The sequence below is a fragment of the Paenibacillus sp. MMS18-CY102 genome (assembly GCF_009789195.1).
In the GTDB taxonomy this organism is placed as follows: Bacteria; Bacillota; Bacilli; order Paenibacillales; family Paenibacillaceae; genus Paenibacillus_T.
Window position 1 is genome coordinate 1 of the sequence record NZ_WSTC01000004.1, and the last position, 115343, is coordinate 115343.

A 115343-nucleotide genomic window follows, 5' to 3' on the forward strand; every position below is an offset into this window, starting at 1 on the left:
CTCCGGATCAGAAGCAGCCGGCGCCACGGCGAAGCCGGCGGCGGCAGCGGCGCGACCGCGCTGCGCAGGCGCAGCAGGCCGCGAAGCGAGGCCTGCTGGAGCGCGGGCGCTAGCGCGCTCCAGCCGCCTGCGGCGACCGCACCGCAGGCGGGCGGCCCGCCAGCTGCAAGCAGCGCGAGCGCTTCGCTCGCAAGCGCAGCTCGGCCTTCAAGCCGTCGTGCAACAGCTTGCATAACCTGTTTCGGCAACAGCCGCTTTGAACTCGCCTGAGACAAATCAACTCGCCTTAAAGGCACCTCAAGCGCATTACTTTTACCATTCCCCGCAGCCTCTCGAACACAGCGATACAACAAGCGAATCGCCTCCGGTTCCTTCTTCACCCGCTCCCCACCAGCCTCATGCCAACGAAGAACGGCTTCCTCTGCATGGCCAAGCGAAAGCTTTTCATGCCAGCACAGCAAAGCTGTAGGCCCCCGCGCTTCATCCCGCCAAAAAGCAATGTCAACTTGTAGCGCTAGCGTCCACCGCGCTCTCCACTCATTTTGAGTATGTACGACATATAACTCGACTTTCATATTCGTTCTCTCCCCTCATTTTCAACGCCAACGCTGCCTCGCCCTTGATTGCTTTCCCCCTTAGCCGATCGCCTGTTGCCTATGAAAACAACAAAAAAAGCACACCCATCGCCAGTTGGCGAAGGAGTGTGCTTCACGTCCTTAGTAACCCTATTCCCACTCATTGTAAATCATCGATCCGCCATTCGCAAGCCTCGTACGAGTCCAGCTTCAAGTTAACAGCCAGGCTAGCCGCCGTCAAAATAAAGGAAGCTTCGCCAAATCCTCGGGCCTGTTCAAATCAACAAATACAGCTTGGCTACTTCGAGCTGAGCCATCTCCTGCTTCTGCGAATTTTCCAGCCGGACCGGCCTGTGCACGCGCCCCTCCACGGACATAGCTGCTGGACCGCAGCGGGCGGTCTTGATCGGCAAAGGCATCGTCTACGATAAATTCCAAACCTGAGGAAACAAATCGTCCTGCTATCGCTACTGTCTCGTCAGACGAACCGCAATCGATAACGGTAATGCGTACGTCTGTGCCCGAGCGGGAAGAAAACCATTGAATTGATCGAATAAACCATTCCATTCGTGACGCATCATTGCGCGCGAAGAGCACATAGTGCCGGCTGTTTGCCTTTTTGCTTCGAGTAGCATAGTAGCGGATTAGGTGCACCGACAACGCCGCAAGCACGTAGCTGCCGAGTACAAGCGCAAGCAATGAAATCATCTCGGCCACCTCCTTATGCGACACTATATGCGGCGCACCGCCCATCGGTTACGGGCAAAGAGGACAACAAACACCGAGCATTTCTTGTAGCTGAACTCATACCATAAACTATTACAGCCCTGCCGCTCTTTGAACACTTCCTTCTGCCCAATTGAAAGTCACTCTGCAAACTACATGTGGTGCATAAACAATGGATTAGTTGTGAGCAACCAATCAACGCTCCATAAACACGCATGCTGCGGATGCCAAAACCTTGCCACACCTAATGTTTATTGTCATTGTATTCCGTACAATGGCAAGATTGAATCTCAGCGAAGTTACTGCCTGCCATTGCATTTCGTGCAAGGAGACACGTCCCTTCAACCCTGTTCAAAGGGCAAACACTCCATTACGCTAATTTCCCATTGTATCAAATGCAACAACAACCCTAATTCAGCCATTAAATGCAGCTGCCATTGCAGAAACTGCAATGCCATCCGCCAGCAGAGGTACAGCCCACTGCCCCGCTTGCGGCAACAAGCATGCTCTTATGCTCTTATGCTCTTATGCTCTTATGCTCTTTTGATCTTTTGCTCTTTTGATCTTTTGATCTTTTGCTCTTATACTCCTCTTTCAGCTATCCTCTTTTGGTCCGGGACCATCCCTGCGGCAACTGGCCATTAGGGAGCGTCAGGTTGTTATCGCCGGTATCCAGTTCGACTGGCATATGCTGCGGGATCACGACGGTAACCGAGCATTGTGCACTCGCATCATCGAATCCTCTCCCTTCAGCAGGTTTATGCAGGCTAATATACATTGTTCCGCCTACAAGGCGTGTTTGAGCCATCTCTATCGCTTCCGGATCCTTGTTGCCGCCCGCCACAGCAATACGGCAATCCCCAAACGCCGTTACTTGCGGTACATCGCTTGATGGTGCGGCATCCACACGAAGCGATCGGCCAAGCCATTCGTCCGCCTGTACAACGATTCGTTTAACCGGCGATTCAACTTCCTTCACAATTGGCGCTATTTCAACCGTTCGATATTCCGAGTCTAGCGACTGCTTTATTTCGTCCAACACGCCTGTCGATTGTGCAGCTGCGAGAAATAAGCACAGTCCCCCTAACAGCGACAATGCAACGATACTAAACAAGTCATATCGAATTATCGGGTTCTGGTCCTTGCTCATGGCCAAATGAATAATAATTTCAATGCCAAGTGCGACTGCAAGCAGCGGCCACCATAGCCAGGTGTGATCGATCCAGCCCGATGTTCCACTAAACTGCGCAACTCCCAGCAGCGCTCCCGTCATAATAAGGGCGATGCCCATTGACCATGTTCCGACACGCCATTGCTTTACTGGCGGATTACTCATGCTTGGATGCCTCCCCATCACGCTTGCCGCCAAGCAGCAGCTTGAAGCCCCCGAGCACGAATGCTAGTGCAACTGCGCCCGTTTGGACATAACGTTTAATTTCATAGGTTAGATGGTAATCGCCATAATACCGCTGAATCAAGTCCATTCCAATTTGGTCAAATACGTAATAAGCGCCCAACACCAGAAGGCCAATTCCTACCCAACGTTGGCGGTTAACAAGCCACTCTACGATTGGGCGATCCTCTATCGCCGCCCCCTCACTCCGTGACACATGCTGAAGCGCATCGAATAGCGAATAGCACCAGAGCAGCGGCAAGAAAACCAGAAATAGCGACAAGCGAAGCGTATCAAGCAAGTAGAAAGCGATTAAAAATCCAGCCATTAATTGAAACCCTCTGCGCTGCAATCCTAGGTACATATGGCCCGCACCTGGCAATATCGATAACAAGATCGCAACCCAGCGGCTTCGTTTGCCGTTTGCCCTATGGCTTTCGAAGTCTTCCAAAACAGACCGGTCAATTAGCGTCTCGCCGGCTTGTTTGCGCCCTACCATACGTACTGCATCGAACATGCTATATACCCATATGATCGGCAGCGCCCCGAGAAATACAAGGAACCCTGGCTGATCAGACAAGACGCTAACGAATACAATCATCATAAATAAGCCGAAAAATCCGACCATAAACGTAATGCCTCGCTGCAGCAAGCCAAGCTGAAGATGGCCAAGCCCCGGCAAGAATGACAATAGAATCGTGTAAAAGCGCTCGTTCGTCTGTTGTGCCTGCACTTGATTGGAGTAGCCATTCAGGTTGGGAAGGCCATTAGCTCCTTGCAGATTATGAAAAGCTTGCTTCCCCTCTGTTCCCGGCTGCATTGCCCCTTCTCCCAGCGACCCATCAAAGCTAGCATTGGACGCTGTATATATACGATGTTCCGCGCCCACTGCCTCTCCCTTGCAGCCCTGGCCAGCAGCGGGCTCCTTCCATACAGTTCCACCTAATCCCGTCATGGCGCCTTGCGTACGCGAATAGCGCAGCAAACCGACGACCAGATCGATCATTTGGATAATCCATAAGAAAAAACCGATGCCGATCCCGGCGAGAAGCGGATCGTCATCACTCACCATAATGGCAGCCATCAGCATAAATAATAGAATTCCAACGATAAGCACGGGATACACAACTGCTCTTGCTTTGCGCCCGATCAAATAATGCCCAACCCCCGGGATAAAGCCCAGCAGTAAAATCGCAACAGGATTCACGTTATTTCTCCTCTCGAATTTGATTTTGTTTACTGCCAGCCGCTCGGTCCGTCCATTGGTCCAACAGGCCAACTGTTCGGCTCATTAGCCGCTCGACATAAGATGCCTTACCCGTTTCAGACGGATGAATGGTTGAAGCTGCTGTTTCCTCCACCGCAGTTGGCGATGGGGGCTGCGCGTATGCCCCTTTTAGAATGCCGGTAGACATGAGCGCGAAGGTAATGCATACAGCAACTGCATAATGAATCATCGTCTGCCGGCGTTCTCTGCGCGGATGCCGGTTCGCGTTCCTACGCCGCGGCGAGGCAGGTCCAGCAACGATTTTGATGGGACCAACTGGCTCTGTCCCCTTTCTCTCCGCCTTGTCAGACTCGAGCCTCAATCCAGCGTCGCTCCCAGCATCACTCTGGCCATGCCCGATCCCGATCGGTCCGTTCCCAGCCGCGTTGCCATAGGCAGGCAGCTTTGCAATTGCCGCCATCGTTTCATCCGTTAGCGCGGTCGCTTGTTCATCCGAGAGGGGCGGCATAGCCATTGCTTGCTGCGCTTCTTCCATTGCCGCCATCCAGCGTTCCAAACAGGCATCGCATTCGTACAGATGGGCCTCTGCCTGCTCCCGCTCCGCTTCTGTCCATGATCCGAGCAAATATGCCTTCCACTGCTCCACGTTCCAATGCATTAGGTACCGTCCCCTTTCTCCCATTGCGACCGCAGCCACTGCCGTGCCCGGTACAATCTTGATTCGATCGATTTTATTTCAACCTTCTCTTGCACGGCGATATCACGTTGGCTGCATTCATCGATATAAAAAGCCTTTACGACGCGCATTTGCCCAACTGGCAATGCTTCGAGCAGCCCTTGCAATTGAGAATTGCGTTCCTTGCGCAGCAAAGTTTCTTCTGGGCTATTACGGACCTCTCCGGCGATATGTACCTGATCTTCATTTGCAGCTTGTTGCGCCACCTCAAGGCGCCTCCGTTCCCGACGCTGGGCATCGATGGCCGTATTTACGGCAATTCGGGCCATCCACGTCCGCAGCCCATCCAGGCGGCATGACGGGAGAGAGAGATAGACACGCAAGAACGCTTCCTGCACGGCATCCTCAGCCTGCTCTGCATCCCGAAGGACGGCATAGGCTGCCGCATACATCGATTGGCGGTGCCGTTCCACGAGCAAGCTGAACATTTCCTTCTCCCCGTCTAACACTTTCTGAACAATATCCTCGTCGCGAATCTCTCTCCCCCCTCTCTCTATGTAATAGACGAATGGGAACCGCTAACCCCTGCACCCATTAGAAAATATTTTTCCGCCCTCATAAACGCAACAAAGCCGCCTTTGGACGAGTACGCCCAAAAACGGCTTCAGATGATGAGAAATTAAAATATCCAAATAAATTATAACGTTACCCAACCAAACTTGATCGAATGAATAACCGCTTGTGTACGATCGTCAACTTCCATTTTTTGCAGGATGCTGCTGACATGGTTTTTGACTGTCTTCTCGCTAATAAACAGAAACTCGCCAATCGTTTTGTTGCTCTTGCCTTCTGCCATAAGCCGCAGCACTTCCGCTTCGCGGCGTGTTAACGGATTATCCTCGCCCGCAACGAACTTCACGCCTGTCTCCTTGCCAGCTGCCGCGCCCGAAACAGCACCCATCTCGTCGAGATAAGTCATGCGGCGGAGCTGGTTAATGAGCTTTCCGGTCACTTTTGGATGTATGTAAGAATACCCCGTCATGACTGAACGAATGGCATTTATTAACGCTTCAGCTTCCATATCCTTGAGCAGATAGCCAGTTGCCCCTTTACGAAGCGTCTCGAATACATAACTCTCATCATCATGTATTGATAAAATAATAACTTTTATTTCGGGGAACATGTCGCGCAGACGCTCGGTCGCGATAACACCGTTCTCGATTGGCATATTAATATCCATCAACACGATTTCCGGCTGTGTATGATTGCAAAATTCAAGCACTTGAATTCCGTTATGGCATTCTCCGATAACTTCCAGATCTTCTTCCATATTCAGAATCCGTTTCAAGCCTTCTCGGAATAGCTGATGATCGTCCGCAATAAGAAGTTTAATTCGTCTCTTATCGACCGTTGTTTTTACATCCATCGTCATGTTACTCCTTTCTTTCCTTCGCGTTTACGGGAATGTGGATCGTAATCTTCGTTCCCTGATCTTTAGCCGATTCGATCTCCATCCTCCCCTCCAGTAACTCGACGCGTTCCTTCATTCCGATTAAACCGAAATGCGACCCAGGATGCTCTGTTTTCGTTTCTGACGGTTCGGCTTGGAAGCCAATCCCATTATCCACCACGCAGAACTTCACCAATTGGGCCTGATACGTCATCTCGAGGGACACGAACGTAGCATTGGCATGCTTCATGACATTAGTAAACGCCTCTTGAACTAGTCGATATATCCCAGCCTCCATCGCAGAGGGCAAACGAACTTCTCGACCGATCGTCTCGAATGTCGTCCGAATCCGTGATTTTTCTTCAAAATCCTGCACGTATTTCCGTAACGTCGGCACCAAACCTAGATCATCTAATGCCATCGGCCGCAGGTTGAATATAATTTTGCGGATTTCCTCGAGACCGGTACGTACTTGCGCCTTCAAGTCTATTAATTCGTGCTGTACCATCTCGAATTCCTGCTTCACGATCATTCTTTCTGCAATTTCCATCCTAAGAACTAGATTGGCAAGCCCTTGCGCCGGACCGTCATGAATTTCTCGAGCAATCCGCTTCCGTTCCTCTTCCTGTGCCAAAATAATTTTCAATCCAATAAGCTGCCTGTTTTTGGCGGATTCAAGAATGCGCGTCACTTGGTTCAAATCACCTGATAAATATTCGAGCACGACATTAATCTGGGAATGGATCGTCTGTGCCCGCTCAATGGAGAGGTCAACATTTTTAACCCGCTTCTGCAGGTCATCCCTCCGCGCTTTCAAGTACTGCTCTTTCTCGCTGTACATCAGCTTATCGACTTGAATTTGCGTCGCCTTCTCATAGGCACTCTTAATGTCCTGCTCATTAAAGGTGACAAAATCCCGGCTGACCTCTGTTAAACGAATGCGCGCAAGGCGATACTTCTGCTCCAGCTGATCCACCTTCTCGATGACTTCAGCAGCTTCGCGCAGAACTGCATTCAGCTCCTGCTCTAACGCTTGAAGCTCCTTGCGCGCAGATTCGCATATTTCAAAGATTTGCACTTTGCTATCTTCCATGACGCTAATCGCATTGCTAATCACATTATTGATGTCTTGAATCCGAGTATCCATATCCGCTCTGGTTTCCTTTCTATGTAGGGAAGCTGCTTCCATTATAACAAAACTTCCTACATCCTAGAAAACCATATATTGCCGACCAATGGCAATCATGCAGAATACCTATTGTTACGCGCTTTCTGCAGCGGCACATACTCGTTTCGTTTCGAATGCTCCGTTACTCAACCGTTACCGACTTCGTAGCGCCATCAAATCCAACCTTCAGGCCAAGCTGTTCCGAAATCAAACGAAGCGGCACAAGCGTGCGCCCTTCCCGAATAATCGGCGCGGCAGTTGCTGGCTGGCGGACGCCATCGACGATAATATCTTTGCTGCCGATCCGCATCTCCAGCATACGGTCCCCGCGAATGACGGTTACCCGTTTGTCCGCCGAATCCCATCCTACCTTTGCTCCCATCGCGTCCGCAATGAATACGAGCGGCAAATACGTCACGCCGTTTAGCGCAATTGGCGCTACGTCCAATTTAACAGGCGTGCTGCCGATGGTTGCTGCTTTTTGGTTCAATTCCAGCTTGATGAATGGACGCTCTAACGCCGGAAGTGAAGGCGGGTACAGCATCGTAATATCATCCAAAGCGATGACCCCCGTCGCGTTGCGTTCATCCTGGTCTTGCGCAATATTAGCGACATAGAAGCGTTTTATCGTGATTGGGTAAGCCAAGCCATAGGAAGAGAAATCAACTTTCAACGTCTTCCATCCGGTCCAATTAATCGACTTGGCCAAATCAATATAAACGAGCTTGCCACTGTTATCTTTCACTTCCATACGAAGCCAGTTGAAGCTGTTATCGCCATAAGCATCCAGCTCCATGCCGCTTGGCGTCCCGCTTACTTGGCGTCCCGTCCCGTTAAGCGCTGCGTACGCGGCCAGCGTCTTGCCTGATCCGATCCCCTTCGTGAAATCGTAGCGTAGCTGCAGCACTGTTGAAGATGGTTTGCCGGATAAGCCACTCGTTAATTGCACGCCGCCTGACGCTCCATCTGTCGATTCGAACGTAATGCCATAGGCCACTTTCTCGAACGTTTCCCACATAGCAGAGGAAGAGCCTTGCGTTAGCGTCAACATAACAGGATAGCCATCATAACGGGCAATGGCATAACCAACCGCCGCACCGTTATTGACTTTGTTAATCGTAAAGCTGTTGCCGTTCGCGTCTGCGCTGAACCCTTGGAACTCCCACTTTATAGATTCGGAAGGAACGGTATAATTCAGTCCGTCTTTCGTCACAATTTTCACTGTAGCTTTTATTTGTGTACCTGATTCCAAAGAACCAGACGATGCATCAATAGTCATGTTCGCAATTTGGTCTGCACCAATTACATTTATAGGAAGCTGGCCCGTCACGCCGGATGCCGACACTTGAATCGTTCCTTGCCCTGATTTAAGCGCGGAGAAGCTCGCACCACTAAACATGCCGATGTTGCCCGTTGCCTTCCATTGTGCCTTTAAGGAGGAAGCATCCACTGGGTTGTAATAGTTATCGTACGCTTTCAGGCTGTAATCCGCGGACTGTCCAATAAACAGCGTATTCGCACCGCTGGGCAGTAATCCCTCCAGCTTCCCTTTAGGCGCCGTGCTAAATACGCCAATGCCGTTGGCAACTGGGCGCAGATAACTGCCGCCCGTTGTTGGATGCGCCGTCTTGAGCGTGAATTCCCCAAGCGGCCGCTCCACCATCGTCGTTGAGCCTCCACCATCTAAATCAATGCCCTTCCATACACCAAGCGCCACCATCGCCTCTTGCAGCTCTTTGAGGGACATTCCGTTGCGTGTCGACGTCCCCTCAGCCGTGATCATGAGCACCTTCTTCTCATCTTTCGTATAACCGACAGCCGTCCGGTAGACCGCACTGGAGCCGCTAACGCCGGTGATGTCACGCGAGAAGGTTGCTGCTTTTCCATTGTCTACGAGAATCGTATGCCCGCCAACCATCATTTGATAGGATGCCGTATCAATCTTTTGGCCCGTCGTCTGCGACACGAGCGAATAATCGGCATTGACGGCGGAACCGACGGTCAAATGCTCATTAATAAATTTTGCAGCTGTCCCATGTGCTCGCAAAATATAACCGTCTGCAGGCGGCTGCATCGGCAGCGTTTCGCCGCTCTTCGTAATCTGTGCGACTTTCCCATTGCGCACCAGCACTTCGGTCGGTGTCGTATTGCTGTCCTTCGGACGCGTGGCCGCCGTCCATGCACTCGTGTATACATAGATCGCATTTGCGTGGCTGTAGCCATTGTTCGGCTCGGTCCGGTATGCCGATTCGTTCATCCCTGCTATCGGGAAAGTGCTGCCATCTTCAGCCGTTAGCGTACCATCGAAGCTGTACAAATCGACTGAAGGCGTCTTGCTCTTCGTCACGCCGAAGGAATACATCCCTTTCAGCTGCATCGGTCCGGACATGAGCGTTCCGCTCGTTATTTGCGGTCCCATTGGCGAGTTATCTGACGAGCTGCCTGTTTGAAATACATCAGCATTCACTGCGGCGACGGCCCCATTCTCCTTGGCCATATTCAGAACATTGCTCAAGTTTGCAACGGTGCTGCCTTTGCCGCTCATTGCGTTCAACTGTACATAGGGGTTGGACAAATCGATTTCAATGACATGAACATTGACCGTACCGCTCCCTTTCGCTGGGGTCCAGCGGTAATCAATTCGTTGTACGCCGGAAGCAATCGGATAGCGGGTCTGCTCCGTCATGGACATGTTTGCATTTTTCAACTGAGTAGCCGCCGTGCTGCTTGCAGCCGCAACTACATCTACATTGCCCAATGGCAGAACTGATTGGAGCGGCTGCAGCAGCAGCGCCCCTCCGATAGCAACAACAATTGCTTTTTGGGCCAAGCTATGGTTGAAAGGTACAAAACGACCCTTTTGATGATGACGTTCTTTCATGTTGGTACAACTCTCCTATCTATGAAGTCTATAAGTTATAGACTTCTTTTACCGTGAAAAGTTACGTTGATAGAATAACTCTATCATCTCTTGTGAGGTGATTCATATTGGTAATAATTCACTCACTACTTATTTCACAAGCTGGCACAGCAACAAAAAAGAGCCTGACCCTTCGCCGCCATCGGACGGAAAGGATCAGACTCTTTTCTGTTAAACCTCTATGAACTCGAGATAGTCGAGTAACCTTTTAATCATAATGACCGCTTCTGCCCGCGTCGCATTCGCTTGCGGAGCAAATGTCGTTGATGTCTGGCCATTGATCAATTGGGCAAATACCGCCTTGGCGACATCCTGCTGTGCCCAAGTGCCGATCTTCGACTTATCCTTAAACTTGCTCAAGTAAGCCGATGTAGTCTGCGGCAAATCTACTCGCACATCTGCTGCCGAAGCAGCCCGCATCAGCATGACCGCCATTTCTTGTCGGGAAATGTAGCTATTCGGCTTAAACGTACCGTCCGAGTTGCCTAGCACGATTCCCGCTTTCGTCGCTGCACCGATATAGGACGCCAACGTAGCATTCTGATTAACGTCTTTGAATTTGGCCGCTGAAGCTTTGTCGCCCGTCAGGCCGAGCCCACGGGAAATGAACATTGCGAATTCACCGCGAGTTACCGGTTTCGTTGGTTCAAACTTCGATGTCGAGCGGCCCTCAACAATATATTTATTCGCAAGCAGCATGATGTCGCTGTATGCCCAATGCTTGCTCGTATCCGTAAATTCGACTCCGCCCTTCACGATCGCATAAGCACTGTTTCCTTTTCGCTTAAATGTGATCGTAGAACCTGTCGTATCCTGTACGACAGTCGTCGGTACATAAGACAATACGCCAGTTTCCGGATCAAGCCATACCGCAGCCGTCTGGCGTGGGTCCAGCTTCGTCGTCGTATGAACCGTACGCGTCAAGTATCCGCTGAATTGCTTAACCGTATTGGTTGCCGTTCCATTCACGACGAATAGTTCATAGGATAACGGCCCTACAACCAATTGCGCTTTCGAGGTTGCCAGTGCAGCTTGGATCGCCGAGCTTTGTGATCCAGCGCCTTTATCCATTGTAAAGAGCAACAGGCCGGACGTTCCGCCAACCTTGCGCAGCTCCACCCAATCAATAGAAGAGAGCGGCACTTCATAAGTTAGATCACCGTATCTTACCATGAAGGAAGCATTAGAAGCGTTGCTCTTAGCTGCTTCCAGTGCAGAGATCGGCACGGCGACTAGCGCCGCCCCTTCCGTCACTGGCACTTCAAACGTCACTCTCGGCAGCTTCGCACTGCTCGAACGTGCTGCATTGAAGGCTGCAGTCACTTTGTCAGCAGTCAATGTGTAGCGTTGCGCTGAACGCCCCGCTGGCGATAGGTCGCTTGATGCAGTAGCGTCCTGCGGCTTCAGCAATACGTTGCCATCCGTCACAGTTCCGCCAGTCTGGCCATTCGTGGTCTGGTTAGTAACTACAGCGTTAGTAATATCGCCAATGAGCGTGCCAGACATCGTGCGCAATAAAGCATTAGTCGAGCTGTACGATAGCATTACAACATCACCAAACGTGACAGGGCCTGTCAGCGTAAGCACGACTGAATTGTTCGAAATGCTAGCTTGTAACAGTGGGCGAACGACGTTGTTCACCTTCACAGAAAACTGCGTAATAAGCGGTACATAAGAAGGATTCAACACTTCGTTAAACGATACCGTCAACGTAGCGCCAATAACAGATGCCCCTGTCATTTGGGTCAATCCATTCGTGATATTGGCTGTCACGCCCCCAAAAGTCGGCGCTGCATTGCCTGACAGGTCCTTCAATGCTGGCGTACCCGTAACGTAGCTCACGATTACCGGCTGCGTACTGCTAACCGCAATGGAAAGCGTCAAGATGACTTGATTATTGTTGATCTCTACCGATTGAACAGGTCTCGAAGTACCTGCTACAAGCACCGAAAATTGCGAGCTGCTTGGTACCGAGCTGCGATCTAATCCCTCGTCATACGTCAATGTCAGCTTGTTGCCAGCTGATACTGCTGATACGAGTGTAGGTGCTTTTGTATCCACCCCATTGCGAATGTAGAAGTCCGCAAATGACTGAACGGCGTTGCCTGCCGAGTCCTTTAGCGGATACGAGTTCGCTGTGTAGGTGACTGATACCGCTTGCCCTTCCGGCACATTGCTTGTTAGCGTTAGGATCACGTATGGACCGCCGCCCATTGCCGAAGCAATTCCGTAACTGCTTCCATTCACCTTTACTTGGAACTGGTAATACGCATAGTTGTTAAGCGCAGCCAGATCCTCGCTGAATTGTAGCGTAACCGTGTTTCCAGTCACCGTTCCCGATAACGGGCGCGGCTGCGTTGTATCTGAAGTATTCGTAACCGTATAGCCCGTAAAGCTCGTTGATGCGTTTCGCGATACATCCTGAATTGGAGCTGTCCCTTTGGAATAGGACACTTTCACAACTTGGCCGAATACGACCGAACTTTGCAACTGGATGCTAACAGTTGCTCCGCTTATTTTGACGCCGATTACGGCGCGCGGAACATCATTCACTGTCACATAGTAGTTGGCAGTAGATGGAACGGAATTCGGATCGAGATCCTCGTTGTATTTGAGCGTAATCCACGACCCGCTGGACATCTCAGCACCTGTAAGTGTTGGGGCCATGCCATCTGATCCGATCGTACGGAATGACCATTGATATTCGTTCAAAATGCCGGCAAACCGATTGCCGGCAAGGTCGGTAACCGAACCTTCCTGCATCTCGACATAATAAAGCGTATTGGCGCTTAATGCATCGCCACTACCTGTTGCAGTCGGCTTAATGATTAGCTTCTTGTTATTCTGTGGATCAACCGACAATTGCGTAGCTAATGTGCCAGTTGACGTTCCCGACCGTTTGACCGTAACTGTCCCTGTCGTAGCTGGCAATGCAATTGGCTCGCTGAATTCTGCGACGAGTGCAGCATTTGTCTGGACCGCGTTGGAACCGCTAATTGGCGCAACCGTAACAAGTGTTGGCACCGTCGTATCTTGCGTAACTCTAAATGTCCATTGGCCACTCGCCAAGCCGCCGAACAGGTTGCCACTGCGGTCGATAATCGCTTGATTGCCAATTTGCACTTCATACGAAGCATTGTTAACAAACGACTTGCCAGCTGGCAAGTTGATCGTCAATACGTTCGTTCCTCCCCCTGTAACGAGAGCAGAAGTAATAGGAATCGTCTCAAACACCGTATTATTATCCGTATTTTTAATCACGATATTTCCGTTTGCCGGCAATACTGCTTCGTTAAATTGAATCGTCAGTGGGAAGCGCAATACACTCTGCACACTGCTATTAAGCGGATTCAACCCACTAACAGCAGGCGGTGTCGTATCGACACCGGGCTTCGTTTTGAAGTTCCATGCAGTAGCAGATGAAATCCCTTGGAACAGTACCGCACCGGTGTCAAGATCTTTGAAGGAACCCGCCTCAATTAACACGTAATATTCGGTACCTTCTGCCAGCGTTCCGTAAGGAATGCTAACTAATCCTCCACTAATTGAACTTGATGCAACGGATAACTGCTGAACAGTCGCATTATCAGCTACTCGGTTTATTGATATTTTCTTATTGCCATCTGCAACTGCGATGTTAACGCCGAAACTGATTTGCAAATTGCCGCTTAATTCAGCGCTCGTAGCATCATCTGCTGGACTCTTTGGTACATATAGGATGGGAGGTGCAGCAGTTGTGAAGCGCCATTGTCCCGAGCCGATGCCTGCGAAAGCACTGCCATCAACATCCGAAATCGCTGATGCTGGAACGAGCACCTCATATGTATTGTTTGGAATCAAAGCTCCAGTTGTCGTAATCGTCAACGTATCTGTGCCACTGCCGCGCACATTCGGTGAGACGACACTGATCGACTGCGTATCGGCTGCGTTGCCTGTTGTAACATTTTGAATCGTAATAATGCCCGTTGCTGCGAACACCGGCTCGTTAAACTTCAACGACAGCGCCGTATCAATCGGTGCAACTGCTCCTGAAGCCGGTACCTGCTGCGTTAATTGCGGTGGTGTAGCGTTGTTGTTCCTCATCCAGAAATTCCAAGACATCGCATTTGTCAGCCCTGCAAAGTTCTGGCCGTTATCATTGCGGAACGCGCCCGCATCGATCCATACGTAATACGCTTCTCCTGCCACTAGCAAACTATCAGTCGGGTCAATCGTGACGACGTTACGATTCGTGCCAATCGACACTAGCGGGCTCGTAGCAATCTCATAAGATTCCGCTATGCTATTATCTGATACTTTGCGGATTGAGACAGCAGCAGATCCTGTCCCCCGTTGAACATTCTCGTCAAACGTAAGCAACAGCTTATCGCTTGGCATAACGCCGGTCGCGTTGTCGGATGGACTCATTGCGATCAGCAAAGGCCCGTTAGCGGCTGCCACCGCTTCTTGCGGCCGACCTACGATTCCAGCTATCGCCAATTCCAAGACGAGTACCATAGCTACAATAAATGATAGTTTTCTTTGAATCCGAACCAACATGACCACTCCTCAAAAAGTCACTCGTACCTCTATTAACGGCATTTGATAAGGAAATGTTTAGAGAAAATGGCTGAAACACAAAGAAGCTCTGGACCTCAGGTCCAGAGCTTCTTACAATTTAATCGATTACACGAATGCGTCAGCTTTGAGCTGTTCTGATTTGTCAACGCGTTCCCAAGGAAGATCAACATCTGTACGGCCGAAGTGGCCATACGCTGCCGTGCTTGCGTAGATCGGACGGCGCAAATCAAGCATTTTGATGATGCCTGCTGGACGAAGGTCGAAGTTTTTGGAGATAACTTCTACGAGCTTCTCGTCATCCACTTTGCCTGTTCCGTACGTATCAACATTGATTGATACAGGTTGTGCTACACCGATTGCGTATGCCAACTGAATTTCGCATTTGTCAGCGAGCCCTGCCGCCACGATGTTTTTCGCAACGTAACGTGCTGCATATGCTGCCGAACGGTCTACTTTCGTAGGATCTTTACCGGAGAATGCGCCGCCGCCGTGACGTGCATAACCGCCATACGTATCAACGATGATTTTGCGGCCCGTCAGGCCCGCATCACCTTGTGGTCCGCCAATTACGAAGCGGCCCGTCGGGTTGATAAAGTATTTCGTTTCATTATCAAGCCATTCCGTAGGAACAACCGGTTTGATTACATACTCACGGATGTCCGCTTGGATTTGCTCCAGCGTTACTTCCTCAGCGTGTTGGGTCGATACGACGATCGTGTCTACACGAACTGGCTTGCCATCCACATATTCGATCGTAACTTGCGTTTTGCCGTCAGGACGAAGGTAGTCCAATTGGCCATTCTTGCGAACTTCTGCCAGGCGACGCGCGATCCGGTGCGAAAGTGCAATCGGAAGCGGCATCAGTTCTGGCGTTTCATTCGTTGCAAAACCGAACATCAATCCTTGGTCTCCGGCACCAATATCTTCGTTCTCTTGTTGTACGTCTTTGCCGTCACGCGACTCAAGCGCTGCGTTAACGCCTTGTGCGATGTCTGCCGATTGCTCATTGAGCGACGTCAGTACTGCGCAAGTGCTGGAGTCAAAGCCATACTTGGCGCGCGTATAACCGATATCTTTAATCGTGCGGCGCACGATTGCTGGAATATCCACATAATCAGCGCTGCTGCTGATTTCGCCAATAACGAGTACAAGACCCGTCGCAACGGAAACCTCACAAGCTACGCGTGCATTCGGATCAACTTCCAAGAATGCATCTAACACTGCATCGGAAATTTGGTCGCAAATTTTATCGGGATGCCCTTCTGTGACTGATTCTGAAGTGAACAAATGTCTGCCTTTCAATGACATCTTTCCAACCTCCTATTAATCTTCTTTTTCTTTTTTTTATTATGCGCATAAGAGCGATGTGCCTACACAAAAAATGAACCTTTTCCGCAAGGAAAAGGTTGCTATTACAACTCTTTTAATTATGATACCGGAAGGAAACATGCCTGTCAATGGATGGATGTCCCTAGACCATTCAACACAGACTCAGCTTGCTTGATGAGACGGCGTGTTATTTCACCGCCTACTGAACCCGCATCCCTTGTAGCTAACTGTGACCACGGAACATGTCCGCCTGACGCGCTAACCGTGCCAAACTCGTCGCCAAATTCGGTATCTGCGCCTGTTACAACGCCTGTCGATTGCATCAATCCTAATTCTGCTGCAATTTCATACTTCATTTGATTGAGCGCATGCTTGCTGGCTGGAACGACTTTCTGGTTCGAACGACCCATAATGATGCACCTCCAAGATAAATGTGTAATCGTGGTTCGTGCTGTTATTGTGCGCCCTTCGTTCCGAACCGAAGCGTATAACCTTTTGTCAGGAGGGGAAGATATATGTATGAATGGCTGCTATATGAACGGACAATCAACGAACAATGAACTAACGAACGGCTTCCTTATGGGAAGCCGCTCATTTTTGCATATAAGTGGATCTGTTCGCTTTACTTTAACTCATAATTGCCGCGAACCATGACCGTAAGCCCGTTCTTCTGGGCAGGATCCGGCATTACGCCTCTTCCACCGCGTGGGAATAGGATAAGGTGATTGTTCGGAACAGCTTTGCCATTCGTAATATCTTTCCCATCTGTCAGGTCCGAAATGCCATTTGCATCTCCGCTATACGCAACAGCTTTGCCTGCCCTTACGACGAACTCCGCTCCGTCAGCTGCAAGCAGCGTTTTGCCTGCAGGAACAGCAACGACAACGACCTGGTTGCTGGTCTTGCTAAGCTCCTCCTTCAAGCCACTCAACATCTGCTGTACATCCTCTGCGCTTACACCGCTCTGATTGCCTAACATTTGGTCGACATAGCTCTTCGTAACGACTGGATCATCAACAGAGCCTGGCGTAACTGTATCGCCGTCCCCTTGCGCTGTGCTGGCCCATTGCGTACCTAGTAATGCTCCGCCACCAAGCAGCAGAACTGCCAATGTGAGCTTTTGCCAAGTAGATTTCATGAATTATACCTCACTCTCGTATTCTTCTTCTCTAAGGATACTAGAATACGACAAGCTAAACCACTATTGGTTGGTCTGAGTTAATGATTACCCTGCTACAAACCAAGTAAGCTTCTTCGAACCAATCAAAATTTTAGCGTTTTGGAACACATCATACACATTCAGGGTATAGGTGTCGTGATCGTCAAGTTGATTCTGCACCTGTGTATCTTTGAATATAACGGATAACGGAATCTCTGTACCTTCTTTAAGCAATTCATCTTGTGACCCTTCCACAGATGTAAGGTTAAACGTCTTTGTATAAACTGCCTTCCTGCGGTCGTTATTGACGAATTCAAACATAACTTTATGCTCGCCCGCCACAATGTCATATTTCGTATCCTTAACAAGGGAATAATTCATTCTTAATTGAATACCATCGACGTTATAATCACCACTAACTAGCATATCTGCCCGTACCTTCTGTAGAGACAAGTCATAGGATGCAAATGACAAGTGCTGGAGCGTAGTATTCGTTACTGCCTCCTCTTTACCGAGCTGATAGTTCACTGGCTTAATAATGACACTTTGAGTAGTAGTTGTTGATCCTTGCACTGGAGCGGTTTCGATACTTTGTCCAATGAACAACCCATATGAAGTTTGATCGAAGCCACTCGGCAGTGTTGCCCATGCGGACATCAGCACTTTACCGTTAGGCATGACCTTTTCTTTCATCGTAGCAAATGTCACCGGGACAATTTGGCCATTCTTATCCTTCAAGTAAGCGCCGAGCTTCGCTAGATTTGCTAGCCTGCTCTCTTTGTTTTGAATAACAAACTCGGAATAAAACACATTGGATGTCTCACCTTTAAATATTGCATTTCGAGACAATTGGATCGTTGCATGCTTTCCGGTGCTTGTGATCGAATATGCCATATTCTTCTGATATACGGGTATCGTATTTACAGCTTGCCCAGAGAACTGGTAAAGCTTCTTCGCTGGCTTATCTTTCACAGGTTCCGTCGCGACAAAAGCAATTTTCCCAATAGTTGTCGTGTAAGGAATGCTCGTGTAAACGATATAATTATACGTTTCTCCTGGACCAATAGTAATCGTGTCATCCAACGCGACTAGTTTCGACTCATTCTCAATTTGAACACCGTTAACGAGGAAATAACCGCTAATGGTCGGCACTTTTTTCGAAACTTTGCTTGTGTTTGTTATGGCAATATCGGCAACCAGCATATCGTTATCTTCCATAGGCGTACGTTGAATGCCATTCAGCTTAACGGAATAAGTGCTGGCATATGTAAATGTGCTGCTGATTGTCCCTTCCTTCACAACTTCAGAAGAAGTGGTCTTATAAGTGCCCACAACATAACCCATATCTTTGTCCGTTGCTGCTGTACGAACAACAAGCTCACAATCTTCAACCTTCACATTCCCTGGAATATCCCCTGTAAGCGTGAGTGCCTTCTTGATGCCCGGAATAAGCTTGCTTTCATCTTTCGTATAAGTCAATGGATAATTCACATTCGATTTCGTTTTTAAGTAGAATTCCAAATCTGGCGTTTTCAACGCTTCAGAACCTTTATTAATCAATTGGAATTCGAGCGAAACACTTTTATCTGTCGTCGATTCCGATTCTTGATCCACAATCGTAGTCGGTGCCACAGACGTTGTTACAGGCTGTCCACTAAAGTAAACGGTTCGGCTTCCGCCTACAGCAGTAACTGGAGCGGATGTAAGCGCTGGGAGCGTGAATTCCCCGACAGGCAGCACCAATTTGGAAGCGTCATCGTTTAAAGCCACCACAAGCGCAAGCGGTTTGCTTGCTACCTGAATTGGAAGCTTAACATTCAATGTCGCGATTTTCCGTTCTTTTGGTTGGATCGAAGCTTGCTCTAGATCAGCAGCACTTACTTTGTAAACAGAATTACTGTCTGTTTGGATATAGAAACGCATATTAGCAAGATCTGTCGCGTTAAGTCCAGCATTTTCAATTAAAAAATTCAGCGTAATATATGCATTCGTTTGGTCTTTCGTTATGAAAGCCTGTTTAATTGCTGATCGAATTTTTGAACTGCCGTAAATCATCGTTTTGTCTTTAAATGCTGCGATTTTATTGCTTTCTTTACTGGAAGCCTTAATTACGCCAAGCTGGCGTTCATAGTTGGCGACTGAAAAATCCCACTTAATGATTTCGAATTGAAGATCAGATAACTTCGTACTTGAATCAACTACAGCGTAATAAGTTAAGTATTTACTTGATTTGGCAGGAATTGATGTTATGTCTTTCTGGGAATCAATAACTGCTGCCTTAAACGATTTGCCGTTTTTCGTTTTGACACGCAGCCAGTAGTCAATCAAATCAACAGAAGAATTCCCGTTATTATTAATATTCACCGTGAAGGTCAGTACTCGTCCCTTCTCTTGCATCAAAAATTGCGCATCACGAATGGAAAGGGTAGCGTTAGCTTTTAAGCCGACATATTGAGAACTAAGTGTTTTTTCAATCGTAGCTGCTTCAACCAACTGGGGCTTAGTCAAAGGTGCGGCATTCAGTACAAGGCTGCTAGCCGTAATGGTTATAACCCCGTATTTAATCCACTTCTTCACATTCATTCCTCCTGGTTTCTTGTTACTCATTTGACGGTTGAAGTACGTACTTTGTTTCATTCTTCATGAATAAATTATCGTAATATGTCCATCCTAACATTAATAGATGAACAATAAATGAACAAAAAGACGCAAAAAAGGCAGAAGCCTAAGCTTCTGCCCTTCTTGATTCGGTAAAGACTAGTTTACGAGAACTGTAGCCGTAGCCGATTTACCGTTCGATGTTTGGTAAGATACGATTGCTACGCCTTTCTTAGCGCCAGTAACTGTCAGAGTACCGTTAGTCGTTACTGCTGCGTCAGTGGAAGATACGAAACCATTTTTAGCAAGTTCTACGCCGTATTGGTCTTTAACTTCTACATCAAGCGTTACAGTATTGCCTTGTTGTACTTTGTACTCAGCGTCTTTGAATTTAACAGACGTTGCAACTGGAGCTGCATCGGATGCCGTTACTTTAACTTCAGCAACTTTACCGCTTGCCAGGGAAGCAGAGATCGTAGCTTCACCAGCTTTAAGAGCGAAGATTTTGTTGCCAACGCGAGTAACTACAGTCTCATCAGAGCTCGATACAAACTTAGGAGCGGAGTTAACCAGTGCAACAGCAGTGCCGTCGCTCAGTTTACCGTTCAGTTTGATTTCAACTGCATATTTGCTTGCATCAGTGTTATCTTTGTTGCCATAAACTGTGCCAACCGATTGGATTTCGTAGGATTTGATATCTTCCGTTTTCACAACCGTTACGTCAACCGTCTTTTCCAGACCTTTGTATGTGATTTTAAGTTTAGCGGAACCAGCTGCTTTAGCATCCAGAACTCCACCAACATAATCAATTACAGCTTTATCGCTGGACTCAATTGTGTAAGTTGCGTCAGCAACTGTTTCAACACGACCGTAGTTGTCTACGAGCTCGATGTTTTTGTTAGCTACTGCAACATTAGCATCTACTTCGAATGCTGTTGGGATGTCTTTGAAGCCTTGGATCGATTTGAACGTTTTTGGTGCAGTAACGTTCACGGAAATCGACGAGTTGCTTACATTTACACCATTAACAACGATCGATTGAATAACTACAGTGCCTTCGTTAGCGAATTTAACAACGAGTTCACCTTTTGCATTGATGTAAGGCGTTCCAACGAAATCAGCAGTTGCGGACACTTGAACTTTGCTGTTTTTATCTACATCACCAGGAGCAGCAATCTCAACGTCTTTACCAGCAACTACAGCTCCATACGAATCAGTAGCTGTGAAAGGAATTACGATGTCTTCGTTAGCAACCGTCAAAGAAATCGGGCTCAGCAGCTTGAATTCTTTCAACGATTTTTTAGCTTCGATTTTGAAAGTAGTCGTTGCAAATGCACCCGTAGCTGGGTTGCTTGCAGTGATAACTACGTTACCTGCTTTAGCAGCTTTGAACGTAACTACGCCTTTATCGTCGACTTTGATCGCAGAAATTGCGCCTTCACCGAAAACAGTGAATCTGATACCGCTCAAAGTGAACAGACCATTAGCAGGCTCTGTCGAATAAGCAGCAAGTGTTACCGATTTGCCGAATTGGTCAGCCAATTTGATTGGCAATACAAGACCAGTTTCGTCAACCGTGATGCGAGTTGCATCTTTCAAAGGAGCAACTGTGCCAAGCTCGATTTTCGTAGCGGAACTTGCAGCCGTTACTTTGAACGATTTCGAGTCGTACAGACCATCGTTCGTAGTAGCCGTAACGATGATTACATCATCAACTTTCGATGCTGCATCGTTCGAAAGATCGTATTTGCCATCGGATTTCGCCGTCAGCGTTTTGCCTTGCGTTGCATTGTGTACGCTTGTGTAAACCGCTTGGCCTACGGATGTTTCTTCGTTAAATTGGTTAAGCTTTTTAACGCCAACATCTTGACCGTCAGCTTTTTGCAGCGAGTCAGCTGTAACGCTTACTTTAACTGCTTTTTCAGCTTCAACTTTTACAGTTACAGCTGCAAGATCGCCCGCTTTAACTACAACATCGCCTGGAGGCAAGTAGCTAGCTTCGAGAACAACCGATTTCAGGTCGTCAGCGAAAGTTTTCTTAACTGTTACTGCGTTAGTGAGGTATTTAACATCGATAGCGATGTCTTTCGTTACTGGTTTGTTGAACTCGAGCGTAATTTTCTTAGCGCCCGTTTGTGCTGCTTTGCTTACTGCGAGTTCCGTTGGGTTCTTCGATTGAACATACTCGTACGAAGCTTCAACCAACAGAGCACGTTTTGCTGCTACTTTGTAGTTAGCAACAGAGTCGATCAGTTTAGCGTCGAGTGCTGCTTGAACATAGCCAGCTGCCCATGCGCTAGTACCTTCAACTTTTGCACCTTCAACTGGCTCAAGACCCAGTGTCAGTACAAGCGTTTTAGCCAATGCTTCGATCGTTACGTTGCCGTTAGGATCGAATTTGTTGTTGCCAACGCCGTTCATCAATTTCGCTTCAGTTACTGCACCGATGAAGCCTTTAGCCCAGTGGTTAGCTGTAACGTCAGTGTAAGTAGAAGCTGCAGCATTCTCTTCGAGCTCGTTGAGCAGGCCGAGAACTTTTGCGAATTGTGCACGAGTCATGTTGTTGTTGAGACCCGCGTCACCATTTGGTGGATAACCACTGAAGATGTTAAGTTGTTTCAGAGCATCGAATTTCTCTTGTGTCGTAAGTTCTTTATCAGCTGCGGATGCTACAGAAGCGAACATGGAGACAACCATAGTAACCGCCACGAGCAAAGACAAACTTTTTTTCATAACCTTTTTTTCTCCTCCTCTAAATTGCTTCGGTTGTTGAGAGTTTAGTTCAGATAGTGAATAGCTCGTTTCCCTCATTTGCCGATTCACCCCCTTCCCAGAGTTGAGCAGTAATTTGTTATAAATGATGTCTGCAATCATGTTAAACCCTTTATGTAAAAACATGTCGCAGAAACTCGTAAACGATAGAAGAAAAATCTGGTAGATAAGCTAGACCACTTTAACATTATACAGTAGTCTACCTGTACCGTAAAGAGGGCGGTGAGAATATGTTCCATTAGAATATTCTCAATAAATCCGCTTCCCGCTTGTGTTTACTAATTAATTAGACGCACGTCGCTAGGAAAAGTTGCGCTCACTTCAAAACTTTTTTGTGCTTTTTCTCTTCCAGCCGCTTCTCTTGATCAGCAGCTCCGGAAGATGTCTCTAGTATAGCCCGCGAAACCACGCTGCGTCGATGCAAAACATTTTCCAGATACCGTCGTAAATATCCTAGATTTTGTCGAATTTAGTAGACATACACTCCATCGCAGTTTAATAAGCAAACTGGCCTATGGAATCACTCCACAGGCCAGCTTTGTTATAAGCTTTCTGCTAAAGAATCCTCGTGATTAACCGTTGATCTTAGGAAGGCGTTTGAGATCCGCCAGCATCTTGCCAACTATAATGGAAGCATCCGAGCGAAGCAGGTTCGACTTCGGTTCGAATACATATCCCGACTTTTTGTTATTCGGGTCAATCAAAGAGCCTTGGATGTAACCCTTCTTCGCGATCGCGATAACAGAAGCGCGTGCGTAGAACGTTACATTGCCATAGTCTTTGAATGTCTTTTGAAGCGTTGCGTTAATTTTGTTCGTATCCGTTTCTAGCTTCAGTTCCCGAGCACGGGCCAGGATAACAGCTGCTTCCTCACGAGTGAGGTAGGAGTTTGGCTCAAACGTACGTGGCTGTGTGCCTCGAATGATGCCTTCGCGCGCTGCGGTTTCTACATATCGATAATCCCACAGTGCATCTGGATTAATAATAGCCGGCACGTCATCGAAGTGCGGCTTGCTAAGTTCATAGTTGAGCGGAATATCCAAAGCTTTGACTACCATACGAGCGAATTCGCCGCGAGTTACGTACAGGTCTGCACCGAACTCATCAAAGCCAGCTGCATTCATGACGCCTTTGGAGAAGATAGCCTCCAGGTAGTTACGTGCATAAGGATGTGCCGTCATATCCGTGAACGAGTAAACCATCTTGCCTACAACATAATAACCGAATTTACGGAATGGAACTGTGATTGTATTCTTGCTGGTATCAACAACGCCGCCCATGTTTTCCCAGTACTTGTTATCAATATCATACCGGAAGACAGTTACGAGCGTTCCTACTTCATTAACCATGCTCTTATCGAACGTCAGCGTCAATGTGCCTGGTTTAGATACGAGCAATTCACGATCGCCAGGACGCATGTCGTACGTCGGAATCGACGTTCCGCCTGGACCTGTAGCGCCTGGGAACTGATAAGGGTCAGCGCCCATTTTGAGCGGATCATATGCACCCGTTGTCAAATCATCTGCCATGCCTGCATCGATCCAATAAGTCGAACTAGCTTTCGTGAAGCGTGTCGGGAATGACACCTTGAAGCGTGTACCGAACGATTGCAGAATTGAGTCAAAGTTAGATGGCAGCGTCTCGAATTCGTGGCGGTCAACCACACCATCCTCCGAGTTCGCGATGCCAAACAACAAGGAGTGGCCCGTGAAAACTTGGTTCTTATACTGTGCTGGCACATTATAGTCTGTCCGGATCAGCGTCGTTCCTTTTTCAAACTTCAAGTTAATCGCACCATCAAACACTTTATGTGTGCTTGCCATCGGAGTCATGAAGCCTGCTCCTGGCACATTCGTTGGTGCATACGTAATATCAATTGCACCTGTCGTTTTGTCCGTGCCGCTTGAAATCTCGAACTTAATCGAGTTTTTGCCGGCTTTCAAGCCTTGTACATAGACACGGAATGCATGTTCATAATCCATTTTGCCGTCATTGTCGCTATCATACTTCAGTTTCTCGGCCGTTTGCTTGTTGATCGTTACCGTCTTCGCGCCAGGTGCACTAATAATAATCTCTACGAAGTTTTGGTTCACGATCTGCTTAGCAGGCAAGATCGGACGAATAATGGAGTAAGGAATTGCGGTCGGGTCTACTTCCAAACGGTAAGAAGCGCGCGGTCCTGCTTCACCGCTATTGTAAGCGTAGAAGTTGTAGACGCTAGGCGTGCCATCCGCGTTCAGCTCTTGATTTTTCAAAATGAAGTAGAATGACTGTGAATCTGCATCGTAAAAGACAGACAAGTTATCATTAGGCCGGCCGGTACGTGCTACTGCCGTAAACACATCTTCACCATTAGTGCCTTTCGTTACTACAGTAAAGTCTGTATTCAAATCCCAGTAAACTGGGGACTTAAGTACAGGGCTATCGACTTTCAGAATATAGTCCTTCGCTTTATCAACTGTTACACCACTAGTCGTTGTAACCAACGTGCTAAGGCGTGAAGTTACTTCACCAATCGTCTTGCCAAGATCAATAAAATCGAATGTGCCGTAGATGTTCATTTTATCGCGTGTCGTGTTGTAGACGGAGCCATTCAACGTAAAGTCCGGATCATTCGGCAACGGCTTAGGCTGTTGGTTCCCGTAAGGGAATACGCCAAGCGAGTTAGGCACAGGAATGACTGGCAAGTTCGTTGGGATCAAATAAACGCTAATCGTTTTCTCATAAGAGTTTTTCGCTCCTTGGAACACGATTCGGATTTTATTCTCACCTGGGAACATAGCACTCATAACTTCGGTAGTGCTGTTTGCGATAAACTTCGTCGCATCGCCGGAACCATTTTGCTTAAGCTTCACTTGCGTGTTGTTAACATACATAAACACGGTTTGCGCACCAGCTGAGGAATCATAACGAATATCCGCAGGGTTCGCAATATTCAGGAACTCACCCTCTAAGCTTCCAAGTGCATTTTGAACAATGGTAGTCGCAGGGTTCGCATCCGTGGAATCATACTGGATTTCCATTTTATCGAACACTTTCTTGTAAGTCGCATACGGACCGAAGAGAAGCGTGAACTTCACATCTTTCGTTGCGACGCCAGAACTCAGGTCAAGCGAGATCGTCTGGGTGCCTTCAAAAGGCATATTCTTAAACTCAATGACGATGCGCTGGAACGTTTGAGGCACACCGTTAACGGTTCTCGTTACAAAGTTGTTCACTAGCGTTTTGGTCGTATAGTCAGTAGCAGTCAAGTTTACTGACTTACCTACGATGTCGGTCACTTTTGTCGGCGTCACTGCTTTCAAAGAATTGCCAACATTGCCAACCAGCACTTCAACCGCAAACGGCAGCTCATATAAGTTCTGGCCTTCCAATGCTTTGCCTGTCAACTGCTCATAAGGGCTGTTGATCTTGTAGCCAGGCAAGTAATTTACTTGATAGAAATACGGGTTAGTGCCACTAGCAAGTGTAAAGAACAACGCATTCGTTCCTTCGTTCAACCCTTTTTCCTGGTTAAACGCCTTCAAGTCGAGCTGATAGGTTTTGCCAATAGCAAGACCGGAAGTCGGAACGTTATATTCGTAAACGAAGAATGGATCCTTTACAGAAGGATTGCCTACAGCTGCAAGCGGCGTGTAGACGGATCCCGTTACTGTGCCGCCCGTTTTATCCGTTAGCTGGTAGTTAATCAAGAGCGGATCTGCAGGATTTGGGTGAGGAACAGGGTCAACAAGGTTATTCGTAGGCGTGTCGTCGTAATATTTGTTCGGTACGATGACCTTACCTTTGATTACAAGGTTACCTAGTGTATTCACCAAAAACGTCGGGCTATATGCCAATTCAGCAGGCTCTGTCGTTGTGCTCGTCTCCGACATTTTCACATCGTAGAAGGTTACGTCTCCATTGTAGAAGGCAATCTCACGCGTTGTTTCAACCGTTTGGCTGCCATTCTGGACTTTAATCGTAACTAAGTTTTTGCCCTTCAATACGTTAATTGGGGACGCAGCGAATGAATATCCATTCGAGCTGTTTACTTCGTACGTACGGCTGCTGTTGTTTACGATAACCGTAACCTTCTGTGCATTCGGTGCGTTACCGCTGATGCTGATGTCTGCACTTGAACGTCCGCGTGACGTTGTCGATTGGACAACTGTCGTCTCGTTCTCTTTCATTGGGAACTGATTGCCATCGAGGCTAGCTACAAGGTTATACATAACTGGACCGTTGCGGTAGTCGATATAAATCGAGTTGGATACAAAACCGCCGCCCTGTACACCCTTGAACGTAATGCGGTTCAAGCCTGGGAACAGCTGCAGGTTATAAATTTGAATATTGAATCCATTTACATAAATATTGCTTGTAATGTTCTCCCGTTTCTGGCCGAGTTGGTCATCGACAGGATCGGAATTCCCATTCGTGTTAACAACTTGCACGACATCATACGTAATCGTCGATGCATTAACATTCGTAACCGTGCCGTCTAATGTTACGCGTTCATCCGAAGTAACGCGCGGCTGTAATGGATCATCACTTTCGCCCAGGAAGTTAAAATTCCCGGTAGCCGCATTGACATGATTTGCGCTTGATAGAGGTAACAAGGTGACGATCATCGCGAACACCATCAACCACAAGCCTAGTTTCTTTACCACAATTAGCCTCCTCCAATAACAGGGTATTTCGGTTTTTTTACGTACTTAAGTTATCGGACCTGCGCACAGAAAAGTTTAGGTTAAACGGCCAATTCATTCATAGTGAACGACTTCAACTTATAGAAATGCCATTCGGGCAACATAAAAAACCCTGCTGCTCCTAAGAGCAACAGGGTTGAGTAATTGGATAAGAGCTGTATTATTCAGGACGCGATTCAGCTTGTGCCTTGAGCCTATTACGAAACAGGAGGTTAAGCACTGGGCGCCTGCGCCTGGAGTTGTCGACGATACCGATCAGTTCGGCACCGATCTGCAAACAGAACATGAGTACGAAAATAACGACAAAGGTTATCCAGTTAGCTGCATGTGACTGTGTAAACGTCGATTGTACGATCGCGCAAGCCCCGAAGAACGCTGCAATGCCCCAAATAATCAGTACCGTGCGGCGATGCCCGAAGCCAAGCTCCTGTAGGCAGTGGTGCAAATGGCCCTTATCCGGAGCAAAGATCGGTTTGCCGCTGCGCCAGCGGCGCACGATCGCGAAGAACGTGTCCGACAACGGAACGCCAATAATAAGGAGCGGCGTTACGAACGATACGATTGCGACCTGTTTGAACCCAAGCATCGATAACGTGGCTAGGCAGAAGCCTAAGAACAAAGCGCCTGAATCGCCCATGAATATTTTGGCTGGGTGGAAGTTGTAGACGAGAAACCCGATAATGCCTCCGAGCAGAATCGTGCTAAGCAAAATAACTGGAACGAAGCCCATAATAGCAGCCATGATCAAAATGGTCGAAATCGCGATACCCGAAACGCCGGCTGCTAACCCGTCAAGCCCGTCAATCAAGTTAATAGCGTTCGTAACCCCAACGATCCATAGGATCGTGATTGGAATGCTAATCCATGAAGCGATTGGCTGCATCGCTTCACCGAATGGAACGTTGAGCAGGTCGATCTTAACGCCGAAGCCGAAAACAACAACACAAGCTGCTGCAATCTGGCCCAGCAGTTTCACTTTGGCCGACAGCTCGAAACGATCATCCAATGCGCCTAAGATAACGATGATCGTTCCGCCAACCAGAATGGCACGGATCATGTCATAATCATAAGCGCGCAGCAAGCCCTCTGGAATGAAAGGCCCGACGATCAGAACAGCGCCAACAAAAGCAATATAAATAGCAAGCCCGCCTAAACGCGGCATAATACGCGTATGAACTTTGCGATAATTCGGTTTATCAATGGCACCCACGGCAAAAGCAAACTTCTTGACAACCGGAGTCATCACGAGGGCCAGTGTCAAAGCGATTGCAAATGCGATTCCATAGAGAATACCCACAGGCATATCCATATCCATCTCCTCTTTTTTTCTACCGGAGTTGATTATACTCCGATCGAAAAATAAACACCAACCTCGATTTTGGGCGATTTAGACGATTTTCAGCAATTTTCACGAGATTGGACGAGTTTTCGTCACCTTTTCTTTCTCGCGAATCACTTTCAATACGAATTTCGGCAAAACGAGCATGCGTTTATAACGAGATGGCTCCTGCAGCAGCCGATAAAACCACTCAAGCCGCAATTTTTGGAAGAGTACCGGTGCTCGTTTTAGCTTGCCCGCTATAATATCAAAGCTTCCGCCAACACCCATAATAAACGGCACGTCCAGTTCGGCTTTGTATTTAGAAATCCATGGTTCCTGTGTTGACGCTGAACGCGCAACAAACAACATATCCGGCTTCGCCTCACGAATGGCTGCAACAACCTCTGCGTCCTGCTCTGGACCAAAATAGCCATTGCGCACGCCAGCGATTCGTACACGAGGAAATTTGCGCTGCAAATTCGCAGCCGCCGTATCGATCGTCTGCTGGTCCGTGCCAAGCAGGTAAACGCTCCAATCGCGCGTTTCGCCTACTGCCATCAGCCGATGCAGCAGATCAAAACCTGCGACGCGCTCTGCAACCGGCTCGCCTACATATCCCGCTGCCCATACTACGCCTGCGCCATCAGGCACAATCATCTCCGCCGTACGCATCATGGCATGATAAGCTGGATCCTCTTGAGCGCTCATAATCATGATCGGATTTGCAGTTATCACATGCGTGATCCGGTGTTGATCAATGGCCTCTGTTAAATAAGCCACTGTATCGTTCATGTTCAGTTTGCTGAACGGAAGGCCATAGATGGATACCGTTGGCACTTTTGCAGCGTCCGATGGACGGCTCTTCGTCATACTAGTCATCATGAGGGTCTCACCTTCTTGTCATTTGACGCAGCAATGCGGCAATTTGTTGCGCAGGTCGCTGCGATTCGCGCTTAAGCCTATCAATGGCTTCGCCATGGCGTTGGCGCCATGCATCGGGACCATCCAACAGTGCCTCAGCGTGATCCGCGAACTGCTCTGCCGGAAGGGACTCCGTCGTTCCAATGGCTGTAATAGCTAGCCGTTTTAAAAATTGGTCGATCTTCGGATCATACGATAATCCAAGCATAGGAACACGCTGGTTCGCCGCATAAATGAGCGCATGCAGCCGCATGCCGAACAGCATGTCACAACGGCTAACCTCAAGCAGCATCTGCTGCGGGTCATCGCCAGGCGATGCAAGCTCCATCGTGCTTTCACCAATCCCAATTGCTCGCAGGCGTTCCATTACAATGTTCGACGCATCAGCGTCGTCCGGCGTGTGGAACGGCAAGAACCTCAGCTTGACTGCACGGCGCTTGGCCAATACAGCCAAAGCTTCTGCTGCACGCGCAAGGTCGGCTCCATCTTTGCGCCAATGGCGCAAGGATACGCCAACCACGGGCAACGGCGATGTGGGCTGGTTCCCGGCACTAGCCGTGCCCTCCGGCAAAGGCAGCCCCATCACAGGATCAGGCACAACCTCGATCCGCTCAGCCGGAACGCCCATCCGGCCCAGCAACGCTGCCGATTCATTATCTCGGACAGATACATAACGGCTTCGCTTCATGACACGGCGGATCGGGGCAAATAGCCACCCCCGATTTACCGGGCCGACGCCTTGCGAATAAATAAACGTTGGCTTGCCAAGCATTTGAGCGAAAGCTAGCACGCCCGTATAGTAAGGAATCGTCTTCCATCCCGTTGCATCCTGCAGCAAGCTGCCCCCTCCGCTGATCAGACCATCGCAGCGGCGAAGCTCGCGAAGCAAGACAGACGGGCTCATCCGAGGGACAGCTTCGCAGCCGTACATCGCAGTTGTCCAAGCCGGATCGGCAGATAGGACAACTGGTTGGATTTTGACTCCCTGTGCCTCGCCTTCCGAACGCAGTGCATTCAGAATCGACTTGAGCACAGCTTCATCCCCGCTATTGCGAAAGCCGTAATAGCCAGATACGATTATTCGGCGGATGGGAAGATTCTCGTGCGAAGCCATCGATGCCAAACCCCTTCCCCAATTTGCCATACCGCGATCAATACACATCCGATAATTGCACCAAGACCAAGGCCAAGGAGATCACGAATAAGCGAAATGTGCATCGGTGTATGAATGTGTGCGAATGTATCGACAATCGACAGTTGGCCAATGGAACCAACAATGATTAATACCCATGCCGCTCGGTAGCGAAGCGCCAAGAACAAACCGAGCAATAACAAAGGATGAGCAAGAAGGAACTCTTTAGACCTCGGGCGAACGCCAAATGTCGTCTCCAGCGTATTGCGCATGAGCATCTCAAGCGATGAAGCATGACCTGCATTGCCTGTCCGCGACAAGTAGTATAGACCTACGATTCCCAATACTGCTACGACACCAACCCAGAACACCGTAATCTGAATAGAGAGCAACCTACGCAAATTAGCAAGCACAGAAGTGCCTGTGTACAGAAGCACATACAGCGCTACGAGACCGATTGGCGCAATATGAAGCAGGCTAACGCCACGGAACTGCTGCAGCACTAAGCTATACTTAATGTTGTTCAGCAGGCCAAATACGAACGGTACGCCAAGCAGCGAAATAAGCGTGGTAACAACAAACAGGACAATTGCGTTACCGAACCGTTGGCTTGCAGTTAAGCCGCCGAAGATCCATTTGATCCGGCCAATGGCAAAAATATCCCCGAGCAGCGATCCCCAGCTCGGCGCTTCTCCAGAGCGTCCAGCTCCATTATTCGCAGCATTACTGGATGTTTGATTCCAGTCCCCTCCAGATACCGCACGGCGGTTGCCTTCGGTACGCCTACGAACGACGTTCATCGCCCAAATTAATGCCAATGTCGGCGCACTAATTGCAGCTCCTAACGCCAACCCTTGTTCCAACGTCGCAGCGGATAAAACATAAAGCCCTGCACTGCCAATTAATCCGAGCAAGAAAGCAGGAATCGTAAACCAGCTTGCGAACGCTCCAATGAGCAATGCAATAATGCTGATAGCGCCTAAGCAAACAAGCGCTTTAGCCGCTTTGGCCCAGCCTGGCGTATCGAAGCTGAATGCTTCTGCATTGCCAGAAGGGAATCCGAAGTCGGTTAATTTCTGGATCGTGCCATCTGGACCGCTTAGTGTATCAGCGAGCTTTTCTAATGGATCCGAAATGCCGCCTTTGTCAAAGCTGCGTGATGCCGCTGCGTTGAGATAGAACATGCGGATGTTCCGGTCTTTGGCTGCCAACAAGAAACGATCCGTTAACGTCTCCGGCGAAATCGTAGCGGCTAGCCGGTCTGCGATCGAATGCAGCCGAACAACGTTATAATCCGTTAAGTAAGCGAGCGTATTAAACCCTAGCTGCGGGCTCTTGAGCCCTTCAATAGCAGCAATGCCAATATTATTTTTCTTTAGCAATTCCGCGAATCCGAGCAAGCTGTTCATGTCCGCGTTGTCGTTAAACCCTTTGACAGCATCGCCATCGAACAGGATACGATCAACGTTATATTGCTTAAGCTCAGTGACAAGTTCACTTGCAGCCTCTTGATTATAAGGACGGATACGGTCCGATAAACGAGGCAAAATGCGGAATCCGGCAGCGTTGATTTTCTCCAGAGCCATTGGATCCGGATTCATCGAAACAAGCGTCGCATTCTCGATTGGCGTGTTCAGCTTCAAGCCCGGGCGGCCGTCGTATGTCCACAGCTCTACCGTAATTTCTTTGCGCTTGAATGCATTCTCGATAAGCGGGCCAAGCTTCTCCTCTTCTTCCTTGCCAGCGAACAAAACGTATGTCTCATTACGGCCTGGCACAGGCGCCTTGCCCTCAAGCAACGCCAATTGGCCACGATTATAAATATTGATATGCTTGGCAATTACAAGCTCGTCCAACGTCGATTCAAAGACCGACATCGTCGTAACGCCTGCTGCCTTCATTCGGTCCAACTGCTGGTCAAGATAGGCCGCCGGATCATTCTGATAGGATGAAATAACTACGATATCCTTGTAATCCATAACGTATTCGACTTGCTTAGATGTAGCTTCCATCTGCCATCGCAACGCACCAAGCGGCAGTGCAGCGAGCACGCCGATTAGCGTGAGCGCCCACAGTACGGCTTTGAGCTTGCGGTTCCATTGCTGCCATTGAAGCACGGATGTTCTCTCCTTATCCTTATGCGGGTTGATCGACGCGGTCCATGACTGCTGTCGTTAGGCGTTCAAGTGCTGCCGAGGCCTCATCTGGAGACTGTCCGCGCACAGCAAAGTAAACTTTAATTTTCGGCTCCGTACCGGACGGGCGCAGGCAGAACCATGAACCGTCAGTGAGCAAAAACTTTAATACATTCTCTTTTGGAAGCCCATCAAGACCCGTGTTGTAATCCAATAAGCGATCAATCTTAACGCCTGCTACTTCAACTGGCGGATGATCTCTCCACTGCTCCATAATTGCTGCAATTTGCTGCACGCCGTCTAACCCTTTGAGCGTGCGGGATTGCAAGCCTTCGAGATAAGTGCCATATTGCGCGTACAGTTCAAGCAGAACGTCGTATAACGTTTTTCCTTGATTTTTATAGTATGCCGCAGCTTCGCAAATCAATAAGGAAGCAACGACAGCATCTTTGTCACGCGCATAGGTGCCAGTCAGATAACCATAACTTTCCTCATAACCGAACAGGAATGTATGCTCGCCTGTCGCTTCGTACTGCGTCATCTTTTCGCCGATATATTTGAAGCCCGTCAGCGTGTTCGTCACAGATGCTCCGAACGATTGGGCAATGTCCGCCCCCATCTCGCTCGTCACAATCGTCTTCACGACGATTCCGTTCTCCGGCAGCTTTCCTTGCTCTTTCAGTTGGCTAAGCGTGTAGTACACCATAATGGCGCCCGATTGGTTGCCGGACAGCACAACGTATTCGCCCTCGTTGTTCTTTACGACAGCGCCCATTCGGTCAGCATCCGGGTCAGTGCCGATAATGATGTCAGCATCGACTTGCTTCGCCAATGCAATCGCCTTCGTAAACGCTTCGCGCTCCTCAGGGTTCGGCGATTTTACCGTGCTGAAGTAGCCGTCTGGCTGTTCCTGCTCCGGAACGATATGTACGTTACTGAAACCAGCTTTAGCCAATACGCCGCGCACCGGCAGATTGCCTGAACCATGCAGCGGAGTGAAGACGACCGAAACACGCTCACCCAAGCCGCTTTGCAGCAGTTCCTGATTTAGGCTGCAGGACGCAACCGTCTCAATGAACGCCTCATCTTCTGCTTGCCCAAGCCATCGCAGCAGCCCCTTTGCCTCTGCTTCTTCACGCGAGATGCCCCGCACTTGGCTAAAGCTCGTAACCGCTTGAATGCGGGCAATTGCCTGCTCTGCTTCATGCGGCACCAATTGGCACCCATCCTTATTGTATGCTTTGTAGCCGTTGTATTCTGGGGGATTGTGACTTGCCGTAATGACGATGCCAGCTGTTGCGTTGAGCGCGCGTACGGAAAAGGACAGCTGTGGCGTTGGACGCAACGAAGGGAACAAATAAGCCGTAATGCCATTCGCCGCCAGCACGAGCGCTGCATCGATTGCGAATTCAGGCGAATTGTTACGGGAATCATGCGCAATTACGACTGAAGGCGCCTCTTCTCCTTGCGATAGCACCCAGTCAGCCAAACCTTGGGTAGCTTTGCCAACCGTGTAGGCATTCAGGCGGTTCGTGCCAGCGCCCATGACGCCGCGAAGCCCACCTGTACCGAACTCAAGATCGCGATAGAAACGGTCTACGATTTCCTTCTCATTCTCCGCGATTCCACGCAGTTCTTCTTTTGTCGCTTCGTCGATTGCCGCATCATTCAGCCACGCCTCATACTTCGCAATTGCTGCTTCATTAATAGACATATAATCAATCCTCTCCCCAAATTCTCGACGCAAGGCGCCTCTACTCACTTGCTTCTGTATGGTTATTGTCTCTAGTCAGGGTTGATTGTTCATGCTAGTTGCTGTTGTTTTATGAAGGGTCAGACAGTGCAAACATAATGCCGCCTTCGGCTACCACTTTATCATTCACTTTCGCTGTTGCATGGCCTTTGCCGATCTTGCCTTTCAGGCGAGTGATCTCAACTTCAAGGCGGAGCGTGTCGCCCGGCGTGACTTGCCCGCGGAAGCGGAATTCATCAATGCCCGCAAAAAAAGCCAGCTTTCCACGGTTTTCCTCGATTTTCAGGATCGCGACCGCGCCTACCTGCGCCAGTGCTTCAACGATCAATACGCCCGGCATAACCGGGAATCCAGGGAAGTGACCCGCAAAAAACGGCTCATTCATCGTTACGTTTTTGATTCCTACCGCCCGTACGCCATCTTCAACCTCGATAATCCGGTCAACAAGCAAAAATGGCTGGCGATGCGGAATGATTTGTTGAATCTCGTTAATGTCCAGCATATAATCCCTCCTACGGATGTTAAAAATAAAGACCGGCGCGGAGCATAATCCGTCCGATCGGTGACAACCTAATGCTATCCTTCGCGGAAACTGCAGTTCGCGCAGGTTAAGATAAGGAAGCTCGCTTGCCCATCGGCACGAATGTCCGGGGCGGGCGGGCTTCTTTGTGTGTACGTTTCTTATAGTTCGCGCTGCTGGCCGGATTTTCCTGTCAGATGGCTATGGCTTCTGTCAATTGGTTGCACCTGATCCCGATTAATTGCAAAAATCTGAATCATGTACATGATGGATGTGACGCAGGAGAAAACGACGACACCCCACAAATACACTTGGGCAAACGAGGCTTCAATGAAGATGAACAAAATCGCAGCATAATAGAGCACGGTTGTCAGCTTCCCCATCCAGTTGGCCGGAACAGTCTTCCTGCCGCTGAAATGAAACACAGCAGAGCCCGCTATCATGCCAATATCCCGAATAAACATCAGAATTGCAGCAGCGATTGGGATATGGCCCGTGGCAAGCAATGACAATATGACCGTAAGGAGCATCAGCTTGTCCGCTAATGGATCAAGCATAGCGCCAATAGCGGTAATCTGGCCCCTTTTGCGTGCGATATAGCCATCCAATACGTCGGTAATGCCAGCGGCAACGATAACGGCAAACGCCGGAAGCATCCGTTCTCCGCCTGCGAAAACGACGATATACACAGGTATTAACATAAATCGCGATATCGTAAGCAGATTCGGAAGATTCAAACGTTCACGCCCTTTTCCCGCTACTAATTGGATGCAGCTTCAAAGTTACCCAACCCATTATACCTCTACCTATAAAAAAAATAAAACCTTTCATACGCCCTCTCCCGCTTGTGCACATCTTCTATTCATTCTCTCTCCCTCAATGCCGTTATTAATGAAGAGACAATATTCCAATTCTTAAACTGAAAGCGAGGCTGATTACTTTACCTATGCGTCACAATACTATTCGTTCGTTGCGCGGCCGGCTGGCCGTGCTGCTTGCTGCCGTCCTAATTTTCGTATGCATTCAACCTGCCGTATATGCCGCTGATGATGTCGTCAACGGACTGGAGCTTGATGCAGCTTCCTCCACCCTTTCGTTAACCGTAGGCGATTCGACTGAACTGTCGGCATTCGCTTCCTATCAAGGCTATGTAAACAAACGTGAAGTCACTTCAAGTGCAACATGGAAAACAACAGACGCATCCGTCGCTACAGTCAGCCAAGGCACAGTTCGCATCGTAGGCGCCGGCTCTGCACGCATCTCGGCAACCTACGCAGGATTCTCGGCGACGGTCCAGATTAACGCAACCTATGCATATGACAGCATTTCCCTTAGCAAAGAAGGCGGCGTTGCGCTAGGCGACACGCTCGACGTTACCTTGGGCAACATACTCAAGCTTATCGCAACCGGCACCAAGGACAATAACACCAGCAACCTATCCACTACCGCAACTTGGTCGTCATCGAATACTGCGGTCGCTACGGTCGACAAAGGCACAATCACGCTCGTAGGCGCTGGCAAAACTGTCATTACAGCAGCTTACAAAGGCAAATCAAGCACCGTAACGCTACAAGTAACATCACCTTACCAGTCACTCGCCCTCAGCCCGAAGGACTTAATTGAACTGAAGGTAGAAGGCAGCTCCGTTAAACTCACGGCTACGGTCAAAACCAGCGCTGGCGGCACGGAAATGGTGACCGATTTAACTGACACTGTGTGGACATCCAGCAACGAAACGGTCGCTACAGTGAAAGATGGCGAAGTGAAGCCTGTATCAGCGGGGACTACCGCCATAACCGCTTCCCGTTATGGTGTGTCCGACACAGTTACGGTTGTTGTACGCCCGGAATTCCAAGCGATGAAAATTTCGCCGGATTCGAATCTGGACATGCTCGTGCAGGATTCACCTACAGACCTCACCGTTACGGTATTGAATGAAAAAGGAGATATAATAGACGTAACGAAAGATGCCGTCTGGACATCGTCCAATGTATATATTGCGACGGTTACTGAAGGCAAGGTATCACCGAAAAGCGCCGGAACAGCAACTATTCGCGCTTCGTACAAGGGCCTGAGCAAAGAAATTCAAGTAACGGTGTATCCACCAGTCGTTTCAATTGAAGTAAGCGCCACCGAATTGGATGCTGTCATCGGCGACAACAAAGCACTCCCTACCGTCACTGGCACAGCGTTTGGCGGCGAGAAAACGAACGTAACATCGCTCGTTCATTGGACGTCTAGCGACGAAGAAGTGCTCACGATCAAAGATGGCAAATGGACGGCGAAGAAAGCCGGCACTGCCGTACTGACAGCAACAGCGCGCACACTGAAAGCTACGATTACGGTTACGGTTTATCCTAAACCATTGCTGCTATCCACCGATTCCGACGATATCAGCCTCATCATTGGCAAAGAAACCGATCTGCCGAAAATTAAAGTAACGAATGTCGATGGAACGGAAGAAGACGTAACGAGCAAGGTCAAATGGAAATCCTCTTCGGATAACCTGCTGCTCCAAACGGCCAAGATGAAAGGCCTTGTCGCTTCACGTGCGAACTTGACAGCAACTTACTTGAACAAATCGATCACGATCCGCATTACAATCGAAGAGGAGATCGTCAAGCTGGCAGTTGATCCTGCGTCGCTTACGCTCAACATTGGAAAAACGAAAGCAGTTAAAGTAACCGGCACTTACAAAAGCGGCAAAACGGTTCAACTCGGAACCAAAATGAATTGGACGGTTGGCTCCGAATCCGTCGCCAAAATGACAACGGCTACGATTAAAGCGCTGGCAGTAGGCACAACAACGATTACTGGCGAGTATCAAGGCAAATCAGTGACGGTTGCCCTGACGGTCGTACCGAAGCTGAAAACATTCGTTGGCTCCGACAAGTCTGTAATGATGGCCATAGGCGCTGCCTATACGATCAAAACCAAAGCATTCTACGATAACGGAAGCTGGATTGATGCTACAACCTTATCCGAGTGGACAAGCTCCAAGCCATCGGTCGCAACGGTAGTTGACGGCGTGGTGACCGCTAAAGGCAAAGGCACAGCGTCCATCAAAGCTGTCTTCCAAGGTAAAACCGTTACGGTACGCATTACGGTTAAATAGCAGCACTTCGAGTTAAGACAAAGAGCATGGCGCGCACATCAGCATACACGCGCCATGCTCTTTGTCATCCCTTATTCCCGCCTGCTCTGACCATAAGAAAAAGCCGCCGGCATCACTGCCGACGGCCATCTCCATCGCTATCGTTATACGAATTCGAATCCGCATCCGAGAAGATTAGGTCGTATACATGTTTCCATGTCTCAACCTGGAACACTTCGCCGCTCGGCTGCTTGCCCAGCACGCTATATCCAACATACAGTCCGGCGATAGTCGCCCAGAACAGCAGGATTGGAACAACCGCCCAGCGAAGCATCGTCACCCAAACTTTACGTTTAGGCTTGGGCTTCTTGCCCGAAGCAGTAGGCGAACTGCCCCGCCCCGAACGCTTCAGCTCAGCAGATTGCTCACGAGGCTCCTCCGCGCGAACGGCAGTCCGCAGCTGGCTAACCTCATTATCGCGAACGATCGTTTGCTGCAAATCCCTACTCATATCTATCACTCAACTCCGTTTATGCGCGCAAGTTGTTGGCAAACCCCATCATCGAATCGCTCGAGGTCAAAGCCCGGGCGCTCAACTGATACGCGCGCTGCACGTTAATGAGATCCGTCATCTCGCTTGTCATGTCTACATTGGACTGCTCCACGTAGCCTTGATGCAGCGAAACCTTGCTATCCGCTCCGGCCGATACGGTTCTCAACACATCTTCTACATTAACACCTTCTGCCACCGCATACAAGTTATCGGCTACCGTCGTCAGCAAGGAAGGGCGTGTTGCCTGCAGCAGCTTCAGCCTTCCGACTGGGCTCGCCGTCCCATCTCCAGCCACAGCTTGTACAGTGCCGTCTGCATCAACACGTATCGTGTGGTTAGCCGGCACGACGATCGGCTGGTTATTCTCGCCCATCACTAGATTGCCATCGCTCGTTGCAAGCACAGCATTCCCGTTAGCTAGAGGAGAGAGCTGGAACGAGCCGTTACGCGTGTAAGCCGTGCCTTCTGGCGTCCTCACCTCGTACAATGCATTGCCTTCAATTGCTATGTCTAGCATGTTGCCTGACTGTTGCAGCGGGCCTTGCGACAGGTCTGGTTCAATCGTCGCTAGGCGGGAACCCCAGCCTTGCGTATAGTTCATAGGCGACAAGCGGCCTGGCTCCTTGAATACGTTCGGCTGCTGCTTCGCGTTCGTCAGCAAATCCTCGAATGAAGCATCCTTGCGCTTATAGCCGGCCGTGTTCAAATTCGCGATATTATCCGCAAGAATATCGAGCTTCTGTTGCAGCCCGTTCATGGATACCATTGCATTAATCATTGACCCGTTCATGGTTGAACCTCCTGCTCCAATTGCTGATGCCTAGCGCATGCTAGACTCGGCCGATTTCGTTAACGGCTTTTTCTAAGCTCTTGTCATAAAATTGCACGACCTTCTGGTTCGCTTCATACGCTCTTAGCGCAGCCATCAAATCGACCATCGATTGGGCAGAGTCCACATTGGAACGCTCGTAGTACCCTTGCTTCACGACAACACCATCCTCTGCCGTTACGGCTTCTGCGAGGTTAGCATCGCCTACGAGGCGGAACTTGCCATCGCCTTCCCGCACAAGCATGTTCGGATCCGTAATCTTCGTTAACTGCAGCGATTGCCCCGTGTCTGCGCCCGTCACTGCATTAATAAACCGGAAATCATCCGTAAGCTGCAGATCATCCATGCTAACGCCAGCTGGGAACTGTACAGGCTGCCCATTCTTGCCAAGCACACGGGAGCCGTCTCCCATGATCAAATAGCCGTTTTGGTCCAGATCAAACCGTCCGTTACGTGTGAAGCGGGGCTGTCCATCCTGTCCTTCTACCGTGAAGAACGCCTGCGGCTGGAATGTCACTTCGCCCGTATCTGAAACATACTTGCCAGATGCATCGAACGTGATGCCCGGCACCTGGATGTTAGCAGACAGGCCAAAGTCGCCGGAACGCTTCGTTTCCGTCAAATCCCCTTGCAGCTGTAAGGACAGGCTCTCCTCTGCGAATACGCCTGTGGCAAGCTTGCCAATGGACTTGTCCGAGTTATCGTTCGTCCCTGTAAGCGCCAATAGCATCTCTGGGAACGAGCGCGTCACTTCGTTCGTTTGCTTGTAACCCGGCGTATTAATGTTCGATATGTTATTCGTCACCGTATCATGGCGGCGCTGCTGCGTCGTTAATCCGGCCGCAGCCGTATACAGCCCTCTTAGCATGCAATAATCCTCCCGGCTTGTCCGGTTCCTACCGGCGAATGAAGTGCGCGATCTCTGTGTTTGTAACTTCTATCTCTCTATATCGGCAAATCAGGCCATACCTTTAATACGTCTAAGGTATGGCCCAATTCTAATTCTAAGGAATAGCCGGCCTCGGCGCGCTCCCCCCGAGCGCCCTACCTGCCTGGCTATTTATTTTTTGTAGCCTTTGCCCTTCGAGCCAATGACTTTGTCGAGGTTGTCCAACATAATGCCGGTTCCCTTTACGACGCAATGCATTGGATCCTCAGCTACGAGAACAGGCACCATCAGCTCTTCCGACAATAACGCATCAAGCCCGTCCAACAACGCGCCGCCGCCAGTCAAAATAACGCCACGGTCGATAATGTCTGCCGACAATTCAGGCGGCGTGCGTTCCAATACCGACTTCGCAGCAGAAACGATGGCCATTACCGAATCCCACAGTGCTTCGCGCACTTCAGCCGAACGGATCGTCACCGTCAACGGAAGGCCCGATACCATATCGCGTCCACGGATGTCGATTTCGTCATCTCGGCCTTCCGATTTCACGGTACCGATCTTGATCTTGATATCCTCGCTCGTCCGTTCACCGATCAGGAGCTTGTACTTATTTTTGATATACTTCATGATCGCGTCGTCGAACTTGTCCCCCGCGACTTTAATCGACGAGGACGTAACGATGTCGCCCATAGAAAGGACAGCTACGTCAGTCGTGCCCCCGCCGATATCGACGACCATATTCCCGCTTGGCTGGTAAATGTCCATGCCTGCACCGATCGCAGCTGCTTTCGGCTCCTCTTCCAAGAACACTTCACGAGCTCCGCTGCGTTCAGCCGCCTCGCGAATAGCCTTCTGTTCAACGGAAGTGATGTTCGTTGGCGCACAGATCAAAATACGCGGCCGCCCATACCAGTTACGGCCCCCTACTCGATCGATGAACGCTTTCAACATCACTTCCGTAATTTCGAAGTCCGCAATGACGCCGTCCCGCAGCGGACGAATCGCTACGATATTGCCTGGCGTACGACCCACCATCCGATGCGCCGATTCTCCTACGGCAAGCACCTTCTTGGTGTCACTTTCAATAGCTACAACCGACGGCTCGTCAAGTACGACGCCCTTCCCTTTGACATGAATCAATACATTGGCTGTGCCTAGGTCAATTCCGATATCCTTGCTGAACATAAGGCTTGAGTCCTCCAACGAATAAAAATAAGTGGCAACGATCGCGATAGATCCCTGCGTACAGAGACGCAGAATCTTCTTACGATCAGTATTCGCTGAATTTCTCGAAATCCCTCTATTTTTGTAGAAAAATTTATGCAATCAGCTCTTAGCAGCGGCGAACACTTCCCGCTTCTTGCTGCTCTTCTTATACTTGATTTTGGTCGCCTCTCCTCCCCTCAGGTGCCGGATCGATTTGTGGTATTCCAAAATGTGTTTCACCTGATCCGCCAGGTCGGGATTGATCTCAGGCAATCGCTCGGTCAAATCCTTGTGAACCGTGCTTTTGGAAACCCCGAACTCTTTGGCGATTGTCCGAACCGTGTGCTTCGTTTCCACGATGCAGCGGCCTATTTTAATGGTTCGCTCTTTGATGTAATCGTGCACGTTCCCGCCTCCCTACTCGAGATAGTTTGGTACATTATATGAGGGGTGCGGGTATATATGCTCTAAGGCCAAGCGTGACAAGCCATAACGGCTAATAATTTTCATTTTTCTGTTATTTTGCTGGGCACAAAGCCTTATTCGCACACAAAAAAGCACCCGCTCTCCTCGTGGAGTAGCGGATGCCGGAGTACGCTTACTTTTGAACCAGTTCGTTCGGGTTAAGCACTTTGCCGTCCTGGCGCGCTTCGAAGTGCAAGTGAATGCCCTCGTCGCTCTCCAGATAATTACGGCCTGCTTTGGCGAATGCCGTGCCTTGCTTCACTTCATCGCCTTCTTTGACCGTCACGTCGCTCAAGCTTTGGTAGATCGTCACAATCCCGTTGCCATGGGAAATTTCTACCGTAGCGCCATTCGTCGGGTGGTGTTGCTCGACATGCGTTACTTTGCCGCTAAGCGCTGCCAGCACATCAAACGTCGTGTTGTCTGGCTTTTGAAGATCCAAGCCCATATGCGGTGTCAAATTGTTTCCTTGTTGAACAAACGCTGCTTGCTTCTCCTCACTCGTGCCCGCGGCATCATAGTAAGGGAGCGATACTTCCAACTCATCGAAGTTAGCGACCGGCCATTGCATTTCTTCGCCTGTTGCTGTAACCGCGATCGTGTCGTCTGCCGGCTTCGTAGCCGCCTCTTCACCTTGACTGACTTCCGTATCGGTAGGCGTCGTCGTTGCTTGGTCTGGTTGGTCTCCCCGATAGAGCCACATTAAGGTTACGATAATTGCCGCCGCTGCCATGAATGCCGCTGGTGTCACCCATTTGCTCGTTAACACCTTCCGCCAGCCTTTCGATTTGGCTGCTGCTGCGCCTCCCGGAATTGGTTTGGGAGTTTCTTTCGGCTTGTTGTTATTTTGCTCATTCATTTGCTCATCACCTCATCAGCCATTGTTGCCAGTTAATCTTGGTTTATACGTGAGGTGAAACTATTTTCATAAAGTTTTAGATTCGACAAATTTCAAGCCCCGTGCGGGTTATGAATCCATCGCAGCCGTTAATAGCTTAGAAGCTTGTTCTAATTTGACGCCCGTATAGTAGTGAAGCAAGATTTGCTCTGCGGCCGCCCCCTCCTTCGCCATGCCGTCGGCTCCCCACTGGCTCATGCCGATGCCATGCCCCATCCCATAGGTCGTAATTTCCGCAACGCCATCTTGAATCGTCCAACTGAACTCCGAGGAGGCAAGGCCGAGCTTCTCCCGCACTTCTCTTCCCGTGAACGTCTCGCCTCCAATAACAACCGACTTCACCCTTCTGCCATCCGTCAGCTCCAGCACGCGCGGCGCCTTTCCATCATCCTTCACGCCTAGCCTGCGGTACAGCTCCTTCTCCCCTATTTGCACGGCCTGCTTGTATCGCGGCGAAACCGTTTCGTCCCACGGGCTCGCTACGCTTCGCAAATAAGGGACCGAAAGCTGCCAGTAGTCTTCCGCATTCTCCGTGTATCCATTGCTCGTAGAGAAAAATGCAGCCTCAATCGGTTCCCCTTGATAGGTCAATACGAGCCCCTGCGTCTCCTCCACCGCTCGCGTCAGTTTGCCAAGCGTCGCTTCCCGCTCTTCCCCTGCCGGCCATCGGTCAACCAGCTCCTTCAATGGCACATAAACTTGATGATTGACCGTATCCGTGACATCGGCTTTGCTGCCGGGAACGCCGCTTCGATCCTTCTCCAGCAGCCGCCTTACGATATAGGTACGCGCTGCAATCGCTTGTGCCTTCAGCGCTTCCAGTTCAAAATCAACGGGCATCTCGCCAGCCAACACGCCTCGTACATACAACTCCAGCGGCACGGTCTCTACTCGGCTCTCATTAGACAGGTACACATGCACGCGCAGCTTCTCTAAGCCCGAATAGGGCTTGTCCGATTGGCCGGTTGCATTGGATGCCTCAGGATGATCCGGAGCCATGGTTGAAGAGCCTGGAGCTAGCTTCTGCTCCTGCGGATTATTTTGAATAGCCACATTGCTCTGCTTATTAGATATGGCCTTACCGCTTGTCACTATTGTTCTAGGTGCAGGATGCAAGCTAGACGCCGTCCCATTGTCCTGCTGCAGCCCATCACGCGAGCTTGCCGGATGGCCGATGCCAGCGATTAACAACGATACGCCTAGCGCGATACCGCCTGCGAACGATAACCACCACAGTTTGCCGCCGATGGCATGAGATGCACGTTTGGGCCCTGTTACCGCTCTGCGGCGCCAACGTTTGAACACTAGCTTATTGTTTGATCCGACCATGTTATGCTCCCTTCATTCCCTAGAGTAAATTAGCCTCCTGGAAAAACAAAAGCCCGCGCATGGGCGCGGACTTAAGCCTCTCGTCCCTATAGCTCTACTATATGAACGGGAATGATAGGTTAGAAGATAATGGGCCAAATAATCGCTTGTTAATCGTGCCGAAGCGCATCAACCGGGCGCAATCTAGCGGCTTTGTTCGCTGGGAATATACCAAAAATAACGCCCACGCCCGCTGAAAACGCGAACGCCCAGCCGACCATCGACAGCGAAACCGCCGTTTCAGTGCTCATCACTACGCCGATAATGTGCGATGCAATATAACCGATGGCGATGCCGAATGCCCCACCCAATCCACTGATGGCAACCGCCTCAATAAGGAATTGGAGCAAAATGTCCCGCCGCTTCGCCCCCAGCGACTTGCGAATGCCAATTTCCCGCGTCCGTTCCGTTACCGAGACGAGCATAATGTTCATGATGCCGATGCCACCTACAACTAGCGAGATAGCTGCAATGCCAGCCATCATCGATGTCATCGTCTGCGTAACCGACCCCACCGTTTCCATTGCTTCCTGTTGGTTGATAACGCGGTAGGCATTCGTGGAATCAAGGAATTTCGCCGCCAGCTTCAGCTCTAATTGCGCTTGAACACGCTCGGATTGATCGGTGTCGCTCACCTTCAAGTAGATCGATTTGACGCCATTGGACTGGAATAGACGTTCGCCGGTCGTCAAGGGAATTAGAATCTTATCGTCGGCTGACCCATTGATCGAATCCCCCTTCGTCTCAAGCAGCCCCACCACTTTAAACCGGCTGCCGTTAAGCAGGATCGTTTCCCCGACCGGCTCCTCCATACCGAACAGATCCGTTGCCACATTCGCGCCAATGAGCGCGACCTTGCTATAATTCACGCTATCTAAATCGACGATAAACCGGCCCTTCGTAAAACCAACGTCCCGCACCAATTCATATTCCGGCGTAACGCCCTCGACCGTGTACGACTCACTCGTCGTTCCGAATTTAGCGGTAACGCTCCCGTTTACGATGGGCGAGACACCCTCCACATTGGCGATATCCGCGAATTCCATCGCCTCATCCTTCGTCAGTGAAGTCGTGAGCCCCCGTCCTGTTATCGTCACCTGAAGCATGTTCGCCGCTCCGAGGCTTTCCACCTGTGCTTGCACTTGCCTTGATGAGCCTTCACTCATCGCAACCAATGCGATAACCGTCGCAACGCCGATCAGCATGCCAAGCATCGATAGCGCAGTTCGGAGCTTATTGGACCAAATGCTCTTAAACGCCATTCGGAATGCTTGTGATAGCTTCACGCCGGTTCCTCCTTCCGCTTGTATCCTCCGTAAGCACGCCATCCTTCATCCGCACGACCCGCTCAGCGCGCTCCGCCACATCCATATCATGCGTGATCAGCACGATCGTATGGCCTTGGCGATGCAAATCCTCCATTAACGCGAGCACTTCCTGCCCTGTCCGCGTATCGAGTGCACCCGTAGGCTCATCCGCTAGCAAAATCGGCGGCTCGCCCGCTAACGCCCTCGCGATAGCGACCCGCTGCTGCTGGCCGCCGGACAGCTCGCTCGGCTTGTGATGCATGCGATCCTCCAGCCCAACTTTGCGCAACGCTTCGCTTGCTTTGGCCCTTCGCTCCTTCGTCGCCATGCCCCGGTAAATGAGCGGCAGCTCGACATTCTCAATCGCGGTTAAGCGCGGCAGCAGCTGAAAGCCTTGAAAAATAAAGCCGATTTTGTGATTCCGAATCGCTGCCAGCTTATTATCGCTCAAGCCCTTTACTTCCGTGCCATCCAGCCGATAGCTGCCGGAGGTTGGAATATCCAAGCAGCCGATAATGTTCATCATTGTTGACTTGCCTGAACCCGACGGGCCAACAATGGCGATAAAATCACCCCGTTCGACCGTCACGCTTACCTCCTGCAGCACCGTAACCGTCTCTTGGCCCATCCGGTACGTCTTGACCAGCTTCTCGATCTCAATCAGCGAGCTGTTTGTTGGCCGGCTCATCGGTTGCCGCCTCCGCCGCCACCCGTGCTCATGCGGGTACCGCCACCTCCGGCTCCGCCGCCAGGGAAAGCGCCCCCGCCGAATTGAGCGCCGCCGAAACCGCCAAACTGGCCGAAGCTCATTTGCTGCTGGGAGCTCGAGGCTGTCGCTGTGCTAACTGTTGGCATCGGCAGATAAACCGTTTCCCCTTCGGTGAGCCCCGATTTAATCTCCACGTACGTTTCATTGCTCAGGCCGATTGTAACTTCTACCATTCTGCCTGCTTGCTGCCCGGCATTCCCTGCGCCAGTACCGCCGTTGCCTCGTTGGCCTCCAAATTGCCCAGCCTGGCGCTGTCCGCCATAACCGCCGTAAGCGCCTGCTTGGCCTGTGCGCCCGCCTTGGCCGCCGAACCCTTGCTGCCCTCCGGCTTGGCCGTTTTGCGTACCAGTGCCCGCACCGCCGTTGCCATTGGCGTTGCCTGATGGTGCGCCGCCGCCTCCTGCTCCGGTTGCTCCCCCGGCTTGGCCTGTACCAGTTGCTCCAGCGTCCGGTTGCTGCGCCTGCCCCTGTGACTGCGTACGTTCACCTGCGCCAGCTCCAGTAGTGCCTGTACCCGCTGTGGACGACTCTGGCACGCGTACGATGCTGCGGCCGCCAACTGTGCGAACAGCGGCAATCGGCACGAGCAACGTGTTGTCACTTGATGCCGTGATAACCGAAGCCTCGCCTGACATGCCGGCAATGACGCCAGTCAGCTTATCTAACGACACGGTTACTGCGTACGATGCCGAGCCATTGGAGGAAGCGCCCTCTTGCGCAATGGAAAGCACCTTGCCCGTCAACGCTTCGCTCGGCAGTGCGTTAAGCACGATTTCTGCCGCCTGGCCTACTTTTATTTTGGGAATATCCAGTTCATCGACATTGATCGTGAATTGGAGCTTCGTGTAATCAACGATCTCTGCAATCACCCTGGACTCATTCAACTGGTCGCCGACCGCGACGCTCGCAGTCGTGACCGTGCCGTCTGAAGGCGCGACTACGCTTGGTATTTCGGCCTCCTGCTCCTTAAGATCAGCAAGCTCCAAATTAGCTGACTCGATATCCAGTCGAAGGCTATCGATCTGAAGCTTGATTTCGGTTTGGCGATCCTCATTGCCGTAAGCCTCAATATATTGCTTCTTTAAGCTAACCAATTGAAGATCCTGCTTCTTCAAATTGAGTTCGGCTTTTGCGATTTGGTTCGTATAATCCTCTTGCTCGAATGCAATTAGCAGCTGTCCTTTCTTCACCTTATCGCCAGCTTTGAAATTGACTTTGCTGACCTTGCCCTGTGCGCCCGCGCTCACCGATACCGTCTCAACTGTGTTCACCGAGCCAGACCCGGATATTTTGACCGAAATATTGCCTTTCGTTACTCTCGCTGTTGGCTGTACGGTTGCAGCCGCTTCAGTCTGCGCATCCCGCATGTACCAATATAGCGTGCCGGATGCTGCGATCAACACAACCGCCGTACCGGCCAGTATCCACTTCTTCATTGCCCGCTCCACCTTCCCTGTCACCTATTCCTGCTCGCTAGTGAAGGTACCACAAGTTCGTGAACAGAACATGAACAGCTTATTCATATTCCGTTCATCGTTGTGTGATAGGATGGCGATAATTGAGCCGAAGAATGGAGTGTTGGATGATATGAATAAACGTTGGATGAATGGGTTTAAAAGCAGTGACAGCGCTGCTTCTGGCATCCGCTTTACTGGCTGCTTGCGGATCAAAGGATAAAGCCGATACAGCAGCTGCGAACGGGCAGCAAGGCGAATACGCACAGCAGCAAGGGCAAGGCCGCCAAGGCGGCTTCCAGATGGCTGCTGCGCCAAACCAGCCCGATCGGCAAGCCGACATGATGGCCAAAATCGTTTCGGTCAGCGGGACAGCCGTTGTCATCCAGGAAGCCGATATGAGTGCCATGCCGCAGCGTGGCGGCAATGGGCAAGGCGGCGGCCGGCCGCAACAGGGTGATGGCAATGGACAGCCTCCTGCTGATGGGCAAATGCCACAGGCTGATGGCGGGCAACCTCCTGCCGATGGACAAGCACCGCAGGACGAAGGCAATGGGCAACCCCCTGCCGATGGGCAAGCGCCTCAGGGCGGTGGCGGAAGACAAATGCCGAACCTATTTACAGGCGAGCAGAAGACGATAACTATTCCAGAAAGCGCGGCGATCTATAAGCTTGTACGCGATGACCAAGGCACCATGAATTATGAACAAATCAAATTAGCAGACCTAGCTGCTAACGATATCGTCAACATTTGGGTGAAAGAAGGAACTTCGGAAGCCGAATATGTATCACTTCGAGGCGGATTTGGCGGCGGATTCGGGGGCGGCGGTTACGGACAGCGCCGCGGCGGCCAGGCACAACAAGGTAATGGCGCTGGCAATGGGAATGCTGATGGGCAAGCAAACGGCCAAGCACAATAGCCACGGCTAGGTGGATAGCGCAGGTTTCTATGCCTTATTCGTTCAGATGGCGCGTTTGCGCATGGATGACGTAACCGTATCCAAATAAAAAAGGCGATGCAGAAACTCTGCATCGCCTTCCTTATTACGCCCAAGTAGGCTGAACGTTCAGCATTGCTACTTCCTTCTCGCGCTTGAATGGCGCTGTCTCGACGATAGTGGCAGCAACCGGCGCTGCCGAAGCAACAGGCGCTGCTGCTGCAGCAGCCTCTTCCACCCGTTCGATCTGCGCGCCAAGTGCGGCGAGCTTGCCAGCAATGTTCACGTAACCGCGATCAATGTGATGCGTGCCAGAAATTTCCGACTCGCCGTCAGCGACCAATGCCGCGCAGATAAGTGCAGCGCCAGCGCGAAGGTCTGTTGCGCATACTTTCGCACCGGAGAGCGGTGCGCCGCCCGTAATGATTGCTGCGCGTCCGTCCACTTTAATCTGGGCATTCATCTTCGCGAACTCTTCCACATGCATAAAGCGGTTCTCGAAAATCGTCTCCGTCACTACGCTCGTACCATCAGAAACGAGCAGAAGCGACATCATTTGGGATTGCATATCCGTTGGGAAGCCTGGATAAGGCAGCGTCTTCACGTCAACAGACTTAAGCGGCTTATCAGCGGTTACGCGTACGCCGTTGTCAGTTGCCACGATAGATACGCCCATCTCTTGCAGCTTCGAAATAACAGGAGCCAAATGGTCTGCAATAACGCCTTCGATGAATACATCGCCGCCCGTAATTGCTGTTGCAATCATGTAGGTGCCCGCTTCTACCCGGTCAGGAATGACCGTATGGCGAACGCCCTGCAGCCGCTCCACGCCTTCGATGCGAATCAAGTCCGTACCCGCGCCGCGTACATGAGCGCCCATTGCGTTCAAATAGTTCGCGAGATCAACGATTTCCGGCTCTTTCGCCGCATTCTCAATCGTCGTCGTTCCTTCTGCCAGCGAAGCCGCCATCATGATGTTCTCAGTTGCGCCTACGCTTGCTACGTCAAGATAAACTTTAGCGCCCTTCAGCCGGCCGTTCACCTTCGACTCAATAAAGCCTTGGCCAAGCGTAATCTCAGCACCCATTGCCTCGAAGCCCTTCAAATGCTGGTCAATCGCCCGCATGCCGATTGCGCAGCCGCCAGGCAATGAAATGCGTACCTGTCCTGTACGTGCAAGCAATGGGCCCATTACAAGAATGGATGCACGCATCTTGCGCACCAATTCGCTGGGCGGCTCATTCGCCGTTAAGCGGTTTGCCCGAATGGTCATTGTTTCTGTACCCTGCTGGACATCCGCTCCCAGCGATGCGATTACTTCCCGGATTGTCAGCACATCGTCGAGGAGGGGAACGTCGGCGATGACGCTTTCTCCTTCGCTTGCAAGCACTGAGGCTGCAAGAATGGGAAGCACTGCATTTTTGGCACCATGAATCCGAACCGTACCCGACAGCCGTCGGCCTCCGCGGACGATAATTTTGCTCATGTTATGAATTCCCTCCGCACGCTGCAAATTTGTTCTCTGCCGCTTCTACTTTTATTTAAACGTCTATAGCTGCGTATTCGACTTCGATTAGTTACGGTGTATAACGGATGTCTTACTTCCCAATGCTAGTCGGGACGAGCGTCTTCAACATGCCGTTCTGTGGATGGTAATTAGTTCCAACTCTGCCGCTCAATAGTCGCTTACTCCAACCTTCATATTACCATCCCTCTACACGAATCGACAAGCGTTATTTTGGTTCTAACGCCTGCCTCCGCAAATGGCCGCCGTAATGTACGAAAGCCCGCCGCTTCGCGCTTTCAAGGCGATAATCGAAAGCCGTCCCGGCTGTCAAAACGTTCCTTTTGACAACCGTTTTCATACTATTCGGCTCAAGTTGCATTTTTCGTTCCGTCATGTATTACCCATTGTTGACACGTTTCGCGATTGTTATTCGACAAATCCCTTCAACATCGTCGTCCATTGCACATAATCCAGTATAAAAGTTGCAAAGGAATGTCCGATCACCGTTGCCAAAACGAGCAGCAGCAATCGGGCTTTAGGGCTCCGCGGATTACGGAAAAACGTCTCCAGCTTCAGTTCTTGCAATGCAAACCACGCCAACAAAATGCTAAGGATCACAACGACAATGGAGAGTAGGCCATTGATCCCGTAACTTAGTTGAATATCTTCCATATTCATCGGTAAAATTCCCTTCGCACATTAGGTCTATTGTCGTCTTTAATGTCGGCTATTGTTGGATGCGGTATAGCATCGCAGCAAACTCCGCCCGGCTTGCCGATCGGCCTGGCAAAAACTGATTGTTAGCGGCGCCGCCAATCATATGCTTAGCTAACATCGCCGTGAGCATTGGCGCAGCCCAGTTGTCCGCTGGCACATCACGGAACGGCGGCTGCTGGGACCTTGCTGGCCGCACGCGTGCAGCCTGGCCGAGCATAACCGCCATCTCAGCGCGCGTCAGCAGTTGGTCCGGACCGAATTTGTTGTCCGGGTAACCATTCATATACCCAGCGCCTACTGCTGCAGCTACCGCCCCAAACGCCCAGTGCTTTGAAGGCATATCACGGAAACCAATCGAAGCCGGCGCTGCTCCAGGCTTAAAGGCACGAACGAGCAGCGCTGCCCCTTCCGCCCGTGTAATCGCACGGTCCGGCGAGAAGCGATAGTCCGCATAGCCGGACAAGATGCCTTCCTTGGTTAATGCGGCAATCGCGCTTTCAGCCCAATGCCCGTCAATATCCCGGTATCCCGCCTTCATCAGTTCCGTCTTGGCCATGAAACGATAATATTGCGAGTCAAAGGGCGCGCTCGATGTTATTTTGAACGTGTACAGCCCTTGGCCCAAAAGCAACCCAGCCGCCAATTGCGTACGGTTAACGCTCGATTTGACCGTCTTTACCTTCACCTGGCGTTTATCGTATACCGACACCGTCATCGTCCGTCCTGCTGGAATTCCGCTGAGCGTCACCGTCGTGTAGCTTTGCTTATCCAAACGGAGCTGGAACCAGTCCTCATCTGCCGCTTTCTCAATTACGCCTACGTATTCCGTACCCGACCGCATGACAGTTGAAGCATATGATTTGTCATTGGGCTCATTTGGATCATCAAATTTGCTGACGACTTCCATTCGCAAACGATACGTTCCGGCCACTGGGCTCGCGTCAGAAGCAGCCGCATTATAAACCCGGATGTAATACTTCCCGGGCGTAACGGTAATGAGCGGCGATTGCTCCTGCTCCCCGTCGCCGTTATCGTCATACGCCACTAGCTGCTGGCCAGCCCGTTGTACAGCTAAGTTCGGATCGATCCGCACCGTATCTGTAGTAAGCTGCAGCCTAAGCGTCCCGCTCCGCTGGAAATCGACGACAAACCAATCGCGGTCGCCCTGCTTATTGAATGTCCCTTCAATTGTTTGCGAACGCGCAGGCAAAGCTACAGCTTCATTGAGCTTATCGTTGTTTTCGTATTGATCGGGCTGTATTTGAAAATCCGAGGTCAGCAAATACGGCAGCTTATCGGTCCGTTCCCGGTTATAAAGCTGCAATTCGATGTAATTGCGCCCTTTCTTGACCTTCCATTCCACCGTCATGTTGCCTAGCTTCGCATCCTGCGAACTCGAAGCCCGGTCCCCTGCATACATGGTCAAACGAACAGGCGGCATCGTCGAATCCGGTCCGTTCAAGCCTTGCAATTGGATCGACAGCGTCCCATCATACGGCGCGTCAATGACAAACCAATCCTTATCCTTGCCGCCAGTTAACTGTGCCGATAGCCGGGTTGGTACGGGAAACCGCGCAGCATGGCTGCGTGAATCATTCGGCTCATAAGCATCAACCTTCAAAGTGCCTGCCACCGCACGGTCCACCTGCAGCAAGCCATAGCCGGACTGTTCATCCAAGCCGCCAGCCCCTATATCCTTCGCTGTCTGGCGCAGCAGCTCACGCACCTGATACGGCTTATAAGCTGGATGCATCGATAGCACCAAGGCAGCAGCAGCAGCCACCTGCGGCGATGCCATAGAGGTGCCTTCCTCATACTTGTAGCCTCCGCCTACTGCCGTTGTGTACACATTCCACGGGGCTGCGAGATCGACCTCAGGCCCAGCGCTTGAGCTAGGTTCCGGCTTTCCACTCGGCGTTACGCCGCCGACGGCTAATACAGTCGGGTAGGCTGCCGGGTATTTTACCGCTACTTTGCTTCCGAGCAACGTGCCGTCATTGCCGCTTGCTGCGACAAGCAGGACGCCCTTGCCTTCTGCATATTGCACAATATCCCGCATGTACGGCGAATAGCGGTACAGCCCTACGGACAGAACGACGATCTTGGCCCCTTTGCGCACAGCGTACAAAATCGCTTCGCCAAGCTTGCTCTCATCGCCTGACCCGTTCTGGTCCAGCGCCTTGATCGGCATAATGCGAGCGCGCCATAAAAGCCCCGTTACGCCAACGCCGTTATTGCCCACTGCAGCTAATACGCCCGCAACGCTCGTTCCGTGCCCATTGTCATCCTCTGGCGGCGAGCCCGGGCGTACGAGGTTAACCCCTTCGACCAAATTGCCCTTCAGGTCAGGATGGTCCAAATCAACGCCCGTATCGACAAGTGCAATCGTAATGCCTGCCTGGTCATGGACGGTTTTCCAAGCTCGCTTGGCACCGATCAGATCCAGATAACGCTGTTTCGCCAAACTCGGATCATTCGCCTCACCCGGCGATGTCGGCGACCCGAGCGTATGCACTGCTTCATTAGGCACGATATAGGATACTTCTTCGTTCGCGCGAAGCGCCTCCAGCCAAGCGGCAACATCCGCGTTCGCATCAGCGGGCGCTATGACATCCACCGGCGGCTCCTCCTGCCGATGAATGATGATTGTGCCAGGCAACCCCTCTGCCCTTGGCGTGCTTTTCCAACGAAGCAGCCAGCTCACTGGAGAGGCATCGCTTGCTTCCAAGCTGCCAGCCGCAGCCGCCACATCGGCTTCTGCCTGCATGGGCATCGCCTGTGGCGTTAACTTGATCAACGCATCAGCCTTTCGCCCCTGCTCTTGCTCTTTCGCCAGCGCAATGCCCTTGGGCATGCCCCTTTCGGGTGCAGCGGTGCCGAACAGGCCGACCAGCAATGAAACAGCCAGCAGCCCAAAGAACATGGAGCGAAATCTCGATTTCCTTTGCCCACGTTGCCCATCTTGCTTTATCCCTTGCCCCTTATTTTGGATCTCTATTGAGATTGGTGCCTGTGTACGATTCTGATTCCACATGTGACCTCGTCCTTAGTCAAGTCCTTGGCCGTTCCCAGCCAATGCAGTGCCTACAAGGTTAAACGCCCTCTACTGCCTATAGTTTCGATCCCCGCGCACAATTTCCTTGCTCCCGAAGAAATAGGTACTTTCGCCCTATTCGGGCTGGTTTTTAGCCGCAATAGATTACCGGTCTTTCCGAGTTCCGGGCGCTGTGGTTTTCTGTATGGGCACCGCCCGGACGACGACTCCCCCTCCGCTTTCCTGCATGGCGATTTGCCGCCTTACTCTATCCATATGGCCGATGATGGCGTCCCAATCATAATTCTGAGTAAACTTGTCCTCCCACACCAAAAAAAGCCTGGCCGAGCAGCCGTTAAACTGCATCGGTCAAGCTTTTGGTTAAAAAGGAATCGCAAGGCTGCCCCACTGATCACTGTACATAAACGAACAAATCGCCTGCAAGCGTGAATACCCGTTCAAAGGCTTGCATTAACCCATTCGGGTAAACGCCCAGCGTAAGCGTCGCAAGCGTACACAACCAAATGACGATGCCTGTAGCAAGCGGCACCTTCAACGCCTCACTGCCTGAGGAGCGCATAAACATCTGGCGGACGATGCCGAAGTAAACCGCGTAGGAGACGACGCTAGTTACAACCATAATCGCGACTAGCCAATAGGCATGCGTGCTCGCCGCACCGAACAGAATGAACAGCTTGCCGAAGAAACCGCCCGACACGGGAAGTCCAGCTAAGGAGAGCACGAGCACGATCATTGCCCCTGCAGTCCACGGCGCCCGATAATACAACCCTTCGAATGCCCGCAGCTCAATAACCCGCTCTCCAGCTCCGCCTACAATGGACAATACAGCGAATGCACCAATGTTCATGAATAAGTATGCCGCCGCATAAAAGTACAGTTCAGCCGCATTATTCGTATGCACGCCATAGAAGGACAGGCCGATTGGGACGAGCAGATAGCCTGCATTCGCGACGCCAGACAAGGCGAGCAGCCGCTTCATGTTTCGTTGGCCAAGCGCGCTGGCCGTGCCGACGATCATCGCACAAGCCGCAATGACGAGTACCGCTCGGAAAATGGCCGTACTGGCTCCACTTTGTACGCCGCCTAATGGATAAACGAGATTGTAGAATAACCGAAGCAGCGCTGCGGCTGCAGCCGTCTTCGTAACGACAGCAAGCAGGGCGCTAATCGGCGTCGTCGCGCCGTCGTATACATCAGGAGCCCAGGCATGGAAAGGCGCCGCAGCGAGTTTGATCCCAAAGCCTGCAAGCAGGAGGAGGAAGGCCACGATCAACAGCCCTTCGAAAGAATCCTTAACTTGCTGCAATCCAAAGGCAATCTCGCCAATGTTCGTCGAGCCTGTCAGGCCGTATATATACGACATGCCGAACAGAATAAGCGCTGACGAAACGCCGCCTGTCACAACGTATTTGAATGCCGCCTCGGATGGTCTTGCTGGCTGAACCTGCACACCAGTGGGCGATGCGGAAGCCGCAATCTGCGCGTCGAGCGCAGAGCGGCTGCGTAACCCGACTAGAACATAAGTGGAAATGCTAAGCAGCTCTAAGCCCGCATATAACGTGACCAGTTCCCCGGTCGAGACCATAATCATCGCCCCTGCCGCAGCCGGCAGAAGCAAATAATAATATTCCCCTAGATGTGCTACGCGATCTGGGTCCCCCCGCTTCATCGCGCCAAGGCTCCACAAGACGATCAGGGCGGTAGCTGTCAGGAGCAGCAGCTTCAGCATGGAGCCGAAATCATCCATTCTGTAGCTGTCATGCAAAATACTAATGGCCTGTTTAGCCGCCTGCTCCCCACCGCCATTGTTGTTCTCTGCCAATCGCCAAACGACGCTTGCCGCCGAGCCCAGCAGCCCAACCAACGACAGCCAGCCGATGATCGCGCGGTCGATTCGTTTTGGCAGCACGAGATCTGCAACAATCAGCAGGGCCATCATCGCTAAGAGGATAAGCTCAGGGGCCATGAATCCTGCATCAGCCCATGTCATGGGCAGTAACGTGTGTTCAGCTGCCATATGTGCGCTACCCCCCTACCCTCATGTTGATGTGATGCAGCAGCGGATCGAAGCTATGCTTCATCAGCTCCGTCAAGAACGACGGGTAGATGCCCAGCAGCAGCACGAAAGCGAGCAGTACGACGATTGGCAGCGCCTCAATAAACCGCGCATCCTTCATGCCCGCGTACTTGGCTGGCAGCTCCCCGAATGTTGTGCCCATTACGGCCCGCAGCACGTATGCGGCTGTCAGAATGATCCCGAGCAGCGCGATGGAGACAATTATTTTGTGCGTATCGAACAGCCCCAGCAGGGCAAGCAGCTCCCCGACAAAGCCGGACAAGCCCGGCAAGCCGAGCGAAGCAAGTCCTCCGGCCAACATAGCGCCCGCCATAAATGGCGCAACCTTAGCCAAACCGCCTAGCTCGTCAATCCGCGACGTCCCTGTTCGCTCGTAGAAGCTGCCGATGATCAGGAATAACAGCGCGGAGATAAGGCCATGCGATACAAGTTGAAACACCGCACCCTGCATGCCTATGACGTGAAGCGAAGCAAGGCCTAGAAGCACAATGCCCATGTGGCTGAGCGAGGAGTAGGCGAGCATGCTGCGCAGCTCTTGCTGCCGGTAAGCGATAACGGCGCCATAGAGCAGGTTAATAAGGCCTAGTACGGCCAGCGCTGGCGCGAAACGTTCGGCTTGGTCCGGGAACAGGAAGAAGCCAAAGCGGATCAGCCCGTAGGCGCCCATTTTGAGCAAAATGCCCGAATGGATCATAACGACAGGTGCCGGAGCCTCACGGTGGACGCTGAGCATCCAGCTGTGAAACGGGAAGATGGGCAGCTTGATGCCGAAGGCAACCAGCAGCAGCACGAACAGCACCGTTTCCATCGTGCCAGACAAATAAAACGGATTCACATTGCCTGCCGCCACCTGATTAACGACAGCCTGCGGATCGCCTAAATTCGCAAGAATCGTTCCATAGCTTCCGCTATAGCTGAACACAGCGCCGCCGCTTGAATCGCCAATCGAGAATCCAGCAGTCATCACCAATATGACAAACACGATGAGCGTAATAGCGGAACCAAGCCCGTTATAGATCAGGAACCGGATTGCTGCTTTCTCACGGTTGAACTGCCCCCAAATTCCGATAAGGAAAAGCATCGGAACGAGTGTTATCTCGAAGAAAATGAAGAACAAGAATAAGTCCCGGGCCAAGAAAACGCCCAACATTCCGCATTCCAGAATAAGCAGCCAAATATAGTACGCCTTCCATCGTTTTCGAATTGTAACCGAGGCAAGCGCAGCCATCGCCGTAATGACCGTCGCCAGCAGCACGAGCGGCAGTGACAAGCCATCAATGCCTAACCGATAGTCCAAATGCAGCTTGTAGGATTCCGCTCCGCCGCCAAGTGCAGCCTGATCGAGCGGGATGCTCACCCATGTGGTGTACTCCTCGTAGGAATCCCCCACGTGGCTCGCGTCAAAATCAGCATATAGCCACAATGACAGCGCCAGCGGCAACAAGGTTGCAATAATTGCGGTAACTCGCAGCATGCGTGCCCGTTGCTTAGGCATCGCTAGCAGTACGGCTGCGCCAGCAAGCGGCGAGAAGACGATAAGCGATAAGATCGGCCAATCTGCGATCGTCATGACCAGAGCCTCCTTCCCGCCAACACGACGATAAGTACGAGCAGCCCAATGATGGCGGCTAGCCCGTAGGTTTGCACTTGGCCATTCTGCAGGCGGGCAGTTCCTCTGCCGAGCGAAGCCACCCCATAGGCAACCAACTGGACAAGCCCATCCACAACATAGCGGTCAAATAGCTGTACGCAGGAACCGAGCAATCGATATGGTTTTACGATTCCATTAATGAATAACGCATCGATGCCGTAACCGTTCTGCAGCAGCTTCCGCATGCCTGGCATGGAATCCAGTGCTGCGGCGGGGCGTATCGTCCTTTTCACATAAGCGAGCCATCCAATGTAGAGGCCAAGCAAAGCGACAGCCGCTCCAATAATCGGCACCGTATAACCTGCTACAGCAGTGTGCACAGGCGCTTCGTCGCCTAACAGCCAATGGCTAAGCCCGCCATACCATGGCGTCTCGACGAATCCTGCCCCAATTGCTAGCACCGCTAGCACAAGCATCGGCACCGTCATGGACGCTGGTGATTCATGCGCCGCCTCAGAAGCTGCGCTTGGCTTGCCCGTGAAGATGCGGAAGTACAGCCTAGCCATATACAACGCGGTCAATAACGCGCCTAGCAAGCCCGCCGCGAACAGGACGGGGTTGCTGTCTAATGCTGCTGCAAGAATCGTATCTTTGGACCAAAAGCCTGCAAATGGTGGAATACCCGACAATGCGAGCGCGCCGACGCCGAACAGCAGCGCAGTCAAGCGCATGCGTCTCCCTAAACCGCCTAGCTCCCGGATGTCCTGTGTATCCGTCGCATGAATAATGCTGCCTGCTCCAAGGAAGAGCAGCGCTTTGAAAAACGCATGCGTCATGAGATGGAACATCGCGCCGGTCAACGAACCAACGCCCAGCGCCATCATCATGTAGCCAAGCTGGCTGATGGTTGAGTACGCCAGAATGCGCTTCACATCATGCTGGACAAGCGCAATCGTCGCGGCGAACAGCGCGGTGAATGCGCCGATGTAGGCTACCGTGTCCATTGCAACGGCCGAAGCCTCAAACAAGACGAACGTCCGTGCAATCAGGAATACGCCTGCCGCTACCATCGTCGCCGCGTGGATAAGCGCACTTATTGGCGTCGGGCCTTCCATCGCGTCCGGCAGCCACACATGCAGCGGAAATTGGCCGGATTTGCCGACTGCCCCCATAAAGACGAGCAGTGCAATTAGCGTCGTAATTCCGGCGTCTACCGCGCCCGACTGGCCCTGAAACACGTTCTGGATGCCAACAAAATCAAGCGCATGATTAGGCATATACCAGAAAAGCAGCAACACCGCCAGCAGCAAGCCCGCATCGCCAATTCGCGTGACGATGAACGCTTTTTTCGCAGCCGCCTTTGCCTCTGGCTTATGGAACCAAAAGCCGACCAGCAGGTAGGAGCAAACGCCAACCAGCTCCCAGAACAGATACAGCATCAGCATGTTATCTGCGAGCACAAGCCCCATCATCGCGAATACGAACAACGATACGTAGCCGTAGAAGACGGTCAACCGCTCATCATCGCGCATGTAACCTGCAGAATAGATGCAGACGAGGAAGCTGACGATCGACACGATGACAAGCATAAGCGAAGTCAAATGATTGACGTCAAAGCCAATCGAGAGCGCAAAATCGCCGATTTTGATCCAATCGATGCGATCCCGGTATTCGATGCCTTCCACCATGACGAGGATCGATAGAACAAGAGAGCCGAGCGTCCCGATGGAGGCGATGATTGGAGCCGTTCGCCGGAAGCTGCGCCCTAGTGCCGTCAGCACGAGAAAAGCGGCTAGCGGAAACACCGGAATGAGCCAAGCTGCTTGTGAATATGCCATTGTTCGCTCACCCCCTCAGCTCATCGATATCATCTGTCTTAATCGTCCCGCGCGCACGGAACAGCGCCACGAGCACAGCAACGCCGACCGCGGCCTCTGCAGCGGCTACAGCAATCGTGAACAGCGCGAACATTTGGCCGTTAAGCGACGGCACTGCGCCATATTTGGAAAAAGCCACTAAATTCAAATTCACGCCGTTGAGCATCAGCTCAATCGACAAGAGTACGATGATCGCATTTCGCTTAGCCAGCGCCCCGTACAGGCCAATGCAGAACAGAATGGCGGCGATTGTCAAATAAGATCCGAGCATGCTATTCCGCCTCCTTCCTCGCCAGTACAATGGCCCCGATGAATGCAACCGTCAGCAATACGGAAACAAGCTCAAACGGCACGATATAACCGTGGAACAACAGCTCACCGATTGCACGCGTGTTGTCTGCCGCAGGGGGTGGTGCCGCTCCCGAGTTATCCGTAAAATCTGCCGCCTGAATGACGAAGAACAGCAAGCCGAACAGCGCGATCGCCGCTACGGCTGCCAGCGTCTCACGCAGCGGCTTCGTCGATTCGCCGGCTGCTTCCCGATGGTTCGTCATCATAATGCCGAAAATCATCAATATCGAGACCGCTCCCGCGTAGATCAACACTTGCACAAATGCCAGAAACTCTGCGTCCAGCATAATGAACATGCCGCCTACGCCCAAGAAGACCGCTGCCATAGACAGCACCATATGTACAACCTTCGTGAAGCTGACCATGAGCACCGATCCGGTAATCATTAGTACCGAGAGCAGAAAGAACGCGACAAATTCACCGTTCCAATCGATGCTGCCCATTCATTTGGCTCCCCCCTTCTGCGGCGCTCCTATGTTGTTATTGTCCACGCGAACACGCGAATCGTTATCCGTCAGCCACTCTTTATCCTTGAAGAGTTCATCGCGGCTGTACGCGGCCAATTCAAAATTGCCCGTCATGACGATCGCCTCCGTCGGACATACCTCTGTACAGAGGTCGCATAGGATACAAATTTCAAAATTAAGGTCAAACGTATCAATCACTTTGCCTTTCTTCTCTGGATCGGGATTCGGCTTGCCGGTCAACGTAATGCAATCCGTTGGGCAGATGCGCACGCACTGATTGCAGACGATGCATAAATCCGGTTCAAAATGCTGAATGCCTCTGTATCGTTCGGGCATAAAATATGGCGCGTCGGGATATGAGGTCGTTACCTTCGGAGCGGTTAATGCTTTGAGCGTGACGCCCATTCCTTTAAAAATCCCTTTCATCCGATGCCCTCCTCCATTTTGTTAGGCAGATGCCACAACTACGCTGCTTGGTTAACCGTTAACGCTGAAACAGCTCGATAAAGACAGCCGTTACGAATACATTCGCCAGCGACAGCGGAAGCAGCACCTTCCAGCCTAGCCCCATCAGTTGGTCGACACGGATGCGCGGCAGCGTAGCCCGTATCCAGAACAAGAAAAAGACGATAAACGCAAACTTTAACCCGAACCAGATGATGCCTGGCACAAAATCAAGAAACGGTGCCGGCGCATGCCAGCCGCCTAGAAACAGCGTCGTCGCAAGCCCAGCAATCGCATAAACGTACACATATTCCGTTAGCATGAAGAACGCAAAGCGAAAGCCGCTATACTCCACATGGTAGCCCGCGACAAGCTCCGATTCCGCTTCTGGCAGGTCGAACGGCGTCCGGTTCAACTCCGACACTGCTGCCACGATGAAGACGGCGAAGCCGATGATCTGCGGAAGGAAATTCCAGTCCCAGAACCAGCCGCCGGACTGCCCATCGACGATCCCTCGCAAATTGAGCGTCCCGCTCATCATAATGACGCCCGTTACCGAGATGACAAGCGGCACCTCGTAGCTGATCATCTGTGCAGCCGAGCGCATCCCGCCGAGCAGCGCGTACTTGTTGTTGGACGCCCAGCCGCCGAGCACAATCGCAAGCGTCGAAATGCCGGATAACGCTACATAATAGAGCAGCCCCACGTTCAGGTCAGCAAAATAAAGCTTTTGCGTATACGGGATAACAGCCAGTACCGCAAACGAAGGAACAAAAGCCAGCACTGGCGCGAGCATGAACAGCGCCCGGTCCGCTTTGCGGGGAATCGTATCCTCCTTAATGAGCAGCTTTAAAATATCAGCAACCGACTGCAACAGGCCAAGCGGCCCTACCCGATTCGGCCCGATCCTGTATTGCATCCAGCCAATAACCTTCCGTTCAAAGTAGATGGCATAGGTAACAAACCCAAGCACGGCGAGCATGAGCACGACGCCCCAGAGGAAGATGATGAGGGCTGTGCTCCAAGTCATAGGTGAAGCAAGCAGCGCGCCCATCAGCAATCCACCTCCCCAACGACAATGTCGATGCCGCCCAGTATCGTAATGAGGTTCGTCATCGTTTCCCCGACAAGCAGCTTCGGCAAAATCTGAAGGTTCACGAACGAGGGCCGCCGAAACTTGAGCCTATATGGCTCCGCTTTGCCCTTGGACACGATGTGGCAGCCAATTTCCCCTCGGGGCGATTCGATGCTCACATAAACTTCGCCCGCAGGCGGCCGAATGGCGCGCGGCACTTTGCCCATCGTCTCTCCGCCGGATGGGAACTGCTCCAACGCCTGCCGCAGAATGCGAAGGCTCTGCCGGATTTCTTCTAATCGCAGCACGTAACGGTCATAGCAGTCGCCGTTCGTGCCAACGGGGATATCAAATTCGAATCGGTCATATAAGCTGTACGGCTCCTTGCGCCGCAGGTCCCATTGCACGCCGGTGCAGCGGAGGTTAGCGCCAGACAAGCCGTAGCTGATTGCCGTATCGGCATCATAGCGGCCGACGCCGCGAATGCGCGCGAGAAAAATTTCGTTGCCTGACACCAGCCGGTCATACTCCTCCAGCTTCTGCTCCATGTAGGGCACAAACTCCCGCACCTTATCGAGCCAGCCGGGCGGCGCGTCCCATTTCACCCCGCCGACACGCATGTAGTTGTAAGTCAGCCTTGCGCCGCACAGCTCATTGAACAGCTGCACAATCGTCTCGCGATCCCGGAAGGCGTATAGAAAAGGGCTCATTGCGCCGATATCGAGCAAATACGTGCCCCACCAAACCAGATGGCTCGCAACGCGCTGCAGCTCCATTACAATCAGCCGCAGAAACTCCGCACGCTCCGGCACTTCAAGACCCATCATCTTCTCAACCGCATGGCAAAGCACGTAATTATTCGTCATTGCCGACACATAGTCCATCCGGTCGGTGTACGGAATAATTTGCGTGAAATTCAGGTTCTCAGCCAGCTTCTCTGTTCCGCGATGCAAATAGCCCATTACAGGGATCGCTTCGGTAATGACTTCCCCGTCCAGCTTCACGATAATCCGAAACACGCCGTGCGTGCTCGGATGCTGCGGGCCTACGTTGAGCAGCAGCTCCTCTGTTCGAATTGCGCCCATGGCTACACCTCCGGATCCAACGGCTCGTAGTCTTTGCGCAGTGGATAGCCAACCCAGTCGTCCGGCATCATAATGCGGCGCATATCGGGATGCCCCTTGAATTGGACGCCTAACAGATCATAAATTTCGCGTTCATTCCAATTCGCTGTCTCCCAGACAGGCGTAACGGAATCAACGATTGGATCTTGGCGGTCTGCACGCGCTTTAATCGTATAATTCTCGCCTGTTTCCAAGTTAACAAGATGGTACACGACTTCCAGATGCGTCTCGTAGTCAACGCCCGACACATTGCGCAGGTAACGGCAGCTTAGCGATGCGTGATCCTTGAACAGCTCTGCCGTCCGCAGCAAATATTCCGGCCGGACGATAAGGGTCGGCGCTTCCGAGCCCAGCTCATTGACGTAAGCCTCTTCAATCGCGTCCTCGCCCACCGCTTCACGGATGAGCGCGACTGCCTCGTCCAGCAGCGGCTGAAGCGGGGAAGCCGGTTTGGGCTCAGCTGCTGGCTCGCCAGCTTCAGCAGGCGGCACTGCCGAACCATCTGGCGATACCGCAGCGCTTGCCCTTGGACGCTGCGGTTTTTCGATTGGCGTATCTTCACTCATGCTTTAATTCACCTGCTTCCCGGTTTTGGCTTCGTAGCGAATTTTCTCCTGCAGCTTGTTAATGCCATAGATCAGCGCCGCCGGGCTCGGAGGGCAGCCTGGAATATAGACATCGACCGGCACGATCTGGTCGACTCCTTTAATAACGGCGTACGATTTCACATAAGGCCCGCCTGCCGTTGCGCAGGAGCCCATCGCAATGACCCACTTAGGCTCCGGCATTTGATCGTATAAGCGGCGAAGCAGTGGCCCCATCTTCTTCGTCACTGTGCCCGCCACAATCATCACATCCGCTTGGCGGGGCGATGTACGGAACATCACCCCGAACCGGTCCAAATCATAATGGGAGGCTCCCGTTCCCATCATCTCAATTGCGCAGCACGCAAGGCCAAACGTAAGCGGCCATAATGAATTGCTGCGTGCCCATGCCTTTACCTGCTCCAGTGTACCGAGAAACACGTTGCGTTCCAGCTCTAACCGTTCTTCTTGCGAAATCCAATCTAAACGGAATTCCATGTCAGCACCTTCTTTTTCCAGGCATAGGCAAGTCCGAGAACGAGCATGCCAGCGAAGATCAGCATCTCCACCAGCGCAAAAAGGCCGAGCTTCCCGTAAGCAACGGCCCAAGGATATAAGAAAACGGTTTCCACATCAAAAATAACAAACATAAGGGCGAAGTGATAGTACCGGATATTAAACCGTACCTGCCCTTCCCCTACCGGCTCATTGCCGCTCTCATACGTCGTCTGCTTCGGATCAGTCGGCTTATGCGGCCGGAGCATGCGCCCTGCCGCCAATGCAACTGCCGGAAGCAAAATGCCAAGCAGCATGAAGATGACAACGACTACGTACTGGTTCAAAACATGATTCACCCAATCGCCTCCATTGGCCCATTGCAGGGAACATTACGAACACGATAAGTTGGACAAATTTACCTCACAATTATAACAAAAGCTTCCACAAGCGTCTATGCTGCCATTGCGCCACTGTCATTTGGAACTTTCGCTGTGAGGCTGCCCAAGCAAGCGTTCATTCGGCCGGCTGCCTTATGCAGTTATGCCTATTCGCCATGCGGACGATCTATGCAAGCTCTATGCAAGCTAGCTCCCTATAGCGGCAACCTGATGATGATTCTATCTGCGAAAATGTAAATAAAAAAGAGGGGCATTCCCCGCTCCGCGAATGCGGACGAGGATGAATGCCCCTCCTTTTGATTTGTTCATCTGCTAATTCCGCTGTTCAACCAAGGAAGGCTTTCAGCATCCACAAATGCTTCTGGACCGCTTCACGCTTCGTAACGAGCAAATCCGCTGTAGGGCCATCGCTTGCCGATTCGGCAGCTTCCACCCCTTGCTGGAGCCGCTCTGCGATGCCTGACAAGTCACTCGCCAGCGTGCGCACCATGCCCGTCGCATCCTCATTGCCCGCTGCCTCGGCTATTGCCGACTGCTCCAAATACTGCTTCATCGTCGATGTTGGCTTGCCGCCGAGTGCAAGGATGCGTTCGGCTACCTCGTCGACGAATGCCGCCGCCTCTGTGTATAGCTCCTCAAACTTGGCATGCAGCGTATAGAAATTCGGGCCCTTTACATGCCAATGGTAATCGTGAAGCTTCACATACAGGACACTCCAATCCGCTAGCTGGCTATTGAGCGCTGCAATGGAGCCCCCGCTGATTCCTGCCTTTGTCGCTGCCATCGTTTCGTTTGCCACGTTGTCCCTTACTCCCTTCGCATTGTTCGTTCCTGAACGAATTTAGCATTTTATACAAATCGATGGATTATTCAGCTGGAAAAATGCACAAAATAACCACAAATCAGGAATGGGGTGATCCCGATGTCCAACCCAACAGACGAACGAAGCCTTCAACCGGACACGGGAGCCCCTCCTGGATCCTCCGAACCGGCGCCACAGCCCAATGCCGAGCCTGAGACGAAACAACCAGGCCCCGAGCAGAACGGCCAGCAAGAATCGCCTGCTGCAGCAAGCGATACCGATCAATCTGTCCAGGACCAGCAAGGCCAGCAGGGCCAGCAAGCTGCCGGAAACGGCATTCAAGGCCAGCCCACGCCGAGCGTCCAGCAGGTGCTAGATCACCAGCGCGAGCTGCTCGCTAAGCCGGTCTCCGGCAAGCTCGCTGCTGATATCGACGTGATGCGCCAGATTTATTCGAATTGCTCAGATTTGATTATTCATGAATTTGATGTGCGGCAGGGCCCGGCTGTCACCGTCATCTATCTCGATGGCCTTTGCGATACCAAAGAAATTGACCTTCATATCCTGAACCCGCTTCAGCATATTGGCACGACTGGAGCAGCAGATAAGAATGCAATTGTGGAATGTGTAACCTTATCTTCCATGCTAGAGGTATCGAGCATCCAAGACGCTACTGACAAAATCGGCTACGGCAATGTCATCTTATTTATTGACGGCGAGACCTCTGCACTCGTCTACTCGCTTATGCACCTGACGCTGCGATCGATAGAAGAGCCCCAGGCGGAGACAGTCGTTCGTGGGCCCCGCGAAGGCTTCGTTGAGAACATTCAGACCAATATTTCGCTGCTTCGCCGCAGAATTCATTCGCCTGCCCTTAAGATGAAAAGCATTTATATCGGGCGCTATACGAAAACGGCAACCATTGTTACCTATATCGAAGGCATTACAGACCCTAACCTGGTCCGAGAGATGGAGCAGCGCCTATCCGCTATTGATATCGATGGATTCATGGACTCTTCGCACATTGAAGAATGGGTAGAGGACAATCCGTTCTCCCCCTTCCCCCAGCTTATGTCGACTGAACGGCCGGATGTCGTTACGGCTCATTTGCTGGAGGGCAAAATCGCAGTTTTTACCGACGGATCGCCGGTTGCCCTGATTGCGCCAGCGCTGCTGATGAGCATGATGCAATCGCCGGAGGACTTTTACCAGCGCTCGATTGTCGCTACAGGCATTCGCTGGCTGCGCATGTTTTTCTCGTTCATCACGGTATTTGGCCCTTCGCTTTACGTTGCCGTACTGTCGTACCACCAGGAAATGATTCCAACGACGCTGCTGCTGACTATCGCCAGATCGCGGGAGCAGATTCCGTTTCCTGCGCTTGTAGAGGCGCTGCTCATGGAGATCACCTTCGAGGCACTGCGGGAAGCAGGCATACGGCTGCCTCGCCAGGTCGGCTCTGCCGTCAGTATCGTAGGCGCTCTCGTTATCGGCCAAGCTGCCATCGCTGCTGGCATCGTCTCGTCGCCGATGGTTATGGTCGTAGCCGTCACGGCAGTATCCTCGTTCCTTATTCCGAATTACTCACTTGGCATCGCCATTCGACTCATTCGGTTTCCGATTATGCTCTGCGCAGGCTTCCTTGGGCTATATGGCATTGTGTTAGCCGCGCTTCTGATCCTGCTTCACTTAATGACGCTCCGTTCATTCGGCGTACCCTATTTATCGCCGATCGCGCCAGTCCAGTCGAGCCAATTCAAGGACACGCTCATCCGGGCAAACCGCATGCATATGAAAACACGCCCGCATTTGACCGGTTCCTTCTTCAACCGGCTCCGCTCGCGTGCTGACCTGTACAAATCAAGGAGGAACAACTGACATGAAGCCACTCATCCGCCTTGTGCCTGCGTTGCTCCTGTCTGCTGCCTTGCTCACTGGTTGCTGGGACCGTACGGAGATCAACGACTTAGCTATCGTCACAGCCGCAGGCATGGACTTGGCCGATGATGGGAAAATCAAGTTGTCCGTACAGCTCTTCGTGCCGAGCGCCTCCATTTCAGATCCCACCTCCTCAGCTTTCACAGGGGGCAGCAACCAAACGATCGTACGGTCCGCAGCCGGGCTTAATCTCGCTGATGCGACCGCCCGATTGCAGGAGACATTATCTAGGCGAGTGTTCTGGGGACAAGCCGACGTATTCATCTTCGGGCAAAAGCTCGCTGAGCGGGGAATTCATGAACCGATGGACTTCCTCACACGCCATCCCCACCCTCGCGAACGCGCGAACCTCTTCGTCAGCGAAGGGGAGGCAACAGAGGTGCTTGCGCTGCATACGCCAACAGAGCGGAACACGGCGGAGCTGCTGCGCGAGATGGCGATCCTGCAGTCTGGCCTGAATATCACGATGCTACAAGCGGTTGAGGAGTTGTCAGAGGAAGCACACACGGCGGTCATTCCGATGGTCGTGGTAAAAAAACGCGACAAAACCATGGTGCCTTATATCGGCGGCACAGCCGCGTTCAAAGACTTGAAAATAGCAGACAAGCTAGACACCATGCAAACGCGGGGACTGCAATGGCTGCGCAATGAAATCAAAACAGCAACCATCACTGCCCCAGTTCCGCCAAGCGGGGATTTTGCTTCCGTCTATATTTTCAAAGCGGGCTCGAATCTTGTTCCTTCCATAAAGAACGGCAAGTGGTCGATTAAGGTCCATATCAAAGCCATAGGCAACTTGAATGAAACGGCTGACGGCATCGATGTGACCAAAGAGCCGACCATCAAGCAGCTTCAGCAGATTTTCCAAACCGCGCTGCAAAAAAGGATCGACGAATCGGTACGAAAAGCACAACAAATCAAAACCGATTATCTCGGCTTCGCGGAGCAATTTCATCGCCACTATCCAAAGCAATGGCGCAAAGCCAAAACGAACTGGGATGCGCTTTTCCCAGAGGTTACGGTCACTTACGACATTAAGCTGACGATTGCGCGCAACGGCCTGACGGGGAAAAATACGTCGCTTCAGCGCAGTGAGGGACCATGACGACCTTTCTATTTCTTTTTGCCCTTGGGCTCAGCTTCGTTGCATTCAGCTGGTTCGAATGGCCTTCCATGCCGGACCGCCGAACAAAAACGACATTCGTCACCATTGTATTTCTCACTTACGGATTAACAGTTGCCATATCATTTAAACCTGAGCTGCCGGGACCTCTCCAATTGTATGAACACTTATTAGCTCCGCTAGTTAGCGATTGGATGAAGTCTTAGCCGGCTCTGCTTACGGAGAGGAGACTTCGGCTTATGGAAAAGGGACGCATATCTGCAGCGCAGCTTTCCATTCTTGCGTTCATGTCCGTCTTGGCGACATCGTTGCTGACCGCCCCTGGAATCGTCGCGACCGCAGCTCGCCAGGATATGTGGCTGTCTCCTTTATTGGCGTCCGGCGTTGGCTTCACCATCATGTGGATCCTGGTGAAACTGAATGAGCTTCATCCGAACGAAACGCTGATTCAATATGCCGTTACGTTGCTTGGCCGACCAATCGGCAAGCTTATCGGCGTGTTCTATCTCTTCTTCTCCATTTATACGACGAGCAGCGTCCTGCGCCAGTTTACCGATTTTGTAAAACTGACTTTCCTGCTAAAAACGCCATCCTTCGTCATTTCGAGCAGTATGGCACTCATTTGCGCATTATGCGTCAGAGGCGGGATCGAAACGGTTAGCCGGCTTCCCATGCTGCTGCTTCCGTTTATCGCCGTATTTATTCTCATGATCTACATGCCGAGCATTATTGAACTGAAGATGTACAAATTCCAGCCCATTCTAGGTGACGGGCCTGGGCCTTCCTTAATCGGTGCGTTTAAGCTAATGTCTTGGCTGCCCGTCTTTACGTTTACCAACTACTATTTGCCCTACGTCGCGAACAAACGGCATATTCTTCGCTGGGCTTATCTGTCCGTTACGCTGTTTACTTCGGTGGTATGCATCACCTTCGTGATCGTTTACGCGGTTCTAGGGCCCGCAACAGCGAATTACGCCTATCCCTTCATGGTCATCGCGCGTTTCATCAGCTTTACTGAATTTTTCGAGCATCTCGAATCAATTGTAATGATGATCTGGACGATTGAAATCGTGATACGAATTATATTCGGCATGTACGGTACGTCCCTTGGGCTCGCCCAATGGCTTAATCTGCCCGATTACAAGCCGGTTGTTATTCCACTGGGCATGCTGCTCGTTTTATTCAGCTACTGGGGCATATCGAATTCGTACTTCGTATCCTCGCCGCAAATGATCTTGTTTTATCTGCTCTTTGGCCTTGTCATTCCCGCGATACTGCTTGTGATCGGGCTCATCCGCCATCGGATCGTGCGCCCGTCCGCTAGCGGCTTAGGAGGAGGCAAGCCTGCGACATGAATATTTCGTTAAACAGCTTGCTTGCCCTTTTCGTTGCCGCAATTGCGATAGTCGCCTATGATTGGCGCAGCATCAAGGATACTCGCACCAAAATAGCTTACCTAGTGCTGTTCGGCAGTGGCTTTACGCTCGCAGTCGCACTGCTTGTTTATCCGGAGCTGCCTGGTCCATCCGATTTGCTGCGGCCCATTCTCGCCCCAGCGGCTAAGTTGCTATTAAAGTAATGTACGGATTTGCAAAAATAAAATGATCAGAGAGGCGGTCGGCTTAAGATGTTGGAAGGGGGCAAAATAAGCGCAGCGCAGCTCGCGTGCATGATGTATCTATCGCTTCAAGCTACGGCTACGCTGGCTTCGCCTGCGCTAATATACGGCATCGCTCAAAACGATATGTACCTTGCGCCATTGCTAGGCTGCCTAGGCGGCTTCCTGACTGTTTATATTGCGATGTTCCTCCATCGGCAGTATCCTAGCCAGACGTTCTTCCAGTATAGCGAGTCGATTCTCGGGCCCTGGCTCGGCAAACTGGTCAGTTTGTCCTTTCTGCTCGTTTGCCTGCTGATGAATGCCTATCAGCTTCGCCAGTTTTCGGAGCTGATGAATCTTGCCTTTATGACTCTTTCGCCTCCTGCCGTATTCACCTGTACCATGGTTCTAGTCGGGTCGATCGCCGTTCGGCTAGGGGTCGAGATCATAGGCAGGCTATCACTGCTGTTCACGCCAATCATCGTCATTATCGTTGTCATTCTCGTGCTGCCGCTCATACAAGGCATGGAGCCCGATCAAGTGCTCCCTTTTTTGGATAAAGGGGCTATGCCCGTCGTTAAAGGAGCTGCCATGCTGCAAATCTGGTTTCCGCTTTACATTTATTCCACCATGTTCTTGCCATATGTATCCAATATCAACAAAGCTGCTCGATGGTTGTCGTACTCCGTTTGCTGGGTCACGCTCACATTCACAATAACCTTCCTTTATGTGATCATGTCGATTGGAGCTGCCACTCAGCTGTTTTCCTATCCATTCCTGCTGCTCAGCCGATACGCCGCCATCGCGAGCTTCATGACCCATCTGGATTCATTAATTATGATCATGTGGGTGCTTGACGTGTTTATACGTACGATTGTCATGTATTATGCTGCTGTTTCTGGCATTGCCCAAATGTGTAAGCTGCCGTCCTACAAACCGCTTATTCTGCCCATAGGCTTGTGGATCGTCATTCTGTCCTTCTGGTCCATACCCGATCTCTCCACCTTTAACGAGAACATCGGAAAGCTGCTGATTTTTGTTTATTGCTATGCCCATCTTGGCATCCCACTCTTCCTTTACGTTGCCGCATTAATCAGGAAGATAATCGCGCCCAATAAGCAGCCGCCTACAACGAGTAATCAAGGAGTGCAACCAAATGGAACAAGGTAAAATATCCAGCGCCCAGTTAGCATGCTTATTTTTTATGGCGGCGTTATCGACATCCATGCTAACAGGGCCATCTTTCATTTTCACCCTTGCCGATCGTGACATGTGGCTATCTGCCGTTCTCTCGCCTCTGATTGGAATGCCGCTCATATTCATTATCATTTTCCTGCATAAGCTATTTCCTGGCCAAACGATCATGCAATACAATCGCACCCTGCTCGGCAAATCCGTAGGCACATTGCTAAGCCTCCTGTTCCTGTTTAATCTGCTTATTCTCAACGGCATCCAGACCCGGCAGTTTTTCGACTTCATGTCGCAAAATTACTTTGCCAAAACGCCGGGCATCCTATTTGCCGCAAGCATGACGCTGATCGGAGCCATTGCCATCCGCTGCGGTGTCGAAATCATCTGCCGTATTGCCATGCTGCTGACGCCGCTTATTATATTGATCGTATTCGCGATTATCCTGCCGCTTACGAAGGAGATTGACCTCGGTCGATTGCTTCCCATTATGGAAAATGGTTTCGTTCCCGTAGCCAAAGGCACAATCGCGCTGCAGACCTGGTTTTCGATGTATGCCTATATGTCCTTTTTTCTGCCCTTTGTTTCGAATCCGAAGCGCCTCTTCCATTGGGGGAGTATGGCTGCCCTTTGGACGGCAGCTACTTTCTTGAGCGCCTTCGTCTATATCGTCGGCGTACTCGGAGAAGCGGTGTCCAACTACATGTACCCCTTAATGATTCTTAGCCGTTATGTAGAGATATTCGAATTTATCGAGCACTTGGATTCCTTGCTCATGCTGTTTTGGGTGCTAGATGTTTTTTTAAGAACCTGCATGACCTATTTCGCCGTCACTGCGGGCTTTGCCCAGTTATTCGGCACCATCAATATGCGCGCGATTGTGATGCCAGTCGGCCTTCTCATCCTTTGCTTCTCTTTCTGGTCGATACCTAATTTAACGGCGTTCCGGTCCATGACCTCTATCTACACCATTTACTATATTGCCATCAACATGGCATATCCCTGCTTGCTCCTTGCCATCGCGAAGTTGCGAGGCTTTCGCCCCCCGCCCTCTAGTCCAGACGAGCAAACGCTCAGCATGAATGGAGCGAATGCTCCGTCCTAAACACACAAAAAACCGTAAGCCCCTCCAACGGGAGACTTACGGTTTCATTACGTTCGCCTGTTATTCAGAAGATCCCCTGCCAAACAGCCGTTTCATTTTACCCCACGCTCCAGTTGCATCTGTAACTGGCACAGCTAAAGAAGGAATCAGCTCGTCATCAACCAGCAGCTGGGCGTTACGCTTATAAGACGCAGCAATGTGGCCTCCCAACTTATCCGCGACCTTCCCATAAGCCTCTTCTAAGCGAAAGCTTCTCCGATCGCAATGATGGGCGTCAGATGAGACCAGATGAATGAGCCCTTGCCTGCACATTGTCCATGCCACACGTTCAATCGCCTTGCCAAACGAACCAATTAGCGAATGGGCCGTTACCTGCGCTAAAGCCCCTAATTCAATAAGGCGCAACAGCTTGCCCGTATCATTGGCTAGCTCGCGATTACGCTCAGGATGCGCGATGACGGGAGTGATTCCTTTCAGGGATAGCTCATAGATCAGCTCAGGAACACCTTCCGGAACGGAACCAGATGGAAGCTCGAGCAACAAATATCGCGAGCCTGCGAGCGTTACTAACTCCCCCTGCTCCAAATGGTCCAGCAGCTCCTTATGATACCGTACTTCTTGTCCATGCCGAACCAATAGCGGAATGCCAGCCGCACGTAGCCGTTCATTTAACTGTGCGGTCAACGCGACGACATCACTCGCCTTGTTATAATAGCGTTCATCCGCATGATGGGGTGTCGCGACGACCGCCGTAATTCCTCCAGCAACGGCCGCGCGTGCAAGCGCTAAGGATTCCTCCCAGTCACCAGCTCCATCATCAATGCCAGGAAGGATATGCGTGTGGATATCAATCATACGGACACCTCGTTCGACAGACATCTTTATTTTAATAATTATGTACGTCATTATAGCACAGAAGTGTCCAAATACAGATATAACCAAAAAGAAACACCGCCACAAGGACGGTGTTTCTTCTTATCGGACCGCCGCAAACGCGGAGCAGAACGATTATTTTCTGATGCTGATCCGGTTCAATGCACGTTGAAGGGCAAGCTCTGCACGGCGATAGTCAACCTCGTCGCGTTTTGCGTTGAGGCGCTCCTCAGCACGTTGCTTCGATGCTTCAGCACGAGCGAGGTCGATGTCGCCAGCCAGCTCAGCGCTCTCCGCAAGGATAACAACTTTATCCTTGCGAATCTCGATGAAACCGCCAGAAACAGCAAGTGTCTCTGTAGCGCCGTCCTTCTTGATGACAACCGGGGCGATGCGAAGAGGGGTTACGAGCGGAATGTGGTTCGGCAAAATGCCGAGCTCACCGTCCGCGCCCTTCACGCTCACCATGTTGACTTCCTGCGCGTACACTTTACGCTCAGGCGTAACAATCTCTAATAAAAGGGTGCTCATGTGAAATCCTCCCGCCTATCGCTTTACAGCGTTTTAGCTTTCGCCACAGCATCTTCGATCGTACCGACGTTATGGAATGCTGGTTCTGGAAGATTGTCATGCTTACCTTCGAGAATTTCTTTGAAGCTGCGAACCGTTTCTTTAACCGGTACGTAAACGCCCGGAATACCGTTGAACGCTTCAGCAACGTGGAGCGGCTGCGACAAGAAGTTCTGGATACGGCGCGCACGAAGAACGGTGAGTTTGTCTTCTTCGGACAACTCGTCCATACCGAGAATCGCGATGATATCGAGAAGCTCTTTATAGCGCTGCAAAATTTTCTTAACGGATTGAGCAACTTGGTAGTGCTCTTCACCGAGAATTTCTGGCGTCAGGATACGCGAAGACGAAGCAAGCGGGTCAACCGCTGGGAAGATACCCATTGCAGCGATGTTACGCTCAAGGTTTGTCGTTGCATCCAAGTGGGCAAACGCCGTTGCTGGAGCCGGGTCCGTATAGTCATCGGCAGGAACGTAGATTGCTTGAATGGAAGTAACGGAACCTTTTTTCGTTGACGTGATACGCTCTTGCAATTGGCCCATTTCCGTTGCGAGTGTAGGCTGGTAACCTACCGCGGACGGCATACGGCCGAGCAATGCGGATACTTCGGAACCTGCTTGCGTGAAGCGGAAGATGTTATCGACGAACAGAAGTACATCGCGGCCTTCAACGTCACGGAAATACTCAGCCATCGTAAGGCCCGTCAGTGCTACGCGAAGACGCGCGCCTGGAGGCTCATTCATCTGGCCGAATACCATCGCCGTTTTTGCAATAACGCCGGAGTCGCTCATCTCGTGGTAAAGGTCATTACCTTCACGAGTACGCTCACCAACGCCGGCGAATACGGAGATACCGCCGTGCTCTTGTGCGATGTTGTTGATCAATTCTTGCATCGTTACCGTTTTGCCTACGCCTGCACCGCCGAAGAGGCCGATTTTGCCGCCCTTCGCGTATGGAGCCATCAAGTCGATAACTTTGATGCCTGTTTCAAGCATTTCTTGCTGTGTCGACAGCTCTTCGAATTCTGGAGCTTGACGGTGAATTGGGTTTGCAATCGAACGGTCTACCGCACCGTTGTTGTCGATTGGATCGCCAAGTACGTTAAATACACGGCCGAGTGTTGCAGGGCCTACTGGTACCGTAATCGGAGCGCCTTGGTCTACGGCTTCCGTTCCCCGTACCAATCCGTCCGTCGTAGACATTGCTACGCAACGAACCAGGTTATCGCCAAGGTGAGTTGCAACTTCAACCGTCAGGTTGATGTCGACTTCGCCCGGGTTTTGAGCTTTCTTTTCAATCTTGATTGCATTAAGAATCTCAGGCAGATGGCCGTTGTCGAACGCAATGTCAACAACCGGACCCATTACCTGGACTACACGTCCCTTGCTCATTCCTGTACCTCCTTATTGTTATCATTCGCAGCCTCATTACCGTACCGCTGGTTAAGCAGCACGGTCTCTTATGAAACCGCATTGAACGAAACTTTATTGCTGCGCGTTCGCTCCGCCAACAATTTCCGCGATTTCTTGCGTAATTGCTGCCTGACGTGCACGGTTGTACGTCAACGTCAAGCTTGCAATCATCTTCGTCGCGTTCTTCGTTGCGTTGCCCATCGCGGTCATGCGTGCGCCGTGCTCACTCGCTTTGCCTTCCAATACAGCACTGTAAATAACAGTCTCTGCGTATTTCGGAAGGAGATTGTCGAGCACCTTCTCAGGTGACGGCTCATATTCATAGCTCGCGCTCGTTGCACCCGTCAATTGCGACTGATCCAGCGGAAGCAGTTGCTTGAGGGTAGGCACTTGCGAGATTGCATTAATAAATTGGTTGTACACCAGATAAAGCTCGTCATATTTGCCGGATTCGAAGCCTTGAACAGCTGCTGCTGCCAAAGTTTTGATATCAGCAAATCTTGGAGAGTCGGAAAGCCCGATAACTTCTTCAACGATCGCAATGTTGCGGCGCTTGAAGTAGTCACGGCCTTTACGTCCGATGACGAATAGGTCGTATTCAGCAGGAGACTTATGCTTCTCCTGAATCGTCGTCCATACTTTACGAAGCAAGTTGGCATTGTAACCACCTGCAAGGCCGCGGTCCGAAGTAACGACCAAGTAAGCCGAACGCTTCACTTCGCGGCTTTGCAGCATGGGATGCTTAACCGTGCCTCCGCCCGATGCAATGCTCGCTACGACTTCTTTGATTTTGTCGGTATATGGACGTGATGCTAGTGCAGCATCCTGGGCTCTTTTGAGCTTAGCGGATGATACCATCTCCATTGCCTTCGTAATCTGTTTCGTATTTTGCGTGCTTTTGATCGAACGCTTGATTTCGCGCATACCTTTAGCCATTCGTTGTCACCACCTTATTACCGGGCTTAAGGGGGAAACCGAAGATTCCCCTTTACCCAGTTCTATTCCGCGTTATTGTGAAGAAATGGTTTATACCGACGCTGCAAAGCTTTTCTTGAATGCGTTGATCGCATCAACAAGCGCTTTCTCGTTGTCGGAAGTCAAATCTTTCGTGTCGCGGATGGAAGCGAAAATTTCTGGCTTGTTTGCATCCACGTAAGCAAGGAATTCTGCTTCGAAACGACGTACATCTTGTACTGGAATATCGTCAACATGTCCGCGCGTAACTGCGTAGATTGCAACTACTTGGCGTTCTACAGCAAGTGGAGCATTGATGCCTTGCTTCAGAATTTCAAGCGTACGCTCACCACGGTTCAGGCGGGATTGCGTTACTTTATCGAGGTCGGAACCGAAAGCGGCGAATGCTGCGAGTTCACGGTACTGAGCAAGGTCAGTTTTGAGCGTGCCCGCAACTTTTTTCATCGCTTTGATTTGAGCCGAGCTACCTACACGGGATACAGAGTTACCTACGTTAACCGCAGGACGCTGGCCGGAGTAGAACAGGTCGGACTCGAGGAAGATCTGTCCGTCCGTAATCGAGATTACGTTCGTAGGAATATATGCAGAGATATCGCCTGCTTGCGTCTCGATGAATGGAAGGGCAGTCAAGGAACCGCCACCCAGTTCGTCGTTCAGCTTAGCTGCGCGCTCGAGAAGACGGGAATGCAGGTAGAATACGTCACCTGGATAAGCTTCCCGGCCCGGAGGACGGCGGAGCAAGAGCGAAAGCTCACGGTATGCAGCAGCTTGCTTGGACAGGTCATCATAAACAACGAGAACGTGCTTGCCGTTGTACATGAAGTATTCGCCCATCGAGCAGCCCGTGTAAGGTGCGATGTACAAGAGTGGGGATGGCTCGGATGCGCTCGCCGTTACGACGATCGTGTAATCCAAAGCGCCTTGTTTACGCAGCGATTCAACAACGGTACGAACCGTCGATTGTTTTTGGCCGATTGCAACGTAAATACAAATAACGCCGTTGCCTTTTTGGTTAACAATCGTGTCGATCGCGATTTGCGTTTTACCCGTTTGGCGGTCGCCGATGATCAATTCCCGTTGGCCGCGGCCGACTGGGATCATCGCGTCGATTGCTTTAATGCCCGTTTGCATTGGCTCGAATACCGATTTACGGGCCATAACGCCCGGTGCTGGCGATTCGATTGGACGCGTAGCCGTCGTGTTGATCGGGCCATTGCCGTCAACTGGCTCACCCAGTGCGTTAACAACGCGGCCGAGCAGCGCTTCGCCTACAGGAACTTCCATGATGCGGCCGGTACGTTTAACTTGGTCGCCTTCACGGATGCCTTTGTATTGGCCCATGATTACGACACCGACATTGCTTTCCTCGAGGTTGAGTGCCATGCCGATTACGCCGTTGGAGAACTCCAAGAGCTCACCTTGCATCGCATTCTCAAGGCCGTGAACGCGGGCGATACCGTCACCGACGGAGATTACCGTACCAACGTCAACCACTTGAATTTCGGATTTATATTGTTCGATCTGTTGCTTCAGCAGAGTGCTGATTTCATCAGGTCTGATACTCAATTCGCTCACCCCTATCTACAGTGCTCGTTTGTTCAACGATTTTTGCAAACGATCCAATTTGCCCGCCAAGCTTCCATCGTACAGACGGTCGCCGATGCGAACTTGAATGCCGCCGAGCAAAGCTGGTTCTACAACTTGCTCTGCCGTAATTTTCTTGCCAGTCAATCCGCTGAATTGTGTTGCCACGTTGCCAAGCTCCTCTGCGCTAAGCGCTTGCGCTGTATATACCGTCGCGCGCGCTTGGCCGAGTGCCTCACCTGCGATTTTCACGTATGCGCCGTATACGTCGCTGATGACGTTTTGACGGCCGTTCGCAAGGAGCAGCTCCAGCGTATTCAATACGATAAAGGAAACCCGATCCGCAAACACGCTGCGGAGCAGCTCGCTCTTGCGAGCAGCGTCAACCGATGGAAGCGCCAGAAACTTCTGGACGTCCGAATCGCTCGTGATTGCCTGTACAATCAGCTTCAGTTGGTCTTCAACTTCTGCGACAACCTGCTGCTGCTGTGCAATATCAAACAAAGCTTTGGCGTAGCGCTTCGCTACTACGACATCGCGGCTCATTTGCTTCCTACCTCTTTCAGGTATTGGTTAACGAGCTGCTCTTGCGACTTCTCATCGATTTGTTTCTCGATGATCTTCGAAGCGATTTTAACGGACATGCCGCCAACTTCGCCGCGGAGCGCTGCAATTGCTTTGTTTTTCTCGCTCTCGATATCTTTAACTGCATCGTCTTTCAGGCGGGACGCTTCCGTCTTCGCGGTAACGATAATGTCGTCCGCTTGTTTGGAGCTTGTCGCTTTTGCCTGTTCGATGATGTCATAAGCTTCTTTGCGTGCTTGTTGAAGCGCTTGTTTCTGCTCTTCCAAATGTTGCGCTGCTTGGCTGCGGCTGTTCTCTGCGTTGTCAAGCTGGCTTTGGATCAGCTCTTTGCGCTGCTCCATAATGCCAAGCAGAGGGCCGAACGCATAACGCTTCAATAGCAGAAAGAGAATCAGAAACGCCGCTAATTGGATGAAAAACGTGGACCAAGTGATATGCACTGGGCGTCACTCCCTTCTTTAGCAATCGGTATTACACGTGCGTACACGGATCATTCATTGTAAGGAGGAAAGCCCGTATTGCATCTTGCGGATGAACCGGACTTTCCTGTCGAACATAAGGAATGGCGCGGAGGCTAGGCACTCCCCGCCATTCCTGTTTATGCGGTTATTAAGCTTGGCCTTGGAACATGAATGCCAAGACGAGCGTGATAACTGGAAGTGCCTCGACGAGTGCGACACCGATGAACATCGTCGTTTGAAGCGTACCGCGGAGCTCAGGCTGACGGGAGATACCCTCAACCGTGCGACCTACGATCAGACCGTTACCAATACCTGCGCCAAGTGCGCCCAAACCGAATACGATTGCTGCTGCAACCAATGCTAAAGCTCCCATTAGAAAAATCCTCCCTTAAATATGTTTGAATGTATTGAGGCCTGCAAGACAGGCCGTTGTTCCTGTACTTCTGAAAAAACCTAGTTGTTAGCATCCGTTAACACGGACTAATGCTTCTCTTCGTGAACGACCGCTTGCGACATGTAAACCATCGTCAACATGACGAAGACGAAAGCCTGAATCGCGCCGACGAATACGCTGAAGCCTTGCCATACGACGAGCGGGATAATCCCCACCCATCCCAGACCGCTTACGATAACGCCGATCATAACCTCGCCGGCAAAGATGTTGCCGTAGAGACGAAGCGCAAGCGACAGTGGCTTGGACACTTCCTTGATCAGGTTCAATGGCAGGAATGGCACATACGGCTCGAAGTAGTGTTTGAAGTAATGCTTCGTGTTGCGGCGCATGCCTTCGATGTGCGTAAGCAGGATAACGATAACCGTCAATGCAGCCGTAACCGCTACGTCAGCCGTAGGCGATTTCCACCAAGCGACGTGAGCTTCGCTCTCGCCTCCTAGGTCCAGCTCCATGCCGAAAATCGATGCGCCATGATGCACTTCCGTCGCAATGCCGAACGGCAAGCCGAGCATGTTGCCGACAAAGATATACATGATCAGGGAAAGGCCCAGAATCAGATACGGTTTGCCCTTCTTGAAGTCCATCGTCGTGCCAATAATGTTGACTACAAATTCGATAACCCATTCCAGGAAATTCTGCATCTTGGTAGGCTTATCCACCGACATACCGCGCACGGATACGAGCGCCAGCACGAGCACGATGATGCTGGTGACAATGATCATGAAGATGGCCGCGAGGTCAAATTCAATTCCCCATTTGTGAACGACAGGAAAAATATGATCCATTAGTTGTTTTCACCCCTTTCATCGAGGGATTGCTTATTCTCCCGCTTGCGCATGGTCCAAAATCCCAGTATGAGTGTTGCCAATTGGGCGACAATTAATCCAGCGGCAACTGCCTCAATACGGAAATCGAACGTTCTTGTCGCGATAACTGCCGCTAGTATCCCGATGCAGGCCCGGGTAAGATAGCCAAGCGTTGAACGCCTGTTCCCGCCCGCCGCCGCGTTTTCACCGATACGGATTACTTTCCAGCCAAGGTGAAGCGCATTCACCAAGCTTGCGGCTGTTCCAATGACAAGACCGCCCCACCATGCTTGCTGCGCCGGAAAAACAGCCCAACATACACAGCAAACGGACAAAAAAAAGAACGTCAATCGTGTAACGGTTTTCAGGTAGGCCGACAAGTTGTCTCTCAAGTACCTCTGCCCCCCGTAAACACCCGTATTAGAAAATAGATCGTTACGACGCCGACGCTAAGGCCTGCAAGCAGTCCGACCAAGTACCAATAGTTCGTGCCATAAGCGGCATCCGCTTTCGTACCGAGCCAAACGCCCACCCCTAAACATACGGCAAGGTCAGCCCCGACGGTGCCGACCAGCCCCATTGCGCGCCAAGGATTGTCCCCAAGGCCACTGTCCCGCGCGTTTCGATTATTTTCCGAAGGTGGTTTTTCATTGGACGGATTCATGAGGAATCACTCCAAAACTCTCATTTATTTTAGCGAAGCTCCCACCGTTCTGTCAATTCATATAAATTCAAACATTTAGTGAACGGTGCTCCGAAAACCCTTATGCAGCAAGGATTTTCGGAATTTAAAACCGTACAGTACAACTGTATGCTGTAGTCTTCTAGAGATGCCTCGCTCCCACCTCGAAACTATGAACGTTGTGTGAACGGAACCGGACGGTTGTCCGTTCTTCCAAAATGGTGCAGCAGCCCTTGAACGATGCGAACAGATGCTTGTCCATCGCCATAAGGATTGGCCGCTTTGCTCATCCGCTCGTACAGTTCAGAATCGCTTAACAGCGCTCTCGTCCGCTCATAAACGTCAGCTTCCTCTGTCCCTACGAGCTCCAGCGTACCGGCATCAACGCCCTCTGGGCGCTCTGTCGTGTCACGCAGCACAAGAACGGGCACGCCATACGATGGCGCTTCCTCTTGCAAGCCGCCCGAATCGGTCAGTATGAGGTGGGTATGCGGATAGAAGTTATGCAAGTCGACGACATCGAGCGGATCGATCAGCTTAATGCGCGGATGGTCGCCTAGAATCGCCTGAGCCGGCTCTTTTACCGCTGGGCTTGGATGCACCGGATAGACGATCGCAATATCTTCGAACTCGTCCGCGATGCGGCGTACCGCGTTGAAAATGTTGCGGTGCGGCTCGCCCTGCGACTCGCGGCGATGCGCTGTCATCAGCACTAAGCGTTTGCCTTCCGCCCAGTCAAGCACCGGGTGAGTGAAGCCTTCTTTGACCGTGTATTGGAATACATCCGTTACAGTGTTGCCCGTAACGTAGATGCGTTCTTCCGGCTTGTTTTCCTTGCGCAGGTTGCCTGCCGACCATTGCGTTGGGGCAAAATGAACGTCCGCGAGAACGCCAGTCAATTGGCGGTTCATCTCTTCTGGATACGGCGAAAGCTTGTTCCACGTCCGAAGGCCGGCTTCTACGTGGCCCACTTGAATCTGCTGCAAGAACGCCGCATAGCTTGCTAGGAACGTCGTAAGCGTGTCGCCGTGAACTAGCACGATGTCAGGCTTCGCTTCGCGCAGCACGGGCTCAAGGCCCTGCAGAACACGGATCGTGATCTCGTTGAGCGTCTGGCGGTCCTTCATCACATCAAGATCATAATCCGGCTGGATGTTGAACACTTCCAACACCTGGTCGAGCATCTGGCGATGCTGTGCCGTTACGCAAACAATCGACTCAATTTGTTCAGGGTGGCGCTGCAGTTCCAAAATAAGGGGCGCCATCTTAATTGCTTCCGGCCGAACGCCGAATATGGTCATTACTTTTAATTTAGACAAAACGAATCTTCATCTCCCTTAGCATGCTTGCAGATAGAATAAATTAATGGGTGCCAAACATCCGGTCGCCCGCATCGCCAAGGCCAGGCACGATATAGCCATGGTCATTGAGCTTCTCATCGAGCGCCGCGGTATAGATATCAACATCCGGGTGCGCTTTTTGAAGCGCCTCTACGCCCTCAGGAGCGGCGATTAAGCACATCATCTTAATCTGCTCACATCCGCGTTTCTTGAGCGAGTCAATCGCTGCAATGGCAGAACCGCCGGTAGCCAGCATCGGGTCAATAACGATGAGCAGGCGATTCGTCGCATCCGTAGGCAGATTAATATAATACTCGACAGGCTGGAGCGTCTGCGGATCGCGGAACAAGCCGATATGCCCGACTTTGGCAGCAGGAATTAGCTTTAGCATTCCATCCACCATTCCAAGCCCTGCGCGCAGGATTGGGATCAGCCCAAGCATCCGGCCGGATACGACTTTCGACTCCGTCACTTGGACAGGCGTTTCCACCTGCACCGTTTCAAGCCGCACGTTACGCGTTATTTCATATGCCATCAAGGTGCCGACTTCGTCGACGAGTTCCCGGAAGTCCTTCGTATTCGTGTTTTTGTCACGGATAAAGGTGAGCTTATGCTGGATTAACGGATGGTCGCAAATGACCAATTTGCTCATGTTGTGTTGCCTCCCTGATTATGCCTTGGGTAAATACCCCGTTTATTATAGCATTGTAAAAGGCGCGTTGCATCCCAAGCTATCCAGTCGCCGTATCCCCTTATGCCACGCGATTTTGGGTGGTCCAATACGCTAGCTAATCGCCGCCTCCGCCGCAGGAAGATCCACAAGAGGAACCGCAAGACGAGCCGCTGCTGCATGAGCTGTCCCCGCCGCCATGGGAAGAAGAATCGCCATCTCCATGATGGTGGTTATGATGATGCGAGCCGCCGCCCGAATCACTGCCTGTCGAGCATTGATTCGTCGAGCTGTTCCCTGAGGCATGGCGCTTCTGCTCATCCGTAAGCGATTCATCCATTCGTTGCGATACATAATTAGGCTCCAAAATCGAATAGTACAGCAGCATCCCTCCGCCTGCCATGCTAACCATATCGAAATCATCATTTCTGCCCGCCCTGCGGGACGAAGACGCTTGCCGCTTGCGCGCGCCAGTCACCTGCCGCTTAGCCGCTTCGATTAAATGCGTAATTGTTGCATCCAAATCACTGTGAAGTGCTGCTGTATCACGCCGGAATAACGACTCCCGGAGCGATTGCCCGTCACTGAACTCCAATTGCTCTAACTGGCTTGCCTTTAAAGGATGCCGATAGAACGAGCCCCATAACTTCCCGCTGGCCGGCGACATCCCGAAAAGCTCTGAGTACGCCCAATCAAACCAAGCCCGGCTTCCGGCATCCGGCTTATTATCTCCCGGGCCATGCGGCGCATGATGAATATAAACGCCGCAGAACCGTTGGCAAAACGTTTCGTATTCCCGCGTAAACATGAGCATTTGATGCCATACATCATCGGCCTTTGCGCTGTACATCGGCACGTTGCGAAGCAATGCGCATAACAAGAAAAACCGTTTAAGCTCAAACCATGTCCACTGCCATTCCGCGTCCGTCATCTTAGGGCTCGCCTGAAGCACCCGATCATGCACCCGCGATTCGAAGCCCTCTTCCAATGCTGCTTCCAATCGTTCGGCCGCACTGCGGGCAGGATGCCCGAACGGCAGCCCTAACGCAACAGGAGGCGGTTCTTGTGGAAATGCTCTGCCTAACCCTCTTCCACGGCCTCCATGTTGCTTATTTCGATTGGATAGATTGCCAAATACGATCGCGATTACGATGATACCAACAACGAACAAAAGTGCCTCCATGCCGAGATACCTCCCCAAACATTCCCATGATTGACAACAGTATAACATAGCCAACCCTGCCGAAGGGCACAAAAAGCCCCCAGCTCCAATAAGGAGAGGGGGCTCGAGGTTAACCGCGCGAGGTGCGCAGTTGATTAATAAGCCATGCCCGGGTAGAGCGGGAATTGCGCAGTCAGCGCTTGAACTTTGCCGCGAGCTTCCGCCAGAACAGCTTCGTCCTTCGGATTCTTCAGCGTCATTGCGATTACTTCTGCAATGACTTTCATTGCGTCCGTGTTCATGCCGCGTGCCGTAGCCGCTGGCGTACCGATCCGAATGCCGCTCGTTACGAACGGGCTGGTAGGGTCGAATGGAATCGCGTTTTTGTTACACGTAATTTGAACGGAATCAAGTACATGCTCTGCTTCTTTGCCTGTGATGTTCAGGTTGCGGAGGTCGATCAGCATGAGATGGTTGTCCGTACCACCGGAAACGAGGTTCAGGCCGTGCCCAACAAGCGCATCAGCAAGCACGCGTGCATTGTCGACAACGTTTTGGCCATACTCTTTGAACGAAGGCTCAAGCGCCTCGCCCAAAGCAACAGCTTTTGCCGCGATAACGTGCATGAGCGGTCCGCCTTGGGAACCTGGGAATACCGCTTTATCGATTGCTGCAGCCCAAGGCTTGCGGCAAAGGATCATGCCGCCGCGCGGTCCGCGAAGCGTTTTGTGCGTCGTCGTCGTTACAAAGTGTGCATGCGGCACTGGGCTCGGATGCAGGCCAGCAGCAACAAGGCCCGCGATGTGAGCCATGTCAACCATGAACAGCGCGCCTACGTCTTGTGCGATTTGGCCAAGCTTCTCGAAATCGATAATGCGCGGATATGCGCTTGCGCCGGCTACGATCAGGCGTGGACGGTGCTTGAACGCCAGCTTGCGAACTTCTTCATAATCGATCGTGGAAGAGTCCTCTTGTACGCCATAAGGAACGAAGTTGTAAAGAAGGCCCGATGCGTTAACTGGGCTGCCGTGCGTCAAGTGGCCGCCATGCGCCAGGTTCATGCCCAGAACCGTGTCGCCAGGGTTGAGGCATGCCAAGTATACAGCCATGTTTGCTTGTGCGCCGGAGTGAGGCTGCACGTTCGCGTGCTCAGCGCCGAACAGCTCTTTTGCGCGGTCGCGTGCGATATTTTCGACGATATCGACATGCTCACAGCCGCCATAGTAGCGTTTGCCTGGGTAGCCTTCCGCATATTTATTCGTCAGCACTGTGCCCATTGCTTCGATAACAGCTTCACTAACGATATTCTCGGATGCGATCAGCTCGATGTTGTCGCGTTGGCGTTTCAATTCAAGTCCGAGTGCTTCTACAACTGCTGGGTCTTGTTTACGTAGGTTTTCCATTCTCAATATCCTCCTCTAATGGCCATGCTTATATGGTTAAGCTCAAAAAAAGCTCTTGCTGGATCTCTGGCGAATCTATTCTATTACTCTCGAAACTCCCGTTACTTACAGGTGCCGCTATTTTGCCCGGCTGGCTGCTCCAGTTCATAAACCGCTCTAGCGCCGCCAATCAGCTTCGGCCTTGCGAATGCCATCGTCACATGCGCCGCCCCAATGGTGCGTACGGATGGACGAACGGGTACAGCTACTGCCCGCAGATGCATCCCGATAAACGTATCGCCGATATCGATGCCGGCATGCGCGCGAACGCCTTCAACGAGCACAGCATCTGGGAGCGCCCGATACGCGTATGCGGCCATAGAGCCGCCCGCCTTCGGCACAGGCACTGCTGCCACTTCTTCTAGCCCATAGCGATCAGCTGCTTCACGCTCAACAACAAGCGCCCGATTCAGATGCTCACAGCATTGAAATAACGGATAAAAGCCAATTTCAGCCCGAATCGATTCAACGCCTGCGAAAATAGCTTCTGCTGCTAACGTCGTGCCGGATGTCCCGATTCGCTGGCCGAGCACCTCGCTCGTGCTGCAGCCAATCACGACTAATTGGCCGCGTTTCAGGTTGCCCGCGGCAGCCAGCTCGCGCAGCGCCGTTATAACAGATTGCTCAACTGCCGTGGCCTGTTCCTGGCCAAATGCCGCCGCACTCATCGCCATTACCTCCGATTCGGGTCTAGACGTGATTCGAAACCTGCTTTTCAATATTCATCACTTTATTGATGCGCCCAACATGGCGTTCGCCATTGGAGAATGGCGTTTCCAGCCAGATGCGTACAATCTCTTCCGCGATGCCAAAGCCCAGTACGCGTTCGCCCAATGCGAGCACGTTCGTATCATTGTGGTCACGCGTCGCTTTAGCTGAGAACGTGTCCTGTACGAGCGCACAACGAATCCCTTGCACTTTATTCGCTGCAATTGACATGCCAATGCCCGTGCCGCAAATCAGAATGCCGCGATCCGCTTCGCCCTTCACTACCGCTTCGCATACAGGAAGCGCATAATCCGGGTAATCGACGGACTGGTCACAGCTGCACCCAACATCTTGCACTTCATGGCCAAGCGATTGGATGATCGGAACTAAAACTTCTTTCAGACGGTAGCCGCCATGGTCGGCCCCAATCGAAATCTTCATGAACGTTGATCCTCCTTAGGATTGCGCGATTGCGATAGCCTTAGTATACCTAATTTGTCCGAGTTACACGATAGCCCGTACACCCGAAAAAAAGCAAAAAGAGCATAACGCGCTCACGCACGATGCTCTTTGCCCAGGCGACCGGCCGTATATTCCGATGCTCCACCGTGGTATCCCACTTCGTCGCCAGTTACATCGGAAACCGATAATTTGATTTCATTTTACTCCAACCTATCGGCAAAATCAATCCTAAAACGAATGGGTCGCCGCCCAAATTAACGTCCATCCCCAGCCTCGCCCAGTTTGTCCAGAAGCTTGTCCACCGCCGCCTCGATCTCCGCCGCACAGCTCTCATACACCGGCAACGGCCCGCCGAACGGATCCGCAACATCGAAGTTCGGGATTCGCTTCTCCAGCTCCAGCATGCGAGTGCGCTCTGCTGCCGCCATCTGCTGCCCCAGCGCCTGCTTCATTTGCCATTCCGTGTATAAACGCTCCAGCTCTTCGAGATCAGCGGCTGTATTGGCATTAAGCGCCGTGTATTCCATCAGCGTATGCGTTTTCTCAAGCGCCTCTGGGAAACGCGCTATTAAACTCCGCTTATGTGCAGAGGTCATCGTCAAAATAAGATCCGCCCACTCCACAGACGGCTTGCCGAGCGCTCGGCTCACGCCCTCATGCGCCACACGCTTGCGCTTTAGCGTCTCCGCTGCATGGGCTGAAATCGGCAGCCCGTCCACGGTCGAAACGCCCGCTGAACGGATCTCGAGGCTGATGGAGCGGCTTGCCGCCCGATCGCGCATGATGGCTTCTGCCATCGGTGACCGGCACGTATTGCCAGTACAAACGAACAATATTCGTTTCACTTAGATGCCAATCCCCTTTCAGTTAGAACACAAATAGTAGCCCAAACGTCAGCAAAATAATGCCGCCGCACGCCTCACCATATTCCCCAAGGCTGCGGCTCGCGCGGCGTCCCAACAACAGTCCTAGCACAGACATCAGGCCGCCAAAAAATCCGAATAGCATCACCGTGTATAACACATCAGCCGCAAACATGCCCAGCGAAACGCCGACTGAGAAGGAATCGACGCTTACGCTGAAGGCGAACAACAGCATTCCCCAGCCCGTCTGATGGTTCACGCCAGGGCTATCGCCGCCTCGGAACGAGTTATACACCATATGCCCGCCAAGCAGCAGCAACAGAATGCCCGCGGCACGCGAAGCAACGTTGCCCAGCAGCTCGCTTACATACTGCCCAGCTGTCATGCCGAGCAAGGGCATGAGCACGTGGAACAACGCAATAATCGCACTAAGCAGCAAAATCCGTTTCAGCCCTATGCCCTTCATTCCTATTCCAACGCCCAGCGAAAAAGCATCCATCCCAAGCGCAATAGCCATAATAAGCAGTGTTAACCATTCTCCGGCACCCATACTCGAACCCAGCATTCATCCATCTCCCCCGCGTGGCCCCATAGTTGTACCACTTTATGCGGACGAGCGATGAAACATGTTTCGGCAAAGCTAAACGTGAATGATTTGGTGGCCCGCTGCTTTCTCCAGGCGGTTCATGAGCGCCAAGCCAATGCCCTCGCTGGAGCAAGCCTCTGCCCATATTCGCTGGACATCGCGGGCGTCGAATTCCCGCAAGGCGACGTACAACCCTTGTGCCGCTGTCTCAAGCTTCATCAAGCTGCCGCAGGAAATGACAACGTCGGCATCATAACTCGCCGCATGCTCATCATAAGTGAGCACGCCGGTTATTTCGCCTTGCTCCTTAGCTGCCCGCACCGCTTCTGCAATATAAGCGCGGACGTTGTCCGGCTCGCCGTGAACCAGCAGCATGCTGCCGCGCGGCGCGTAATGCGTATATTTCATGCCAGGGGACCGCGGCGCGGCAGCCGCTTCCAACGATTCGTCCAGCAGCACGGTTGGCGCCACTTCACGAAGCTGCGCTGGCGTAATACCACCCGGCCGCAAGATGCGAACGACGCCTTGCGCTTCCACAAGAACGACGGTCGATTCCAGCCCAACCCCAGTCGGGCCGCCGTCCACGATTCCATCGATGAGCCCATCTAAATCTTCACGTACATGCTCAGCTAATGTCGGGCTGGGCCGTCCAGAGCGATTAGCGCTAGGTGCAGCAACAGGGCAACCGGACTCAGTGATCAACCGCAAGGCAACCTCGTGATCCGGCATTCGCACCGCCACAGTGTTCAGCCCTGCGGTTACGCGTGGCGACACCGCCCCTTCGAGCGCAGGGAGGACGAGCGTTAACGGTCCTGGCCAGAAGCGGCGCATAAGCGCCTTTTCCGTATCGCCGTACGGTTGCACCAGCGTTTGCAGCTGCTCCTCCTTGGCGATATGGACGATCAACGGGTTGTCGGATGGGCGGCCTTTGGCGGCAAACACGCTCTCTACTGCAGCTGTCTGCCGTGCATCCGCACCTAATCCGTATACGGTCTCTGTCGGAAAAGCGATTGTTCCGCCTGCACGCAGAAGCTTCGCGGCAGCCGCAATTGCGGCTTGATCCGCCTCTCCTTGCGCCTTTGAATCCCCCTTCACCTGCCAGAATTGCGTCTTTATAGTCATAGAAGCGATCCATTCCTTGTCATTTTACATTTTATGAGCACCATGCTTAATCTTCTCTAGTATAACACATCAAAGCCGGCTGCTTGCGCATGCCGGCTGTAATTGCGGGAATATTGGGATGGGGAATAATTAAGCGAATAAGGACCGGAAAAATCCAATAATAGCTTCAAAAATCTCAACGATAAAAAACTTGGCTTTCGGCGTTTCGGCCGACGCTGTTTGTTCCTTTTGAGCATGCTCCGTTTTCCCTGCCTTGCCTGCTTCGGCCTGCTTCACTAGTGCCTGCTCGTTGCCATTGGCTTTCGTTTTCGATTTAGACACCTTAGCCGAGGCATCTTGCTTGTTCTCTGCTTGATCAGCCGGCGCTGCGGCCGCCACAGGCTCAGCCTCACCCGATGCAGCGTCTACAAAACATAATGGCGGGAAGAGCACGCACCACCAATTTTGTCCGGCACCATCGCCAAGCGTGATGCGAAGCGCCTCGTAATCGCCAGCAGGGTAAACGCGGCTTCCATACATTTTGGTAGGGAATGGAACGACAGCCAGCTCAGCTTTGAATCCATAATCGAAGCCGCGAATCTCGAGCTCATGGGCAACGATTGCCTCAATCTCCCCCATGTGCAAGCGAATCGTCTGGCGTGCAGCTTCAATCGTGGACGGGCCAGCGACCCAGCCATTCATCGCTTTCACAACAGCATCACGCACATGGCGTTTCACCGCTTGGTCAACCGGATTGTCCGAGTTAGCGAGAATGCGCAAGCGGATCGACTGCTCCGGAATCGCTCCTTCAACAGCTGCCGCATCCGTTCGCACTTGCTCCCAGCTCATCACTAACACGAATAATGCAATAACAAGATAGCCATACATCGGACGATATGCAAAACGGCTGCGCCGCGGCTTTTCACTTTCACTGGAAACAACTTTAGCAGGAACGTTAACATCAGAAGAATTAAGATCAGAAGCAGCAACATCAGAAGAACTAACCGAATAATAGGAATGATGGCGGATCATAGACACAAGCCCCTCTCAGGCACCCGTCGGCGCTAGCTTGCGTTCCGGAACGAATCTATCCCTATTATGTCCGGGGCTTTGAATCTATAAACCTAGCAAGTGGAATAAAATGCAGAAAGATTGTACCGCCAATAGAGGAGAGATCGGCGGATGCGTGTTGCACGTACAACCCGTGCAGGGTACACGCAAAGAAGTGCCGGCGCTTCGCGCTAGTAGGGCAGGTTTTTCGTTTTTCTCCCCTATTCCTCTCCTTCACCCGCTTTCCCGCCAATAGGGCAGGTTTTTATGCCCTATTAGCGCAAAGCGCCGATCCCATGCAAATAGCTGTGCAGAAAGGTTCTTCTACACAGCTATTTTTTTACCATTACTTTTATAAAACCGAGGCGGGGCTTCCTTTCCTTACAGCAACAACATGCCTGTCGATGCCGCCATAGTCGGTAACGATCCGAATATGGTCCCAGTAGCCAATTGCTCGCAGCAGATCAGCCACGTCTTCCGCCTGCCCCATACCTAGCTCGAATGCAACGATGCGGGGCAGTTCCACAAGTTGCAGCAATTGCTTGGCCATGCGGCGATAAGGGTCTAGCCCGTCCATTCCGCCATCTAATGCTAGCCTTGGTTCGTAGTCGCGAACCTCTGTCTGCAGGGCAGCCAAGTCCCCCGCTGGAATGTATGGCGGATTCGAGACGAGGACATCGATTCGCAATCCAGCCATACCCGGTGCCAGATGCCCCTTACCGTTAGTGGAGGCATTATCCAAATCACCTTCGGAGTTAGCAAGGAACGGGCTCAGCAAATCACCTTCAACAAATGTTACCCGCCCCTCGCCGGCATGCCGAGACGCATTGCCCCGCGCGACGTGCAGCGCGTCCGGCGACAAGTCAGACGCATATACGCGCCAATCGCTTCGCTCCGCAGCAAGCGTGACCGCGATCGCGCCGCTCCCCGTGCCAACATCCAGCACCGCCAGCTCCCTATCGCTCGCTTCCGGTCCACCCGCCGGCTGCCCCGCCGCAGCCGAAGCCGCCCCCCCCGCCTCGCGCGGCCACAATGCGTCCGCCTCAGCCAGTACTGCCTCGACGAGCAGCTCCGTCTCGGGACGCGGAATAAGCACGGCCGGCTCTACCGCAAACGGCCGCCCGTAGAACCATTGCTCGCCGATTAAATACTGAACCGGCTCCCCCTCAGCCTTGCGCGCCACCAGCTCCGCCCATGGCGCGAACTTCGCCTCCGGCATCGGCTCGCGCCAATCGCGCAGCAGCTCCGCCTTGCCAAGGCCAAGCACGTGGCCGATCAGCAGCTCCGCATTCGAACGCGGCTCGCCAATTCCATGCCCAGCAAGCAAAGAAGAAGCCTGCAAGCAGGCTTCTCCGATGGTCATGCCGGGCCGATAGGCGACGGACTCATTCGTTCCCGTCTCCATGTTCGTCATCTTCGCATGACACTCCTTTTATTAAACTGCGGCACACTCGCCACCTAAATCCCAAAAACGCAACTTACGCGTTCGAGTTTTCCTGCTCCAACAGCTCCGCTTGCTCCGTAATCGTCAGCGTTTGCACGATCTCCTCGATATCGCCGTTCATGATGGCATCGAGGCGGTGAAGCGTCAAGCCGATCCGGTGATCCGTCACCCGGCTCTGCGGATAATTGTAAGTCCGGATCCGCTCACTGCGGTCGCCCGTACCGACTTTACTCTTCCGCTCGCCCGCATACTTCGCTTCCTCTTCTTGACGATGAATCTCGTAGATCCGGGCACGAAGCACTTGCAATGCCTTCGCTTTGTTCTCATTCTGCGATTTGCCATCCTGGCAAGTCGCCATAATGCCTGTCGGCACGTGCAGCACGCGAACAGCCGATTTGGTCGTATTAACGGACTGGCCGCCAGCACCGCTGGAGCAGAACGTATCGACGCGAATATCTTTGTCGTGAATCTCGATATCCACTTCTTCAATCTCCGGCATTACTGCAACCGTAGAAGTAGAAGTGTGAATCCGGCCGCCTGATTCCGTCGCTGGAATCCGCTGTACGCGGTGGGCGCCGCTCTCGAACTTCAGCTTGCTGTACGCACCCTTGCCGATGATCATGAACACGACTTCCTTGAAGCCGCCGAGATCGCTCTCGTTCATATCCATCAGCTCGACGCGCCAGCCTTGGCTATCCGCATATTTGTTGTACATCCGATACAGGTCGTAAGCGAACAAAGCAGCCTCATCGCCGCCCGCTGCGCCGCGAATCTCGACAATAACGTTCTTATCATCGTTCGGATCCTTCGGCAGCAGCAAAATGCGAATACGCTCGTCGAGCGTCGTTTTGCGTTCGTCCAGCTCACTGATCTCCATCTTAACCATCTCGCGCATCTCGTCGTCCAGCTTCTCGCCAAGCATCAGCTTAGCATCAGCCAGTTGTTCACTTACTTGCTTATACTCCGTAAAAGCTTCGTAAGCTTCCTGCAAGCTAGATTGTTCCTTCGAATATTCACGCAGTCGCTTCGGATCGCCGGCAACGTCTGGATCACACAAAAGCTCGCTCAATTTCTCATAACGGTCGGCTAATACTGATAAACGGTCTAACACCGTATCTTCACCCCTATAAGGTTCGGCAAAAGCCTCAACCTTGTATTCATCCGGTAATTATAACACAGGAGTGCCGCTGCATAAACTAGTTTGCCTATGGAAACGACCGGATTCGTGCCCAATTTACATTTTTCCTTATACTTTAAACGTCCCAACAGCCGCTAGCAGCTCCTGGGCCGACGCCTTCATCGAATGCGAAGCTGCTTCAACCTCCTGCATTAACGATAGCTGGCGTTCTGCAGCATACGCTGCCGAAGACGCATGATCCGAGGATCGCTCAGCAATGCGCTCCAGCTCATCCAGCGAAGCGGCGATTTGCTCACTGCCCGCAGACATTTGCTCCGTCGAAGCCGAAACCTCTTGGATTTGGTCCGCTAGCGTACGAATGCCTGCCGCGATGGACCGGAACGATTGGCCTGCCTCCGTCGCTACTTCCGAGCCATGCCTCGCTTCCTCTAATGAACGGTTAATCGCATGCGCCGTCGCATTCGTGCGCAGGATGATACTTCCTAGCATGTCACTGACCTGCTGGGACGATTCGCCCGTCCGCTCGGCAAGCTTCCGAATTTCCTGCGCCACTACTGCAAATCCGCGCCCTTGCTCGCCTGCGCGGGCTGCCTCAATCGAAGCATTAAGCGCGAGCAAATGCGTCTGCGCCGCTACCTCGCTAATCAGCTCCATTGCCTCACGAATACGCCCGGTTTCCTCTTGAAGCTCATTCATCGCGGCATTCGATTCCAGCAAGTCCGATTCGATCTCCCTCATCTGAGTGACCGTGCCTTCGATCAGTTGGCCGCCATCATTCGCCTTATGCGATGTTTCCACTGCCAGGTCTGAAACGACGGAGGACGATTCTGCAATCCGTTGAATGCCAATTGCCATCTCCGTCATGGCACGTTGGCTTTCCTGTGAGCTTTGCAACTGCTGGGACGACCCAGCCGCAACCTCCCGAACCGCCTCAGCCACTAGCCGCGTCTGTTCCGACGATTCTCCTGCATTCGCATTCACGGAATTTGCGTTAACGTTGACATCGCTCGATAAAGCCTGCACATGCTTCGTTAATTGGTTAAGGCTTGCGATCATATCGTTGAACGAACCAGACAACCGGCCGATCTCATTCCGGGACAGCACTTGGGCCGATACTGTCAAATCGCCGCCTGCCGCTTGCTCAGACAGCTTCGCCAGCTTCTTCATTGGTGCAAGCATCCGCAGCAAGAATAATACGATAACCAAAATGCCGACCGCTTCCGTACCCACTGCAATAAGAAGCTCGCTGCGCAGGCTATCATTCAACTCCTGCTGCATCTGTTTCTCTGTATAATCGATACCGAACCAAGCAATCCGGTTTCCATCCGAATTGACGATCGGCGTTAAATACGTTCGGTAAGTGCCGGTCTTATCCGTATATGCGTCCGACAGGGCTTCCCCATCCTGATTGGCCTGCTGAATAGCCTGTTCAAAATGCTCAGTCAATCGGTAAACATCCCCCGGCTTGCCATCCGTCTCGGTAAAATTATCGCTAAGCAAGTAGGTCATCTTGCTTCCTTGTGCATCCTTCTCCACCTCTGGAAGAAGCAAATACGCATGCTCAACATTGGCAAGGCCAGCCATTGCAACAAGGCGGCGCTGCATCGCGACGGATGCAGGGTCTTTGCCATTGTGCTCGCCTTTATGCAAACGAACAACTGCCTGCTGCAACTCTGTACTCTCAGCGGCAAGTTGCGTGCTCAGCAGCCTGCCCTTTTCTTTCATGTCCAAGATGTAATCATTCCGCCATCTCATGCTGCTCTCCGCCGTCATCACGCTTACGACAACAATAATCAATACCGATACAACCAACGAGCTCTTCCATACCAGGCTCATGTTTCGCCACAATCTCATGATGTCCATCCTCTCTGTTCGTGCGGTCCCATGAATGAATTCCGTTACACAATACTTCTTCAAACGCGAATGACCCTTTTCTTATGTTAACGGCCGCCAAGGCGCTATCTATTAGGGCATAAGCTTTTTTTCTTATCAAAAAAAGACGCTCCGGCAGCAACACTGCCAGAAGCGTCTTCATCTTCACAGAATCAACCTAACTATTGCCTAACGTTAAGCCGAATCGCCTATACGTTAAAGCGGAAATGCATAACATCGCCATCTTGCACCACGTACTCTTTGCCTTCCAGGCGAAGCTGCCCTTTCTCCTTGGCTGCGTTCATCGTGCCCGCTGCAACCAAATCGTCATACGACACGACTTCGGCACGGATAAAGCCGCGTTCGAAATCGGTATGGATAACGCCCGCCGCTTGCGGCGCTTTCATGCCTTTGCGAATCGTCCAAGCACGAACCTCTTGCACGCCTGCCGTGAAGTACGTATACAAGCCAAGCAGCTTGTACGCTGCATTAATGAGACGGTTCAAGCCCGACTCCTGCAAGCCCAGCTCTTCAAGGAACATCGCCTTGTCTTCGCCTTCGAGCTCTGCAATTTCGGATTCAACCTTCGCACTGATCGGCACAACTGCCGCGCCTTCTGCTGCAGCAAATTCACGCACGATATTCACGTACGGGTTCTCATCGGCATTCGCCACTTCTGCTTCGCTTACGTTAGCTGCATACAATACAGGCTTGATCGTCAGCAAATGCAGGTCACGGATAAGCTGGCGCTCATCGTCGCTAAGCTCTACGCTGCGGGCAGGCTGGTCGTTGTACAGCGCTTCTTTCAACCGCTCTAACACTTCGATTTCCTGCGCATACTTCTTGTCTCCGCCCTTCATGTTCTTACGGGAGCGGTCAATACGGCGGTCAACGGAATCGATATCGGACAAGATCAGCTCGAGGTTAATCGTCTGAATGTCGCCCAATGGGTCGACTTTACCCGCTACGTGCGTAATGTTCTCATCCACGAAGCAGCGAACGACATGTACGATCGCATCCACTTCACGAATATGAGCGAGGAACTTGTTGCCAAGGCCCTCACCCTTGCTTGCGCCAGCTACGAGGCCGGCAATATCTACGAATTCAAACGCAGTCGGTACGGTTTTGTTTGGTACAACCAGCTCCGTCAGCTTAACCAACCGCTCGTCCGGCACCTCAACAACGCCAACGTTCGGGTCGATCGTGCAGAACGGATAGTTTGCCGATTCCGCACCGGCTTGCGTAATTGCGTTAAACAGCGTCGATTTGCCGACGTTCGGCAGTCCGACTATTCCACAAGAAAGCGCCATGACGCATAACAACTCCTAACTGTCTTATCAATAATCGTCATTATACCCGAACCTCGCCCACATGGAAAGCATATCGCCTATTGTCCTAGCAGCTTATCCACCTCTTCCAGTTGCTCTGGCGTCGGCGGCGTAACCTCTTGCGCATTCTTAGCAGCCTCTGGCACGATTATTGCAGAGCTGTCATTCCATTTGCTGTACAAAACCTCCAACGTCTCGCTCAACGAGGAGCGATGTCCCGCTTGCAGTTCAATTGTCAGGCCAAGCTTCAGGCTTGCCTTAGTTGGCAACTTTGTCTGCGAGTCAATTGCCTGTTTGTATTCAAACTGTTCGACCGCAATGCTGTCTTCCACTTCTTGCGTCATCGCACTCCCACCGAATGTCCCGCGCAAAATATCATCAATGATCGCACGCGCTCCCTCATCCGATCCATCCCCTGTATACACATAAAGGATTTGGTTGCCTGAATCCATACTGCGTTGCAGCTTATCAGCCACACTAGCCAGCCGCTCAAGAGGCACAGACGGCTTAATCTGATAGTCCGATAACGTCTCTTTCACTTGCGGAATGACCGATTTGGCCATCCTCGTCCAATCGTCGCTCGCCAGGTCATGCATGTAATAACCATCTGCGGTTAGAAACGTTTCAAGCTCGGATTTCTTGCCCCCGTATTCCGAGGCAATTGCCTGCTTCATCTGCAACGGCTCCCGCCGAACCGGCCCATCCGACGTCATCCCCATCGCAGAATGCTGGCCGTTTTCCTCTAGCTCCTGGTCCATCTTGAGTGCAATCGACCAGCCAGTTGGCTTAGCAGCCGCCTCCGCGGATTGCTTAAGCTCCTCCCGAATCGCCGAAGCATCCGAACTAACTGCACTTCCATCCGCCGCCTTGCTTGCTGAAGGCACTGCCCGTTTCTCCTGCTGCGCCGGTTCCCCTGAAGAACAAGCTGCAAGCACGATGGCTCCAACAATTAGCAATAGCGCCGCCAGCAGCATTCGCACGCTGTTATGAATAGGACGATTCCGATGTTTGCTCGTTGTATCCAATCTCATCACTCCCCGCTTCTGTATGCCGTACCTCTAGAATGTCCCGCCCTCGGCAGGGGATACTACGTCTTGAGGAGGTGTAGCCAAATGGAAAACCAATCGCATAAAGGCAATTACAAAGGCACTGCCCAAATGAAAGCAAAAAATCAAGACATGGCTTTCGTCAACGATACGATTGAAGATGCAAAATCCGTCACGAACTATAGTGGCAAGAAGAAAAAGTCCGACTAACCCTGCCTCCCACAGCTTACTTACCCATTCGTGGGCAAAATAAAGCCCACCAAGCCGACTGCATCGGCTTGGCGGGCTTTGGAATGATCAACTTGCAGCAAATCTAATTGCGGAGCGGCGCCTCTTGAAGATCAGCGCGCGCTTGCAGGAAGCGGAAGAACGCCGCAGCCGCTTCTGCGCGAGTTACTTGCCGTTCAGGCAAGAAATAGCCATTTTGCAACGACATAATGCCTAATCCTACCGCAATAGCCGCTTGGCCTTGTTGCTTCGTCTTCGCCGCATCCTTGAATGTGACCTTGAACAGGCCATTATGTTCCGCCAACGCGTTAAAACCTAATGCGCGGACGATCAGCTCTGCCATCTCTTCACGGTCGACTTTGCCATCAGGATCAAATGTGCCGTCCCCGATATCGATAAGCTGCTGGCCCAGCGCCGCCTCAACATAAGCGAAGTATTGCGAATTCGACGTTACATCCCCAAAGGACGCGGTTGCTTTCTCATCTGCTGCATACATCGGCGGCTGCGAACCTTGATTCATTGCCAGCACGAGCATCTTGATCATTTCGCCGCGCGTAATGACCGCATTCGGATTTACTTTGCCATCCTTCAGGTCTAGCGCCTTGTATGCAACCATCAGGTCAAGCTCCCGCTGGGCCCAGTGCCCATCAATATCGGTCGCCAGCGGCCGCTCCAGCGATGCGGCAGTTCCGTCTTCCGTATTAATCCATTTCCCAGTCTGTGCATCTAGCGTGACCGATTGGTCCAGAACATAACGCGGGACAAGGCGATAAACGAGCTTCGCTTCTCCCTTGGCTTCAAGCTCAGAAGGCTTCGCTTCACCAGCAGCAATAAGCGTCTTATATTTTTCTACAGGGATCGGATCGCCGTTCCAATAATAAGAGTAATTCGATTGATACGTCAGCTCAACGCGGTAGAAATCCATCCATGCTGTAATCGCCTTGCTATCCCCGATAACAGTTGGCGCCTGCGCCGGATATTCGTAGCCTTCGGAATACGACCAGTAGCTAGTCACAGTGCCATCGAATGCATTAACGGATACTTGAAGCGAGTCGCCTTCCGCAACAGCCCCATGCACTTTGCGCACTGCGCCAAAGTAGTACTCGCCAATTTCTTCAGGCTTCTTGCCTTCATAACGTGACGTATCCCCTTCGACCAAATAATATTGGTCAGCAAGCCAAGGCACTCGGTTTTGCAGCACTTTGAGTGCCGTAGCCTTAGCCTGATCATAAGTAACGCCTAAACCAGTGCGCGAAGACGCGTTATAAGCAGAGTAACTGCGAACTTCGCCTGTCCAGGCATCTACCTCAGCCCAGATTGACCGCCCCTCTTTTTTATCCGCATCGATCGTATAGGAAAGCTGCCAGCTTGCACGCGCTTTACCGTTATCATTCGCGTACTCACTGAAATCCGCGCTGCTCAACTTTGCATTATCGGGCAAACCGAACGCTGCTTCTACTTTGGCAGAAGCTTGCTCCTTCGTCAGCGCTTCTTTGCCTGCGACGGGCTTCGTTCCGCTCGGTTTCGCGCTGAGCTGCGTTTCCGTCTGCTTCACTTGCTGTGAATCGATTGGATTGCCCGTTACTGCAGAGATCGCAAGCGGCGGCATGTTGTATACCAATACTGGCTTGCGCGTCTTGCTCTGATAAGGGACGATATACGATAATGCCGGCTTGGCAGACGCAGAGATTTTGGCAATTGCCTCATCGAGCGTGAACCCCGCCTTAGCCTTCTCGAACGACACAACCCGCTCCCAGTTGAGTTGGTAGCTTACAATATGGCCCTCGCCATCAATTTCGAAATCAATGTAGTTTTGGACGTATGGCACGCCGTTTACGATACGGTCATAACGGAGCGAATGGATAACCTGGCCGGATAGCGGCGGCTTCGCGCCTACGCCAACATAGGCATCCAATTCGACTTGTTTCACATAGCCTGGCGCGACGTTGTTGAGGAACGCTAATGCCACCTCGGACGCCTTCTCACGATTCACTTTCGGCGGATAGGATGGCTTCGCATTCGGATTGTCTATGCTCGAATAGTAAGAAAGCAGCTCTCCTGTCGTGCCATCAAGCCCCGCATTAATGGACCCTTTCACCTTGCCGTTAATTTTATTGACGAAAGACAAGTTCCATACGATATAAAGCCCGTTTTCTTGCAGGTCTGTCGATAGGCGCGAGCTTTGCAGCGTGTAGCCGTCTGGAATCGCCAAATACTTGCGTGCCAACTCAACCGCTTTCGCTTTCGTAATGGCTGCTTCAGCCACTTCAACACCCTCGCTGCTTGCCGGCTGGGCTGGATCAGCAGTTGCGGAGCCACTAGTGCTAGTTGTCGTTGCAGGTGTGCTTGGCGATCCGCTCGCCACACTCGAATTAACGCTTTTATCAGCGAAAGCCGCAGCCGGCAACGATGCCGTAAGCGCTACCATAGTTGCAAGTGCGATTAGTTTGCGCGAAGCGCTGGAGACGCGTGGTTTCTTGTTTTTTTTCAAGGACATGAATGACCCTCCCGAACGTTTGGAATAGCGTACTGTTGGTGATGCCCAACCCTTCTGCATAATTAAACGCAGCCTTCGTTCAAAAGGTTTCTTGCGGAGGGTAATTTTTCTTCATCTTTTGCACAACACAAAAATGGCGATGCAGAAGCAATCTTCTGCACCGCCATTTTCACTTTAATCCGATTCAACCTTACAGGTTGTTTTGGATTTTCGTTTTCAGGGCGTCTTTGCTTTGCAGGCCAACGAGCTTGTCGATTGGTTGGCCATCTTTGAACAGGATCAACGTAGGGATGCTCATTACGCCGAATTGGGATGCGAGCTCTGGCTGCTCGTCAACGTTAATTTTTGCAATCGTTGCTTGGCCTTCCAGCTCGCTTGCCAGCTCCTCAACGATTGGAAGCTGCATTTTGCAAGGGCCGCACCAAGGTGCCCAGAAGTCTACGAGCGATACGCCGCTCTCAATGCTTTGCGTGAAATTTTCCTTAGTCAATGCTACTGCCATGTCGGATCATTCCTCTCCACTGGATTGTATGGGATGGGTGAACCCCTTCATACCGCTGCTGATTGTTTACTCACAGTCTACACAATCATGAATTTGCCCAAGCACATCCCGGATCGTAATGGCATTAAAGTGTGTCTCAAGCCGCTTCTCCGCCGTGCAGAAAATGCCGAACATCACTTGCTTCATGTTCGAGCCGACCACACAATCCATCTCTGGGTCGCCCGAGCACCAGCTTGGCATCAATGAACCTTGCGCCATCACGCGATAAATATCGCCAAGCGAAACTTCATTGGGCTCTGCTGTAAGCCGGTAACCGCCGCCTGCGCCTTCCCGCGTAGCGACGTACCCTGACTTGCGCAGTACGCTCATCACCTTGCGGATGCGAGCTGGATGTGTGCCGACATTGTCGGCGAGCGCTTCACTTGAAGCCATTCGTTCCGGCACGTAGGCCAGGTAAACCAAACTGTGTACGGCTATCGTAAATTCACTATTCATTGCCGGTTGCCACCCCGCTTTGTACTGTAATAATATCAGTTACAGTTCAACGTGTCAAGCAGGCTGCTTCCCTTATTTTGCTGTTTCGCACAACCCCTTATCCCATGTACATGTTGCCAAAACTCAAACCGTACGGAAGGAGCTTATGCGAACGTCATCGGGTCCGGCCCAAACCGGCGGCCTTCATCTAATGCATCAATTGCCGCCACTTCCGCATCCGACAAGCTAAAGTCGAACAAATCCGCATTCGCTGCAATGCGCGCAGGCTTAACCGACTTTGGAATCGTAATGACGCCACGCTGCAAATCCCACCGCAACACGATCTGGGCTGGCGATTTGCCGTATTTGTCCGCCAACTCCTGCAACAGCGGCAGGTCCAATTTGCCCTGCATAAGCGGGCTCCACGCTTCCACCCGAATGCTATGCTCACCGCACAGCGACTGAAGGGAAGGCTGCGTCAACAGGGGATGAAACTCCAGTTGGTTGACCATCGGCTTTACTTCGCATTCACCTAACAAGTCGTGAAGATGTGGCGCCAAGAAGTTGCTTACGCCAATCGCACGGACGCTGCCATCCTGGTACAGCTTCTCCAGCGCACGGTACGTTTCTTTATATTTGCCGGTGACGGGCCAATGCACGAGATAGAGGTCAATAACGTCTAGCCCTAGCTTCTGGCAGCTCAGCTCAAACGCTCGCAGCGTTGATTCATAGCCCTGGTCCGCATTCCAAACCTTCGTCGTAATGAACAACTCATCCCGCTTAACGCCGCTTTCGCGGATCGCCCGCCCGACGCCTTCTTCGTTCTGGTACGCAGCAGCCGTGTCGATACTGCGATATCCCGCTTCAATTGCTGCCCGGACAGCGGTTTCGACCTCTGCCCCATCCGCTGCTTGCCATACGCCAAGGCCTAACCACGGCATCTTTACGCCGTTCGCCAGTTCAACTGTATCTGCAACATGCTTCGCTACGCCCATCGCAATCGTCTCCTTTTAATAGCCATTCTATAGCAAACCAATTCCCTCCAATATTTACCCATATTTAATCGCCTAAAATCAATCGAATAAACTTAGCTGCTCTCCCGCAGGCGGAGGCAGCTCCGGCAACGGCGGAACAGGCTGCCCTAACATCGCCATAAGCTGCCTCGCGTTGTCCGCAGCATCGCCGCCTGAATTGTTATTGAAGATAACGAGCACCTCTCGCGCCTGCTGTTCTAGCCTCCTCAGCCGCTGTGCCCATTCCTCCAGCTCTTCCTCGCTATATCGATACAAATAGCGCACATCCCGCCAGTTTGGCTGGCCAGACGATTGCCATCCTGCTGCATGCCGTCCGTGAAACCGCACTAGCACCAGGCTTTCATCCGTTACTGCCTCTACGATTGGCACGCATCCGTCCCCCACCTGCGGCTCATCACAGACGCTGTGCTTCCAGCCATCACGCCTCATATAATCAAGCGTTCGTTCCCCCATATCCGCCTCGAACCAGCTCCGGTGGCGAAACTCTAGAATGCACGGGATCTCGCCCATTCGCGCCCTGGCCTCACGAAGGATCCGAACATGCTCACGCGTGCAATCAAACCAAGGCGGATACTGAAACAGGGCGCCAGCGAGCTTGCCCTTCTCCTGCATCGGCACAAGCGATTCACGAAACGCGCGAAACATTGCCCCTTCATTCGGATAAGGAATCCGCCCTCGCGTATGGCCCGTCATTCCTTGGTATGCTTTAACTACGAAAGCGAACCCCTCCGGCGTCTCACTTGTCCACTTCTCCATGTTTCGCACCGGCTGCACAGCATAGTAGGAGCTATCGACCTCCACTACGGAGAATAGTTTCCCATAAGTCACCAGCTTCTGGCGGGCAGCCTCCGGCGTGCCATATAGCTTGTCCTGGTCTCCCCAGCCCGCTAATCCAATTCGAATCATATCCGTCAGCTCCTTGAGCGCCTATCGTCCCCTTTGACTTTACAGGAAACCATTAACAGGATACAAGTTTGCAAATACGCTTATTTTGACGCATTTTCATGGCATGTGAACAAGGGGGTGGCGAATACAATGAACCAGAACGTCATCCATTCCTGTCAAAAAAGGTGGTGCATGTCCGATGGTATGGCTGTGGAGCGCGCTCATCATTCTCTTTGTAGCCGGGATCGTCGCTACAATTGCTTCCTCAGGTTCGCGCTGGACCGTCATTCTGACTGAGGGAGGCGCTCGGGTCGATCACGTCGACCGCTTGTACGCTTACCTGAAGTCACAGGGCGTGAAAACCAAGCTGGCCGGCGATGCCAACCTCCGGCGGCTGCTTGTGCTTAAGCGGGATGAAGACCGGGCGAGGCGTCTGGTGCAATCGTTCCAATCGGAAGTGTAGCCGCGCCCTAACAGGGCGGTATACACCTACTTGCCACAAACCTTGGCATCTAGCCTTACAAGCTCCCCCCGCCTCTTCGAGCGTCGCCAGCCAGATCGGCGCCGCTCTTTTTCTCATGCCCGTTATTTGTCGTATGGCACTTATTGTGGGATACTAAGCACACAAAGCATATAACTGTCGCCCGACTTTCGGACTACTCGCACAGACAAGGAGACTGACTTGCATGCACATCGAGATTTACAGCGATTACGTATGTCCATGGTGCCGAATTGGCAAAAAAAATCTATTCGATGCATTAGCCGACTGGACTGCCGAACACGGCATTCAGCCAACCCTTACATATCGCGCCTTTCTGTTGGATCCGAATGTGCCTGAACAAGGCTCCCCATTCCAAGACTGGATCAGCCGAAAAATGGGCGGGACCGCTCCATCAGAACGCGCAACCGCTCAAGTGACTCAAGCCGCGGCAGCCGTTGGCCTTTCCATGCACTTCGACCGAATCTCCATCTATCCTAGTACGCGGCTAGCGCATCGCATGCTCGCCTTTACCCCGAAGGAGCATCAGTCCGCGACGGTTAATGCCCTGTTCAAAGCATACTTCGAAGAAGGCATCGATATTGGAAGCATCGATCATCTTATGCGAATTGCGGACTCTGTCGGCCTAGAGGATACAGATGAGTTAGCGTCAAAATTATTGCTCGGCGACGGCGAAGACGCTGTTGCTGCCGATCTGCAGCGCGCACAGCGCATCGGCGTGACGGGCGTGCCATTCTTCGTCTTCGATGGCAAGTACGCCTTGTCCGGCGCTTATCCGAAGGAGGATTTCGCTGCGCTGCTTAACCGCCTCGCCGTCGATTCCCCGTCAGGCGAGGCCTAACATTCGCCTGTGAGGTCCATCTCGCCAAATACAACGCCCCTGGGCGGCACCGTTATCGCGGTTGCTGCCCAGGGGCGTTGCTTCTATATTCACTCATGCGCCAACTTGCCTTGCCGCCCCTTCGCCAGGAATGGCCCGGCCACTTTCGGCGCTAACCCGCGACGCTTTGCGATATTTTTGCAGCAGCATTATGCCAAGGCCGACCACTAGCCAGCCTAGCCCCAAGTACACCGCTCGGCTGCTCAAATTGCTAAACAGCCATCCGATTGCAACGAACCCAGCTCCCGGCAAAATGCCGCTCATCACCCAAGCACGCCAGCCGCGTCGCCGCAAGTTTACAAACTCATATTTTATAACGCATAAGTTCACGCATCCGAATGCCAGCAATGCACCAAAATTAACAAACGAGATCGCTGCGCCCAGTGGCAATACCGCAGCCAGCAAGCAGATTGCCCCGACGAGCGCCACATTGCGGACCGGCGTTTGATGCTTCGGATGCAAGTAGCCGAAAATGCGGCGCGGCAGCACGCCATCGCGCCCCATGATGTACAGCAGGCGCGAAACGCTCGCGACGCTAGAAACCGCCCCTGTAAACATCGCCCCAATCATCGAGCCAACGAATATAGCCTTCAACAGCCCGCCGCCGACAAGCAAGGCCAATGCCAGGGACGCTGTATCCGGGTCCTCATAGTTATACCCCGGCAGCACAAGTTGCCCTAAGTAAGTAACCGTTACATCCACTATGCCGCACACGACGATAATGATGAGCATAGCGCGCGGAATGTTCCGTTTGGGCTTATCCGCTTCTTCCGACATAATGCTAACCGTATCAAACCCGAGAAACGAGAAACAGAGCAGTGAAGCGCCCGCTAGAAGTGAGGGAAGCGTTAGCCCGTCACCTAAGAACGGCTGCATCGTGAAGCCGCCCGTTCCAGCAGCGTTCACGCCAGAGACAATATGATATACGCTGCTCACGCAGAATATGCCGATAATGCCAAGTTGAATGAGGACGGAGTATTTGCTAACTGCGGCCGATAGCTGGATCCCAAAATAATTAATGGCACAGACGAGGGCTACGAACACTGCAACCCATAAGAAGAACGGCACCGCCGGGAAGATCGCATCCAGATATAAGCTAAATAAAATACAGCATACGATCGGATTAAATAAGTAATCCAGCAGCAACGCCCAACCCACCATAAAGCCAGCCTCTGGACGGAAGGTTTTAGCGGCATAACCGTAAGCCGAGCCCGCATTCGGCAATTGCTTTGCCATCCGGCCGTAGCTATACGCGGTAAACGACATCGCCAGCAGGGCAATCGCGTAAGCTGTCGGCAAGTACCCGTGCGCTGCCTCGCTTGCGATCCCATAATTCGCGAACACGATAAGCGGCATCGTCCACGCCATGCCCAGAAAAACCAATTGCAGCAGCGACAGCTTTTTCGTTCCCTTCATCTCTCCCGAACCCTGCATATTCACTTCCCCCTCTATGTTGACGTTATGTTACATGCCACTTCAGACTTCCGAACTAAATTTAACCCCAATATAAACCTTTGTGCTACACAAAAGTCAATATATATGTTAGGTTATATAACATAAAGTACGAGATGAAACGCGAGGGTGACGCCCATCTATGAAAGAAAAGCTCACAATAAGCGAAATGGCACGCCTAAGGCGCCTAACGACCGAGACGCTTCGCCATTACGATCGAATCGATTTATTCAAACCAGCCCATACCGACCCTTCAACCGGCTATCGTTATTACTCTATTTTTCAATTCGAAATATTAGGGACAATCAAGGAGCTGCGCCAGCTGGGCATGAACACCGATGAGGTCAAAACATTTTTCCGCGACCGGCATGTAAGCAAGTCACTAGCCATGTTGAAGAGCAAGCACGAGGAGCTTCAAACGAAGCTAAAAGAGTGGGTAGAGCTTGAACGAAACGTCCGTGATAAGATCGCTTTTCTCGAAGAGGTCACCGCATCTGAACAACAACAGCAGCACGTCATGCTGCGTGAATTTCCCGATCGGGCATTATTAACGCTGGAACGGCCCGTCCGCAACAATTTGGAGCTGTGCTATGGCATATTGGCCCTCGAAAACAATCTGTCCGAACGTGCTCCTATCCTCGCCAGCAATCGGCTCGGGGTGCTTATCCCCCGGGAGCACCTGGCTTCACGCCAATTCGGCCTGCCTTCAACACTCTTCGTTTCCTATAAGGACACGACAAAGCCGCCCGAGGGTTCTGTCTATCTTGCCCCAGGCGGCTTATATGCCTGTCTCCGCTGCATCGGCGAGTTCTGGGAACGCACCGAAGGGCTAGAGACGTTATGCGATTATATTGCCCAGCACGGCTTCCGGCTAGCCGGTGACGCTCTGCAGGTCGTGCAGATTGACATTACGATTACGGACCAGCCGAGTGAAGCCATGTTCGAGATTCAAATTCCTGTCGAGCGAGCTCTCACACCCTAAGGCTAGTGCGCCGTGCCGCCGACCATTTTCAACCCAATGACACCAACGATAATCATGCCGATGAAGGCTAGCTTGCGCCAATCCTTCGACTCACGGAATAACACCATGCCAAGAACTACACTGCCAGCCGAACCAATCCCGGTCCAAATGCCATACGCCGTACTGATCGGGATTTCCTGCAAGGAGCGCGATAAGCAGTAGAAACTGACAAGTCCCGATAAAATCGCCCCAACCGTGCCCTGCCATTTACGGAAGCCATCCGACAGCTTCGTGAACGTTACGCCACTCACTTCACCAAGTCCAGATATGATCAAAAATATCCACGCCATCACTGCACCTCCTTCTCTTGTTCCTCATTCTGTTGCCGTTCACTCCCCTGCGGCTGCTCCGGCTGTTGCACCAACTGCCCCTCCGGCTGCTTCTCTTTGGCCACAACCTTCAGCCCGACGATGCCACACAACAGAACCGTTACGAAGATAAGCTTGCCAAGCTGTACCGGTTCGTCGAGAAACAGCATGCCAACGAGCACCGTTCCTGCCGTCCCTAATCCCGTGAATATCGCATAAGCCGTACCGATCTCAATCGTCTTCATCGCCTTCGCAAACAACATAAAGCTGGCAGCCAGCGTCACAATCGTCACAATACTCGGCACTAACTTCGTAAACCCGTGGGACTCCTGCAAACCGAATGCCCACCCTACCTCTAGAAATCCCGCTACGATCAAATACATCCAAGACATCGTCCGTCATCCCCCTCTCTTGATGCTGTCCCAGAACCATTCCCAAGCCAACAGCGTCCGTCCCCGATGCGTATCCGCATCATAAAGCTGGTACTCGACGAGCAGCCCGTCAATTAACGCATAGAAAACGGCAAGCAGCCGCTTTCCATCGATCCCTCCCGCACCCGCTTCGGCCGACGCCTCTTGCAGCAACAAGAGCAGGTGAGCCGAGATCGTTTCTTCATAAGCCAACAAATCTTGGCGAATTCGTTCCACCAGCCCTCGAGGCGGCACAAGCACCGTCCTTTTTAGAAACGTCTGCCCGATGGATAACTCATTAAAGTCAGTAAAAAACTCAAAAAATTGTTTTAGCTTCGCTTGAGCAGACTGATTGAGAGCAGCATTTTTCTCTATCATCGCCATCCAGCCAGCTTGCTCCTCACCTATTACTTCTTCTATAAGCTGAATGAACAACTGCTCCTTGGATTCATAATGCGCATATATAGAAGGCGTTTTGATCCCTACCGCCTTGGCAATGTCAGACATCGACGTCCCTTCGAATCCATATTCCGTAAATAGCCGCAATGCAGTCTGCTTAATGCGAAGCGCCGTATCCTTCATGCGACACACCCCGATTCAATTTTCCTAACGAACGTTAGTTAGTTGATTTATCGCCCATTTTATCGGAATCCTCACACTAAGTCAACGGCATAACAAAAAGAGGCAGCTCCGTAGAGCCACCCCTTAATATACGAGAAAATATTAAGCGAAAAATCGCAACAATTGCCTTAGCTTCTGCCAGTTGCGCCACTAGCGCATTCACCCGCTGCATTAGCAACATCGATCATTGCCGCATCAGCGGAGGATAAGCCTAGCTGCATGTCCAATGATGCCACATTCGCTTCACCGGCAAGCGCTCCAGCCTCGTAATACTTAGACATCGCGACAACCATGCTGCCCATCCGTTCCTCTTCTGGGAACAACACGCGCGCCACGCCTTCCTCATACAACGCCTCCGCTGTCACTTTGCCAACTGCAACTGCGAGTACCGGACCTGCGAATGCATCTAACACTTGCTGCAACAAACCTGCTTTCGCAGCCTGCGCCATTACATACCGAACTTGTACCGTACTCGTGAAAGCAACCGCGTCCACTGCACCAGAAACAATCTCGCCAAGCAATTGGCTAACTACGTCGCCCTCAGGGGGAATATGGCGGTAAGGGAGTATTTCCTCGCAATCAGCGCCCCACGACTGCAGCACCGCATTCAAACGCGGAGCCGGATCGCCGTATAGCTGCAGCCCAACACGCTGGCCCGACAGGTCATGCGGTTCCATCAGCCGCAACAACCCTGCTGTCGTGCCATCTTCGTCCCGAACGAACGGCGTCAACCCAAGCCGGCGCAGCACATTAACGGTCTTATAGCCGCGCGCGGCGAGCTTCACGCCGCGAAGCGTCTCGATGAAGCGGTCAAGCTGGCCCAGCTTCTCGGCCGTGGACAGCAAAGCTTCCGTGCCCACACCAGTCGTCAGGACGAGCCAATCGACTGGCTGCTCGATAAGCGACCGTAGCTGATCTGCAAATTGCGAATCATCCAGAAACACCGTGCCCTGTGCCGGACGAATAACCGCTTCTCCGCCAAATTTGCCGATCATCCGCGCCATATCTTCCGCTTTGCGCGGCCCCGTAATTGCGATTTTCTTTCCCTCTAACCTTGCCATTGGCGTTCCCCCCTCGACGCAAGCTTGTTACTCTAAGACACTTTCAACCGGGATGCATCGATATGCAGAACGACATTGCCGTTGCTTTCCACCGTTACTTCGTAGGTTTTCACACAGCCCTCATCTGGATCTTGCACCAGGCCGTTGGTGAGGTTAATTTTCCAATCATGCAGCGGACAGTATACATGCCCATCACACACAATGCCTTCCGATAACTTGCCTTGCTTATGCGGGCAGCTGTTTTCAACTGCCTTGACTGTGCCATCGCTCAGCTTGAACATCGCCAGCTCCAGCTCGCCCATTTTGAAAATCTTTCCCCGACGCTCCGGAAACTCCGAAATTTGGCCTACGATATATTGCTCCATTGATGCCCTCTCCCTTCTACATCCGACCACTTCATTAAACTTGCCATCCGAACAGGCCTCTCCGCAAGGCGCGCAACATGTTGTCTACGGCGCGCCTTTTCCCCTATTCATCCGAATTTATTATGCCTTAGGCTCGCCAGCAGCAGCCGCTTCCGTCACAACAGGTGCCGTAAGTGCATCGAACGCGCTGCGCAGGCCGTCATCTTCAATAATTTGCTGCCATGGGTCTTTCATCAGGTCGAGCGTCGTGTCGATACGGGCATTCAGCGCGTCACGGTCTTCCTTCTTCTCAAGCGCCTTCTTAACCGCATCCAGCCCAATCCGCTGTGCCCATTCGCTCGTGCGCTCCAAGTAGTGCGCATCTTCGCGATAGTACTGCAGGTAAGCGCCGGTCCATTCCAGAACCTCTTCTTCGGTTTTCACTTTAACGAGCAGCTCAGCAGCGCGAACCTTCGTACCGCCGTTACCCGCTACATAGAGCTCCCAGCCGCCATCAATTGCAATGACGCCCAAGTCCTTAATCGTCGATTCCGCGCAGTTACGCGGGCATCCCGATACAGCAAGTTTTACTTTATGCGGCGTATTCAACCGTTCGAATTTCTTCTCCATGTCGATGCCCATCTTAATCGCATCTTGTGTACCGAAGCGGCAGAACGTGTTGCCTACGCATGTTTTTACAGTCCGGAGCGACTTGCCGTAAGCATAACCTGAAGGCATGTCGAGATCCTTCCACATTTTCGGCAAATCCTCTTTCTTCACGCCGAGCAAGTCAATCCGTTGTCCACCCGTAATCTTAACGAGCGGCACTTCGTATTTCTCCGCCACTTCCGCGATCCGTTTCAAATCTTCTGGCGTCGTTACGCCGCCATATATACGTGGCACGACCGAGAACGTGCCGTCTTTCTGAATGTTTGCATGGTTGCGTTCGTTAACGAAACGCGATTCTTGCTCATCTTCATGCTCAGCAGGCCATACCATGCCGAGGTAGTAGTTAAGCGCAGGGCGGCACTTCGAGCAACCCTCTGGATTCGCCCAATCCAGGACAGCCATAACTTCACGGGAAGTCGTCAAACGCATGCGTTGGATAGACTCAACCACTTCGTCGCGGGAATGTGACGTACATCCGCAAATGCCTTCTTTGACAGCCGATACATTATCCGCACCAACCGTTGCAAGCAAAATCGCTTCTACGAGCGGTTTACAGCCGCCACAAGAACCTGAAGCTTTCGTGCACGCTTTGATTTCTTGTACGCTGACGCAGCCTTTTTCCGTAATCGATTCAACGATTGTATCTTTCGTTACCCCGTTGCAACCACAGACAATTTCGTCGCCGCTCATCGCTTTTACGAGATCCTCAGGCCCGGAGGCATTGCCGCCGCCGGAAGCGCCGAACAATACTTCCTTCTCGCGCCCGGAGAAATCTTCGCCGCTTCTCATGTAGGAGAAGAGTTTGGAGCCGTCTGCCGTATCGCCGAACAATACCGCGCCTTGCACTTTGCCGTCACGGAATACAACTTTCTTGTAGACGCCATCCAGGTCATCCTGTACGCGGAGTGCACGCGTTTCTGGCGAGTCGCTGAAATCACCTGCGGAGAATACGTTAACGCCGGAAATTTTCAGCTTCGTTGACAGAACAGAACCTTTGTACCCTTCGGAATCCACGCCAGCGAGCTTCTTCGCCAAAATCGCGCCTTGCTCATACAATGGTGCGACGAGACCGTACACCATGCCGCGGTGCTCTGCACATTCGCCGAGCGCGTATACGTTAGGCGTGTTCGTCTCCATGTAATCGTTGACGACAATGCCGCGATTCACTTCAACGCCAGCTTCTTTGGCAACACCCACGTTAGCTTTAATGCCAACAGCCATTACAAGCAGGTCGGCTTCCGCCATTGTGCCATCCTTGAACGTCAACCCTTCGACGCGATCTCCACCGATGATCGTGTCGGAGTTTTTGGAGAGCAAGAACTTAATGCCTTGGCGCTCCAGTTCTGCTTGCAGCAGCTTAGCTGCCGTCTCGTCCAACTGGCGCTCCATTAAATAATGATGAATATGGACAACGCTAACTTCCATATTCAAATTAATGAGTCCGCGTGCCGCTTCTAGCCCGAGCAAGCCGCCGCCGATTACTACAGCTTTCTTATATCGTTTCGATGCATCGAGCATCGTTTCGCAATCTTTAATATCACGGAAAGCAATAACGCCTTCCTTATCAGCACCCGGAAGCGGCAGCATGAACGGAAGCGATCCCGTCGCAAATACGAGCTCGTCGTATTCAACCGTAATGCCTTGATCCGTCGTTACTGTACGATTCGCCGTATCCACTGCTGTCGCTGTTTGGCCAGCGTGCAGTTGAATATTGTTTTCTTTATACCACTCCCAGCTGTTCAGCACGATATCTTCCATCGTCGCTTCGCCAGCCAACACCGAGGACAACATAATCCGGTTATAGTTGGGATGCGGCTCCGCACCAATAATCGTAACTTCGTAACGATTCGGATTCAGCTTCAACAGCTGTTCTACGAACGATACGCCGGCCATGCCGTTACCGATCATGACTAATTTCTTCATCGTCTCTCCTCCTGACGTTTCACCGTGGTCAGAAAACCTCACACTGCCTCGGATCCTGTATGAAAACATAAAAAGCCTATCCCTAGCGTGAGTGTGTGTTTGTACATCCACGGAAGTGATAGGCTCCATTGCCATCGTTTTGCGGCACGCCATTGTGCCGTCTGCTATTCGTTTAACTGTTCCCAGTATATTAAACATCCTTCGATATGTCAACTATCCTAACATAAAAAAATGTCGTACTACGATTCTCTTTCACGCCATACGTTTTGCCGTCGACAGCCCTCTATCTCTATGTTATATTTTATAACAAATAAGTATACAGTCGGATATGGAATGAAAGCTTTTAGTTCTTAAGCGAGGTGAACCGCCCTAGTGAAGACTATATTAGTAATTAATGAAGGCAATAATGCGGAATTGCTCTCGCTTTTGCGGGAAGATGGAAGAACGGTTCACCACGTGGCATCAGATAAAGAAGCGTGCAGCCTGATCGCTGTCGCAGATGCTGCAATTATGGCTGTAAAGCTGCCACGCATGCCGGAATGCCAAGCGTCGCTTACAGCAATGCGCCGCCTCCCCCTCTTCTGGTATTGCACAGAACAGCAACTGCCACAGCAAATGGATTGGGGTTATTCATTAGATGGCGTTATATTCTCTTCCATGAGTTCTAATGATGTACGTCACACGCTGCAATGGGGAGCACGCGTTCACCAGCAACGCAAACGGTGGGCAGATGAACGTGAGCAATTGTTACAACGTATTGAGGAACGAAAGTGGATCGATCAGGCGAAAGCCGTGTTATGTGAGATCAGAGGCATTAATGAAGCGGAAGCTTATGACTTTTTGCGCAAACAAGCGATGAATGACCGGAAGAGAATTGGTGAAGTCGCCGCATCGATCGTGAAGGTTTATCAACTTATTCACGGTTAAGTCACAAGAAAAGCTGACATCCAAAAAAGTTGTGTTAGGTATATTGACATGGAAATGACGCGTGTCATATAATCCTATTACATTCACAGAGTCGTGAATCAATCAACGGTTGGCACAATGTCGTGTCGCCGATGGCAATGGGGCCAAACTGCTATCCTAACTGGAGCGCAGTTTGGCCCCATCTTTTTTAGAATAGCAATACCTAACATCGATCTATCACGGGAAACCGAAACAGACAGAGAGAGAAGAGATTCGCTAACTTGGAGAGGAGTTTTATACTATGGCAGGTAAAGGATTTTTAAAAAGCGGGCACACGCCCTCGTTGTTCAGCGCATTTGCCTACTTTGACATCAGCTTCATGATCTGGAGCATGCTCGGGCCGCTCGCCGTTGTTATTATGAGCGATTATCCGATGGATGCCTCACAGAAAGCGAACCTGGTTGCACTGCCGGTGCTCGGCGGCTCTATTCTTCGCCTCGTGTTTGGCTTCCTGACCGATTATATCGGACCGAAGCGCACAGGCCAGCTCGGCATGATCATCACAATGGTACCGCTCATCCTCGGCTGGCAGTTCGTTGATTCACTTGGCGGTTTGTACGTTGTAGCACTGCTCCTCGGTTTTGCAGGCGCTTCGTTTGCTGCAGCACTCCCGCTCGCTAGCCGCTGGTATCCACCGCAATATCAAGGGCTTGCAATGGGGATCGCGGGTGCAGGCAATAGTGGCACGGTATTCTCTACACTATTCGCTAACCGGATTGCCACACATTTTGGCTCATGGCACGTTGTATTCGGGCTCGCTCTCATCCCAATCGCAATCGTCTTCATCGTATTCACTATTTTGGCCAAAGATAGCCCGAATCAACCTGCGCCAAGAAAACTTTCGGATTATGCCAAAGTGCTGTCGATTCGCGATACTTGGCTGTTCTGTTTACTGTATGGCGTAACGTTCGGCGGATTCGTCGGCATGGCCAACTACTTAACGATTTTCTTCAATACACAGTACAACCTAAGCCCTGTTCGCGCCGCTGACTTCGCAACCCTATGCGTTATTGCAGGCAGTTTGTTCCGCCCCGTAGGCGGCTGGCTATCCGATAAAGTAGGCGGCATCAACATGCTGATGGGATTATACAGCATCGCTGCAGTTATGTTGCTCGGCATTTCGACCCTTCCGTCGATCAGCCTCATCATCGTCCTCCTCTTCATCATGATGATGGCACTGGGCATGGGCAACGGCGCTGTATTCCAACTCGTACCGCAACGGTTCCGGCAAGAAATCGGCTTAATTACCGGTATCGTCGGCGCAGCTGGCGGCCTAGGCGGTTACTTCTTGCCTAAGCTTCTCGGCAATATCAAGATGGCTACTGGCTCCTACTCGACTGGATTCATTATCGCAAGTGTTATTGCTGCATTATGCGTCGTCACGCTATTGATCGTGCAAGGCAGCTGGAAACGGAGCTGGCTCGGCACTGGCGGCAAAGCACGCGTTGAAGAAAGCGGCGCATTGCCATCTTAAGCTTCGAATAATCATTACGGCAGCCATAACCCTAAACTTTGCAAACTCGAAAGGATGATCGCATATGTTCACATGGAATACGGCAGATACCGCTTTGGCAACAGGATTACCGGAGGCAGCCCCCGCAGCCGTTGACTTCGATTCCGCTTGGGATATGACCGATCTCGGGGATTGGCTGGACGTTACGGATATGTTCGAGATATTCGAATAAACCAATGCGGGCGCGGAGCGCGCGGCATACGGGCGCGGTCCCACCACCCACTCCCTCCGCCCCCGACAGCGCCGCCTGCGCCCGCAATACAACAAACAAAAAAACGGCCACGTTACCCTCCTCGGAACGTGACCGTTTTTTGTTATGCTACAATGTCTTAGTAGATGACCCTGACCCGCCTAACTCATTCGGGACTGCCACTTGGCCTGGCGTAACTAGGCTCAACCCACGACGAAGCCCACGCTTATATCCTACATACTTGCTCACTGACTCCAGGACAAGACGGGCAATAAGCCAAGGCTTGCGATGTTTCCATATTGCTTGGAGCTGGGATCGCAGCAAGCCTGAGCCCGCCTTTTCCGCTTGCGCATGTACCGCTATCCAGCGATGCGTCCCGATCGAAACCCCATTGTCATAAAACCGTTTATACAACTGCTTCAGCGTGAACATATGGGAGTGCAATACCTTTGCATCAGCCACATAAGCAATTAACCCTCCGTTTAAAACACAGCGCGCCGAAAACAATAAATCTTCATTAAACATAACCGGTTCATCGAATTTCCCCATTCGCTCGAACGTTTCCCTGCGCATGGCTGAGCATACATTGGAGCAAAAGAAAGCTTTAATCCCCATGCGAGGAATGTCATGCTGGGATTTCACCATCGACTCGCCAGGGTAATTATGCGCTCTTGCCGTTCGCTCTAACAAATTCGCATCCGGATAAGGAAGCTGCCTCGCATAAGCATAAGCAACTTCTGCTGCTGCAAGAGGACGAATCAGCGACTCGAGCAAGCTATCATCAGCAGGCAAGGCATCTTGTGTCATAAACACAAGCATATCGCCAGTCGCCACGGAGGCTGCGCGATTGCGGGCTCCGCCATGATCAAACTCCTGTTGGGCAATGGACAAGACGACAGCGCCAGCCCGGCGAGCCAACTCCGCCGTCCCATCTGTT

102 protein-coding genes and 1 riboswitch (1 of these 103 running past the window's edge) are annotated in these 115343 nt (G+C 51.9%); of the genes, 15 read left to right on the forward strand and 87 right to left on the reverse strand.

From position 1 onward, the window contains the following. From GON22_RS03750 to GON22_RS03860, 23 genes are all read right to left on the reverse strand, one after another. The coding region (locus GON22_RS03750; protein WP_160394775.1) for a hypothetical protein at positions 1-575 on the reverse strand (575 nt) is incomplete at its 3' end. Positions 576-812: 237 nt separating this feature from the next. Further along, a complete protein-coding gene (locus GON22_RS03755) occupies positions 813-1283 on the reverse strand; it encodes a hypothetical protein (protein ID WP_160394776.1) in 471 nt (156 codons plus the stop codon). 616 nt (positions 1284-1899) lie between these two features. Further along, the gene (locus GON22_RS03760; RefSeq protein WP_160394777.1) at positions 1900-2637 is read right to left on the reverse strand and encodes a hypothetical protein; all 738 of its coding nucleotides are present in this window, start codon (positions 2635-2637) and stop codon (positions 1900-1902) included. Beyond that, a complete protein-coding gene (locus GON22_RS03765) occupies positions 2630-3901 on the reverse strand; it encodes a hypothetical protein (RefSeq protein ID WP_160394778.1) in 1272 nt (423 codons plus the stop codon). Before GON22_RS03765 ends, GON22_RS03760 begins: the two co-directional genes overlap by 8 nt. A gap of 1 nt (position 3902) precedes the next feature. Beyond that, positions 3903-4580: an anti-sigma factor family protein gene (locus GON22_RS03770; protein ID WP_160394779.1), complete on the reverse strand. Its 678-nt coding sequence runs from the start codon at positions 4578-4580 to the stop codon at positions 3903-3905. Beyond that, a complete protein-coding gene (locus GON22_RS03775) occupies positions 4580-5086 on the reverse strand; it encodes an RNA polymerase sigma factor (protein WP_160394780.1) in 507 nt (168 codons plus the stop codon). Before GON22_RS03775 ends, GON22_RS03770 begins: the two co-directional genes overlap by 1 nt. Positions 5087-5295: 209 nt before the next feature. Then, positions 5296-6024: a response regulator gene (locus tag GON22_RS03780; protein ID WP_160394781.1), complete on the reverse strand. Its 729-nt coding sequence runs from the start codon at positions 6022-6024 to the stop codon at positions 5296-5298. A 7-nt stretch (positions 6025-6031) separates the two neighbouring features. Continuing rightward, complete coding sequence (locus tag GON22_RS03785; protein WP_160394782.1) at positions 6032-7195, reverse strand: sensor histidine kinase; 1164 nt, start codon at positions 7193-7195, stop codon at positions 6032-6034. A 163-nt stretch (positions 7196-7358) separates the two neighbouring features. Beyond that, positions 7359-10097 (reverse strand): stalk domain-containing protein, encoded by a 2739-nt coding sequence (locus GON22_RS03790; protein ID WP_160394783.1) that lies wholly within the window; start codon positions 10095-10097, stop codon positions 7359-7361. A 210-nt stretch (positions 10098-10307) separates the two neighbouring features. After that, a complete protein-coding gene (locus GON22_RS03795) occupies positions 10308-14675 on the reverse strand; it encodes an Ig-like domain-containing protein (protein WP_160394784.1) in 4368 nt (1455 codons plus the stop codon). Positions 14676-14801: 126 nt separating this feature from the next. Further along, a complete protein-coding gene (gene metK, locus GON22_RS03800; protein ID WP_160394785.1) occupies positions 14802-16004 on the reverse strand; it encodes a methionine adenosyltransferase in 1203 nt (400 codons plus the stop codon). A 146-nt stretch (positions 16005-16150) separates the two neighbouring features. Further along, positions 16151-16435: an alpha/beta-type small acid-soluble spore protein gene (locus GON22_RS03805; protein ID WP_160394786.1), complete on the reverse strand. Its 285-nt coding sequence runs from the start codon at positions 16433-16435 to the stop codon at positions 16151-16153. Between the two features lie 212 nt (positions 16436-16647). Further along, positions 16648-17163, reverse strand: a complete 516-nt coding sequence (locus GON22_RS03810) for a hypothetical protein (RefSeq protein WP_160394787.1) — start codon at positions 17161-17163, stop codon at positions 16648-16650. Between the two features lie 87 nt (positions 17164-17250). Continuing rightward, positions 17251-19761: a hypothetical protein gene (locus tag GON22_RS03815; protein WP_160394788.1), complete on the reverse strand. Its 2511-nt coding sequence runs from the start codon at positions 19759-19761 to the stop codon at positions 17251-17253. A 180-nt stretch (positions 19762-19941) separates the two neighbouring features. Further along, positions 19942-22680: an S-layer homology domain-containing protein gene (locus GON22_RS03820; RefSeq protein WP_160394789.1), complete on the reverse strand. Its 2739-nt coding sequence runs from the start codon at positions 22678-22680 to the stop codon at positions 19942-19944. 446 nt (positions 22681-23126) lie between these two features. Further along, positions 23127-27203 carry an S-layer homology domain-containing protein gene (locus GON22_RS26515; RefSeq protein ID WP_160394790.1) on the reverse strand — a complete coding sequence of 1359 codons (4077 nt, stop codon included), beginning with the start codon at positions 27201-27203 and terminating at the stop codon, positions 23127-23129. Positions 27204-27402: 199 nt separating this feature from the next. After that, on the reverse strand, positions 27403-28551 hold the full coding sequence (locus GON22_RS03830; RefSeq protein ID WP_442954350.1) for a glycosyltransferase family 4 protein: 1149 nt from the start codon (positions 28549-28551) through the stop codon (positions 27403-27405). 99 nt (positions 28552-28650) lie between these two features. Then, positions 28651-29445, reverse strand: a complete 795-nt coding sequence (locus GON22_RS03835) for a WecB/TagA/CpsF family glycosyltransferase (RefSeq protein WP_237179006.1) — start codon at positions 29443-29445, stop codon at positions 28651-28653. 7 nt (positions 29446-29452) lie between these two features. Next, a complete protein-coding gene (csaB, locus tag GON22_RS03840; protein ID WP_160394791.1) occupies positions 29453-30598 on the reverse strand; it encodes a polysaccharide pyruvyl transferase CsaB in 1146 nt (381 codons plus the stop codon). After that, complete coding sequence (locus GON22_RS03845; RefSeq protein ID WP_160394792.1) at positions 30562-32733, reverse strand: DUF5693 family protein; 2172 nt, start codon at positions 32731-32733, stop codon at positions 30562-30564. The genes csaB and GON22_RS03845 overlap by 37 nt, the downstream gene beginning before the upstream one ends. Before the next feature lie 19 nt (positions 32734-32752). Continuing rightward, entirely contained in the window at positions 32753-34465 is a 1713-nt protein-coding gene (locus GON22_RS03850; RefSeq protein WP_160394793.1) for a phospho-sugar mutase, read from the reverse strand. A 109-nt stretch (positions 34466-34574) separates the two neighbouring features. Further along, positions 34575-35006 carry a 3-hydroxyacyl-ACP dehydratase FabZ gene (gene fabZ, locus GON22_RS03855; RefSeq protein ID WP_160394794.1) on the reverse strand — a complete coding sequence of 144 codons (432 nt, stop codon included), beginning with the start codon at positions 35004-35006 and terminating at the stop codon, positions 34575-34577. Positions 35007-35185: 179 nt separating this feature from the next. Continuing rightward, positions 35186-35761, reverse strand: a complete 576-nt coding sequence (locus tag GON22_RS03860; protein ID WP_160394795.1) for a CDP-alcohol phosphatidyltransferase family protein — start codon at positions 35759-35761, stop codon at positions 35186-35188. A gap of 209 nt (positions 35762-35970) precedes the next feature. Between GON22_RS03860 and GON22_RS03865 the strand changes: the two genes are divergently transcribed. Then, positions 35971-38139 carry an Ig-like domain-containing protein gene (locus GON22_RS03865; RefSeq protein ID WP_160394796.1) on the forward strand — a complete coding sequence of 723 codons (2169 nt, stop codon included), beginning with the start codon at positions 35971-35973 and terminating at the stop codon, positions 38137-38139. Between the two features lie 112 nt (positions 38140-38251). Here the strand turns inward: GON22_RS03865 and GON22_RS25930 are convergent, their stop codons facing one another. The 10 genes from GON22_RS25930 to GON22_RS26395 all read right to left on the reverse strand — a co-directional run bounded on the left by GON22_RS25930 (position 38252) and on the right by GON22_RS26395 (position 47838). Next, the gene (locus GON22_RS25930; RefSeq protein ID WP_237179007.1) at positions 38252-38629 is read right to left on the reverse strand and encodes a DNA-directed RNA polymerase subunit beta; all 378 of its coding nucleotides are present in this window, start codon (positions 38627-38629) and stop codon (positions 38252-38254) included. Between the two features lie 19 nt (positions 38630-38648). Further along, the gene (locus tag GON22_RS03875; protein WP_160394797.1) at positions 38649-39461 is read right to left on the reverse strand and encodes a flagellar hook-basal body protein; all 813 of its coding nucleotides are present in this window, start codon (positions 39459-39461) and stop codon (positions 38649-38651) included. 40 nt (positions 39462-39501) lie between these two features. Then, positions 39502-40368, reverse strand: a complete 867-nt coding sequence (locus tag GON22_RS03880) for a flagellar hook-basal body protein (RefSeq protein ID WP_160394798.1) — start codon at positions 40366-40368, stop codon at positions 39502-39504. Between the two features lie 192 nt (positions 40369-40560). Next, positions 40561-41574, reverse strand: coding sequence for a rod shape-determining protein MreB (gene mreB, locus GON22_RS03885; protein WP_160394799.1), 1014 nt, complete (start codon positions 41572-41574; stop codon positions 40561-40563). A gap of 141 nt (positions 41575-41715) precedes the next feature. Further along, positions 41716-42000 carry a sporulation transcriptional regulator SpoIIID gene (spoIIID, locus tag GON22_RS03890; RefSeq protein WP_006040041.1) on the reverse strand — a complete coding sequence of 95 codons (285 nt, stop codon included), beginning with the start codon at positions 41998-42000 and terminating at the stop codon, positions 41716-41718. A 193-nt stretch (positions 42001-42193) separates the two neighbouring features. Then, positions 42194-42919 (reverse strand): M23 family metallopeptidase, encoded by a 726-nt coding sequence (locus tag GON22_RS03895; protein WP_160394800.1) that lies wholly within the window; start codon positions 42917-42919, stop codon positions 42194-42196. A 108-nt stretch (positions 42920-43027) separates the two neighbouring features. Further along, entirely contained in the window at positions 43028-44287 is a 1260-nt protein-coding gene (gene spoIID, locus GON22_RS03900; RefSeq protein WP_160394801.1) for a stage II sporulation protein D, read from the reverse strand. A gap of 149 nt (positions 44288-44436) precedes the next feature. After that, entirely contained in the window at positions 44437-45612 is a 1176-nt protein-coding gene (locus tag GON22_RS03905) for an ABC transporter permease (RefSeq protein WP_160394802.1), read from the reverse strand. Beyond that, positions 45578-46321 carry an ABC transporter ATP-binding protein gene (locus tag GON22_RS03910; protein ID WP_160394803.1) on the reverse strand — a complete coding sequence of 248 codons (744 nt, stop codon included), beginning with the start codon at positions 46319-46321 and terminating at the stop codon, positions 45578-45580. Before GON22_RS03910 ends, GON22_RS03905 begins: the two co-directional genes overlap by 35 nt. Further along, complete coding sequence (locus tag GON22_RS26395) at positions 46318-47838, reverse strand: efflux RND transporter periplasmic adaptor subunit (RefSeq protein WP_160394804.1); 1521 nt, start codon at positions 47836-47838, stop codon at positions 46318-46320. Before GON22_RS26395 ends, GON22_RS03910 begins: the two co-directional genes overlap by 4 nt. Before the next feature lie 170 nt (positions 47839-48008). Between GON22_RS26395 and GON22_RS03920 the strand changes: the two genes are divergently transcribed. Further along, entirely contained in the window at positions 48009-48776 is a 768-nt protein-coding gene (locus GON22_RS03920; RefSeq protein WP_160394805.1) for a hypothetical protein, read from the forward strand. A 124-nt stretch (positions 48777-48900) separates the two neighbouring features. Here GON22_RS03920 and murA read toward each other — a convergent pair whose 3' ends face one another. The 15 genes from murA to GON22_RS03995 form a co-directional block, all read right to left on the reverse strand. Beyond that, complete coding sequence (gene murA / locus GON22_RS03925) at positions 48901-50280, reverse strand: UDP-N-acetylglucosamine 1-carboxyvinyltransferase (protein ID WP_160394806.1); 1380 nt, start codon at positions 50278-50280, stop codon at positions 48901-48903. Between the two features lie 447 nt (positions 50281-50727). Continuing rightward, on the reverse strand, positions 50728-50979 hold the full coding sequence (locus tag GON22_RS03930; protein WP_160394807.1) for a DUF1146 family protein: 252 nt from the start codon (positions 50977-50979) through the stop codon (positions 50728-50730). Between the two features lie 49 nt (positions 50980-51028). Beyond that, positions 51029-54052: a S8 family peptidase gene (locus tag GON22_RS03935; protein WP_160394808.1), complete on the reverse strand. Its 3024-nt coding sequence runs from the start codon at positions 54050-54052 to the stop codon at positions 51029-51031. A 412-nt stretch (positions 54053-54464) separates the two neighbouring features. Then, positions 54465-56090, reverse strand: coding sequence for an NADH-quinone oxidoreductase subunit N (locus tag GON22_RS03940; protein ID WP_160394809.1), 1626 nt, complete (start codon positions 56088-56090; stop codon positions 54465-54467). A 7-nt stretch (positions 56091-56097) separates the two neighbouring features. Then, on the reverse strand, positions 56098-57720 hold the full coding sequence (locus tag GON22_RS03945) for a complex I subunit 4 family protein (RefSeq protein ID WP_160394810.1): 1623 nt from the start codon (positions 57718-57720) through the stop codon (positions 56098-56100). Next, on the reverse strand, positions 57717-59579 hold the full coding sequence (gene nuoL, locus GON22_RS03950) for an NADH-quinone oxidoreductase subunit L (RefSeq protein ID WP_160394811.1): 1863 nt from the start codon (positions 59577-59579) through the stop codon (positions 57717-57719). Before nuoL ends, GON22_RS03945 begins: the two co-directional genes overlap by 4 nt. A 7-nt stretch (positions 59580-59586) precedes the next feature. Beyond that, positions 59587-59889 (reverse strand): NADH-quinone oxidoreductase subunit NuoK, encoded by a 303-nt coding sequence (nuoK, locus tag GON22_RS03955; RefSeq protein ID WP_160394812.1) that lies wholly within the window; start codon positions 59887-59889, stop codon positions 59587-59589. 1 nt (position 59890) lies between these two features. Continuing rightward, positions 59891-60412 (reverse strand): NADH-quinone oxidoreductase subunit J, encoded by a 522-nt coding sequence (locus GON22_RS03960; RefSeq protein ID WP_160394813.1) that lies wholly within the window; start codon positions 60410-60412, stop codon positions 59891-59893. Next, positions 60413-60862 (reverse strand): NADH-quinone oxidoreductase subunit NuoI, encoded by a 450-nt coding sequence (nuoI, locus tag GON22_RS03965; protein ID WP_160394814.1) that lies wholly within the window; start codon positions 60860-60862, stop codon positions 60413-60415. Positions 60863-60920: 58 nt separating this feature from the next. Next, positions 60921-61934 (reverse strand): NADH-quinone oxidoreductase subunit NuoH, encoded by a 1014-nt coding sequence (nuoH, locus tag GON22_RS03970; protein WP_160394815.1) that lies wholly within the window; start codon positions 61932-61934, stop codon positions 60921-60923. Further along, a complete protein-coding gene (locus GON22_RS03975) occupies positions 61934-63040 on the reverse strand; it encodes an NADH-quinone oxidoreductase subunit D (RefSeq protein WP_160394816.1) in 1107 nt (368 codons plus the stop codon). The genes nuoH and GON22_RS03975 overlap by 1 nt, the downstream gene beginning before the upstream one ends. A gap of 2 nt (positions 63041-63042) precedes the next feature. Further along, complete coding sequence (locus GON22_RS03980) at positions 63043-63645, reverse strand: NADH-quinone oxidoreductase subunit C (RefSeq protein WP_160394817.1); 603 nt, start codon at positions 63643-63645, stop codon at positions 63043-63045. Positions 63646-63648: 3 nt separating this feature from the next. Beyond that, the gene (locus GON22_RS03985; protein ID WP_006040060.1) at positions 63649-64161 is read right to left on the reverse strand and encodes a NuoB/complex I 20 kDa subunit family protein; all 513 of its coding nucleotides are present in this window, start codon (positions 64159-64161) and stop codon (positions 63649-63651) included. Beyond that, positions 64146-64475, reverse strand: a complete 330-nt coding sequence (locus tag GON22_RS03990; RefSeq protein WP_237179013.1) for an NADH-quinone oxidoreductase subunit A — start codon at positions 64473-64475, stop codon at positions 64146-64148. Before GON22_RS03990 ends, GON22_RS03985 begins: the two co-directional genes overlap by 16 nt. Before the next feature lie 409 nt (positions 64476-64884). Continuing rightward, positions 64885-65343 (reverse strand): Dps family protein, encoded by a 459-nt coding sequence (locus tag GON22_RS03995; protein WP_160394958.1) that lies wholly within the window; start codon positions 65341-65343, stop codon positions 64885-64887. Between the two features lie 138 nt (positions 65344-65481). On the opposite strand from GON22_RS03995, the gene GON22_RS04000 reads away from it, so the two are divergent. The 6 genes from GON22_RS04000 to GON22_RS04025 all read left to right on the forward strand — a co-directional run bounded on the left by GON22_RS04000 (position 65482) and on the right by GON22_RS04025 (position 72315). Next, on the forward strand, positions 65482-67239 hold the full coding sequence (locus GON22_RS04000; protein ID WP_160394819.1) for a spore germination protein: 1758 nt from the start codon (positions 65482-65484) through the stop codon (positions 67237-67239). A gap of 1 nt (position 67240) precedes the next feature. Further along, positions 67241-68404, forward strand: a complete 1164-nt coding sequence (locus tag GON22_RS04005) for a Ger(x)C family spore germination protein (RefSeq protein ID WP_160394820.1) — start codon at positions 67241-67243, stop codon at positions 68402-68404. Between the two features lie 257 nt (positions 68405-68661). Further along, entirely contained in the window at positions 68662-69777 is a 1116-nt protein-coding gene (locus GON22_RS04010; RefSeq protein WP_160394821.1) for a GerAB/ArcD/ProY family transporter, read from the forward strand. Further along, entirely contained in the window at positions 69774-70001 is a 228-nt protein-coding gene (locus GON22_RS04015) for a hypothetical protein (protein ID WP_160394822.1), read from the forward strand. Before GON22_RS04010 ends, GON22_RS04015 begins: the two co-directional genes overlap by 4 nt. Positions 70002-70049: 48 nt before the next feature. Then, complete coding sequence (locus GON22_RS04020; protein WP_160394823.1) at positions 70050-71192, forward strand: GerAB/ArcD/ProY family transporter; 1143 nt, start codon at positions 70050-70052, stop codon at positions 71190-71192. Then, entirely contained in the window at positions 71179-72315 is a 1137-nt protein-coding gene (locus tag GON22_RS04025) for a GerAB/ArcD/ProY family transporter (RefSeq protein WP_160394824.1), read from the forward strand. The genes GON22_RS04020 and GON22_RS04025 overlap by 14 nt, the downstream gene beginning before the upstream one ends. Positions 72316-72375: 60 nt before the next feature. Here GON22_RS04025 and GON22_RS04030 read toward each other — a convergent pair whose 3' ends face one another. The 26 genes from GON22_RS04030 to GON22_RS04155 all read right to left on the reverse strand — a co-directional run bounded on the left by GON22_RS04030 (position 72376) and on the right by GON22_RS04155 (position 96914). After that, positions 72376-73170: a tyrosine-protein phosphatase gene (locus tag GON22_RS04030; protein WP_160394825.1), complete on the reverse strand. Its 795-nt coding sequence runs from the start codon at positions 73168-73170 to the stop codon at positions 72376-72378. A gap of 153 nt (positions 73171-73323) precedes the next feature. Continuing rightward, a complete protein-coding gene (locus GON22_RS04035; protein ID WP_160394826.1) occupies positions 73324-73719 on the reverse strand; it encodes a F0F1 ATP synthase subunit epsilon in 396 nt (131 codons plus the stop codon). Positions 73720-73742: 23 nt separating this feature from the next. Continuing rightward, positions 73743-75149 (reverse strand): F0F1 ATP synthase subunit beta, encoded by a 1407-nt coding sequence (atpD, locus tag GON22_RS04040; protein WP_006040072.1) that lies wholly within the window; start codon positions 75147-75149, stop codon positions 73743-73745. 93 nt (positions 75150-75242) lie between these two features. After that, positions 75243-76106 carry an ATP synthase F1 subunit gamma gene (atpG, locus tag GON22_RS04045; RefSeq protein WP_160394827.1) on the reverse strand — a complete coding sequence of 288 codons (864 nt, stop codon included), beginning with the start codon at positions 76104-76106 and terminating at the stop codon, positions 75243-75245. A gap of 90 nt (positions 76107-76196) precedes the next feature. After that, positions 76197-77711: a F0F1 ATP synthase subunit alpha gene (gene atpA, locus GON22_RS04050; RefSeq protein ID WP_006040074.1), complete on the reverse strand. Its 1515-nt coding sequence runs from the start codon at positions 77709-77711 to the stop codon at positions 76197-76199. A gap of 15 nt (positions 77712-77726) precedes the next feature. Continuing rightward, complete coding sequence (locus GON22_RS04055; RefSeq protein ID WP_160394828.1) at positions 77727-78275, reverse strand: F0F1 ATP synthase subunit delta; 549 nt, start codon at positions 78273-78275, stop codon at positions 77727-77729. After that, the gene (atpF, locus tag GON22_RS04060) at positions 78272-78754 is read right to left on the reverse strand and encodes a F0F1 ATP synthase subunit B (protein ID WP_160394829.1); all 483 of its coding nucleotides are present in this window, start codon (positions 78752-78754) and stop codon (positions 78272-78274) included. The genes GON22_RS04055 and atpF overlap by 4 nt, the downstream gene beginning before the upstream one ends. Before the next feature lie 169 nt (positions 78755-78923). Then, positions 78924-79148: a F0F1 ATP synthase subunit C gene (atpE, locus tag GON22_RS04065; RefSeq protein ID WP_160394830.1), complete on the reverse strand. Its 225-nt coding sequence runs from the start codon at positions 79146-79148 to the stop codon at positions 78924-78926. 107 nt (positions 79149-79255) lie between these two features. Next, on the reverse strand, positions 79256-80014 hold the full coding sequence (gene atpB / locus GON22_RS04070) for a F0F1 ATP synthase subunit A (protein WP_160394831.1): 759 nt from the start codon (positions 80012-80014) through the stop codon (positions 79256-79258). Next, on the reverse strand, positions 80014-80427 hold the full coding sequence (locus GON22_RS04075) for an ATP synthase subunit I (protein WP_160394832.1): 414 nt from the start codon (positions 80425-80427) through the stop codon (positions 80014-80016). Before GON22_RS04075 ends, atpB begins: the two co-directional genes overlap by 1 nt. Beyond that, positions 80424-80699: an AtpZ/AtpI family protein gene (locus tag GON22_RS04080; RefSeq protein ID WP_160394833.1), complete on the reverse strand. Its 276-nt coding sequence runs from the start codon at positions 80697-80699 to the stop codon at positions 80424-80426. Before GON22_RS04080 ends, GON22_RS04075 begins: the two co-directional genes overlap by 4 nt. Positions 80700-80887: 188 nt before the next feature. Then, on the reverse strand, positions 80888-82036 hold the full coding sequence (gene wecB / locus GON22_RS04085; RefSeq protein WP_160394834.1) for a non-hydrolyzing UDP-N-acetylglucosamine 2-epimerase: 1149 nt from the start codon (positions 82034-82036) through the stop codon (positions 80888-80890). Between the two features lie 43 nt (positions 82037-82079). Beyond that, entirely contained in the window at positions 82080-82709 is a 630-nt protein-coding gene (gene upp / locus GON22_RS04090) for a uracil phosphoribosyltransferase (RefSeq protein ID WP_160394835.1), read from the reverse strand. Positions 82710-82845: 136 nt separating this feature from the next. After that, on the reverse strand, positions 82846-83910 hold the full coding sequence (locus GON22_RS04095) for a hypothetical protein (RefSeq protein ID WP_160394836.1): 1065 nt from the start codon (positions 83908-83910) through the stop codon (positions 82846-82848). A 134-nt stretch (positions 83911-84044) separates the two neighbouring features. Next, positions 84045-85292 (reverse strand): serine hydroxymethyltransferase, encoded by a 1248-nt coding sequence (gene glyA / locus GON22_RS04100; RefSeq protein WP_160394837.1) that lies wholly within the window; start codon positions 85290-85292, stop codon positions 84045-84047. A gap of 101 nt (positions 85293-85393) precedes the next feature. Continuing rightward, the gene (locus GON22_RS04105; protein ID WP_160394838.1) at positions 85394-85999 is read right to left on the reverse strand and encodes a TIGR01440 family protein; all 606 of its coding nucleotides are present in this window, start codon (positions 85997-85999) and stop codon (positions 85394-85396) included. 22 nt (positions 86000-86021) lie between these two features. After that, positions 86022-86480: a ribose 5-phosphate isomerase B gene (gene rpiB, locus GON22_RS04110; protein ID WP_160394839.1), complete on the reverse strand. Its 459-nt coding sequence runs from the start codon at positions 86478-86480 to the stop codon at positions 86022-86024. Positions 86481-86604: 124 nt separating this feature from the next. Continuing rightward, a riboswitch (ZMP/ZTP riboswitch) is annotated at positions 86605-86684 on the reverse strand. Positions 86685-86755: 71 nt separating this feature from the next. Then, positions 86756-87346, reverse strand: a complete 591-nt coding sequence (locus GON22_RS04115) for an arsenate reductase/protein-tyrosine-phosphatase family protein (protein ID WP_160394840.1) — start codon at positions 87344-87346, stop codon at positions 86756-86758. 22 nt (positions 87347-87368) lie between these two features. Then, positions 87369-87929, reverse strand: a complete 561-nt coding sequence (locus GON22_RS04120; RefSeq protein ID WP_160394841.1) for a manganese efflux pump MntP — start codon at positions 87927-87929, stop codon at positions 87369-87371. 75 nt (positions 87930-88004) lie between these two features. Continuing rightward, a complete protein-coding gene (locus tag GON22_RS04125) occupies positions 88005-89072 on the reverse strand; it encodes an L-threonylcarbamoyladenylate synthase (RefSeq protein ID WP_160394842.1) in 1068 nt (355 codons plus the stop codon). A gap of 129 nt (positions 89073-89201) precedes the next feature. Further along, the gene (gene spoIIR, locus GON22_RS04130) at positions 89202-90083 is read right to left on the reverse strand and encodes a stage II sporulation protein R (protein ID WP_160394843.1); all 882 of its coding nucleotides are present in this window, start codon (positions 90081-90083) and stop codon (positions 89202-89204) included. 370 nt (positions 90084-90453) lie between these two features. Next, positions 90454-91515, reverse strand: coding sequence for a peptide chain release factor N(5)-glutamine methyltransferase (gene prmC, locus GON22_RS04135; RefSeq protein ID WP_442954351.1), 1062 nt, complete (start codon positions 91513-91515; stop codon positions 90454-90456). A gap of 64 nt (positions 91516-91579) precedes the next feature. Next, a complete protein-coding gene (gene prfA / locus GON22_RS04140; RefSeq protein WP_160394844.1) occupies positions 91580-92656 on the reverse strand; it encodes a peptide chain release factor 1 in 1077 nt (358 codons plus the stop codon). Positions 92657-92791: 135 nt separating this feature from the next. Then, positions 92792-94537 (reverse strand): methyl-accepting chemotaxis protein, encoded by a 1746-nt coding sequence (locus GON22_RS04145; protein ID WP_160394845.1) that lies wholly within the window; start codon positions 94535-94537, stop codon positions 92792-92794. A gap of 227 nt (positions 94538-94764) precedes the next feature. Continuing rightward, positions 94765-95865 carry a redox-regulated ATPase YchF gene (gene ychF, locus GON22_RS04150; protein ID WP_160394846.1) on the reverse strand — a complete coding sequence of 367 codons (1101 nt, stop codon included), beginning with the start codon at positions 95863-95865 and terminating at the stop codon, positions 94765-94767. 77 nt (positions 95866-95942) lie between these two features. Then, the gene (locus GON22_RS04155) at positions 95943-96914 is read right to left on the reverse strand and encodes a DUF6612 family protein (RefSeq protein WP_160394847.1); all 972 of its coding nucleotides are present in this window, start codon (positions 96912-96914) and stop codon (positions 95943-95945) included. An 81-nt stretch (positions 96915-96995) separates the two neighbouring features. On the opposite strand from GON22_RS04155, the gene GON22_RS25665 reads away from it, so the two are divergent. Next, positions 96996-97139, forward strand: a complete 144-nt coding sequence (locus GON22_RS25665) for a hypothetical protein (protein WP_202113071.1) — start codon at positions 96996-96998, stop codon at positions 97137-97139. A 103-nt stretch (positions 97140-97242) separates the two neighbouring features. On the opposite strand, the gene GON22_RS04160 is transcribed toward GON22_RS25665, so the two are convergent. The 5 genes from GON22_RS04160 to GON22_RS04180 form a co-directional block, all read right to left on the reverse strand. Then, positions 97243-99654, reverse strand: a complete 2412-nt coding sequence (locus tag GON22_RS04160; RefSeq protein WP_160394848.1) for an S-layer homology domain-containing protein — start codon at positions 99652-99654, stop codon at positions 97243-97245. 190 nt (positions 99655-99844) lie between these two features. Next, the gene (gene trxA, locus GON22_RS04165) at positions 99845-100156 is read right to left on the reverse strand and encodes a thioredoxin (RefSeq protein ID WP_160394849.1); all 312 of its coding nucleotides are present in this window, start codon (positions 100154-100156) and stop codon (positions 99845-99847) included. Between the two features lie 66 nt (positions 100157-100222). Next, positions 100223-100651 (reverse strand): RrF2 family transcriptional regulator, encoded by a 429-nt coding sequence (locus tag GON22_RS04170; RefSeq protein ID WP_006040100.1) that lies wholly within the window; start codon positions 100649-100651, stop codon positions 100223-100225. Positions 100652-100794: 143 nt separating this feature from the next. After that, a complete protein-coding gene (locus GON22_RS04175; protein WP_160394850.1) occupies positions 100795-101625 on the reverse strand; it encodes an aldo/keto reductase in 831 nt (276 codons plus the stop codon). A gap of 78 nt (positions 101626-101703) precedes the next feature. Further along, positions 101704-102570, reverse strand: a complete 867-nt coding sequence (locus tag GON22_RS04180; RefSeq protein WP_160394851.1) for a DUF72 domain-containing protein — start codon at positions 102568-102570, stop codon at positions 101704-101706. Between the two features lie 178 nt (positions 102571-102748). On the opposite strand from GON22_RS04180, the gene GON22_RS04185 reads away from it, so the two are divergent. Beyond that, positions 102749-103012 (forward strand): hypothetical protein, encoded by a 264-nt coding sequence (locus GON22_RS04185; protein WP_160394852.1) that lies wholly within the window; start codon positions 102749-102751, stop codon positions 103010-103012. A 223-nt stretch (positions 103013-103235) separates the two neighbouring features. Continuing rightward, a complete protein-coding gene (locus tag GON22_RS04190) occupies positions 103236-103889 on the forward strand; it encodes a DsbA family oxidoreductase (RefSeq protein WP_160394853.1) in 654 nt (217 codons plus the stop codon). A 93-nt stretch (positions 103890-103982) separates the two neighbouring features. On the opposite strand, the gene GON22_RS04195 is transcribed toward GON22_RS04190, so the two are convergent. Then, positions 103983-105362, reverse strand: coding sequence for an APC family permease (locus tag GON22_RS04195; protein WP_160394854.1), 1380 nt, complete (start codon positions 105360-105362; stop codon positions 103983-103985). 160 nt (positions 105363-105522) lie between these two features. On the opposite strand from GON22_RS04195, the gene GON22_RS04200 reads away from it, so the two are divergent. Continuing rightward, positions 105523-106362: a MerR family transcriptional regulator gene (locus GON22_RS04200; RefSeq protein WP_160394855.1), complete on the forward strand. Its 840-nt coding sequence runs from the start codon at positions 105523-105525 to the stop codon at positions 106360-106362. Between the two features lie 2 nt (positions 106363-106364). On the opposite strand, the gene GON22_RS04205 is transcribed toward GON22_RS04200, so the two are convergent. The 6 genes from GON22_RS04205 to nirB form a co-directional block, all read right to left on the reverse strand. Next, positions 106365-106691 (reverse strand): DMT family transporter, encoded by a 327-nt coding sequence (locus GON22_RS04205; RefSeq protein WP_160394856.1) that lies wholly within the window; start codon positions 106689-106691, stop codon positions 106365-106367. Continuing rightward, positions 106691-107101: a DMT family transporter gene (locus GON22_RS04210; protein WP_160394857.1), complete on the reverse strand. Its 411-nt coding sequence runs from the start codon at positions 107099-107101 to the stop codon at positions 106691-106693. The genes GON22_RS04205 and GON22_RS04210 overlap by 1 nt, the downstream gene beginning before the upstream one ends. Before the next feature lie 6 nt (positions 107102-107107). After that, positions 107108-107701: a TetR/AcrR family transcriptional regulator gene (locus GON22_RS04215; protein ID WP_160394858.1), complete on the reverse strand. Its 594-nt coding sequence runs from the start codon at positions 107699-107701 to the stop codon at positions 107108-107110. Between the two features lie 167 nt (positions 107702-107868). Beyond that, a complete protein-coding gene (locus GON22_RS04220; RefSeq protein ID WP_160394859.1) occupies positions 107869-108801 on the reverse strand; it encodes a uroporphyrinogen-III synthase in 933 nt (310 codons plus the stop codon). Positions 108802-108833: 32 nt separating this feature from the next. Further along, on the reverse strand, positions 108834-109166 hold the full coding sequence (gene nirD / locus GON22_RS04225; protein WP_160394860.1) for a nitrite reductase small subunit NirD: 333 nt from the start codon (positions 109164-109166) through the stop codon (positions 108834-108836). A gap of 120 nt (positions 109167-109286) precedes the next feature. Continuing rightward, a complete protein-coding gene (gene nirB / locus GON22_RS04230) occupies positions 109287-111737 on the reverse strand; it encodes a nitrite reductase large subunit NirB (protein WP_160394861.1) in 2451 nt (816 codons plus the stop codon). Positions 111738-112109: 372 nt separating this feature from the next. Between nirB and GON22_RS04235 the strand changes: the two genes are divergently transcribed. The 3 genes from GON22_RS04235 to GON22_RS04245 all read left to right on the forward strand — a co-directional run bounded on the left by GON22_RS04235 (position 112110) and on the right by GON22_RS04245 (position 114388). Next, on the forward strand, positions 112110-112664 hold the full coding sequence (locus GON22_RS04235) for an ANTAR domain-containing protein (RefSeq protein ID WP_160394862.1): 555 nt from the start codon (positions 112110-112112) through the stop codon (positions 112662-112664). A 280-nt stretch (positions 112665-112944) separates the two neighbouring features. Beyond that, on the forward strand, positions 112945-114177 hold the full coding sequence (locus GON22_RS04240) for a nitrate/nitrite transporter (RefSeq protein WP_160394863.1): 1233 nt from the start codon (positions 112945-112947) through the stop codon (positions 114175-114177). A gap of 64 nt (positions 114178-114241) precedes the next feature. After that, positions 114242-114388, forward strand: a complete 147-nt coding sequence (locus GON22_RS04245) for a hypothetical protein (protein WP_160394864.1) — start codon at positions 114242-114244, stop codon at positions 114386-114388. A gap of 147 nt (positions 114389-114535) precedes the next feature. On the opposite strand, the gene GON22_RS04250 is transcribed toward GON22_RS04245, so the two are convergent. Continuing rightward, positions 114536-115343, reverse strand: partial view of a glycosyltransferase family 2 protein gene (locus GON22_RS04250; RefSeq protein ID WP_160394865.1) — the 3' portion only. Its footprint extends 140 nt past the window's final position; the window shows 808 of its 948 coding nt (coding positions 141-948); its start codon lies beyond the right edge, outside the window; the stop codon is at positions 114536-114538.

Coding starts and splice junctions, on each gene's coding strand:
- GON22_RS03755 (WP_160394776.1), bottom strand. CDS start 1,283: ATGATTTCATTGCTTGCGCTTGTACTCGGCAGCTACGTGCTTGCGGCG.
- GON22_RS03760 (WP_160394777.1), bottom strand. CDS start 2,637: ATGAGTAATCCGCCAGTAAAGCAATGGCGTGTCGGAACATGGTCAATG.
- GON22_RS03770 (WP_160394779.1), bottom strand. CDS start 4,580: ATGCATTGGAACGTGGAGCAGTGGAAGGCATATTTGCTCGGATCATGG.
- GON22_RS03775 (WP_160394780.1), bottom strand. CDS start 5,086: ATGTTCAGCTTGCTCGTGGAACGGCACCGCCAATCGATGTATGCGGCA.
- GON22_RS03780 (WP_160394781.1), bottom strand. CDS start 6,024: ATGGATGTAAAAACAACGGTCGATAAGAGACGAATTAAACTTCTTATT.
- GON22_RS03785 (WP_160394782.1), bottom strand. CDS start 7,195: ATGGATACTCGGATTCAAGACATCAATAATGTGATTAGCAATGCGATT.
- GON22_RS03790 (WP_160394783.1), bottom strand. CDS start 10,097: ATGAAAGAACGTCATCATCAAAAGGGTCGTTTTGTACCTTTCAACCAT.
- GON22_RS03795 (WP_160394784.1), bottom strand. CDS start 14,675: ATGTTGGTTCGGATTCAAAGAAAACTATCATTTATTGTAGCTATGGTA.
- metK (WP_160394785.1), bottom strand. CDS start 16,004: ATGTCATTGAAAGGCAGACATTTGTTCACTTCAGAATCAGTCACAGAA.
- GON22_RS03805 (WP_160394786.1), bottom strand. CDS start 16,435: ATGGGTCGTTCGAACCAGAAAGTCGTTCCAGCCAGCAAGCATGCGCTC.
- GON22_RS03810 (WP_160394787.1), bottom strand. CDS start 17,163: ATGAAATCTACTTGGCAAAAGCTCACATTGGCAGTTCTGCTGCTTGGT.
- GON22_RS03820 (WP_160394789.1), bottom strand. CDS start 22,680: ATGTTTTTACATAAAGGGTTTAACATGATTGCAGACATCATTTATAAC.
- GON22_RS03830 (WP_442954350.1), bottom strand. CDS start 28,551: ATGGATATGCCTGTGGGTATTCTCTATGGAATCGCATTTGCAATCGCT.
- GON22_RS03835 (WP_237179006.1), bottom strand. CDS start 29,445: ATGATGACTAGTATGACGAAGAGCCGTCCATCGGACGCTGCAAAAGTG.
- csaB (WP_160394791.1), bottom strand. CDS start 30,598: ATGGCTTCGCACGAGAATCTTCCCATCCGCCGAATAATCGTATCTGGC.
- GON22_RS03850 (WP_160394793.1), bottom strand. CDS start 34,465: ATGTCTATTAATGAAGCAGCAATTGCGAAGTATGAGGCGTGGCTGAAT.
- fabZ (WP_160394794.1), bottom strand. CDS start 35,006: ATGCTGGACATTAACGAGATTCAACAAATCATTCCGCATCGCCAGCCA.
- GON22_RS03865 (WP_160394796.1), top strand. CDS start 35,971: ATGCGTCACAATACTATTCGTTCGTTGCGCGGCCGGCTGGCCGTGCTG.
- GON22_RS25930 (WP_237179007.1), bottom strand. CDS start 38,629: ATGAGTAGGGATTTGCAGCAAACGATCGTTCGCGATAATGAGGTTAGC.
- GON22_RS03875 (WP_160394797.1), bottom strand. CDS start 39,461: ATGAACGGGTCAATGATTAATGCAATGGTATCCATGAACGGGCTGCAA.
- GON22_RS03880 (WP_160394798.1), bottom strand. CDS start 40,368: ATGCTAAGAGGGCTGTATACGGCTGCGGCCGGATTAACGACGCAGCAG.
- mreB (WP_160394799.1), bottom strand. CDS start 41,574: ATGTTCAGCAAGGATATCGGAATTGACCTAGGCACAGCCAATGTATTG.
- GON22_RS03895 (WP_160394800.1), bottom strand. CDS start 42,919: ATGAATGAGCAAAATAACAACAAGCCGAAAGAAACTCCCAAACCAATT.
- spoIID (WP_160394801.1), bottom strand. CDS start 44,287: ATGGTCGGATCAAACAATAAGCTAGTGTTCAAACGTTGGCGCCGCAGA.
- GON22_RS03910 (WP_160394803.1), bottom strand. CDS start 46,321: ATGAGCCGGCCAACAAACAGCTCGCTGATTGAGATCGAGAAGCTGGTC.
- GON22_RS26395 (WP_160394804.1), bottom strand. CDS start 47,838: ATGAAGAAGTGGATACTGGCCGGTACGGCGGTTGTGTTGATCGCAGCA.
- GON22_RS03920 (WP_160394805.1), top strand. CDS start 48,009: ATGGGTTTAAAAGCAGTGACAGCGCTGCTTCTGGCATCCGCTTTACTG.
- murA (WP_160394806.1), bottom strand. CDS start 50,280: ATGAGCAAAATTATCGTCCGCGGAGGCCGACGGCTGTCGGGTACGGTT.
- GON22_RS03930 (WP_160394807.1), bottom strand. CDS start 50,979: ATGAATATGGAAGATATTCAACTAAGTTACGGGATCAATGGCCTACTC.
- GON22_RS03935 (WP_160394808.1), bottom strand. CDS start 54,052: ATGTGGAATCAGAATCGTACACAGGCACCAATCTCAATAGAGATCCAA.
- GON22_RS03940 (WP_160394809.1), bottom strand. CDS start 56,090: ATGGCAGCTGAACACACGTTACTGCCCATGACATGGGCTGATGCAGGA.
- GON22_RS03945 (WP_160394810.1), bottom strand. CDS start 57,720: ATGACGATCGCAGATTGGCCGATCTTATCGCTTATCGTCTTCTCGCCG.
- nuoL (WP_160394811.1), bottom strand. CDS start 59,579: ATGGCATATTCACAAGCAGCTTGGCTCATTCCGGTGTTTCCGCTAGCC.
- nuoK (WP_160394812.1), bottom strand. CDS start 59,889: ATGCTCGGATCTTATTTGACAATCGCCGCCATTCTGTTCTGCATTGGC.
- GON22_RS03960 (WP_160394813.1), bottom strand. CDS start 60,412: ATGGGCAGCATCGATTGGAACGGTGAATTTGTCGCGTTCTTTCTGCTC.
- nuoI (WP_160394814.1), bottom strand. CDS start 60,862: ATGAAAGGGATTTTTAAAGGAATGGGCGTCACGCTCAAAGCATTAACC.
- nuoH (WP_160394815.1), bottom strand. CDS start 61,934: ATGGGCGCGCTGCTTGCTTCACCTATGACTTGGAGCACAGCCCTCATC.
- GON22_RS03975 (WP_160394816.1), bottom strand. CDS start 63,040: ATGGGCGCAATTCGAACAGAGGAGCTGCTGCTCAACGTAGGCCCGCAG.
- GON22_RS03980 (WP_160394817.1), bottom strand. CDS start 63,645: ATGAGTGAAGATACGCCAATCGAAAAACCGCAGCGTCCAAGGGCAAGC.
- GON22_RS03985 (WP_006040060.1), bottom strand. CDS start 64,161: ATGGAATTCCGTTTAGATTGGATTTCGCAAGAAGAACGGTTAGAGCTG.
- GON22_RS03990 (WP_237179013.1), bottom strand. CDS start 64,475: ATGCTGCTTGGCATTTTGCTTCCGGCAGTTGCATTGGCGGCAGGGCGC.
- GON22_RS03995 (WP_160394958.1), bottom strand. CDS start 65,343: ATGGCAGCGACAAAGGCAGGAATCAGCGGGGGCTCCATTGCAGCGCTC.
- GON22_RS04000 (WP_160394819.1), top strand. CDS start 65,482: ATGTCCAACCCAACAGACGAACGAAGCCTTCAACCGGACACGGGAGCC.
- GON22_RS04005 (WP_160394820.1), top strand. CDS start 67,241: ATGAAGCCACTCATCCGCCTTGTGCCTGCGTTGCTCCTGTCTGCTGCC.
- GON22_RS04010 (WP_160394821.1), top strand. CDS start 68,662: ATGGAAAAGGGACGCATATCTGCAGCGCAGCTTTCCATTCTTGCGTTC.
- GON22_RS04015 (WP_160394822.1), top strand. CDS start 69,774: ATGAATATTTCGTTAAACAGCTTGCTTGCCCTTTTCGTTGCCGCAATT.
- GON22_RS04020 (WP_160394823.1), top strand. CDS start 70,050: ATGTTGGAAGGGGGCAAAATAAGCGCAGCGCAGCTCGCGTGCATGATG.
- GON22_RS04025 (WP_160394824.1), top strand. CDS start 71,179: ATGGAACAAGGTAAAATATCCAGCGCCCAGTTAGCATGCTTATTTTTT.
- GON22_RS04030 (WP_160394825.1), bottom strand. CDS start 73,170: ATGATTGATATCCACACGCATATCCTTCCTGGCATTGATGATGGAGCT.
- GON22_RS04035 (WP_160394826.1), bottom strand. CDS start 73,719: ATGAGCACCCTTTTATTAGAGATTGTTACGCCTGAGCGTAAAGTGTAC.
- atpD (WP_006040072.1), bottom strand. CDS start 75,149: ATGAGCAAGGGACGTGTAGTCCAGGTAATGGGTCCGGTTGTTGACATT.
- atpG (WP_160394827.1), bottom strand. CDS start 76,106: ATGGCTAAAGGTATGCGCGAAATCAAGCGTTCGATCAAAAGCACGCAA.
- GON22_RS04055 (WP_160394828.1), bottom strand. CDS start 78,275: ATGAGCCGCGATGTCGTAGTAGCGAAGCGCTACGCCAAAGCTTTGTTT.
- atpE (WP_160394830.1), bottom strand. CDS start 79,148: ATGGGAGCTTTAGCATTGGTTGCAGCAGCAATCGTATTCGGTTTGGGC.
- atpB (WP_160394831.1), bottom strand. CDS start 80,014: ATGGATCATATTTTTCCTGTCGTTCACAAATGGGGAATTGAATTTGAC.
- GON22_RS04080 (WP_160394833.1), bottom strand. CDS start 80,699: ATGAATCCGTCCAATGAAAAACCACCTTCGGAAAATAATCGAAACGCG.
- upp (WP_160394835.1), bottom strand. CDS start 82,709: ATGAGCAAATTGGTCATTTGCGACCATCCGTTAATCCAGCATAAGCTC.
- GON22_RS04095 (WP_160394836.1), bottom strand. CDS start 83,910: ATGGAGGCACTTTTGTTCGTTGTTGGTATCATCGTAATCGCGATCGTA.
- glyA (WP_160394837.1), bottom strand. CDS start 85,292: ATGGAAAACCTACGTAAACAAGACCCAGCAGTTGTAGAAGCACTCGGA.
- GON22_RS04105 (WP_160394838.1), bottom strand. CDS start 85,999: ATGAGTGCGGCGGCATTTGGCCAGGAACAGGCCACGGCAGTTGAGCAA.
- rpiB (WP_160394839.1), bottom strand. CDS start 86,480: ATGAAGATTTCGATTGGGGCCGACCATGGCGGCTACCGTCTGAAAGAA.
- GON22_RS04120 (WP_160394841.1), bottom strand. CDS start 87,929: ATGCTGGGTTCGAGTATGGGTGCCGGAGAATGGTTAACACTGCTTATT.
- GON22_RS04125 (WP_160394842.1), bottom strand. CDS start 89,072: ATGACTATAAAGACGCAATTCTGGCAGGTGAAGGGGGATTCAAAGGCG.
- spoIIR (WP_160394843.1), bottom strand. CDS start 90,083: ATGATCCGCCATCATTCCTATTATTCGGTTAGTTCTTCTGATGTTGCT.
- prmC (WP_442954351.1), bottom strand. CDS start 91,515: ATGACGAACATGGAGACGGGAACGAATGAGTCCGTCGCCTATCGGCCC.
- GON22_RS04145 (WP_160394845.1), bottom strand. CDS start 94,537: ATGAGATTGTGGCGAAACATGAGCCTGGTATGGAAGAGCTCGTTGGTT.
- ychF (WP_160394846.1), bottom strand. CDS start 95,865: ATGGCGCTTTCTTGTGGAATAGTCGGACTGCCGAACGTCGGCAAATCG.
- GON22_RS04155 (WP_160394847.1), bottom strand. CDS start 96,914: ATGAGATTGGATACAACGAGCAAACATCGGAATCGTCCTATTCATAAC.
- GON22_RS25665 (WP_202113071.1), top strand. CDS start 96,996: ATGGAAAACCAATCGCATAAAGGCAATTACAAAGGCACTGCCCAAATG.
- GON22_RS04160 (WP_160394848.1), bottom strand. CDS start 99,654: ATGTCCTTGAAAAAAAACAAGAAACCACGCGTCTCCAGCGCTTCGCGC.
- trxA (WP_160394849.1), bottom strand. CDS start 100,156: ATGGCAGTAGCATTGACTAAGGAAAATTTCACGCAAAGCATTGAGAGC.
- GON22_RS04170 (WP_006040100.1), bottom strand. CDS start 100,651: ATGAATAGTGAATTTACGATAGCCGTACACAGTTTGGTTTACCTGGCC.
- GON22_RS04175 (WP_160394850.1), bottom strand. CDS start 101,625: ATGGGCGTAGCGAAGCATGTTGCAGATACAGTTGAACTGGCGAACGGC.
- GON22_RS04180 (WP_160394851.1), bottom strand. CDS start 102,570: ATGATTCGAATTGGATTAGCGGGCTGGGGAGACCAGGACAAGCTATAT.
- GON22_RS04185 (WP_160394852.1), top strand. CDS start 102,749: ATGGTATGGCTGTGGAGCGCGCTCATCATTCTCTTTGTAGCCGGGATC.
- GON22_RS04190 (WP_160394853.1), top strand. CDS start 103,236: ATGCACATCGAGATTTACAGCGATTACGTATGTCCATGGTGCCGAATT.
- GON22_RS04195 (WP_160394854.1), bottom strand. CDS start 105,362: ATGCAGGGTTCGGGAGAGATGAAGGGAACGAAAAAGCTGTCGCTGCTG.
- GON22_RS04200 (WP_160394855.1), top strand. CDS start 105,523: ATGAAAGAAAAGCTCACAATAAGCGAAATGGCACGCCTAAGGCGCCTA.
- GON22_RS04205 (WP_160394856.1), bottom strand. CDS start 106,691: ATGGCGTGGATATTTTTGATCATATCTGGACTTGGTGAAGTGAGTGGC.
- GON22_RS04210 (WP_160394857.1), bottom strand. CDS start 107,101: ATGTCTTGGATGTATTTGATCGTAGCGGGATTTCTAGAGGTAGGGTGG.
- GON22_RS04215 (WP_160394858.1), bottom strand. CDS start 107,701: ATGAAGGATACGGCGCTTCGCATTAAGCAGACTGCATTGCGGCTATTT.
- GON22_RS04220 (WP_160394859.1), bottom strand. CDS start 108,801: ATGGCAAGGTTAGAGGGAAAGAAAATCGCAATTACGGGGCCGCGCAAA.
- nirD (WP_160394860.1), bottom strand. CDS start 109,166: ATGGAGCAATATATCGTAGGCCAAATTTCGGAGTTTCCGGAGCGTCGG.
- nirB (WP_160394861.1), bottom strand. CDS start 111,737: ATGAAGAAATTAGTCATGATCGGTAACGGCATGGCCGGCGTATCGTTC.
- GON22_RS04240 (WP_160394863.1), top strand. CDS start 112,945: ATGGCAGGTAAAGGATTTTTAAAAAGCGGGCACACGCCCTCGTTGTTC.
- GON22_RS04245 (WP_160394864.1), top strand. CDS start 114,242: ATGTTCACATGGAATACGGCAGATACCGCTTTGGCAACAGGATTACCG.